Origin of the sequence: Enterococcus cecorum, assembly GCF_052119425.1 — a bacterium.
Taxonomy (GTDB): domain Bacteria; phylum Bacillota; class Bacilli; order Lactobacillales; family Enterococcaceae; genus Enterococcus_E; species Enterococcus_E cecorum_C.
This window is the reverse complement of record NZ_JBQKFH010000003.1, coordinates 1-92,927: the sequence shown is the minus strand read 5'-3', so window position 1 is coordinate 92,927 and position 92,927 is coordinate 1. Positions and strand designations below refer to the sequence as shown.

General features: G+C 36.8%; 86 protein-coding genes, 1 pseudogene, 1 riboswitch and 1 other annotated feature. Of the genes and pseudogenes, 29 read left to right on the top strand and 58 right to left on the bottom strand.

Translation table 11 applies throughout. The annotated features are described in order from the left end of the window. Nucleotides 1-856 (top strand): ISL3 family transposase (locus ACTQZM_RS01390; protein WP_441652659.1); only part of this gene is annotated, 856 nt, incomplete at its 5' end. Between the two features lie 462 nt (nt 857-1,318). On the opposite strand, the gene ACTQZM_RS01385 is transcribed toward ACTQZM_RS01390, so the two are convergent. Beyond that, complete coding sequence (locus tag ACTQZM_RS01385) at nt 1,319-2,407, bottom strand: 3D domain-containing protein (RefSeq protein WP_441652658.1); 1,089 nt, start codon at nt 2,405-2,407, stop codon at nt 1,319-1,321. A 360-nt stretch (nt 2,408-2,767) separates the two neighbouring features. On the opposite strand from ACTQZM_RS01385, the gene ACTQZM_RS01380 reads away from it, so the two are divergent. From ACTQZM_RS01380 to ACTQZM_RS01365, 4 genes are all read left to right on the top strand, one after another. Continuing rightward, the gene (locus ACTQZM_RS01380; RefSeq protein ID WP_441652657.1) at nt 2,768-4,483 is read left to right on the top strand and encodes an ABC transporter ATP-binding protein; all 1,716 of its coding nucleotides are present in this window, start codon (nt 2,768-2,770) and stop codon (nt 4,481-4,483) included. After that, nucleotides 4,480-6,237 carry an ABC transporter ATP-binding protein gene (locus tag ACTQZM_RS01375; RefSeq protein ID WP_441652656.1) on the top strand — a complete coding sequence of 586 codons (1,758 nt, stop codon included), beginning with the start codon at nt 4,480-4,482 and terminating at the stop codon, nt 6,235-6,237. The genes ACTQZM_RS01380 and ACTQZM_RS01375 overlap by 4 nt, the downstream gene beginning before the upstream one ends. A 144-nt stretch (nt 6,238-6,381) precedes the next feature. Continuing rightward, nucleotides 6,382-6,708, top strand: a complete 327-nt coding sequence (locus ACTQZM_RS01370; RefSeq protein WP_441652655.1) for a hypothetical protein — start codon at nt 6,382-6,384, stop codon at nt 6,706-6,708. Beyond that, complete coding sequence (locus tag ACTQZM_RS01365; protein WP_016251523.1) at nt 6,701-6,952, top strand: hypothetical protein; 252 nt, start codon at nt 6,701-6,703, stop codon at nt 6,950-6,952. The genes ACTQZM_RS01370 and ACTQZM_RS01365 overlap by 8 nt, the downstream gene beginning before the upstream one ends. Before the next feature lie 42 nt (nt 6,953-6,994). Here the strand turns inward: ACTQZM_RS01365 and ACTQZM_RS01360 are convergent, their stop codons facing one another. The 5 genes from ACTQZM_RS01360 to ACTQZM_RS01340 all read right to left on the bottom strand — a co-directional run bounded on the left by ACTQZM_RS01360 (nt 6,995) and on the right by ACTQZM_RS01340 (nt 11,229). Beyond that, a complete protein-coding gene (locus ACTQZM_RS01360) occupies nt 6,995-7,519 on the bottom strand; it encodes a folate family ECF transporter S component (RefSeq protein ID WP_243198049.1) in 525 nt (174 codons plus the stop codon). Nucleotides 7,520-7,552: 33 nt separating this feature from the next. Then, nucleotides 7,553-7,649, bottom strand: a riboswitch (THF riboswitch). 260 nt (nt 7,650-7,909) lie between these two features. Next, entirely contained in the window at nt 7,910-8,485 is a 576-nt protein-coding gene (locus ACTQZM_RS01355) for a hypothetical protein (protein WP_248624432.1), read from the bottom strand. Nucleotides 8,486-9,013: 528 nt separating this feature from the next. After that, complete coding sequence (gene rsmA, locus ACTQZM_RS01350) at nt 9,014-9,892, bottom strand: 16S rRNA (adenine(1518)-N(6)/adenine(1519)-N(6))-dimethyltransferase RsmA (RefSeq protein WP_441652654.1); 879 nt, start codon at nt 9,890-9,892, stop codon at nt 9,014-9,016. Then, nucleotides 9,882-10,454 (bottom strand): ribonuclease M5, encoded by a 573-nt coding sequence (gene rnmV, locus ACTQZM_RS01345; RefSeq protein WP_441652653.1) that lies wholly within the window; start codon nt 10,452-10,454, stop codon nt 9,882-9,884. Before rnmV ends, rsmA begins: the two co-directional genes overlap by 11 nt. Further along, entirely contained in the window at nt 10,447-11,229 is a 783-nt protein-coding gene (locus ACTQZM_RS01340; RefSeq protein WP_441652652.1) for a TatD family hydrolase, read from the bottom strand. The genes rnmV and ACTQZM_RS01340 overlap by 8 nt, the downstream gene beginning before the upstream one ends. Nucleotides 11,230-11,379: 150 nt before the next feature. Between ACTQZM_RS01340 and ACTQZM_RS01335 the strand changes: the two genes are divergently transcribed. After that, on the top strand, nt 11,380-12,276 hold the full coding sequence (locus ACTQZM_RS01335) for a metallophosphoesterase (protein WP_349277887.1): 897 nt from the start codon (nt 11,380-11,382) through the stop codon (nt 12,274-12,276). Between the two features lie 18 nt (nt 12,277-12,294). Here ACTQZM_RS01335 and metF read toward each other — a convergent pair whose 3' ends face one another. Both metF and metE read right to left on the bottom strand, forming a co-directional pair. Further along, nucleotides 12,295-13,155, bottom strand: a complete 861-nt coding sequence (metF, locus tag ACTQZM_RS01330) for a methylenetetrahydrofolate reductase [NAD(P)H] (protein WP_441652651.1) — start codon at nt 13,153-13,155, stop codon at nt 12,295-12,297. Continuing rightward, nucleotides 13,130-15,403, bottom strand: coding sequence for a 5-methyltetrahydropteroyltriglutamate--homocysteine S-methyltransferase (gene metE / locus ACTQZM_RS01325; protein WP_441652650.1), 2,274 nt, complete (start codon nt 15,401-15,403; stop codon nt 13,130-13,132). Before metE ends, metF begins: the two co-directional genes overlap by 26 nt. Before the next feature lie 458 nt (nt 15,404-15,861). On the opposite strand from metE, the gene ACTQZM_RS01320 reads away from it, so the two are divergent. Together ACTQZM_RS01320 and ACTQZM_RS01315 are read left to right on the top strand one after the other, a co-directional pair. Further along, nucleotides 15,862-16,452: an NUDIX hydrolase gene (locus ACTQZM_RS01320; RefSeq protein WP_441652649.1), complete on the top strand. Its 591-nt coding sequence runs from the start codon at nt 15,862-15,864 to the stop codon at nt 16,450-16,452. Then, nucleotides 16,434-17,363, top strand: a complete 930-nt coding sequence (locus ACTQZM_RS01315; protein ID WP_114975639.1) for a LysR family transcriptional regulator — start codon at nt 16,434-16,436, stop codon at nt 17,361-17,363. The genes ACTQZM_RS01320 and ACTQZM_RS01315 overlap by 19 nt, the downstream gene beginning before the upstream one ends. A 366-nt stretch (nt 17,364-17,729) precedes the next feature. Here ACTQZM_RS01315 and ACTQZM_RS01310 read toward each other — a convergent pair whose 3' ends face one another. After that, entirely contained in the window at nt 17,730-18,758 is a 1,029-nt protein-coding gene (locus tag ACTQZM_RS01310; RefSeq protein WP_441652648.1) for a 3-deoxy-7-phosphoheptulonate synthase, read from the bottom strand. A gap of 202 nt (nt 18,759-18,960) precedes the next feature. Here ACTQZM_RS01310 and ACTQZM_RS01305 point away from each other — a divergent pair, with 202 nt between their 5' ends. Continuing rightward, entirely contained in the window at nt 18,961-19,953 is a 993-nt protein-coding gene (locus tag ACTQZM_RS01305) for an alpha/beta fold hydrolase (RefSeq protein WP_441652647.1), read from the top strand. 52 nt (nt 19,954-20,005) lie between these two features. Here the strand turns inward: ACTQZM_RS01305 and ACTQZM_RS01300 are convergent, their stop codons facing one another. The 4 genes from ACTQZM_RS01300 to ACTQZM_RS01285 all read right to left on the bottom strand — a co-directional run bounded on the left by ACTQZM_RS01300 (nt 20,006) and on the right by ACTQZM_RS01285 (nt 24,413). After that, nucleotides 20,006-21,127: a 5-methyltetrahydropteroyltriglutamate--homocysteine S-methyltransferase gene (locus tag ACTQZM_RS01300; RefSeq protein WP_441652646.1), complete on the bottom strand. Its 1,122-nt coding sequence runs from the start codon at nt 21,125-21,127 to the stop codon at nt 20,006-20,008. 69 nt (nt 21,128-21,196) lie between these two features. Next, nucleotides 21,197-22,051 carry an alpha/beta hydrolase gene (locus ACTQZM_RS01295; RefSeq protein ID WP_441652645.1) on the bottom strand — a complete coding sequence of 285 codons (855 nt, stop codon included), beginning with the start codon at nt 22,049-22,051 and terminating at the stop codon, nt 21,197-21,199. Nucleotides 22,052-22,173: 122 nt separating this feature from the next. Continuing rightward, nucleotides 22,174-22,842 carry an ABC transporter ATP-binding protein gene (locus tag ACTQZM_RS01290; protein WP_047334148.1) on the bottom strand — a complete coding sequence of 223 codons (669 nt, stop codon included), beginning with the start codon at nt 22,840-22,842 and terminating at the stop codon, nt 22,174-22,176. A gap of 14 nt (nt 22,843-22,856) precedes the next feature. Beyond that, nucleotides 22,857-24,413, bottom strand: a complete 1,557-nt coding sequence (locus ACTQZM_RS01285; RefSeq protein WP_441652644.1) for an ABC transporter permease — start codon at nt 24,411-24,413, stop codon at nt 22,857-22,859. Nucleotides 24,414-24,542: 129 nt separating this feature from the next. On the opposite strand from ACTQZM_RS01285, the gene ACTQZM_RS01280 reads away from it, so the two are divergent. The 4 genes from ACTQZM_RS01280 (at nt 24,543) to budA (ending at nt 29,614) form a co-directional block, all read left to right on the top strand. Further along, the gene (locus ACTQZM_RS01280) at nt 24,543-25,223 is read left to right on the top strand and encodes a response regulator transcription factor (protein ID WP_441652643.1); all 681 of its coding nucleotides are present in this window, start codon (nt 24,543-24,545) and stop codon (nt 25,221-25,223) included. Between the two features lie 4 nt (nt 25,224-25,227). Continuing rightward, nucleotides 25,228-26,547, top strand: coding sequence for a sensor histidine kinase (locus tag ACTQZM_RS01275; RefSeq protein WP_441652642.1), 1,320 nt, complete (start codon nt 25,228-25,230; stop codon nt 26,545-26,547). A 663-nt stretch (nt 26,548-27,210) separates the two neighbouring features. Continuing rightward, entirely contained in the window at nt 27,211-28,899 is a 1,689-nt protein-coding gene (alsS, locus tag ACTQZM_RS01270; protein ID WP_016251504.1) for an acetolactate synthase AlsS, read from the top strand. Nucleotides 28,900-28,912: 13 nt separating this feature from the next. Further along, a complete protein-coding gene (gene budA, locus ACTQZM_RS01265; protein ID WP_047338856.1) occupies nt 28,913-29,614 on the top strand; it encodes an acetolactate decarboxylase in 702 nt (233 codons plus the stop codon). 56 nt (nt 29,615-29,670) lie between these two features. On the opposite strand, the gene ACTQZM_RS01260 is transcribed toward budA, so the two are convergent. Beyond that, the gene (locus tag ACTQZM_RS01260; RefSeq protein ID WP_441652641.1) at nt 29,671-30,177 is read right to left on the bottom strand and encodes a hypothetical protein; all 507 of its coding nucleotides are present in this window, start codon (nt 30,175-30,177) and stop codon (nt 29,671-29,673) included. A gap of 181 nt (nt 30,178-30,358) precedes the next feature. Between ACTQZM_RS01260 and deoC the strand changes: the two genes are divergently transcribed. From deoC to yaaA, 3 genes are all read left to right on the top strand, one after another. After that, nucleotides 30,359-31,036: a 2-deoxyribose-5-phosphate aldolase gene (gene deoC / locus ACTQZM_RS01255; RefSeq protein WP_441652640.1), complete on the top strand. Its 678-nt coding sequence runs from the start codon at nt 30,359-30,361 to the stop codon at nt 31,034-31,036. A 78-nt stretch (nt 31,037-31,114) separates the two neighbouring features. Further along, the gene (locus ACTQZM_RS01250; RefSeq protein ID WP_441652639.1) at nt 31,115-32,167 is read left to right on the top strand and encodes an alpha/beta fold hydrolase; all 1,053 of its coding nucleotides are present in this window, start codon (nt 31,115-31,117) and stop codon (nt 32,165-32,167) included. Then, entirely contained in the window at nt 32,164-32,892 is a 729-nt protein-coding gene (gene yaaA, locus ACTQZM_RS01245; protein WP_441652638.1) for a YaaA family protein, read from the top strand. The genes ACTQZM_RS01250 and yaaA overlap by 4 nt, the downstream gene beginning before the upstream one ends. Before the next feature lie 287 nt (nt 32,893-33,179). On the opposite strand, the gene ACTQZM_RS01240 is transcribed toward yaaA, so the two are convergent. From ACTQZM_RS01240 to pplA, 17 genes are all read right to left on the bottom strand, one after another. Continuing rightward, complete coding sequence (locus ACTQZM_RS01240; RefSeq protein WP_441652637.1) at nt 33,180-36,215, bottom strand: YhgE/Pip family protein; 3,036 nt, start codon at nt 36,213-36,215, stop codon at nt 33,180-33,182. A gap of 327 nt (nt 36,216-36,542) precedes the next feature. Next, nucleotides 36,543-37,532, bottom strand: coding sequence for an aldose epimerase family protein (locus tag ACTQZM_RS01235; RefSeq protein WP_248624453.1), 990 nt, complete (start codon nt 37,530-37,532; stop codon nt 36,543-36,545). A 173-nt stretch (nt 37,533-37,705) separates the two neighbouring features. Beyond that, nucleotides 37,706-38,899 (bottom strand): acetate kinase, encoded by a 1,194-nt coding sequence (locus tag ACTQZM_RS01230; protein ID WP_047334162.1) that lies wholly within the window; start codon nt 38,897-38,899, stop codon nt 37,706-37,708. Nucleotides 38,900-38,929: 30 nt separating this feature from the next. Next, nucleotides 38,930-39,940 carry a class I SAM-dependent methyltransferase gene (locus tag ACTQZM_RS01225; protein WP_441652636.1) on the bottom strand — a complete coding sequence of 337 codons (1,011 nt, stop codon included), beginning with the start codon at nt 39,938-39,940 and terminating at the stop codon, nt 38,930-38,932. 221 nt (nt 39,941-40,161) lie between these two features. Next, entirely contained in the window at nt 40,162-40,482 is a 321-nt protein-coding gene (locus tag ACTQZM_RS01220; protein WP_111736132.1) for a hypothetical protein, read from the bottom strand. Nucleotides 40,483-40,519: 37 nt separating this feature from the next. Continuing rightward, complete coding sequence (locus tag ACTQZM_RS01215; protein WP_441652635.1) at nt 40,520-40,963, bottom strand: ComGF family competence protein; 444 nt, start codon at nt 40,961-40,963, stop codon at nt 40,520-40,522. Continuing rightward, nucleotides 40,956-41,222 (bottom strand): hypothetical protein, encoded by a 267-nt coding sequence (locus tag ACTQZM_RS01210; RefSeq protein WP_047334164.1) that lies wholly within the window; start codon nt 41,220-41,222, stop codon nt 40,956-40,958. The genes ACTQZM_RS01215 and ACTQZM_RS01210 overlap by 8 nt, the downstream gene beginning before the upstream one ends. Next, nucleotides 41,197-41,592, bottom strand: coding sequence for a hypothetical protein (locus ACTQZM_RS01205; protein WP_235426094.1), 396 nt, complete (start codon nt 41,590-41,592; stop codon nt 41,197-41,199). Before ACTQZM_RS01205 ends, ACTQZM_RS01210 begins: the two co-directional genes overlap by 26 nt. A 37-nt stretch (nt 41,593-41,629) precedes the next feature. Continuing rightward, nucleotides 41,630-41,932, bottom strand: a complete 303-nt coding sequence (comGC, locus tag ACTQZM_RS01200; protein ID WP_441652634.1) for a competence type IV pilus major pilin ComGC — start codon at nt 41,930-41,932, stop codon at nt 41,630-41,632. 14 nt (nt 41,933-41,946) lie between these two features. Then, nucleotides 41,947-42,957 carry a competence type IV pilus assembly protein ComGB gene (gene comGB / locus ACTQZM_RS01195; RefSeq protein ID WP_087403061.1) on the bottom strand — a complete coding sequence of 337 codons (1,011 nt, stop codon included), beginning with the start codon at nt 42,955-42,957 and terminating at the stop codon, nt 41,947-41,949. Beyond that, on the bottom strand, nt 42,938-43,867 hold the full coding sequence (comGA, locus tag ACTQZM_RS01190) for a competence type IV pilus ATPase ComGA (protein WP_114975655.1): 930 nt from the start codon (nt 43,865-43,867) through the stop codon (nt 42,938-42,940). Before comGA ends, comGB begins: the two co-directional genes overlap by 20 nt. A gap of 153 nt (nt 43,868-44,020) precedes the next feature. After that, complete coding sequence (locus ACTQZM_RS01185) at nt 44,021-45,292, bottom strand: O-acetylhomoserine aminocarboxypropyltransferase/cysteine synthase family protein (RefSeq protein ID WP_243198077.1); 1,272 nt, start codon at nt 45,290-45,292, stop codon at nt 44,021-44,023. Nucleotides 45,293-45,388: 96 nt separating this feature from the next. Next, the gene (locus ACTQZM_RS01180; protein ID WP_016251488.1) at nt 45,389-46,102 is read right to left on the bottom strand and encodes a gamma-glutamyl-gamma-aminobutyrate hydrolase family protein; all 714 of its coding nucleotides are present in this window, start codon (nt 46,100-46,102) and stop codon (nt 45,389-45,391) included. A 68-nt stretch (nt 46,103-46,170) separates the two neighbouring features. Next, nucleotides 46,171-47,685 carry a metal ABC transporter solute-binding protein, Zn/Mn family gene (locus ACTQZM_RS01175; RefSeq protein WP_441652633.1) on the bottom strand — a complete coding sequence of 505 codons (1,515 nt, stop codon included), beginning with the start codon at nt 47,683-47,685 and terminating at the stop codon, nt 46,171-46,173. 155 nt (nt 47,686-47,840) lie between these two features. Continuing rightward, the gene (gene menA / locus ACTQZM_RS01170) at nt 47,841-48,785 is read right to left on the bottom strand and encodes a 1,4-dihydroxy-2-naphthoate polyprenyltransferase (RefSeq protein WP_441652632.1); all 945 of its coding nucleotides are present in this window, start codon (nt 48,783-48,785) and stop codon (nt 47,841-47,843) included. 18 nt (nt 48,786-48,803) lie between these two features. After that, the gene (locus tag ACTQZM_RS01165; protein WP_370684658.1) at nt 48,804-49,835 is read right to left on the bottom strand and encodes an FAD:protein FMN transferase; all 1,032 of its coding nucleotides are present in this window, start codon (nt 49,833-49,835) and stop codon (nt 48,804-48,806) included. Nucleotides 49,836-50,054: 219 nt separating this feature from the next. Beyond that, nucleotides 50,055-50,987: an FMN-binding protein gene (gene pplA, locus ACTQZM_RS01160; protein ID WP_441652631.1), complete on the bottom strand. Its 933-nt coding sequence runs from the start codon at nt 50,985-50,987 to the stop codon at nt 50,055-50,057. Between the two features lie 269 nt (nt 50,988-51,256). On the opposite strand from pplA, the gene ACTQZM_RS01155 reads away from it, so the two are divergent. From ACTQZM_RS01155 to ACTQZM_RS01140, 4 genes are all read left to right on the top strand, one after another. Continuing rightward, a complete protein-coding gene (locus ACTQZM_RS01155) occupies nt 51,257-53,203 on the top strand; it encodes an NAD(P)/FAD-dependent oxidoreductase (protein WP_248624468.1) in 1,947 nt (648 codons plus the stop codon). A gap of 120 nt (nt 53,204-53,323) precedes the next feature. Then, nucleotides 53,324-53,743 carry a NusG domain II-containing protein gene (locus ACTQZM_RS01150; RefSeq protein ID WP_113785136.1) on the top strand — a complete coding sequence of 140 codons (420 nt, stop codon included), beginning with the start codon at nt 53,324-53,326 and terminating at the stop codon, nt 53,741-53,743. Between the two features lie 12 nt (nt 53,744-53,755). Further along, nucleotides 53,756-54,337, top strand: coding sequence for a Gx transporter family protein (locus tag ACTQZM_RS01145; RefSeq protein ID WP_441652630.1), 582 nt, complete (start codon nt 53,756-53,758; stop codon nt 54,335-54,337). Further along, complete coding sequence (locus tag ACTQZM_RS01140; protein ID WP_441652629.1) at nt 54,338-55,324, top strand: polyprenyl synthetase family protein; 987 nt, start codon at nt 54,338-54,340, stop codon at nt 55,322-55,324. It begins immediately after the preceding gene. Between the two features lie 354 nt (nt 55,325-55,678). Here ACTQZM_RS01140 and ACTQZM_RS01135 read toward each other — a convergent pair whose 3' ends face one another. The 5 genes from ACTQZM_RS01135 to rlmH all read right to left on the bottom strand — a co-directional run bounded on the left by ACTQZM_RS01135 (nt 55,679) and on the right by rlmH (nt 60,069). After that, nucleotides 55,679-56,428, bottom strand: coding sequence for an NADPH-dependent oxidoreductase (locus ACTQZM_RS01135; RefSeq protein ID WP_441652628.1), 750 nt, complete (start codon nt 56,426-56,428; stop codon nt 55,679-55,681). A 2-nt stretch (nt 56,429-56,430) separates the two neighbouring features. After that, the gene (locus tag ACTQZM_RS01130; RefSeq protein ID WP_441652627.1) at nt 56,431-57,531 is read right to left on the bottom strand and encodes an aminotransferase class I/II-fold pyridoxal phosphate-dependent enzyme; all 1,101 of its coding nucleotides are present in this window, start codon (nt 57,529-57,531) and stop codon (nt 56,431-56,433) included. A 26-nt stretch (nt 57,532-57,557) separates the two neighbouring features. Further along, nucleotides 57,558-58,736, bottom strand: a complete 1,179-nt coding sequence (locus tag ACTQZM_RS01125) for a MalY/PatB family protein (protein WP_441652626.1) — start codon at nt 58,734-58,736, stop codon at nt 57,558-57,560. A gap of 147 nt (nt 58,737-58,883) precedes the next feature. After that, entirely contained in the window at nt 58,884-59,582 is a 699-nt protein-coding gene (locus ACTQZM_RS01120) for a hydrolase (protein ID WP_047338837.1), read from the bottom strand. 7 nt (nt 59,583-59,589) lie between these two features. Beyond that, nucleotides 59,590-60,069, bottom strand: a complete 480-nt coding sequence (rlmH, locus tag ACTQZM_RS01115; protein ID WP_016251475.1) for a 23S rRNA (pseudouridine(1915)-N(3))-methyltransferase RlmH — start codon at nt 60,067-60,069, stop codon at nt 59,590-59,592. A gap of 457 nt (nt 60,070-60,526) precedes the next feature. On the opposite strand from rlmH, the gene ACTQZM_RS01110 reads away from it, so the two are divergent. After that, nucleotides 60,527-61,774: a S1C family serine protease gene (locus ACTQZM_RS01110; protein ID WP_441652625.1), complete on the top strand. Its 1,248-nt coding sequence runs from the start codon at nt 60,527-60,529 to the stop codon at nt 61,772-61,774. A gap of 510 nt (nt 61,775-62,284) precedes the next feature. Here ACTQZM_RS01110 and ACTQZM_RS01105 read toward each other — a convergent pair. Continuing rightward, on the bottom strand, nt 62,285-62,941 hold the full coding sequence (locus tag ACTQZM_RS01105) for a Crp/Fnr family transcriptional regulator (RefSeq protein WP_047242864.1): 657 nt from the start codon (nt 62,939-62,941) through the stop codon (nt 62,285-62,287). Nucleotides 62,942-63,309: 368 nt separating this feature from the next. Here ACTQZM_RS01105 and ACTQZM_RS01100 point away from each other — a divergent pair, with 368 nt between their 5' ends. Beyond that, nucleotides 63,310-64,539, top strand: a complete 1,230-nt coding sequence (locus ACTQZM_RS01100) for an MFS transporter (RefSeq protein WP_047242911.1) — start codon at nt 63,310-63,312, stop codon at nt 64,537-64,539. 2 nt (nt 64,540-64,541) lie between these two features. Further along, nucleotides 64,542-64,712, top strand: coding sequence for a hypothetical protein (locus ACTQZM_RS01095; RefSeq protein WP_016251470.1), 171 nt, complete (start codon nt 64,542-64,544; stop codon nt 64,710-64,712). A gap of 194 nt (nt 64,713-64,906) precedes the next feature. Here the strand turns inward: ACTQZM_RS01095 and ytpR are convergent, their stop codons facing one another. The 5 genes from ytpR to pepA form a co-directional block, all read right to left on the bottom strand. Further along, nucleotides 64,907-65,518, bottom strand: a complete 612-nt coding sequence (gene ytpR, locus ACTQZM_RS01090; RefSeq protein WP_441652624.1) for a YtpR family tRNA-binding protein — start codon at nt 65,516-65,518, stop codon at nt 64,907-64,909. Between the two features lie 78 nt (nt 65,519-65,596). Continuing rightward, nucleotides 65,597-66,202, bottom strand: coding sequence for a CadD family cadmium resistance transporter (locus ACTQZM_RS01085; protein WP_441652660.1), 606 nt, complete (start codon nt 66,200-66,202; stop codon nt 65,597-65,599). A gap of 41 nt (nt 66,203-66,243) precedes the next feature. Continuing rightward, the gene (locus ACTQZM_RS01080) at nt 66,244-66,687 is read right to left on the bottom strand and encodes a universal stress protein (protein WP_441652623.1); all 444 of its coding nucleotides are present in this window, start codon (nt 66,685-66,687) and stop codon (nt 66,244-66,246) included. Between the two features lie 22 nt (nt 66,688-66,709). Then, a complete protein-coding gene (locus tag ACTQZM_RS01075) occupies nt 66,710-67,021 on the bottom strand; it encodes a thioredoxin family protein (protein WP_016251466.1) in 312 nt (103 codons plus the stop codon). 13 nt (nt 67,022-67,034) lie between these two features. Beyond that, a complete protein-coding gene (pepA, locus tag ACTQZM_RS01070; RefSeq protein WP_441652622.1) occupies nt 67,035-68,111 on the bottom strand; it encodes a glutamyl aminopeptidase in 1,077 nt (358 codons plus the stop codon). 173 nt (nt 68,112-68,284) lie between these two features. Between pepA and ACTQZM_RS01065 the strand changes: the two genes are divergently transcribed. Then, entirely contained in the window at nt 68,285-68,611 is a 327-nt protein-coding gene (locus tag ACTQZM_RS01065) for a hypothetical protein (RefSeq protein WP_376716569.1), read from the top strand. 49 nt (nt 68,612-68,660) lie between these two features. Here ACTQZM_RS01065 and ACTQZM_RS01060 read toward each other — a convergent pair whose 3' ends face one another. From ACTQZM_RS01060 to pepV, 10 genes are all read right to left on the bottom strand, one after another. Beyond that, on the bottom strand, nt 68,661-69,701 hold the full coding sequence (locus ACTQZM_RS01060; RefSeq protein WP_441652621.1) for an SIS domain-containing protein: 1,041 nt from the start codon (nt 69,699-69,701) through the stop codon (nt 68,661-68,663). Between the two features lie 2 nt (nt 69,702-69,703). Continuing rightward, nucleotides 69,704-70,354, bottom strand: a complete 651-nt coding sequence (locus tag ACTQZM_RS01055; RefSeq protein WP_441652620.1) for an HAD family hydrolase — start codon at nt 70,352-70,354, stop codon at nt 69,704-69,706. Nucleotides 70,355-70,428: 74 nt separating this feature from the next. Beyond that, complete coding sequence (locus tag ACTQZM_RS01050; protein ID WP_441652619.1) at nt 70,429-71,412, bottom strand: sugar isomerase; 984 nt, start codon at nt 71,410-71,412, stop codon at nt 70,429-70,431. A gap of 11 nt (nt 71,413-71,423) precedes the next feature. Then, the gene (locus ACTQZM_RS01045; RefSeq protein ID WP_441652618.1) at nt 71,424-72,398 is read right to left on the bottom strand and encodes an SIS domain-containing protein; all 975 of its coding nucleotides are present in this window, start codon (nt 72,396-72,398) and stop codon (nt 71,424-71,426) included. Between the two features lie 38 nt (nt 72,399-72,436). Then, a complete protein-coding gene (locus ACTQZM_RS01040; protein WP_441652617.1) occupies nt 72,437-73,276 on the bottom strand; it encodes a PTS system mannose/fructose/sorbose family transporter subunit IID in 840 nt (279 codons plus the stop codon). A gap of 18 nt (nt 73,277-73,294) precedes the next feature. Further along, nucleotides 73,295-74,089, bottom strand: coding sequence for a PTS mannose/fructose/sorbose/N-acetylgalactosamine transporter subunit IIC (locus tag ACTQZM_RS01035; RefSeq protein ID WP_441652616.1), 795 nt, complete (start codon nt 74,087-74,089; stop codon nt 73,295-73,297). A gap of 18 nt (nt 74,090-74,107) precedes the next feature. Continuing rightward, nucleotides 74,108-74,578, bottom strand: coding sequence for a PTS sugar transporter subunit IIB (locus tag ACTQZM_RS01030; RefSeq protein WP_441652615.1), 471 nt, complete (start codon nt 74,576-74,578; stop codon nt 74,108-74,110). Continuing rightward, nucleotides 74,575-74,991: a PTS sugar transporter subunit IIA gene (locus ACTQZM_RS01025; protein ID WP_441652614.1), complete on the bottom strand. Its 417-nt coding sequence runs from the start codon at nt 74,989-74,991 to the stop codon at nt 74,575-74,577. Before ACTQZM_RS01025 ends, ACTQZM_RS01030 begins: the two co-directional genes overlap by 4 nt. Before the next feature lie 102 nt (nt 74,992-75,093). Further along, nucleotides 75,094-77,835 carry a sigma 54-interacting transcriptional regulator gene (locus tag ACTQZM_RS01020; protein ID WP_441652613.1) on the bottom strand — a complete coding sequence of 914 codons (2,742 nt, stop codon included), beginning with the start codon at nt 77,833-77,835 and terminating at the stop codon, nt 75,094-75,096. A gap of 182 nt (nt 77,836-78,017) precedes the next feature. Further along, nucleotides 78,018-79,430 carry a dipeptidase PepV gene (gene pepV / locus ACTQZM_RS01015; RefSeq protein WP_441652612.1) on the bottom strand — a complete coding sequence of 471 codons (1,413 nt, stop codon included), beginning with the start codon at nt 79,428-79,430 and terminating at the stop codon, nt 78,018-78,020. Between the two features lie 160 nt (nt 79,431-79,590). On the opposite strand from pepV, the gene ACTQZM_RS01010 reads away from it, so the two are divergent. Both ACTQZM_RS01010 and hxlB read left to right on the top strand, forming a co-directional pair. Then, the gene (locus ACTQZM_RS01010; RefSeq protein ID WP_441652611.1) at nt 79,591-80,430 is read left to right on the top strand and encodes an NAD(P)H-hydrate dehydratase; all 840 of its coding nucleotides are present in this window, start codon (nt 79,591-79,593) and stop codon (nt 80,428-80,430) included. Nucleotides 80,431-80,440: 10 nt separating this feature from the next. Then, a pseudogene (gene hxlB, locus ACTQZM_RS01005) lies at nt 80,441-80,976 on the top strand (6-phospho-3-hexuloisomerase). A 43-nt stretch (nt 80,977-81,019) separates the two neighbouring features. Here hxlB and ACTQZM_RS01000 read toward each other — a convergent pair. The 6 genes from ACTQZM_RS01000 to ACTQZM_RS00975 form a co-directional block, all read right to left on the bottom strand. Beyond that, entirely contained in the window at nt 81,020-82,852 is a 1,833-nt protein-coding gene (locus ACTQZM_RS01000) for an acyltransferase family protein (protein ID WP_441652610.1), read from the bottom strand. A 403-nt stretch (nt 82,853-83,255) separates the two neighbouring features. Further along, entirely contained in the window at nt 83,256-84,134 is an 879-nt protein-coding gene (locus ACTQZM_RS00995; RefSeq protein ID WP_441652609.1) for a YitT family protein, read from the bottom strand. Nucleotides 84,135-84,262: 128 nt separating this feature from the next. Beyond that, complete coding sequence (gene aspS, locus ACTQZM_RS00990) at nt 84,263-86,035, bottom strand: aspartate--tRNA ligase (protein ID WP_047242920.1); 1,773 nt, start codon at nt 86,033-86,035, stop codon at nt 84,263-84,265. A 6-nt stretch (nt 86,036-86,041) separates the two neighbouring features. Further along, a complete protein-coding gene (hisS, locus tag ACTQZM_RS00985; protein WP_113785152.1) occupies nt 86,042-87,340 on the bottom strand; it encodes a histidine--tRNA ligase in 1,299 nt (432 codons plus the stop codon). 55 nt (nt 87,341-87,395) lie between these two features. Beyond that, nucleotides 87,396-87,607 (bottom strand) — a binding site (T-box leader). Nucleotides 87,608-87,703: 96 nt separating this feature from the next. Next, a complete protein-coding gene (locus tag ACTQZM_RS00980; RefSeq protein ID WP_441652608.1) occupies nt 87,704-88,885 on the bottom strand; it encodes an MDR family MFS transporter in 1,182 nt (393 codons plus the stop codon). Nucleotides 88,886-88,929: 44 nt separating this feature from the next. Continuing rightward, the gene (locus ACTQZM_RS00975) at nt 88,930-89,532 is read right to left on the bottom strand and encodes a VanZ family protein (RefSeq protein ID WP_441652607.1); all 603 of its coding nucleotides are present in this window, start codon (nt 89,530-89,532) and stop codon (nt 88,930-88,932) included. Nucleotides 89,533-89,862: 330 nt separating this feature from the next. On the opposite strand from ACTQZM_RS00975, the gene ACTQZM_RS00970 reads away from it, so the two are divergent. Genes ACTQZM_RS00970 through ACTQZM_RS00960 form a run of 3 tightly spaced genes read left to right on the top strand, consistent with a single transcriptional unit; the run spans nt 89,863 to nt 92,813 of the window. Further along, the gene (locus tag ACTQZM_RS00970) at nt 89,863-90,615 is read left to right on the top strand and encodes a (Fe-S)-binding protein (RefSeq protein WP_087403246.1); all 753 of its coding nucleotides are present in this window, start codon (nt 89,863-89,865) and stop codon (nt 90,613-90,615) included. A gap of 20 nt (nt 90,616-90,635) precedes the next feature. After that, nucleotides 90,636-92,102, top strand: coding sequence for a LutB/LldF family L-lactate oxidation iron-sulfur protein (locus ACTQZM_RS00965; RefSeq protein ID WP_243199653.1), 1,467 nt, complete (start codon nt 90,636-90,638; stop codon nt 92,100-92,102). Next, nucleotides 92,103-92,813 carry a LutC/YkgG family protein gene (locus tag ACTQZM_RS00960; protein WP_441652606.1) on the top strand — a complete coding sequence of 237 codons (711 nt, stop codon included), beginning with the start codon at nt 92,103-92,105 and terminating at the stop codon, nt 92,811-92,813. The last annotated feature ends 114 nt before the right edge of the window (nt 92,814-92,927 follow it).

Below are 92,927 nucleotides of genomic sequence, written 5' to 3'. Positions count from 1 at the left end.
TCCTTATACCTACCAATTACCTGAATGCCTATTGGTTGATGAATTCAAAGGAACGAAAGATTGTCATACAAAATTATGCTTTATTTTTAGTGATGGAGAAACTGGGAAAATCATTGATATTCTAAATGATCGTAGGAATTTTGCGATTAAAGACTATTTTCTGCGCTTTAGCTTGGAAAATCGGTGTCGTGTGAAATATGTGGTAATGGATATGAATGCCTCTTATCCTTATGCTATCAAAGAAATATTTCCTAATGCAGAAATAATCATTGATCGTTTCCATATTATCCAGCAATTGACTCGTGCTTTGAATAATAAACGAATTCAAGTAATGAATGAACAAAAAAATAAGGAATCTCGACACTATACAAAATTAAAAAAATATTGGAAATTCGTTTTAACACACGAGGATAATCTGAATTACGAGAAACGTTCACAGTACCCATTATTCGACAAAAAATTCATCACTCAAACAGAAGTTGTAGATACCTTACTTTCATTTGACGAAGGATTCAAGCAATGTTACGAGATTTATCAAAGTCTGCTTGGACACTTTCATAAAAAGGAATACAACAAATTTTTTGATATACTCTATAACTTACCTCAAAACTTAGATAAAAAATTTAAAAAGTCAATTAAATACTTAACCAAACAAACTCGTAATGTAAAGAATGCTCTAAAACTACCTTATTCAAACGGAAAACTAGAAGGTAAAAACAATTTAATCAAAGTCTTTCAACGAGTTTCTTTTGGATTTAGAAACTTTGAAAATATGCGAAGAAGAATCTTTTTATACGAGGAAAATTGGCAAACGAAAAAACCTAAGAAACGAAAATGTAGAAGAAAAACTGCTTAAAACCTTCTCTCAATCGCACTCAAAGTGTAACAGATGGCTTTATCAGCTGTGCAAGGGCTACGCAAGTGGACAAGTCCACCCTTGCACAGCTCCAGCCACCTGTTCGTACATAAGCGTCGATTGAAAAAAGAAAAGAAAATAAAAAAAAGAGAGAAAGCATTCATAAAATAACTTTCTCTCCAATTGACTTAATTGCCAACAACACTACTTGACAAAGAGCCTTTATTATAGAGCCGAAAAAATTTTTAAGGAAATGGGACTTGTATTTCTTGCGCACAATTTTAGGAAATTAGTAACTAGAGTAAGGAAATATGAGGGAAAAACAATCATACAAAACCAAATATAGGGGGAAAATCCTCTATATTTCATCCAAAAAATCCAAAAATCGAAGGCATCTTTCACGGGTGCCTTCGATTTTTGGATTCAAAAGGGACTAATGGGTCAGCCCCTTTTTTGCTTGCATTAACTTAAGATACGGACTTGTACCATGCGACGTCCCCAAACTTTACATTGAGCAACTGTTGGAAAGTGCACATCGATAATATTTCCTTTAATAGCTCCACCTGTATCTAGCGCCAAAGCTACGCCATATCCCTGTACTTCTAACAAAGTTCCTAATGGAATCACACTTGGATCAACTGCAATGGCCATTGGGTTGGCACGTAAATCTGTTCCACTTGCGGTAAAGTAGCTGGCACCTGCTTCTGAATATGAGTAAGCGGTAGATTCCATCGTCAGCACGCGACCACCTGCGCTTCCTGAAGTAGCTGGTGTCGTTGTTGTTGGCTGACTTGGAGTAACAACTTGATTTTGACTTGAAGCGCTTGTTTGTGCTTGAGATTGTTGTGCTTGTTTAGCAGCTTCTTTGGCTTCGCGTTCTTGACGAGCTTTTTCAGCAGCAATGCGTTGGGTTTCAACTTCTTTATCGGCAGCAATCTTTGCTAAAGCATCTTTATTATCTACAAGTTGTTGACGTAAATGAGCCATCTTCGAATCTAATTGTTGCACTTGAACGTCTAATTCTGCTTTATCTGTTTGCAATTTATTTTGTGTTTGCGTTGCTTTATTATTTAAATCTTCTAATGTATCGACTGCTTGATTCAAACTAGTAAATTTTTCATTCTCAAAGTTTTGAATCAATGTCATCGCATAAATTCGTTGGATAAATTCACCGATATTTTTAGATGCAAATAATGCCTTTAAATCAATATCAGCCGCGTGATTCACTTGAATCGATTGCAAACGTTTAGCAACGACTTCTTTGCGTTTTGCGATGATTTCTTGCGTATCTGTGATATCTTTTTGCGTCTTTTCTAATAACTGTTGATTATCAGCAATTTGCTTTTTTAAATCTTCCACTTGTGCATATTTATCATTGACATCTGATAATGTATTTTGAATTTGTGTACTGATTTGTTCACTTCGCTGTTGTAACTGTGCTTCTTGCTGATTCAATTGGTCCATAGTATCTGCATAAATAGGAGCTTGCATTAAACTAAGACCTAAACAACCAATGACAATAGCCGATTGACGAATCCATTTCATTGACACACATTTCAACACCTTTCTTACATTTTGACCTTCTCATTATACAAAACCTAGTGGCAAATTGTGTTGCAATTATTTTACATTTTGTTACAACCACTAGATAAAAGTGGGGTTTTTACTCCTATTTTTTAAAAAAATTTAAAGAAAAGTGGGACGGAACCGATTTTCCACCAATCATTGATGTAATAATTTCGTAACAAAACTTTTAAAAAACTTTGATAAATCTTTCTAATGTTTTATCGCTTTTTTTGAAAGTTCCTGAAATTTTCATTAGTTTGGTTGTTTTCCTTTTATTTTACGTTAAAATATATGTAGTAAACAAAGTTATTTCATATTTATATATAGAAAAATTGGAGGAGTTCTATGTTTCGCTTATTTCGCTATGCAAGCAATTATAAAAAAGAAGTCATTTTAGGACCGATTTTTAAATTTTTAGAAGCAGTTTTTGAACTGTTACTTCCTTTATTTATGGCCAAACTAGTTGACCAAGGAATCAGTAAGCTAAATATTCCCATTATTTGGCAAACAACACTAGAAATGATTTTGATTTCGATCATTGGTTTTATCTTTGCCATCATTTGTCAATATTATGCATCGGTAGCTTCTCAAGGATTAGGTACTGAGCTGAGAAATGTCTTGATGAAAAAAATCAACACATTGAGCCATCAAGAGCTAAATCATTTTGGCACTGAAAGCTTGATTACCCGTTTAACCAATGATGTCACGCAAATTCAGTGGGCATTAGCTATGTTAATTCGCCTTGTTTCCAGAGCCCCCTTTCTAAGTATCGGTGCAGTGATTATGGCTTTTAGTATTGATATTCAAGCGGGATTCATCTTTTTAGCTGTTTTACCTATTTTATGTCTACTGTTATATTTTATTATGACCCGTTCTTTTCCAATGTATCAAAAAGTGCAGGAAAAATTGGATCAACTCAACCAATCTGTGTCCCAAAACTTAAGCGGAATTCGCGTCATTCGTGCCTTTGTCCGGACAAAAGATGAAGTCGCTCAATTTAATCAAGGTGTCGACGAATTGTCAGATGCTTACTTAAGTGTTACCCAACTCTCTGCTTTATTATCGCCGGCAACAACCTTGGTGATGAATTTGGGGATTGTTGGTATTTTTCTTATTGGTGGGCAAAAAGTCAATCTCGGACATCTACAGGCTGGGCAAGTACTTGCATTGGTCAATTATATGAATCAGATGCTACTAGCTTTAATCATTGTCGCTAATTTGGTCATTTTATATACCCGTGCGCATGCTTCTGCTAAACGTATTAATGATGTACTAGATGTGCCTAGCGTTCAAGAACAGATTACTGAGGAATTTCCGACACCTAATCAAGCACCCATTTTTGCTTTTCATGATGTTGATTTTCGCTATGGTCCTAAATTTGGTTTAGCCTTAAAACAGTTAAACTTTGCCATTCAAAAAGGGGAAACCATCGGAATTATCGGAGCTACCGGAAGTGGGAAAACGAGCTTGATTTCACTTTTACCACGCTTTTATGAAATTGCCGGTGGTGTGATTCAGTATTATGGTACAGATATCCAGGCAATCGACAAACATCAATTACGTGAACAAATCGCGCTTGTCCCACAAACAAGTGTCCTCTTCAACGGGACGATTCGTGAAAATTTACAATGGGGAAAAGTCGATGCGACCGATGATGAATGTTGGCAAGCTTTAGAAATCGCCCAAGCTAAAGAATTTGTTGAGACTTTACCTGAAGGATTAGACACGCCAATTTTTGAAGGTGGAAAGAACTTCTCCGGTGGGCAAAAGCAACGACTAACTATCGCCCGTGCCTTGATTAGTCAACGTCCGATTTTAATTTTAGATGATTCATTGAGTGCGCTTGATTATCAAACGGATTTGAACTTGCGACAAACCTTACAAAAATTGGATTGTACAACCCTCATTATTTCCCAAAGAATCCGCTCTATCCAAGGAGCTGATCAAATCTTAGTCTTAGATAATGGTACCTTGGTTGGTTGCGATACCCATGAGCAGTTGTTAGCTACTTGTCCGACTTATCAAGAAATTTATCAAGCACAACAGGAGGATGAAGCATGAGACAAAGAAAAATGAATGCCCAATCCATTCGCGCTTTTATGCCTTATTTACGTCGTTTTCGTCTACAAAATTGGACGGCTTTAGCTTTAGGCATTCTGAGTGGTATCGCTAGTGTGCTGCTTACCTATGCCATTGGTCAGATTATCGACTTGATGATTGGTCTGGGTAGAGTAGAATTTTCCCTAATCTATCGTGCCATTGGTTTCTTCTTATTATTGGTAGTCATCAATGTGCTCGGGCAATATTTTATTCAACGTATCGGTAATCGTGTGGCCTACTTAAGTGTCGCAAACCTACGTAAAGATACCTTCTTACATCTTAATTCATTACCAGTGAGTTATTATGACCGCACGCCTCACGGAAATATTATGAGTCGCTTTACTAATGATATGGATAATATTTCAGCTGCGATTCAAGCCATTTATACCCAAGTTTTCTCTGGTGGGACCATTGTAGTGATTTCACTTGGGATGATGTTTTACCTAAATGTATGGTTAACATTGGTCGTGTTAATTGCAACACCGATTATCGTGATGAGTAGTTGGGTGGTTGCCAAACTCTCACAAAAAAACTTTGTCGCTCAACAATCTATTCTAGGGGATATGTCGAGTTTTATTACCGAAATGGTGGGCAATCAAAAAATTGTCAAAGCTTTCCAACACGAAACGATAAATCAACAAAAATTTGAAGAAATGAATCAAATTCTTTATGTAAAAGGGAAAAACGCCCAATTCTCTTCTGCCATCGCCAATCCTCTTTCACGTTTTGTCGATCATTTAGCTTATGTAGCAGTCGGCTGTGTCGGTGGGTTATTAGCGATTAAACATCCTGATCTTGTCAGCATCGGAACGGTTTCAAGCTTTACGATTTATTCGAGTCAATTTTCAAAACCTTTTATTGAATTGACGGGACTCACTACCCAAATTCAAAGTGCACTGGCCGGGATGGAACGCACGATTGAGTTATTGGCTCAAAAACCATTGAAAGAAGAAGCCTCACTTCCCTTGCCGCCTATTCAAGGAAAAGTTGAATTCCAACATGTGGATTTTCATTATGTCCCTTCCCAACCTTTAATTGAGGATTTCAATTTTACTGCTCAACCTGGACAAACGATTGCCATTGTTGGTAAAACTGGGGCGGGTAAATCTACATTGGTGAATTTATTGATGCGCTTTTATGAAGTCAATAGTGGAAAAATCCTAATTGATGGTGTGAACATTGCAAAAGTCAAACGCGATGAGTTAAGAAAGAATTTTGGCATGGTGCTTCAAGACACGTGGATTTTCGATAGTACTTTACGTGAAAATCTCGTTTTTGGTCGTCCAGATGCTACGGATGAAGAAATCACTGATGCACTCAAAAAATCATTTATGTATGATTTTGTCATGCGATTACCTCAACAATTAGATACGCCTCTTGGGGAGAAAAATGTCAAAATTTCAGATGGTCAACGCCAATTGCTGACCATCGCGCGAACCATGATTTCAAACCCTCCGATGCTTATCTTAGACGAGGCCACTAGTTCTGTCGATGCTTTGACTGAAAGAAAGATACAAGATGCCTTTTTAGCAATGATGAAAGGAAAAACTAGCTTTGTTATCGCCCATCGACTCTCTACTATTCAATCTGCAGACCAAATTTTAGTGATGGATCATGGACAAATTGTCGAAATGGGCACACACCACCAATTATTGCAACAAAACGGCTACTACGCAAAACTCTATCACGCCCAATTTACACAAACACAAATTTAACCCACGCTTCCTTTGCCAGTGATTGCCTTTCATTGGCAGAGGAATTTTTTCTTTGATAAGCTATAGGTTTACAAATGATACGACATGTCAGTCAAAAAGTTCTATAATATATTTGCACCATAAATGGAAGGATGTGTCTTCATCATGCGACAAAACAATATAGTTCCTTTTAAGCAATCAGCGTTCATACCTACGCAAGAAATGGCAGATTTATTGCAAGTAGGTACCGAACTACTTTTATATCAAGCCATCCGTAATGAAACCTATCATTCTTTCTTATTTTTAGTAGATACCCTTCCTAAAGAGAAACAAAAAGAACTGCTTTCCTGCCGTCGCCAAGCTGTGACTTATTTAGCCCATCTATTTATCGAACATCTGCGCCAATCAAATTTATTAGAAAACTACTGGCAAGAGAACAAACATATTTTTTGCTCTTTAGGCGAACCAGATGGGAGCGATGATCATGGCTGAGATTATTCCTTTTCCCAATCATTCTGCAAATGCTAGTGTTACGGCTGAATTAATGAATGATATTTTGCATACGAGTTTAGAGCTAGAAATCTACCAATCCATGCGCACAGGGCATTTTGATCGCGTGATTGTTGACTTTTATTTACTCCCTCTTAGTGAACAGGAAGCCTTAAAAAAGCGCGATCCACAAACCGTTTGCTATTATGCCGAACAAATTGCCAAAAAAATGAACCTATACAAATAACCTAGCAAAAGATGGGATGAATCTCTTGCTAGCTTGCTTTTTTTATGATAATTTTCGTTTTAATTGTGCCATTGGTAAAGCTTTACCGACAATATACAAGGTAGCTACATGCAATGGAATTGTGATGGCTAATTTGATTAAACGTACAGACCAAATAGCCCAACTATTTAACGGAATATTATACATGATAGATAGCCACAGTGGCGTTAAAATTAATGTAAATAATACCGCATTAGTTAAAACACAAGCGATACAGCGTTTTAGCGTGACTTCTTTGTTATAGAAGTATAAGCCATAGACGACACCACCTAAAAACGCACTAAATGTAAAGCCGATAAAGAATGGACTTTTTGCTAGTAAGGTCATACCGATAACATCCGATAAAACACCGCCGATACCAGCCCACCAAGGACCTAAAAATAGCCCCATTAAAAATGTAGCGACAAACGCAAAAGAGAACTTGACCAATTGCGTTTCGATGGCAAATTGACGACTTAAGACAATTTGGATTGCCACTAATAGCGCTAATAAAGCCATCGATTGAACTGAAATTTTGTTGTTTTTCATGTGTGCATCTCCTTAATGAGTTGCTACAAAAATTGCAGCGAATGCGAGATTAGCACCGCGAATAAAATTCTTCGTCAATGAGGCAACATCCCATCCCCAAAGCACTTAACGCACTAACCCCTACTCTGTAATAAAGGTTGTAAGGCAGCTCGCTTAGACATGAAGAAATTCGTGTGTTTACCTACCACTGCAAAAATCGGATGAAAGGAGATTTTTGCAAGTGGGAGGGCGAATTTCACAATGTCTAGCTGCCGAACACCGTCAATAAGGTTGTGAAGCGACTTGATCAGACTTCTTCTTACAACCTTACGTTCATCATAACACACTTTCTGAAAATAATGCTAAAATTTCATTTGTTTCTTTAAAAAATGGCAAAATATTCGCCCTTGATTAGTGAATATTCGATTTTTTCGTTGCTAAAGTGAAAACAGGAATTTGCGCTTGTTTTTGAATAGCTTTGGCAACGATATAGGCAATATTGAAATCAATCATGCTATGGATTAAGCCACCTAGACCAATCATACCGAATAAGAAAATAAAATAATTGCGATCAAATGTCGTATTTGCAAGATTACCAAAATAAGCAAAAGCAAATACAACAACAACCTCAAAACTAGCATGGATAACAGCTAAAATAAAATTAAATCCTTGTAATTTCCATGGTTTTTGGACTATTTGGGGATTTTTTTGTAAGTAAATAGCACCAATTGTTACAAATATTATATGTGAAAGTGCACGTAAGCCGATAATTGGTGGTAAGGTTAAAAAGAATCCTAAAGCAGTACCCAAAGTGACGCAAATAGCCATTAAAGGTGAGAAAAACATAGCAATCATTGCTGGTACGTGACTTCCTAACGTATAAGAGGCAGGTCCGATGACAATCTTCGGCATGACCATTGGGATAAGAATCCCTAAAGCAATGAGCAAAGCAGCAACTGTTAAATTTTTGATTGATTGAATCTTCATTTTTAAACTCCTTTTTTCACAATCAGTATTAGTTTATCAATTTAGTTTATTTATGTCATGACATAAACAAGTTGCTATAAATATAATCTAATTAACATATAATGTCAAGACAATAATAAGGGGTAAAAAAAAAGGCACCTATCCTTAGTGCCAAAAATTCATGGAGGTAATGAAAAACGAACATCTATAGAGTCATTGGGGAATGGGAAGGGGCTCGAAAAACATTCGTTAATCACCGTTTATTTTTATCAAAAAAATCCTCCACACTTATAGGTTATCTACAGGTACATTATACTATATTTTTATTTTTTAACCAACAATTTTATTTAAAAAAACTGAAGTAATGGTAAATCATACAAATTTATCATTTCATTTAATTACACAAAAGTTATAAAAAAACATTCTTTTTTTCCTTTAAATTATATCTAAAAATAATTTTGCTTCAGTAGGATAGCGAATTTTATTCATAGAAAAAACACTTTTTAGTCAAGTAAAATATGATTCGACTACCAAAAAGTGTTTCATTAACTATTTTAAATTTTTCATCGCATTACTTAAATCGGCAAATTCTTGTAAGGTCAGAGTCTCTCCTCTACGTTTAGGATCGATATTCGCTTGGTCCAAGGCTTGTGTTAACCAATTTTTTGTTGCTTCATCTTTGCCATATGAGTGTAAAAGATTGTTCCACAGTGTTTTGCGGCGAAGTTGAAAGGCAGCTTTCGTTAATCTAAAGAAGGCTTTTTCGTCTATCACTTCTACAGCGGGTTGACTGCGCCGAGTTAATTTCAAAATGGCAGAATCAACATTTGGCTGTGGGACAAACACGGTTTTTGGAACGATGAAAGCAAGTTGAGCTTGCATGTAATATTGGACGGCAATGCTTAACGAACCATAAGCTTTACTTCCTGGTTGTGCACTTATACGATCAGCTACTTCTTTTTGCATCATCACAACCATTTCATCAACTTTTAATGCCGATTCTAGAAAATGCATCATAATCGGTGTGGTGATGTAGTAAGGCAGATTAGCAACTACTTTAATTGGTAAATTTTCGGTAAAGACTTCTTGCGTCACTTGCACCAAATCGGCCTTTAAAACATCTTGATGAACCACTTGCACATTCTCATATTCAGCTAAAGTATCTGCCAAAACGGGAATTAAACGATCATCAATTTCAAAGGCTAAAACTTGATGCGCATTTTGGGCAAGATGCTCTGTTAAGGCACCGATACCCGGACCTACCTCGATAACATTTACTTTGTCATCAATTTGGGCAGTCTGGACGATTTTACGCAAGATATTCGGTTCGGTTAAAAAATTTTGACCTAAACTTTTCTTAAATGTAAATCCATGACGTTCTAAGATTTCGCGTGTATGACTGGGATTGGCAATTTCTCTATTTTTCACACTCTTCCTCGACTTTCTTTATCGTTTCTCTTAAAGTTTGTTCATCTATCGCAAACATAGCTAAGCGTTTGGCTAGCTGCTTACCATTTGTATATCCGATACTTAAGCGTTCACCAATTTGTTGCCGTAAAAACTTGGCGCGCTTTCCACCTAACAAGCCTAACTCGAGTAATGTTTCTTTCGTAATGTAAGTTTGCACACTACTTTGAGGGGTCATGACCTGTTGAAGCGCGGCTAATAGACTCGCTTTATCCGCGTGTTCTACTCCTAGACTTTCATGAGCATGACGACTTTTTCCTTGAGCTTTGGTAATAAAGGCATGTTTACACTCTGGCACAGCTTGCATGATTTTCTTTCTAATTTGTTCCCCTGAAAAATCAGGATCAGTTAGGACAATCACCCCACGTAATGCTTGGGCTTTTTTGATTTGCTCAAGTATCTTTTCATCAATAGCTGAGCCAATGGTTTCAATGGTATCGACTTCAAAAAATTCACGCAGTCTTCTCGTATCATCCTTACCTTCTACTACAACAACTTCTTGAATCTTGATTTTATCAGTCATTCACTTCACCTAAGTTAAATAAGCGATAAGCATTTTGACGACTCGCTTTAGCAATCTGTTCGGCTGGTAATTCTTTTAATTCCGCGATTTTTTCTACTACATAACGGGTATAGCCAGGCTCATTGCGTTTGCCGCGATAAGGTACCGGTGCAAGATAAGGGGCATCCGTTTCCACTAAAAAGCGGTCTAATGGCACAATTTTGGCTGCAGCTTGAACATCGGTAGCTTTTTTAAAGGTCACAACACCACTAAAGGATAATTCCATGCCCAAATCTAAGAACTTTTCGGCCCAATATTCGTCACCGCTAAAGCTATGCATAATCCCGCCCACTTGATGAATCTTTTCATCTTTTAAAATGCGATAGGTATCTTCCAACGCTTCTCTCGTATGGACGCTAATTGGCAGATGATGTTCTCTAGCTATTGCAATTTGACGGCGAAATACTTTTTCTTGGACCTCTTTAGGATCTTCCATCCAATAATAATCGAGACCAATCTCTCCTAAGGCAACAACTTTATCACGGGTTAATAATGCTTGTAAGTTTTCTTCAATCGCTGGCGTATAACTGCCTGCTTCAGTTGGATGCCAACCGATAATACTATAAATTTCAGGATAGGTTTGGCTTAATTCTAAAGACTTATCAATCGTAGGCGTATCAAACCCTACTACAGCCATCTCACTTATTCCTAACTCATGGGCACGCGTAATTGTTTCTGGAATATCGTCTTTAAACTGTTCCGCATTAAGATGGGTATGCGTATCAAATATCTTCATTCAAACTGTTCCTTTCATTGATTTTCAACGGCTTCATTATAGCACATCTTTGAATTGAACAAAACTCTGACAAATTTTTTACATAGTCAATTGCTTTTTTATGCTATTTCTACTATTCTATTAGGTAGATACTTTTTTGAAGGGGTGAAAATGATGTACTTGTTCATTGCAATAATCTGTCTAATATTAGCAATCTATATTTATGTCATTTTTATCTTACCTTATATGATTCGCGAAAAACATTATTTCATCCATAAAAATTCCAGTGAAATTATCGATATTTCGCGAGCTTATGATTTATATGAATTAAAAAGCATTGTCACGATTGCTCATTTTAGTGATACACATTTTTCACGATTTTTTAGTCCGAAGAAAATCAATCGACTCATCCGTTCAACGCAGCGTAATCGTCCGGAAATTATTGTATTTACTGGAGATTTGATTGAAAATTATGGCAAATGGTCCCCAAAAATGAGTCCTAAATTGATTCGCAAAATGAAACGCTTCACAGCACCTATGGGAAAAATAGCGATTTTAGGTAATCATGACTATCTCAATAATGGGCAATACTTTGTCAAAAATGCCTTAGAAGAATCAGGCTTTACAGTATTGAAGAATGAAGAAATTTTTGGTTCCATGGAGAATTTTTCGATTACAGTTACGGGTATTGATGATCCTTTGAAAGGTAAGCCAAAATACCATTACGAAAAAACTTATTCTCGTTGGCATCTATTACTCTTACATGAGCCTGATATGATTCAACATGTCCCGGATATTCGCAATTATGACTTGATTTTAGCTGGGCATGCCCATGAGCCTCGCAAATATTTCCGTCGCTTTAAAAAGAAGATTAAAGGGGCTGAATATTTTACACACGGACTCTATGCTGTTACGGAAAAAACGATTCTCTCTATTTGTAACCGAGCAAGACGTTCTTATTTATCGAGTCGTTTTCGTTTAGTTCCTGAAATCATTTACTATCACCTAGCTAAAGATGATGTCAATTTATTAACAGATACGAGCAAAAAATCCTCCACAAACGAATAATCGCTTGGGAGGATTTTTTTAGCTTGCATGAGATAAATTTTGAAAGATTGCCGTCGTCGCTTGATAAATATAGCGCGCAGTCTCTGCTTGATTCATTGTATATAGGTGAATTCCCTCAGCATCTTGTGTCACTAAATCGACAATTTGATCCAATGCATAGGCGAGTCCGGCTTCTTTAAGAGATTCTGGTTGATATTCGTATTTTTCAAGAATCGCCATGAATTTGCGTGGGACTTTGGTTTGACATGTCTGAATCAAGCGTATTGCCTGTTTACGATTAATAATCGGCATAATTCCGGCTAATATTGGTACATTAATGCCAGATAACGCACAGGATTCTTGAAAACGATAAAAGGTATCATTATCAAAAAATAACTGCGTAATTAACTGCTGGCACCCACTTTCGACTTTTCTTTTTAAATTCAAAATATCTTCCACGCGATTTTTGGAATCAGGATGCATTTCTGGATAGCAAGCACCACTAATTTTAAAACTACTATCTTTACCTTTAATATAGTCAATCAGCTCACTGGCATAATGAAAGTTATTCGGTTGGACTATATTTTCAATGTAATCCCCACGCAAGGCTAAGATTTGTGAGATGTCGCGTTGGTGTAAAGCCTTTAAAATATAATCGACTTCTTTAGCAGTTAAATAAAGAGCTGGTAAGTGAGCGATTGCTGGAATTTTTAATTGATTTTGGACATAATCTGCCACATTTAAGGTGGTATCAATAAAATTTGCTTGTTGATTACTACAAGTCACGCTAATAAAATCCGGAGAAAGACCTTTTAATTGACTTAACGTTTGAATCAAGCGCTCCTCACCTACCATTGAATTTGGTGGGAAGATTTCAAAGGATAGACTTGGTTTGCCCATACGACTCACTTCCTCTACAGTTTTTGGCTGCTTGGACTAAATGTACCAAACTTGCCTTAGTTTCTTTTTCACCCCTTGTTTTCAGTCCGCAATCTGGATTGATCCACACTTTTTCAATTGGAACTTTTGCTAATATTTGCTTAATCGTCTGCTCAATTTCTTCAACAGATGGAATTCTTGGGGAGTGAATATCATAGACACCTGGACCGACTTGGGTTTTAAAGTGCTGTGCTTGTAACTCATCTAAAATCGTTAAGTTCGAACGGGAAGCTTCAAAACTAATTACATCCGCATCCATCTGCTCAATAGCCGGAATAATATCTGTAAATTCGCTATAACACATATGCGTATGAATTTGGGTGGTTGGCTTGACCTTACTATGCACCAAACGAAAAGCTGGAATCGCCCAATCTAAATATTGCGTATACCAATCACTTTGACGTAGCGGTAATTTTTCACGTAAAGCCGCTTCATCAATCTGAATTATTTCAATACCATTTGCCTCTAAATCTAATACTTCTTCTTGAATGGCTAGCGCTAATTGCAAGGTTGATTCTTTCAAGCTGATATCTTCTCGTGGGAATGACCAATTTAAAATAGTTACTGGACCGGTTAGCATCCCTTTGACATATTTAGTGGTTTGTTCTTGAGCAAATTTAGACCAATAGACAGTAATTGGTTTTGATCTAGAAACATCTCCCCAAATAATTGGCGGCTTCACTCCTCTCGTGCCATAAGACTGCACCCACCCATTTGTCGAAAAGAGATAGCCATTAAGGTTTTGACCAAAGTATTCCACCATGTCATTACGCTCAAATTCCCCATGCACCAGGATGTCTAAGCCGATTTCTTCTTGCCATTTTAACCATTCCTTAGTACGTGTGGCTAAATAATCACGATATTGCTCTTTAGAAATCTCGTTACGTTTATATTTGGCACGGGTTTGCTTCACTTCTTTAGTTTGCGGAAAAGAGCCAATGGTAGTCGTCGGTAATAATGGCAATTGGAATTTTGCTTTTTGGATTTGTTCACGCACTTCAAAAGTATCTGGACGCGTAAAGTCAGCTTCGGTCAATTGGGCTAATTTTTGATGCACCTTTTCATCTCGCACCACTCGTTCATTCGTGAATAATGCTTGGTTTGCTGCTAAGGCTTGCGGATTTTCTCCTTTTACTAACTGTGCTAAATCAGTTAATTCTGCTAATTTTTCCAAAGCAAAGGCAAAATGCGCTTTGATATTTTCCGCAAAAGTTTCATTTTTTACGCTATATGGCACATGCAATAAAGAACAACTCGTATTTAAAACGATATTTTGGGCAGGGATTTGTTTAATAATGTCCAATGTTTTTTGATAATCATTGCGCCAAATATTTTTACCATTCACAACTCCAGCAAAAAGTGTCTTATCTGCGGGGAATCCTTGTTGTACTAAAGATAAATTTTGGCGTCCTTCTACAAAATCCAAGCCTATACCATCAATATCTAAGGCGATTAATTCTTGATATACATCTCGCACATCGCCAAAATAGGTTTGGACAAGGATTTTAAGGGCTTTATTTTCAGTCAGACGTTGATAAATTTGGCAGAATAATTGTTTTTCTTCTGTATTTAAATCTTTTACCAAAGAAGGTTCATCTAATTGAATCCAATCTGCACCTAACGCTTCTAGGTTATGTAAAATATCTTGATAGCCAGCCACCAAGTCAGCGACAAAATCATTTGCACAAGTATTATCTGCATACTCGGCTAATTGTAATAACGTAAACGGACCGATTAAGACGGGGCGTGTGTGGATGCCTAATTCACGAGCTTCTTGATATTCATCAAAAATTTTAGTGCCTGTCACTTTAATTTGGGTATTTTTTTCAAACTTTGGCACTAAATAATGGTAATTGGTATTAAACCATTTTTTCATTGGTCGTGCTTTGACATCCCCTTTTGTCCCTTGATAGCCCCTAGCAAGAGCAAAATATTTTTCTAACGGTGTTAAATCCAAATTCGCTACCTCTGTAGGAATGATATTTAGTAAAAAGGCGCTATCTAATGTTTGATCATATAACGAAAAATCATTACTTGGAATAGCCTCAATCTGCGCTTCTTGTAAAATACGCCAATGCTTTTTACGCAATTCTTCTGCAAAAGATAAAAGTTGCGATTCTGTGATTTCATTCCTAAAGTATTTCTCTGTTTGAAATTTTAATTCTCTATTTTCTCCAATCCTTGGAAAACCAACAATCGTTGTACTCATAACCAACACTCCTCATTTATTTCTTGTAGGCAATCATAACACACACTTGATATATTGGATAACTTTTATAAATTATTATCATTTATAGCTACAAACTATATCACGCAACTATGCTATACTAGAAATAACGAATAACCAAGAAACAAAAGTAGGCTTTGCACCAAAACGCGCGAATCAAAAAAAGCAGAAAAGCACCTTAGAAATCCCGGACTCAAAAAATTAAAAATAACTCATGACATTATTTTATGATTTGCTTTTTTAATTCATAATTTACAGAAGCAACTTAGTGTCATTTTACAAAACATTTATATATCAGTATTTTCAATCAAAAAGGACTGCTTCTATCCGGATATGTAATAATTAAAATTATCAGAAATAATATTTAATAAAATAAAACTTTTTAGTTGAATTTTTAGCAAAGATTGGTAAAATAAAGACATTGTAAAGGAAGTAGGATTATGAAAGATATTTATCAATTTGTTCAAAATTATATTCCCTATAACGAGCAAGAAGAAAAAGATAAAGATTTGATTTTACAGCAGCTATCCGCAGACAATATTTTGACAAGAAAAAATCTTGTGGCGCATTTAACGGTATCTGCTTGGATTGTTAGCCCTGATTTTAAGCAGGTATTAATGGCCTATCATCGTATCTATCAATCTTTTGCTTGGTTGGGCGGACATCTCGATGGCAACGCAGATATTGTGGCTGTCATCAAAAAGGAAATCCAAGAAGATAGTGGCTTAAGTGAATTTCAGCTAATAGAAGATCAACTATTTTCGCTGGAAGTCCTAACCGTAGATGGTCATATCAAAAATGGAGAATATGTTTCTAGTCATCTACATTTAAACCTGACCTTTCTTTGTATCGCGAATCCTGATTTGCCGATTCACATTCGTCCAAGTGAAAATAGTCAAATCACTTGGCTTGAGGTAGACAAGATTGCCCAATCAGTTAGCGAAGTTTGGTTTATGAAACATATTTACCAAAAATTAATCGATAAAGTAAAATTACTAGAAGGTGAATCGTCATGCGTATCCAACAACTAGCTTATTTGGATAAAATCGTGGAAACTGGCTCAATAAACGAAGCCGCTAAACAACTCTATTTAACACAACCCAGTCTATCAAATGCCATTAAAGAATTAGAAGAAGAAGTCGGGATTCAATTATTAATCCGAAGTAAACTTGGGGTAACTTTAACTGAAGATGGTCGTGAATTTATGATTTATGCCCGCCAAATTTTAGACCAAGTCCAGCTTTTAGAAACACGTTACCACAAAAACACGAGCCGTAAACAAACTTTTTCTGTTTCCGCACAGCATTATGCATTTGTGGTCCATGCATTTGTTGAATTGTTAAAATCAGTGGATAGCAAAGAATATCAATTTACCTTACGTGAAACAGAAACGCAAAATATTTTGGATGATTTAGCGAAATTCAAAAGCGAGCTAGGCATTTTATATTTAAATGATTTTAACCGCAAAGTCTTGCTTAAATTATTTAAGGAAAATGATTTGATTTTTACCCCATTGTTTGTCGCAACGCCACATGTTTTTGTGAGTCGCTATAATCCATTGGCTGAAAAGAAAATCATTACTTTAGAAGATTTAGAAGATTATCCATATTTGTCATATGAACAAGGGGAAAATAATTCCTTTTATTTTGCTGAAGAAATATTAAGTACGACTTCGCACCATAAGAGTATTAAAGTGAGTGACCGGGCAACGATTTTTAACTTAATGGTTGGTTTAAATGGCTACACGATTAGTTCGGGAATTATCAGTAGTGAGCTGAATGATGATAAAATTATTGCGATTCCGCTCGATGTGGATGACTCCATGACTTTAGGTTATCTACGTCATCGCCAAGTACAATTATCGCGTACAGCCAATCATTACCTAGAGTTATTAAAACAACATATTCGTGATTACGGTTTTGAGATTATTGACGAAAAATAATCTGCCAGCTGCTTATAGCTGATCAAGTCGATTTACAACCTTTTATTTGACGGCGTTCGAAGGGTAGCTCCATCGCATCTAAGCCGGCCTGACTAGGTAAATCTTTAAATATAGTGGATTTCCCTGTCATTCCGGACAAACTTAGCTGCTTGTAGCTGACCAAGTCGATTTACAACCTTTTATTAGACGGTGTTCAGCTGCTAGACATTGTGAAATTCGCCCTATCGCTTGAGAAAATCTCCTTTCATCCGATTTTCTCAGCGGTAGGTAAACACACGAATTTCTTCATGTCTGAGCGAGCAGCTTCACAACCTTTTAAAAAACACCTACAGTCCTTGAAAATCTCGACTGTAGGTGTTTTTTAGTTTAAATATTTTCGTAAATGTATTGAATCAATTCTTCGGTCTTATCCCAACCTAAACATGGGTCGGTAATTGATTTACCATAAGTGCCTTCAGAAATATCCTGACGACCATCTTCTAGGTAACTTTCAATCATAAAGCCTCGAACCATTTGCTTGATATCCTCATTCCAAGCGCGATTGATTAACACTTCTTTGACAATGCGAATTTGTTCTAAATATTGTTTACCAGAATTATCATGGTTAGTATCCACAATAATAAATGGATTTTGGTAATCATCCGCTTTGTAGGCTTTTACAGCTTTTAATAAGTCTTCGTAATGATAGTTTGGAACGACTTGACCTTGTTCACTTAAAGCTCCACGTAAAATCACGTGTGCTAGTTCATTACCAGATGTTTTCACTTCACTACCGCTAAAGATAAATTCTTGACTTCTTTGAGCCGCATGCAAGGAGTTAAATAAAACTTTCATATTCCCACTGGTTGGATTTTTAAGTCCAGTAGGCGCATCAATTCCGCTTGCGACAAAACGGTGTTGTTGATCTTCTACACTGCGCGCGCCAACCGCATGATAGCTGACTAAATCATCGACAAAGACTAAGTTTTCTGGATAAAGCATCTCATCGGCAGTCGTTAACCCAGCTTCCGCAATGACACGCTTATGCAATTTACGCACAGCGACCATCCCACGAATCAAGTTGGTTTCGCCATTTGGATCTTGTTGGTGTAACATCCCTTTATAACCATCGCCATTGGTACGTGGTTTACCAGTATACACACGTTGGACGATGAAAATTTTATCTTTGACTTCTTCTTGGATGGCTGCTAATTTTTTGGCATATTCTAATACCGCCTCTTCATTATCAGCTGAACACGGACCAATCACTAATAGAAAACGTTGATCTTTACCTGTAATCACATCTCTTAATTCTTGGTCTCGTTTGTCTTTAAATGCTTGCTCTTCTTCAGATAAACAAGCAATGGATTTAATCAGTTCAAGATTCACTTGCTTGCTGACCGCTTCAAAACTCATTTTATCGCTCCCTTTTATTCTTTGAACTTTGCCTTCTTATTGTACTAAATTAACAAAATTTCACAAAGTAATATGCTTTTATAATTGCATTTATTCTAACAAATATGCTCAATCTGTTCAACCAAAATAATGAGAAAGTTTTAATGCTTTTTCCTTTTGTCGTGATATAATCGAGATGAACAAGAGAAAAGGTGGCACTACAATGATTTGGGAGCGTTTTAAAAACATTCAACAAAATGAAATTTCTGAATTAATGACGATGCGATTGGATGGTTTCAAGCAAAAAATCTTAATCGAAGGACGTTTTCGCAATAATCCTATCCTCATCTTTTTACATGGTGGTCCGGGTAGTCCAGCACCATTTTCGGCAGGTTGTCGTGGGATGTTTCCTGAATTGACCGAAAAATTTTTGATGGTGTATTGGGATCAGTTAGGCTGTGGCGTGAATGATCGACAAATTTCAGAAGACTTTACCATTAATCACTTCGTTAAGATGACGGAAGATTTAATCAAACAATTAAAGCAAATGTTTCCTAAAAATGACTTATATCTTTTTGGTTATTCTTGGGGGACGATTTTATCTACTTTAGTGACCAAACGTGTGCCACATCTAATCAATGGGGTGATGGCTTTAGGACAAATTGTGCGCGATTTAGGCTTTAATGAATTCGTCTATTATGCTTTAGAACATGCCAAAATGCCTAAGTTTCGTCAAAAAATATTAGCCAACATCAAGCGAAAAAAGAAACATTCCGTATACGACTTACGCAGAATTGAATATTGGATTAAAAAATATACCAATGGCTACCAACCAAAAAGAGCTGAAAAATATCCACTCTTTTCGATTATTGCGATTATGCTCTCAAGCCCTGATTATCGTTTGAAAGATTTAATTGCGGTTTTATTAAATGGTACCCGTAAGAATCAGTCATTGGATAAAGAAATGATGCAAGTCGATTTAACTAGTGACCTCCAAAATATCGAGGTCCCTTATATTATGATTCAGGGGCAAGATGACTTATTAACACCCACACAAATGACCAGAGAAACCTATGAGCAAACTTATAATCCTAATTTGCAATTTGCCCTCGTACCTAATTGTGGCCATCTACCCGGTAAAACCGCACTAAAAGAAACCATTATGATTGGCTATCAGTATTTTATGTATATTGCTAAAAAGAAACAAAGACACTAAAAAGACGAATAGGCTTGCAAACGCGCGGTCCTATTCGTCTTTCATTTTTTAATTACCAAACTTCTTTTGCAATCTCTTGTAATAGACGCATTTTCGCCCATTGTTGCTCAGGTGTTAATTTATTGCCTTCTTCTGTAGAGGCAAAACCACATTGCGGAGAGATAGCTAGATTTTCAAGCGGCACATATTCTGTCGCTTCTTTAATTCTTTCTTTGATTAATTCTTTATCTTCTAACTCTGGGAATTTAGAGGTGACTAATCCTAAAACAACTTTACTCTTTGGACTATGCCAATATCGTAACGGTTTGAAATCTCCAGCTCGGTCACTATCATACTCTAAGAAGAAGCCATCATAGTTCGTCGCAAATAATTCTTTGGCAATCACTTCATAGCCACCTGAAAAAATCCAAGAAGACGCATGATTCCCACGACAAATATGTGTAGTCACCACCATATCAGCTGGCTTATTGGCTAATGCTTGATTGATAATATTTGTACAAATTTGGGCGACTTTTTCAGGGTCAATGCCTTTTTCTACTAAAGATTCACGTTTACTAGCATCGGCTAAAAAGGCCCAGTTCGTATCATCAAATTGCAAATAGCGGCAACCTAAATCATAAAAAGCTTGAATCGCATCCGCATAAGTCTTAGCTAAATCTGCATAAAAGTCTTCAATATTCGGATAAATCTCAGCTAATTTCGAACTACCATCATTTGCTAGCACTTCTTGACGTAACACCATTGTTGGACTTGGAATCGTCGCTTTAGCTTGGTGCACACCATCATTACCGACCGCTTCTTTCAAAAAAGTAAAATCAGCTAAAAATGGATGATTTGGATTAAAGGCAATCTTATCAACCACACGGACATTATAAGATGGTACTGCAGCGCCTTTAAAATTCTGATTATAACCAGCTTCAGGGACATAACCTTCAATCCCTAATAAGTTTTCTAAAAAGTCGATATGCCACCAACCACGACGAAATTCACCATCTGTAATACCTAAAATGCCGACTTGTTTTTGTTCTTCAACCAACTTCAAGATTTCTTCGTCTTCTATTTGACGTAATTCATCTTTGGTAATCAGACCTTGTTGTAAATCGTGACGTGCTTGTTTAATACGTGCAGGACGTAAAAAACTACCCACGTGATCAACCGTATATGGTACTTGCATAAAAAATTCCTCCTTTTATTGTTTTTATTGTACCGATTAATCCTAGGTGTGTAAACAGTCCGCCTAATTTTAAACTGATAGATTTTGGCTATTAGAGCTTATTACTTTTGACAATAATGTAAGTACTTCTTCATTTTCAGTCAGATTGCTATGCGAGGCAGACACTATCTTTTCTTGGTATTCGGTCTTATTTTGGAAGATTTGTGCACCCATTTGGACACTCGCTAAAGGGACTGTGCCATCCGTTGCTTGATTATTTAAACTGCCAGCAATATTGATCATTTCAAAATTAGTCTGGCGAATACTGGATACCAAATAATGACTTAACCACTCTGTCACATTGGCATTTTGATAGTTTTGATTTTCCTCTTCTACTACATCATTATAAGGTGTTCCCAAAGTAATCATACTAGCAACTTGGGGTTCGTCAGTCGTTTGCAAATTTTCTAGATATTCAGTAAAAACCAAACCACCATTCGAATGACCGACAAAGTTATAGGTCTCAAAGTCATAAAAATCAAGAATACTATGTAAGGCTTGTTGGAACCACTTCGCTTGTTGGCTAATTGCTTCAATGCCATCTTTCGCTTCTTCAAAGGCAATCACAAAAACCGGATGCTGACTGCTCTTTTTGATTTTACCTGTCACTTTCAAGGTGCCATCTGTATGTACGGTAATTTTTTCGACACTTAAATCCGGCATCGTCGTCTTCAAGGTTACCAACATTTCATCAAAGCGATTTTGCGTGCCATATGTACCTGGGACTAAAATCAAAGGGGTGGCGATTTGACGATTGACTTGCGCTGCCAATACATGATAGGTGGTGGAATCAGGATTGACTTCTACCGTTTTGGTTCCACCAATCAGTCCAACCAATAAAACCAACATTGGATATAACCATAAATATTTTTTATAATTTGTCATGCTACCTACCTTCTATTTTTTCTAGCTCGATTATAACGCAACTTTCTTTAAAAATTCTTAAACTTTGCTCAAAAATTGAATTACAGTTAGATGTCAAAATGTCACCTAACTGTAATCTTTAACTATAGGGAATCTGCTTGCTTTGTTAACTGCTGATTTTTCAACACATAGACTTCATCACTTGCATTCGCCACTTCTTTTTCGTGCGTGACAAGGATAATGCATTTTTCCTGTTCATGGGCAAGCTGCTGAAAAAGGGCGATGATTTCTTGAGAGGTTTGTTCATCTAAATTTCCTGTTGGTTCATCGGCCACAATCAAATCATGCCCGCAACAAACTGCTCGAACAATGGCGACTCTTTGTTGTTGACCCCCAGATAGATGACTCACTCGTTTATCGGCCAACTCACGAGTAAGGCCTACTTTTTCTAGCTGTTGATAAGCATATTCTTTAGGATTGTCTTTTTTGGTCTGACTGATTGCCATCGCTGTTAATACATTTTCCACCGCACTCAGATAAGGTAACAGATTATAGGCTTGAAAGACGATAGAAACACGATTTTTCCGATAGTTTTGAAGACCAATTTGTTTTAACGACTCCCCTTGATAAGTGATTTGCCCTTCTTTGGGTTGGTCTAAACCAGCCAAAAGGGATAAAAAGGTGGTTTTGCCGCTACCACTTGTTCCTAAAATGGCATACATCTTGCGTGGCTCAAAGGTCAAATTGACTTGTTGAAACAATGGACGTTCATTTGTATACCAGTAACCTAAATTTTCAACTTGTAAAACCATATTTTCACCTCATTTTACGATATTAGAATTGATTTGGGATTTAGTCTAAAAATACCAATGGATGCAAAACAAATTGCGATTAAAACAATCCCTATTGCTATAGCCGTTAAAAGCATGAATTGTTTTGGTTGCACGTTAATTTTCAGATTTTTCACTTCTTGTGATGCAGCAAATGGATTTTGACGATTGCCTCCTGGTCGACTAGGCGGTGTTTGGCCGTTTTGCACTTTACCTGGTGCCCCACCTGGTTGATTATTGGTCTGTTGGTTTTGGGTGCTTGTGGTTTGTTGGCTAATCAGTTGGTTGCCTAGTGCATTTCCTACAAGATTGCCTGTTACACCTGCAATGCCTAAAGCAAATACTAAACAAATGATGATTTCGATGAAGAATTGGCCGATTAACTTGATGCGTGATTCACCCAATGATAGCAATACGCCCATCTCATAGCGACGATCTTTCAAACTTAACATCACAATCAAAGTTAGTATCACTACACCTGCAACACCGACAAGGATAATAATATTTTTGGCAAATCCTTTGACATTATTCAGTGGTTGAAGCATTTGTTGATACATTTGATCATTGCTTTGAAGGCTAAAAGTATCGGTATCAATTAATTTTTCGGCTTGTTTAATGAAACTATCCATTTTAGCAGGATCTTCTAAGGTAAATGTCGCCTCATCAATCGTTTCACTATCTTCGCCTTTTAAGGTTGCTACCATCGTATAAGAAGTAATCAAGGTATTCGCCGGATTTAAAAAGTTAAACTGCATCCCTAACTCATCTCCGGCATCAGTGGTTTCATAAATACCTTTCACCTTTAATTCAACTTCCTTGTCATCACTGGTTGTCACTTTGAAGGTATCCCCGACAGATAAATCATTTTCCTCAGCCAAAGTTTTTTCAATTAATACAGCGTTACTTCCTTCATCGGCACTAGTAATCGCACTCCCTTTGATTATTTTGGCTTCTCCTTGGGTAAAAGTCGTTAATAAGCTGCTATCTGAGACACCTTGGACGCGAAAATCTCCTTGCGACATGGCTTCTCCTGGCGGCATTTGGCCATTTCCTTGTTTACTTTGACTTGCACCAGAAGTTACCTCGTTGTCTTTGCTTTCACTCGTAGCCTCGTTAGAACCACTTGTTGTTTCACTGGTACTGCTTGTTTCAGCACTACTTTCAATTGCTTCAATACCGCTTGCTGCATCTACTGAAGTACTCGCTGTGTATAGATAAGATTTCACCCCTGATAAGGCCGCAATTTTTTTCGCATCACTTAAATTGATTGGCGTCCGGCTAAAAGTTTTTCGCTGACTTTGCTCAGAAATACTCGAGGTTTGGTCGTTATCTGTTTTATTTTCCTTTGCTTGAAACATCGCCTCACGATTTTGAGTTAGTGTCACAGTGGCTCCGGTACTTTTTTGGGCATTAGTGATTGCTTGATTCGCTGCTTGATAGATACTCAAACCTGCTAAAACAAAAATCATTATGACGGATAGAATCGCAATCATTAAAACACTTTTGCCTTTTTTTGCCCAGAGATATTGATAGGCTCGTTTGATAAAGTTCATCTTGCTTCATTCCTTTCGTTTTTTTCAAGATAACGTCAATAACTTAAAGCTAGCTTAAAAATTTTAAGGTTCGATTATGGAAAGTCTGATATTCTTTCGTTACAATAATGAGGAGAGTAGGTGGATGCGATGATTAAATTATTAGTCATAGAAGATGAAAAAGTTTTAGCTGAAAATATTAAAGAAATTATTGCTGATTTAGGGGAAGTGACGCTGTGTTTTGATGGTGAAGAAGGCTTGTATGAAGCGCAAAGTAAGATATATGATTTGATTTTGCTTGATTTGATGCTACCGAAGATGAGTGGTTATCAAGTGCTCGCTCAATTACGCCAAGAAAATATTCAAACACCTGTCTTAATCTTAACTGCCAAAGATAGCCTAGAAGATAAAATTACTGGTTTTCAAAAAGGGGCTGATGATTATTTAACCAAACCCTTTTATCGTGAAGAACTGTTACTAAGAGTCAAAGCCCTATTAAGACGATCTTTAGGCTTACACGAAGAAAATACCCTACAATACGGAAATGTCATTTGTGATTTAAGCAAAAAAGAAGTTCGTGCACACGAGATTGTCCTACCTATTCAAGGCAAGGAATTTGAGTTACTCGTCTATTTGATTCAAAACCAAGGAATGATTTTAACCAAAGAGCAAATTTTTGACCGCATTTGGGGCTTTGATTCAGAAACGACAATTACCGTAGTCGAAGTGTATATGAGTCATTTGCGCAAACATCTAAAACAGACTGATATGGCAGAAAATATCCAGACCTTGCGCAATGTTGGGTATTTACTAGCCCAAAGAAAGGATTGAGCGAATGAAAGAAGAGATGACTAGCAAGCAACAACGGCGACTTTTCTTCTTTAATATTCTTGCTTTTGGAGGCATTTTCTTACTCTTAGGCTTGATTATTTTACAATTAATGCATAGTCTTGCTTATCAACAAACCGACAAAATGCTTAGACAAGTCATGAATCAACCAACTTTGGTACAGCTTGAAATTGCCCGTTTTGAACAAGAGGATTTATTCAATAGTCAGGGAGAAAGTCTAGAAAAACAACCACCTGATAAAGATTTCAAAGGCTTCAACCGTTTTAATACCCAGATGATTCTATGGTCGAAATCAGGCGAAATCTTGAATAAATCTTTACTCGGTGGTCGTTTGAATGAATTAAATGAACTGACACTCGACAAAAAAAAGCTCGGTAAAGTGAAAGAACTCAGTCTGAATAATGGTCAACTATCCTTTCACTCCATTACCTATAAGTATGAAAGCAAAAACTCTGCAGTGGCTTATGTACAAATTTTAGCCAATACCAACCAAGTCAGCGATTCCATGGGGACTTTTCAGATGATTTTAGTCATTTGTATGCTTGTTTTTTGGTTGCTATCGATTATCGTCAGTTTTTATCTCGCCAAAGCCAATATGCAACCTATTTTGAAGTCTTGGCATAAGCAACAAGAATTTGTCGAAAATGCCTCTCATGAATTGCGCACTCCACTGACAATTATTCAAAATAGTTTACAAAAACTCTTTACACAACCAAACCATACCATTATGGAAGAATCAGAGACCATCGCTCAAGCATTAAACGAAACCAGAAGACTAAATGGTTTAACTGCTGACTTATTGACCATTGCAAGAAGTGACTCTAATCAACTAATATTGGAAAAATCTACTTTTCATATTGATACTTTTCTTGCCCCAATTGTCGAACCTTTTATCGAAATGGCAGAAATTGAAGAGAAAACTTTTACCTTTGAGAATCTCACTTCTGATACAATTCATGCAGATCACAAGCGACTGCACCAATTAGTTGTCATCTTGTTAGATAATGCTCTGAAATATACGGATACTAAAGATTCAATCACAGTGCTCTCAAAAAGCAATGGGCAATTTTGGCAATTAGAAGTAAAAAATACAGGACCTTCAATTAATGAGGAACATAAAGCGCATCTTTTTGAACGTTTCTACCGCGAAGATGCTTCACGTAATCAAGCAACTGGCGGCTATGGTTTGGGGCTAACCATCGCTTGGCAAATCATTCATGAGCATCAGGGAAAAATTGAAGTGTTGGATGTTCTCCCACGGGGCGTGAATTTCCGTGTTACTTTGCCGTTGAAGCCAAAATCATGAGGTAAACACACGAATTTCTTCAAGGCTTTCCAAGCTGCTTCACATCCTTTATACAAAAACGAGGCTGTTTTTGGCAGCCTCGCTTTTGTGTTATGGGAAAGGATAGTATATATAAAAATTGAAACAGCGGATTTAAGTATCGAGTTTTTCCACCCAATACAAGTACATTTTACACCTATCAACCAAAAAATGCTACTGATTTAAATGGATGAATAAAAATATTACTTTTCTTTTAATAAAGCGTAGAATTGAAAAAAAGATTTATTGTTTTTCCTAAAATAATTAAGAAAAACAGAAATCCTTATACGCCTCCTCACACATTAAAGATAACATTATCAAAACCGCTTGTCAAGTTGTAAAAAAACAATCTCTTCTCATAGTAACCCATATCATTCTCAACTATATATCATAATATTATTTATTTTAGCTATATTTAAGGAATTAAAACAGTTTACTAATTATAACTAATCTAATTTTTATAAAAATAATATTTTTTCACACATTATCAAGACATAAATATTATAACTTTATATTTTCTGCAAATTTTCAAGCATATCTATTTACAACAGGTAATTACTAGTGTTATAATGCAAAACGATAATAAAACAGATATACAATCTGTTACATCATATAAAATGTTGATTTATTGAGTTTTTAAAGAAAATGATACAGAAAGAAGTGTTACAGTTGAGCAAAAAAGAAAAACACGGTGCCGATATTATCGTGGATAGCTTGATTAATCATGAAGTGGATTATGTTTTTGGGATTCCTGGAGCAAAAATTGACCGCGTGTTTGATACTTTAGAAGATAAAGGACCAGAATTAATCGTTACACGTCACGAACAAAATGCTGCTTTTATGGCACAAGCAATCGGACGTTTAACTGGTAAACCTGGTGTCGTTATTGCAACCAGTGGTCCAGGTGCAAGTAACTTAGCCACTGGTTTAGTTACCGCCACTGCAGAAGGTGATCCAGTCCTTGCCATCGCTGGACAAGTAAAACGTAGCGATTTATTAAAATTAACGCACCAAAGTATGGACAACGCTGCTTTATTCAAACCAATTACCAAATATAGCGCTGAAATTCAAGATCCTGAAACCATTTCAGAAATCATTGCCAATGCTTATCGTATGGCTCGCTCAGGACAAAAAGGAGCAAGTTTCATCAGTATTCCTCAAGACGTTGTCGATAGTAAAGTTTCTGGAGATAGCATCCGTCCATTAAGTAAGCCACGTCTAGGTTCTGCCTCTAAAGAAGATATTGCTTACCTAGTGAAACGCATTAAAGAAGCGAAATTACCAGTACTTTTAGTCGGGATGCGTGGTTCAAGTGAAGCTGAAACGATGGCAATTCGTAAATTAGTTGCCCATGCGAAATTACCAGTTGTCGAAACTTTCCAAGCTGCTGGTGTGATTTCTCGTAAATTAGAAGATTCATTCTTCGGTCGTGTGGGGCTATTCCGTAACCAACCTGGTGACATGCTTCTAAAACGCAGTGACTTAGTAATTGCGGTAGGTTATGATCCAATCGAATATGAAGCACGTAACTGGAACGCTGAAAAAGATGCGAAAATTATCGTTATTGATAAAATTCCTGCTGAAATCGATCCATATATGCAACCTGAACGCGAATTAATTGGTAGCATTGCGGACACTTTATACTTATTAAGTGAAGCAATTGCCGATTATGAATTACCAGCTGACTCACTAGAATATCTAGATGGTTTACAACAAAAATTAAAAGAACGTGATATGGTCCCTTCTGAAACACATCCAGAATTACTACATCCACTTGAAGTAATCGATACTTTACAAGATTTTGTCGATGATTCAATGACTGTAACGGTTGATGTAGGTAGTCACTATATTTGGATGGCTCGTCACTTCAGAAGTTATGAACCACGTAAATTATTATTCAGTAACGGGATGCAAACTTTAGGGGTCGCTCTTCCTTGGGCAATCTCAGCAGCATTAGTTCGTCCTAACACACAAATCGTCTCTGTATCAGGTGATGGTGGTTTCCTATTCTCTGCACAAGACTTAGAAACTGCTGTCCGCAAAAACTTAAATATTATTCATATTATTTGGAATGATGGCCGCTATAACATGGTTGAATTCCAAGAAGAAATGAAATACAATCGTTCTTCAGGTGTTGACTTTGGCCCAGTTGATTTCGTGAAATACGCTGAAGCATTCGGTGCTAAAGGTATTCGCGTACACGATGCTCAAAGTTTTGCACAAGCTTTACAAGAAGGCTTAAAAACAGATGGCCCAGTCATTATCGATGTTCCTGTAGACTACTCTGACAACAAGATGTTAGGTGAAAAGATGTTACCTGACCAATTCTATTAAGAAGGTGAAAATTATGTCAGAAAACACATTATATCAATTTGGTACTTTAAGTTCTTTACTTGCCGGTGCGATGGATGGCGGCAAAACAATCAACGACTTATTAAAACATGGTGATTTCGGTATCGGAACTTTAGATGGTTCTGATGGTGAATTAATGGTGATTAATGGTCAAGCTTTTCATGCCCGTCAAACTGGTGATGTCGTGAAATTATCAGGTAATGAGACAGTCCCTTATGCAGCAGTGGCTTATTTTGAACCTGAATATGAATTCCCATTGATTCAAAATGAAAATAGCGAAACAATCGGTAAATTAATTTACGATCATCTAAAAAGCGTGAATTTATTCCATGCCATCCAAATTAAAGGAACCTTCAAACACATGCATGTCCGTGTCGTTCCTAAACAACAAAAACCTTATCGCCCATTCTCTGCCGTGGTACAGCCTGAATTCGAAGCGGATAATATTAGCGGAACAATTGTTGGATTCTATACACCAGAATTATTCCACGGTGTTTCCGTAAGTGGCTATCACCTACACTTCTTATCAGATGATGGTCAATTTGGCGGTCATATCATGGACTATGAACTAGCAGAAGGGATTATCACCATGCAAGCTTTAACAGAGTTTACGCAAGGCTTTCCCTCTACTCAAAACTTTCTAGAAACAGAATTTGATGTTCATGAGTTAATCAAAGAAATCGAAGTATCTGAATAATAAACAAACAACAAGGCCCTTACTGATAACAATTTTTTCAGTAAGAGCCTTGTTTATTAATCATTAATGCGGATAAGTAAGCCAAATCGCATGGAAGGATTGACTAAATAGTAGCGTTTAACATCGTGATGCTCAAATTTATAGCAAGTGGTTTGCTTATCTGCTTTTAACTGGTTGTAAAGGAAATGAAATACCTTTTCATCAAAATTCGTATTCTCTTCCAATTGTTGATTCTCTACTTTTTCAAAAATACTAAGCGCTTCTATTCCAGACAATTCTTCACTAGCAATTTGATGTTTAGAATCTTGAATGCTGAAATTACCTTTTCCCTTTGTCGATAATTGCCAAATCTGAATATTCTCTCCATGTGGCATGCCTCTTTCACGGAACATACGCGCGGTCAGCAAATCTTTTTGCTCCATATCATTTACTATTTCTTGGCGTACTGACTCTTGCTCTTTCATATCGACATAATCTCTACCAAATTGAAAGAGTAAAATAGCAAATTCGAAAATCGCTATGCCGGCTAAGACTATTATGACTAAGTGTAAGTGCTTTTTCATCCTCATTCTCACTTTCTAAATTGCTATCACTTCATGAAAACGATAACACAGCATTTTCCTTTCAACAATATTTTGCAGAGCCTAGCCAATTATCTTAACATTTTCTTATCAAACTTCAAACGAATAACGATCCTATTGACAGCGCTTTTATATGGTGTATCATTTACTTGAGGTGATTGCTATGGAACAAACACTTTTACAACATTATGCGCAAATGATTGATCACACCAATCTTCATGCAGATGCCACTAGTGCTGATATGCAAAAACTTTGCCAAGAAGCGTGTGAGTATCATTTTAAGATGGTAGCGATTAACCAAGTCCAAAGTGCAACTTGTGCTAAATTTTTAAAAGATAGCGATGTGCATGTCGGTGCGGCGATTGCTTTTCCACTCGGTCAAACCAGTATTGCCAGTAAAGTTTTTGAAACGAAGGATGCAATAAAAAACGGGGCGGATGAAATCGATTATGTCATTAATCTCACCAAAGCCAAGGAACACGACTATGCTTATCTTAAAGATGAAATGCAACAAATCGTCACGTGTTGTAAAGAGGCTGGGGTTATCAGTAAGGTTATTTTTGAAAATTGCTACCTCACCGATGAAGAAAAAATCGCGCTATGTCAGATTGCTAAAGAAGTACAGCCTGATTTCATTAAGACTTCCACCGGCTTTGGAACTGGCGGTGCAACAGTAGAAGATGTTGCATTAATGGTGGCACACGTTGGCGATAAAGTCCAAGTCAAAGCAGCTGGTGGTATTCGAGATGCTGAAAGTTTCTTAGCTATGATTCAAGCAGGAGCTCAGCGAATCGGGACTAGTTCAGGCATTGCGATTATGGACGAACTGAAAATAAAATAAAAAGAAAAGCTAGTCAATCTCGGCTAGCTTTTCTTTTTGTGTTACAATGAAGTTAACAAATTATTCGAGGTGAGTGTTATGTATTGGATCATTGGTTTAATCGTATTTCTACTTCTTTTACCGCAAATTGTGGCAACCTATCAAGAACAAATCTTTTATCGACTCAATCAAGAACGTTTAGCCAAAACAAAATCAGTCAATGTGCGTCAAGAAATCGAAAATGAAGATGGCTCTATAGATGTGCAACTTTTGGCTTTAGATGGGCTATTATTGCACGCAAAAGTCTATCCACGCGAAAATCCTAAAGGTATCGTTCAGCTTATCCACGGTGTATTAGAGCACAAAGGCCGCTATGATGATTTTTGTCGCTATTTAAATGCCCAAGGTTATATCGTTGTGATTAGTGATACACGTGGTCATGGCCATTCTACCAATCAAAAATATCCACACGTCATGATGCAAACCGTTGATGAACTGATTTTTGACCAAGTGTTGGTTACCCGTTTTATTAAAGAACGCTATCCTAACCTCCCATTAAGTTTATTTGGTCATTCGTTAGGCTCCATGATTGCGAGAATCTATCTGCAAAATTATGATGACGAAATCGAGCACTTAATTTTAACAGGTACGGTCACGCCTTATCCACTTGCTCCTGTGGGGGTCTTTTTAGCTCGTATTGTGGTCTTCTATTTTGGAAAATCAGGTCATAGCGCACTTTTAAACGCCTTAAACCCTGGAAAAAACGATACGCTGGATTGGATTAGCTATAATTTGGATAATCTCGACCGCATCGCCAAAGACCCGCTCTGCCAAGTGCGCTTGACCAACAGTGGCATGCTGACCATGTTTACGATTAATGCACGACTCAAAGAAATCGCCAAATTCCAATGTAAAAATCCTGATTTGAAGATTTTGAGTGCGACTGGTGTGGATGATACCTTGATTACCGGTGGCGAAAAAGGACTTGCTGAAAGCTTAGATACCTTGAAAAAAATCGGCTATCACAATATCACCAATCTCGTCTATCCAGAAATGAAGCATGAAGTTATCCAAGAAAAAAATCGCCTACAAGTCTATCAAGACATCGTAGCCTTTATCGAAAATAACTTAAAAACTGAGGTGAAATCGTGAAAATCCTAATTCCATCTGCAAAAGAATTGAATCTAGCCATTAAAGACCAATCCTTTCAAGTGCTTAGTCCAAAAACGAAGGAGATTGTCGTTGCTTTTTCTGAACTATCATTAGCGGAAATACAAAAAGCTTACAAAATTAAAGAAGACATGGCTGCCAAAGTCCAAGCGCAATGGCAAGCACTCCAAAAGCAAAACGCGCAAACTTATCCAGCTTACTTATTACTAGATGGCTTGATGTACCGCCAGTTTAATAAAGAAAGTTATACTCAAGAAGAAAGTCAGTATATCCATGATTTTCTGGCTATCACCTCTGCTTTATATGGGGTCATTCCGGCTGATACCCCGATTGCTCCTTATCGCCTAGACTTTCAAACCAAAGGCAAAATTCAAGGACAATCCCTGCGAAAATTTTGGCAGTCTTCTTTTGATCAAGCTGTTAAAAATGAGGAAATCATTCTTTCGCTGCTCTCTAGTGAATTTGAAGAAGTATTTAGCAAAGACTTGCAGCAAAACTTCTATCAATGTGTCTTTATGGAGGAAAAAGAAGGCCAACGCAAAATCCACTCTACCATTTCTAAAAAAGCCCGTGGGAAAATGGTCAAAGAACTCATCTCTCATCAAATTCAAAGCATTGATGAGGTTCGCAAATTAACTTTTGACGGTTTCAGCTTACAAAAAGATGAATCCACTGACAAACGCTTGGTCTTTGTAAAAAAAGTGTAGGAGCTGACCGACCCATCTCATATCCTTTATCTACGGCGTTCAGCAGCTAGACATTGTGAAATTCATGTCTGAGCGAGCTGCTTTGCGACCTATTTGTAATCTGTGTTCGGCGGGTAGCTACTTCGGCGTATAAGCCAGCCCGTCTGGGAAAGTCTTTACTTCTCGGACTTTCCCGACGTTCTGGACAAACTTATCCGCTCGTAGCTAATCGACCCGCCTCACATCCTTGAAACAAAAAAACGTTGGTGTTTAAGTTTTTGTTCTTAAACACCAACGTTTTTACTATTTTACCATAATGTGTATGGATCTTCTTCTTTTGCAAATTTGCCTGTGTAATCATCATCTAAAAGTTTTTGGTTTTCATGTAATTGTGAATAACCAGCTAAACCTTTACGATATAGGATTTGCATAGCGACACCTAATAAGATGATAAAGACAATAGCTAAAATGACTAAAATCAACATTGAGTTACGGTATAATTCATCACCAAGACCTGTTGAAATTGCTTGACGTAAGCTGTAAATTGAGTAAGTCATTGGCATGAATGGATTTAATACATTATAGAATTTGCTAATCAATGGCATTGGGAATACCCCACCTGATGAACCTAATTGCATAACTAGGAGCAACACGGCAATGAAACGTCCAGGATTATCAAAGCTCATCGCTAAGAACATAATCATAAACATGAATAACCAAGCAGTTACTAGAAGTGTCATGTAGAAGTTCATTGGTTGCGCAACTTCTAAACCAATCATTCTCATCACTGTACCAATGATTAAAGCCATCATTGAAGAAGTGATAAATCCGACAGTTAGTTTGCTCATAAACCATTGAGTGGCATTGCTATTTTTGCGGTCGGCAATTTTACGGATTGGATAAACAAAGTTAAATACTAGACAGCCGACAAATAATGATACGCTCATGAAGTATGGCGCTAATGCATGTCCATAGTTTGGCACATCACTGTATTTTTCTTGTTCCGTCTTAGTAGGAGCAGCAATCATTTTCGCAGTATTGTTTGTTAATTTCACATCTGTTAATTTATCAGAAGCTTCACCTAATTTATCTGCTAATTCTTTGTTGCCATCTTTAACTTGTGTAGAACCATCAGCAAGTTTATTCACACCATCTGCTAATGCTGGGATTTGGCCATTTAAGGTATTTAATCCATCACTTAATTGGCTTGCCCCACTATTTAATTTTGCAGAGTTAGCTGTTAATTTCTTCATGCCAGCGTTTAATTGCTTGCTACCATCAGCTAATTGATTGGCACCACTAGCTAAAGCAGGTAGTTGACCTTGCATTAAACCTAAACCAGCAGCAAGTTGACCAGAACCAGAACCTAATTCAGCAGATTTGGCATTCAACAGATTTAGACCGCCATTTAATTGACTACCACCAGCAACTAATCGTTTCACACCATCTGTTAAAGTTGGTAATTGGTTTTGCATTTCTTTCATGCCACCAACGATTTGATTGGCACCGCCAGTTAATTCACTAGATTTATCATTCAATGTAGCAAGACCTGAATCTAGAGCTTTACTACCATCAACTAATTGACTAACCCCACCATTTAATGTAGGCAATTGAGATTGAACTTGTGCTAAACCACCAGCAATTTTTGCTGCTCCAGGAACAGCTTCTTTTTTCACTGTTAAAGTGCCGTTAATTAATTCATTCAATCCTGCAGTTGCTTGATCTGTATTTGCAGCTAATTGAGAAGTTGCTGTACTTAATTCGCCAATTTTTGATGTATCAACACTTGGTAAATTATTCATTAACTGACCAACTTGTGTTAATGTTGCACCAACATTTTGTAAACTATTACCAGCTGCCGTAACTTGTGCACCAATTTGTTGATTATTGGCACCGACTTGTTGTCCGATAAGTTGTGCTAATTGTTGAGCAGGAACAGTCACATTGCCATTTGCATCTGTTGGTAATTGACTGACAACATTAGAAGCAACTTGCGCTGGACTCGTTTGTAAGGTTTGACCAGCCGTTGCAAGACTTGCTCCAGCACTTTGTAAGTCAGCTTGAACGGTTGCAAATTGTCCTTTTAGTTGACCTAATTGATCTAAAGGTAAATTATTTAAAGTTGGTAATACAGCATTAATGGTATTGATGTATTGTTGAACACCGTTTACATAGCTTCTTAATTGTGTTGCTTGTTCTTCACCAAATTGGCTTGTACCAGCTTGTAATTGATCAGCTAATTGCTTAGAACCTTCTGCTAATTGATTAATGCCATTAGCTAAAGCAGGTAATTGACCTTGCATCGTTTGTAATCCAGCTGCTAATTGACTACTTCCATCACCAGCTTGAGCAACGCCTGCTGTATAAGCATTTAAGCCATCGACAAATTGATTACCGCCACCAACTAACTTGTTGACGCCATCGACTAAACCTGGAACTTTGTAGCTTAATACTTTCAAACCATCGACTAATTGGTTGCTACCAAGATAAGCTTGTTTAACACCAGCTGTATATTGGTTTACGCCAGTATTTAATGCTTTACCACCATCAGCTAATTGGTTCACGCCACCCACTAAAGTAGGCACTTTACCATTTAACTGTTGTAAGCCCGCTGCTAGTTGGTCGCTTCCTTTGGCGGCTTGACCAGCACCGTCTGTGTATTGTTTTACACCGTCTGCTAATTGTTTGCCACCATCATCTAATTGTTTCACACCGCTAGATAATTCAGGGACTTTACCTTGAACCGTTGCGATACCATCAGCGACTTGTTTTGAACCATCTGCTAATTTCGTTGCACCATCCGCAGCTTGATCCATGCCATCGCCAACTGTTTTCACCATTTTGATAATCACATCAGCATATGATTTGGTGACTGACTCGCTGACTTGCGCTTTTAATTGCGTCATAGCATTTTCACTGATAACTTCCCCTAAAAAGTTCAACCCACCATTTGTTTCGTAGGTTAAATCCATTTTTTCAGGATCGGTATCTAATACAGAAGCCGCATTTTCAGAGAAGTTTTTCGGAATTTTAACGATCATATAATATTTACGATCTTTAAGTCCATCTTGCGCCTTTTTAGCTGAAACAAAATGCCAATCTAAATCGTCATTTGATTTCAACTCTTTTACCAATCTGTCACCAACATCGACTTTATTACCTTCTAATGTAGTTGGTTGGTCTAAATTCACCACCGCAACTGGTAAATGATTAATTCTGCCGTATGGATCCCAAATTGATTTTAGGAAAATACTTGCATAAAGAATAGGTAAACACATCGCTACGATAACAGTAACGAATAGTAATTTGTTTGCCCAGATTTTCTGGAATTCTTTTTTAATCACTGTTTTCCACCACTTTCATATTTAATTGTCAAAGAATCAAAAAATTGAGAATTACTTCAATCATCGAGAAACTTCACCCTTTAGAAATCTTTTTCCGAAAGTTTTCATAAAATTGGGTAAAAGAATCCCACGAAAGCTATTTTACTCATCTTTGAACCCTTTGCAAGCGGCTTTACGACAAAACCAAAAAAGTGTATGGATTGCACATAAATATCAAACAAAATACTTTACAAAATGGTTTTCAGATAAACTTTAAAATAACTAAAGTACTGTTTTTTAGCACAAAAAAGTACAGACTGCTTAAGGCTTGTCTGTACTTTCATTGTTTTAATAGGCAATGTGATAAGTGGTTTCAGAATGGAAAGTCTCTTCTGGGCGTAATAGAATCGAACCATATTGGCTGAACTTTTCTGCACCCGGGATTCCTTGAGGTTCAATTGCAATCGAACCGCGTGCAACCATCGTACCATTCTTCATTGGTGTCCCTTCTTCATGGGTACCTGTGATATAAAGAATAATCGCATCGGAATCAGTTTTGATTTGCATACTTACTGCTTGATCAGGACTGGTAATTGTCAAGTCATAGTCGTTTTCATGATGAAGGACAAATGGATCATCAAGCGTGGTTTCGCCGATTTCTTTTAAAGTTCTAAAATCAAATTTTGTCCCTGCCACTTGGGTAAATTCGCCTGTTGTTGTGACATCTGGATTGGTCGTTGCTTTCTTCTCAGCGCCAACTTGTAATAAATGACTGTTGACGGGATTTCCTTCACTACCAGTTAAATTATAATAGCCATGGCAAGTTGGATTATATAAAGTGGCTTTATCGGTTTTCGCTTCATAAGTCATCTTTAAATTGTCCTCTTCATCTAAAGTATAAATCACTTTAGCTTGGACTTCTCCAGGAAAGCCATCTGCGCCATCAGGATGCGTAAAGCTATAAATAACCCCTACTTTACCTTCTTGCTCAAAGGTTTCAGCAAACCAATCTTTGGTATCAAAACCATTGGAACCTGAGTGTAAAGTATGCGCATTATTATTCGTTTCAGTGGTATAAGTTTGACCATCAATGGTGAACTGACTATCGGTAATTCGTCCAGCGACAGGTCCAATCGTTGCCCCAAAGTAGCGCAATTCTTTTTGTAAAGCCAAATCTTTAGGAGCGGCCACAATATCACGTAGCTCTTCTTTTAATGGCACTTGAATAGCTAAAAGGCGTGCACCAAATGGACTAGTTAAGACTCTTAATCCTTTAGAATTTGTTAGTTCATAGACTGTTTCATAATTTTTATCATGGATTTGTTTCACTGTTAACATGATTTCACCTACTCTAATTATTAGATACATTCTTTATTTTAAACCAATTCATGTAAGCGTCAACAAGATTTACGAATTTTTGGTTATATTGTTCAAAATCTTGAGACGTATTTGTATTAAATGACAAAACGCCTAACTCACAACTCATCGTAAGCTAGGCGTTTATTCTCTCATTATTTTGTTTCAGCTTTTAAGCGTTCAACGTCACGAGCAATCATTAATTCTTCATCTGTTGGAATCACTAATACTTTCACTTTAGAATCAGGTGTTGAAATGACTAGTTCTTCGCCACGTTTTTTGTTTTGTTCTGGGTCGATTTCGCAACCAAACCAGCTCATACCTTTCATAATTTCGCTACGAACATGAGCATCATTTTCCCCAATACCAGCAGTGAAGATAATGGCATCTACGCCGTTCATTACTGCAACGTATGAAGCAATATATTTACGGACACGATCCACAAACACTTGGTAAGTTAAGTCGATTTGAGGTTTGCCTAGATTTGCTTCGATATCACGCATATCACTAGAAATACCGCTCAAACCAAGTAAACCAGATTTTTTATTTAAGATCGTCAACATTTCGTCAATGTCGATGTCTAATTTTTTCATCAAATAAGGTAATACAGCAGGGTCAATATCACCAGAACGTGTACCCATTGTTACCCCAGCTAATGGTGTGAATCCCATAGAAGTATCCACTGAACGGCCACCATCAACCGCTGTAATTGAAGCACCATTTCCTAAATGACAAGTGATTAGTTTTAATTCTTCAATTGGTTTGCCTAGTACTTCAGCCGCACGGTGCGCAACATAGCGATGACTTGTACCATGTGCACCATATTTACGGACTTTATATTTATCATAGTATTCCATTGGTAAGCTGTATAGATAAGCAAATTCAGGCATATTGGCATGGAAAGCAGTGTCAAATACCGCTACATTAATCACGCCTGGTAACAATTTACGGAAGGCACGAATCCCCATGACGTGAGCTGGATTATGTAATGGCGCGAAGGCAGCACATTCTTCAATTTTTTCCACAACTTCATCATCAATGACTACTGATTCACTGTAGTATTCACCACCATGCACGATACGGTGACCAACTCCTGTGATTTCGTCATAGCTTGCTAAAATGCCTAGTTCAATTAATTGATCCATTAACATTTGGACAGCAATTTCATGATTTTCAATGTCTTGCACTAATTCAAATTTTTCATCTTCACCATATTTAATAGTAAAGATTGAATTAGGTAAACCAATACGTTCCACCAAACCTTTTGCAACAACTTTTTCTTCCGGCATTAAATATAGTTGCCATTTTAAACTTGAACTTCCCGCGTTAATTGAAATAGTTTTTGACATAATATCGACCTCTAATCTTTTGTAAATTACCTAATTTAAATAAGTTTCTTTCCATTGTGCGAACTCTTTGAAGAATTCAGCAATTTTTTCCGGTTGTTTTAAGGTTTGTAAGCGAGCTAATAAGACTTCACTTACTTGCTTTGCTCCTTGTCCACGGTTTTGCAGCAAGATGATGCTCTTTTTCGAATGTTCGTTACGGAATAAATCATCCGGTAATTGAATGATTCCTTGTAAATAAACTTTTTCTTGAAGCAACTTTTTGAATTCGTCGCTTTGTGGACTTTCTAAAAATTGACTTGGCATTAGGAAAATACCAAAGCCAGCTTCTTTGACATACTTCATCGCTTGTTCAATGAGCAAGTGGTGGGCATAGGTATGTTCATTTTCCGCGTGAACGATAAAATCTTTGGCCTTTTCATCAATTGGGTAATAGCCGACTGGTAAATCACCAACGGCCACATCCACTGGTTCAATTAGTAAGTCCTGTAAGCCATCTTGATGGAATAAAGTAACCTCACTTTCGAACCATTGACTATTGGCGGCTGCTACTGCTAAAAGTGTCTCATCATTATCCACACCAATCGCGGTTGTATGATATTTGGCTAAGGCTAGATTATTGACAATGGTGAACAAAAGATTGCCCATCCCTGTCGTTAAATCCAACATGCGTAAATTTGCTTTTTGATCCATATAGAGTTGCTCAATCAAATAAACAAATAAAAAGCCAATGCCATCGGGGGTCAATTGATGATTTGCTTGTAGTTTTTCCGTCTGTGCCCCTTTTAACAGCAACAATTGACTGATTTTACGTTTTTCTTCGGCGGTAAATTCATCCGCTTTTAATTGTTCGTATAAAGGAGTGAGTTGATCAATGCTTTCTTGATTAGGGACTCCTTCAATAACACGAATGGTATATTGATCATTGATATTTTCAACATGCTCAATATAAGCATCTAAAAATGAACATTCTAACGCTTGCTGCAAGATTTGAATAGCTTGCAAATGCGTGTAAAAACGTTCTTCAATTTTTTCTGGAAACATTTTTTCAACTCCATTATATAATTTATAACAACTTTACCGTCTGTTTAATTTTATCTCAATTTGTGATATTTTTCAATCGCTTTCTTTGATATCATTTGTTGAAATAATTTCTGAAAACGTTGAAAAATCAACAAAAATGCTTGGAAACATTCTTTTCATTTCCAAGCATCTTTGTTTTGTCATCTGTATTAATTTGTAAATTATATAACTAAGCTACTCTATCAAGGATTTGTTTTGTCACTGGTTATCGTCGTTGTTTCATCTGAAGAAGATACCGAAACATTCAGTGAATCTCTTATTTTCATAGAATCGGACTTTAAATAAATCCAAAGTATCATTTCATCAGTTGTTTTTTGATAGTGAATTTGTCCAATATTGTAGTTCACCACGCCTTCTTTGTCATATTTTGTTGGATTTTTTTGATAATCAGCTAACAATAATTGTTTCATCATTTGGCGTTGGAAATAGTGTTTGACCTCGCGATTGGCCAACTGCTGATGATGAAAGCTACTTGTCAGCATCATTAAAATCACACTCAACATAAAAATGAAACTCAGGACAATCATCAAGATGCCGGCCCTAGGTGGTTTTAGGCGGTAGTAAAAGTGTCGCATGCTTCTCGTTCCCTTCTTGAAAGTAAACATCGATTTGAATAAACTGATTGTTTTCTTGAAAATGGATTGATTTTACTTGTTTTAAGATGGGCTGATTGCCACTATTAATCGAAAGCATAAAGTTATTGGTCGCACTTAGCTTTAAGATTGCCTTAGGATAATAGCCATTTTCCGCTACTTTACTTTCAAGGACGACTTTTTCCGGATCGATTTTGATCCATTGAAAATCTTTTAGTTGATGTTCTAGTTGAATCATGGAAAGTTGAAAGTCTTGGGTTTGCTGAAAGTGTAAGTAGTTATCAATTTTTCGCATCCCAAAAAGTAACTGATTCATCCCTAAAAGCGTCAGGCCAATCAAAAATAGCGCCCACAAACATTCAAAAAGGGTAAAGGCTCGTTGTTTATTCAATAGTTATCACCTGAGTTTTCCCTTGATCCTCATACTGAAAATCCGCTTTTTGATATTGCTGATGATAGACTTGCACATACAACTGCTCATAAGCTGCGCGCATATTTTCTAGATATTGTTCTTCTCTTTTTAATTCTTGAATATAAGAGACCGCACTGCTCCAAAGCAATAAAGCACAACTCGCAAATAAAAAGAGACTAAATAAACTTTCCATAAAGATATAAGCTGGCTGATTAAAGCGGGATAATTTTCTTTTCATAGCGACCACTTCCAAAATAAAATGAATAAATCACCTTGCACCGCGCATGCTCATCGGCAAATACGACTTTGCTAGCTGGGGCATAATTACCGGTCTTACTACTAAAACGTAGATAGCGAGCAGAGGAAATACAGTGAATGCCCTCTGGATAGTGAAACACAATAGCGGAAAACTTTGGATGCTCCATGCGAATCCCACTCGCATTGATAATCATTTCTGAAGGCGCATCGGTGGTAATGGCCCGGGCAATGGTTAGGTAAAAGCTAGATTCAAATTGACGAAAAAAACGCGCGCGCTCAAGTTGTTGTTGCATCTTTTGGTAACCATGCACACTTAAACTTGCTAATGAAGTCAAAAGCCACAATACCAATAGACACTCTATCAAAGTAAAAGACATTATTTTGCGCTTAGTTTGCTGGGGTTGGCGTATATTCATCTTTCACTTCATCTTTATGCTTTTGATAGATTTTTGCACGATCTTCACCGACTAATTCGACAATTTTAGCGTCATTTGGTTCTTCGCCCTTTTCTGCCTTATATAATTCAATTTCCTGTTTAACAACCTTAGCAATAGCAATATCTGATTTTTTCTGCGCATCATTGCCTTTTTTAGTTAAATTCGGCACAAAAATCATCATTAACATGCCAATAATAAAAAGGACAATAATCATCTCAATTAAAGTAAAAGCTTTGAATTTTTTTCTTTTCATTCTCTTTTCCTCCATTAACTAAATTGGCCGATTTGACTGTAAACCGGCATTAAAATTGATAAATACATTCCTAGCACTAAAACCGCAACAAAAAAGAAGACAACGGGTTGAATCCACTGCATCCCTTGCTGTAATTTTTGTTGGAAGGTTTCTAAACTCAAGCGACTATAAATCGTTAATTCTTTGCCTAAATCACCGGTCATCTCCCCTTGAAACAAAATTTGGGTAAACTCTGGTGTAAAAAACACTTCATCGGCTAAGGCTTGTTGTAAAGTGAGTCCAACTGAAAGCTTCTTAGCGACATCGCGTGATAATTCATGCATAAAGGAGTGCTGTTCCAACTGTTGCATACATAAGATGATTTGCCTAAGTTCTAAGCCTTGTTGCAATAATAGTCCCCACTCAGAAGCAAAAAAACTCGTATAATATAGCTGAATCAACGCCTTGATACCCGGAATCCGGCAATAATATTGGACTTTTTGTAATACAGGCAAGCGACGCCATAAACTTTTTTGCAAGATATAACCCAAAACACTTATCCCACACACACCTACTAAAATATTCGGTGCATACCATAACAGGAAAATCATCCCCTGTTTTTTGCTGACCATGCCCGTCTCAATAAACTGAGGTAATAAGATAAAGCGCATCAGCAATAACATTCCTAACAAAAATACCAATAATAATACAGGATAAAATAAGATTTGCTGCATTTTTTGAAGACGTTCTTGGCGTAGTTTTAATTGCTGATAAATACTAGCTAAAGTGAGTGGTAAATTACCATGAATTTGCGCCAATTGAATCTGGGCGATAATCTGTGGACTGAAGTGAAGCGTGCGAAAAATTTCTTCTAATTCAGTGCCTGTACAAAGCATTTTTTCGATTTGGGCTAAATACTGCGGCGATAATTGTTTTCCTCGTTGAATTAATTGAAAACTACTTTGCATCGAAAATCCGCTATTTAAATAAATGGAAAGCAAGTAAACGAGTTGCTTTTGGGCTTTTTTATCTTTTTTGACCTTCATCATAATACCTCTGATACTGCTTAAGACTGTCACTAAAAGGTAAATAAATAGCTGGTTCACTGTAAAATTCATAACCAAAAACCACTTCTGCTTGGCCATTAGGATCATTTAACATCCGCTGATAAATAACCCCCATCAAACAATTATCTAACTCACTTGTTTCACCAATTAAATCAATGAGCCGACTTTTCGTTTCACGGACGCCTTTAGCATGAACAGTCGCAAATACTTTGTGTCCAGTTAAGGCGGCTCGAATCGCTGCTTTGGCGGTACGTTCATCACGAATCTCGCCAATGATTAAAATATCCGGACGATGACGCAAAGATAATTTAATTAATTGATCATAGGTTTGATTAATTTTATCGTTGGTCTGTAACTGCAAAAAGCTCGGTTCCTCAATTTCTACCGGGTCTTCAATCGTAATCACTTGCCCTTTGATTTGTTTGGCAAGCTGATACATTAAAGTCGTTTTACCTGAACCCGTTGGACCACTAAAGAGATATAACCCTGCTGCTTTGGTTCGTTTGACAATCGTTTCAAACTGTTCATAGCTAAAATAATGCAGATGATCGACGGATAAATTGTACAAAAAGCGAATGACCATACTTTCATTGCCACGATAATCCCCCACGGTGGAAAGTCGTAATCTTTGCACCTCATCATGTAATGGATAACTGATAGCTCCTAGTTGGGCGCGGCGATGTTCTCCTACATCCATTTCCCCTAAGTATTTAAAACGCGTAATTAATTGTTGGGCGATTTGAGGACTGACTTCTTTAAATGAAGCAATTTCTTGATTTTTTCTGAATTGAATCACTCCTTTATCCTCGCGTAAGTACAAATACATATCTTGCATCTGCTCTTTAACCCCAAATTCGATCATCTCATCAGAAAAATCTTCAATTAGCATGATTCTCACTTCCTTTCCCTTAACTTGAAAGAATGAATAGAGGCCTCTACTTATTAAATTCGCAAAAAAGTTCAAAATGCGTTTTACAAATAAAAAAAATCCTTAAACATTCGACCAATTTCGGCCAAATGCTTAAGGATAATAATCATTTGCTTAAATTTGTTCTAAGGCTTGCGTTAAATCTTCAATTAAGTCTTCTACATTTTCGATACCCACAGAGATACGAATGGTTTCTGGTTGGATACCTGCTGCTTTCAAGTCTTCTTCATTTAATTGGGAGTGGGTGGTAGAAGCTGGATGGATAATTAATGATTTTGCATCGCCCACATTTGCTAATAATGAGAAGATTTTCGTTGAACCACATAGTTTTTGACTGGCTTCTTTCCCGGCTTTTAGTCCAAATGAAAAGACTGAGCTCGTACCTTTAGGGAAATATTTTTGTGCCAAATCATAATATGGGCTACTCTTTAAGGTTGGATAATGAACCCAAGCAACTTTTGGATGATTTTCTAAAAACTCAGCAATTCGTTGTGCATTTTCGACATGACGTTCCATTCTTAGTGATAACGTTTCGATACCTAGTAGTAAAGTCCAAGCATTAAATGGTGAAATCGCTGCGCCAAAGTCACGTAATAAAATCGTTCTAGCACGGGTGATATAAGCGGCATTTCCGGCTGCTTGCGTCCAAGAAACACCATGGTAACTAGGATCTGGATCGACTAATTTCGCAAATTTGCCATTCGTCCAGTCAAAGTTTCCAGAATCAACGATCGCCCCACCTAAGGAAACGCCATGACCACCAATATATTTAGTAGTGGAGTAAACGGTAATATCTGCGCCATGTTCAAATGGTCTAAATAGATAAGGTGTTGCAAAAGTATTATCCACAATTAATGGAATCCCTGCTTCATGCGCAATTTGACTTAACGCTTCCACATCTAACACATTGATATCTGGATTACCAAGTGATTCGATAAATAAAGCTTTGGTATTTTCTTGAATGGCAGCTTTCACTTCATCAAGATTTTCAGCATTGACAAAAGTAGTAGTAATGCCAAATTCAGGTAAGGTATTGGCAAATAAGTTATAGGTCCCGCCATAAAGGGTACTCGCTGATACGACATGATCGCCACTGCTAGCAATATTTTGAATCGCATAGCTAATCGCACTTGAACCTGATGCTGTGGCTAAAGCGCCCACACCACCTTCTAATAAAGCAAGTCGTTCTTCTAAAATACTAGTCGTTGGGTTGGTAATTCGCGTATAAATATTTCCGCCTTCTTCTAAAGCAAAGCGGGCCGCGGCTTGTTCAGCATTTTCAAATACATAAGAAGTTGTTTGATAAATCGGTACGGCCCGACTTCCTGTTTCTTTATCGACGGTATGTCCTCCGTGTAATTGAATGGTTTCGAAGCGTTGTGTCATGAAAATCCCTCCAAAAAATGTAAATTTACTAAAAATTATTAGAATTTGATTAAATCATAGCACAACGATTCAAAATGTCAACGCAATATCTAGTATCTATAGTTTTTTTCTATCACGACAGGCTTGGATAAATTTCTGTGCCAATTGTTTACTTACGGTTGATTGATACATATGCTCCGGATGCCACTGAACAGCCCAAACGAAAAGATAATCCGGATGATAAACGGCTTCTATTAGGCCATCTGTTGCCTGAGCCATCGCGACTAAATCAGGTGCTAAGTCTTTTATCGCTTGATGATGGCGGCTATTGACACTTAATTCTCCTGTTTGCAATAACTCATATAAAGGCGTATCGGCATAAAGGGTCACTTGATGGATGCCTTGATCATATGGTTTTGGCATACTATGCACCAAATCAGTTGCAAATTGCGTTGGAATATCTTGATACAATGAGCCGCCAAAATACACATTTAAAATTTGTAAGCCGCGGCAAATCCCGAAAATAGGTTTGTCTGTTTTTAAAAATAACTTTATTAGCGAAATCTCCATCTTGTCGCGTATTTCACATAACACTTGGCATTCGGGACGTTTTTCTTCCCCATAAAGTGTGGGATTGACATCATGGCCACCGGTTAAAAGTAAACCATCTAGCTGCTCATATAATTGATTGAGGGTTGCTTCATCCGCAGTCAAAGGTAAAACGACTGGAATCCCGCCTGCTTGCTCAATTAATTTTTGATACTCGGGTAACATCCAAATACTTTCTAACTTTTCATCATATAAAGGAATTAGTCCAATGAAAGGGCGCATTACAATCACATCCTGTAAAATTTTGCCTTCATTCTACTCTATTCTCTTTGCTTTGTCTACGGCTATGGTTAATGAGCAACCATCTCTTGGGCAATTTCATGCGCTGACAGTTGGCTTGGGTAATAAGTCGGCCAGTTTTCTAATTCATTTAGTAAGGCTTCTTGAGACTCGTTACCAAAATATAAGTGGAAATGGCCAGCTTTTTGTGGTGAAATAGCATGATCACTAAATTGTAAATATTTAAAGGCTTTGGTTTGTAAATCTTTAGCCTCAAAAAGATATCTGACGCCCCGATTGCCTGCCTCGTAGTTTAAGACTTTATACCCCACATAGCGATAGTCACTGCTTTGTTTGGTTCCATCATCAAACGTAAAGGTGAAAGTATCTCCTTGAATCTCTATTTGTTTGACATTCGTACGATAACCTTTTTCGTAATAGCTACGATAAGCTTCCTCAGATTTTCCAGGATTTAATTTGGCTTTGTAATGAAACACTTGATCTAATTCACCTTTAGCGACTAATGGATAGACAGACTGCCAGGTACCTTGCCAGTCTTTTAAAGTACGATTTTTGATTTGGTCATCTTCAAAGTAACCATTATAGACTGTTTTTGGTTTAGCCTGTGTATTTTCTTGTTTCATGGATGGTTGCTTACTACCAGCTTTCACCAAAGCTTGCAAGTTTTGGCGCATCACGGTTAGATAGTTTTCGCCTTTTTTAATTTGTGAATTAGTCAGTCCTTCTAATGGATTTAAGACCGCTAACTTCACATTAGCTTCTTTGGCTAAGGTACGAGCAATTTTATCCTGGGCATTTTCTTCAAAAAAGATCGTTTGGACTTCATATTGTTTTACCAGTTTTTTCAGTTCAGCTAATTTGCTTGCACTAGGCTCTTCTTCTGGGTTGATGCCTGCAATGGGAATTTGTTTTAATCCATATTCAACAGCTAAATATTGAAAAGCACTATGCTGGGTCACAAAATGTTTTTGCGGTAATTGACCCAGTTGTTTTTGATATTCTTGATCTAATTGCGTTAATTTAGCTAAATATTTTTGACTATTGGTTGCAAACTTTTTCTGCAGTTTTGGATATTGTTTGCTTAATTCTTTGGTAATGGTTTGTACTTGCTTTTTGGCTAGGCTAGGAGCTAACCAAACATGCGGGTCAAATTCATGATGGTGTCCGTCTGCACCATGATCATGATCATGCTCTTCTTCCTCACCACCAGGTAATAAAACCATATCCTTAGTAGACTGGATAAAATTCACTTTATCATCCGTTAAACTAGACTTTACTTTTCCCACCCAAGTTTCCATATTTGGATCATCATAGACCATTGTTTGGCTTTGTTGTATTTTGGCAATATCTTTGGCAGATGGTTCAAAATCATGTGGTTCCGTTCCTGCTGGAATCAGTAATTCTACATTTGCTTTATCGCCTACAATTTCCTTGGTAAACTCATACACAGGATAAATAGTTGTCATAATGGTTGGTTTTTTACTATTTGATTCAGGTTGTTTTTGACAAGCTGTTAATAAGATGCTCGCACAAGCAACACATAATAATAAAACTTTCTTTTTCATCATATTCCTCATTTCTTTTTATAAATCGTAACTGTTACGTTTTATAAATTAACAAAAATTTTTGGGCCTGTCAATAGCCTGTTTGAAATATTTTTCCTCTTCATTTTATTGGATAAAAAAAGAAGCCTCTTTTTGTAGAGACTTCATCATAGTTATTAAAAGAATAGGCCTAGCAATAAACAAAGCGCATATGCACCATTAAAGACGATTAAATTTTTAATAGAAATACTGAAGGTTTCGCGTTTGATTTGTTTTTTTGAAAAAATTCGTAAGTTATTACGGATTATTGGAAATATCGCCCAAATAAAAAGAATCGTCCAATGATATAGCCCCAAAAATAAACCAATCGTCAACGTAATAAAACATAAATACATTAAAATATTAAATAGGAAAACCCCATTTTGACGACCAATATAATAAGGCAAAGTATAGCGATGATTTTCAATATCTTGGTCTAAATCACATAAATTATTGGCTAACATAATATTAGCAATCGTACAAATCATCGGAATGGACGCCCAAATTACCGCCAATACTGTCCATAGATTACCAGTTAAGGCAAACTGTCCTGTTTTCAAACTTAAATTGAGCCAGAGAACTTTGCTTTGATAAATATTGATGTATATAACCATCGCAAAAATTCCTAAACCCATGGTTACCCCACTAAACAACTCACCTAAAGGCATACGAGAAAGTGGCACTGGGCCGAATGTATAAAAGACACCGATAAAGCAGCACAAACAGCCCATCACTAAAAGCAACCAACCCGTTTTAAACGATAAATACATACCAACTAAAAAAGCAACAAAAATTAATCCAAATATGATTTGTTGCACTAATTTTTCTGGAATATGTTCACGACCAACAACATTTTCCGTATATTTATACTCCTCAGATTTTGCTTTTCTGAAATCCATATAATTATTAATCGCTGTGGTCGCCATATCAAAACATAGCATACCAATAAAAAAGATAATGGTGTTGCCTACATGAAATTCATTAAAGTAACTTAACGTAAATAGTACACCGATAACAAAAGGCGTTAAACTAGCCAATTTCGTTTTAATTTCGACCAAATCCAAAAAAGTTTTTACAGACATTTTTTTCCTCGATTCTATTTATTTAGCCATTGTATAGCCGGATTCCTTATTTAATTCAAAGGATGGCACACCTTTACTTAAATAGATTTTATCATCTTTAGTGACGAAAATCGCTTCGACTCCTTTTTGCTTATTCACAAATTTCAAGCCTTTTTGAACACCCATTGAAAAGACTGCTGTAGATAAGCCATCGCCATCAATCGAATATTTCGTAATAATCGTTACACCCGCAATATCATTATCAAACGGATAGCCAGTTTTAGGGTTGAATAAATGATGATACTTCACCCCATCAACTTCAAGATAGCGTTCATAAATACCTGATGTAACCAAAGTCTGATTACTTGCTAAGACTGATCCAACTGTCACATTACGGGCTTGGTTAGGATCTTGAATACCCACCGTCCAAGGAGTATCCTTGCCACGCGGGCTCTTCCCTAAGACGTAGACATTTCCCCCTAAGTCAACAATCGCTGTAGTCACCCCATGTTTTTTCAATAATTTCACGACTTCATCAGCAATGAAACCTTTAGCAATTGCACCTAAATCAAGTGCCATGCCTTTTTCTTCCAAGTAGATTGTTTGTTTTTGGTCATTTAACTTGACTTTTTTGTAGTCTACTAATTTGAGTGCTGCATCAATTTCTGCCTGACTTGGTTTTCTAGCATCAGGAAAGCCGATATGCCATAACTGCGTAATCGGCCCAATCGCCATATCAAAACCACCATGAGATTCTTCACTGATTTGATACGCTTTTTTGGCCAAACGATAGACATCACTCGTGACTTTCACTGGTTTAATGCCTGCTTGAGCGTTGACTTCATCAATTTCTGAGCCTTTTTGATTAACAGTCACTTTATCTCCCAAGCTCTTTACTTTTTTAAAGGCCAGGGGTAAGACATCTTCTTTACCATCATCATAAATTCGGATATTGACATATGTACCGATTAAAAATTGATTATCCGAATAAGGTGTCTCATTAATTTTAGGTGCAGCTGCTTGTTTTTGACAGCCCGCAAGCAAGATAGTCCCTAAGACCATCACTAGCATTATGATTCTATTTTTCATAAAATCCTCCTTACTCATTTTCTATGCCTTTTTATCATAGCGCAGAAAGTTTGTTTAGCCAATAAATTTTTTCCTTAGAGTCATATTATTTAACGCCATTGAAGACAAAAGTTATATATTTCTAGCTAGTTATATTAAATAAAAAAAAGATGGAGCGATGATTAAACACCGTTCCATCTCGTGTGATTTTATGAAACAAAATTATTCAGTGACGATGTTGTCCACTTCAATTTTAGCAGTATCGCCTTTTTGAGCAGCGTTGATTAATTGAGCTGCATAAATCTTGAAGCTGTCAGAACTGTGAGTAGCACCAGTAACTACTTCTACGTTATTTACTGAAGGTTCTTCTCCACTCATAGCTTTCACTAATTCTTCATTCAATTGAGGAATGTAAGTCTTAGGAGCTGTACCTGATTTTTCTTGCATTGATTTATTGTATTCTTCATCATCTTGTTTAGATTTACCATCTTTATCAACGTAATCATATTTAGATTCAGTTAATTTACCATCTTTAACAGTGATTGAGAATACAACACGGTAGTTATGAGAGTAGTTCTTTTCTTCTAAAGTGTAAGTACCATCTTTCAAAGCGGCACCATTGTCGATTTCGATTGTATCAGTTTTACCAGCTTGAGCAGCTTGGATTAATTGTTGTGCATAGTTCTTGAAGCTTTCTGATGAATGAGTGGCTCCAGTTACAACAGCTACATTAGCATTTTGTCCTTCAACTAATTCTTTGTTTAATTGAGGAGTATAAGTTTCTGGATCAGTACCAGATTTAGCTTTCATATTTTTATTGTAGTCAGCGTCTTTTGTTTTAGATTCGCCTTTTTCATTTACATTGTCATAGTTAGATTCAGTGATTTTGCCATCTTTAACTGTGATAGAAAATACTGTACGGTAACCATGTTCATAGTTCTTTTCTTCAAGTTTGTATGTACCGTCTTGTAAATCTGCACCAGCGACTTTCTTAACTTCTTTAGCTTCTTCTTTTGAGCTGGATGATTTTGCCACACTTGAAGAAGACGCAGTTGATGATGCTGTGTCTTTCTTGTCGTTTCCTCCACAAGCTGCTAACAATAAGGTAGATAAAGCTAGCGTTGTGAAACCTGTTAAAATTTTCTTCATTTTCATTGCAAAGTTCCCCTTTACTACTTTTTTCACAAACGAAATTGTGAAATCGTTTGTTTACACTCTTATTCTATAACATTAATCGAATTTGTCAACCGCTATCATTGGTATTTTTCCAAATTCTTTTACTTTTCACAGAATTCTAATCGTCTTATTCAAAATCTGTGAAAAAACAGTTCAGAAGTTAGACAAATTTTATAAATTCTTATATAATATAGTAGATTATGCAATGATCAATTTATACTATTATTATTCAAGGAGCGAATTTACTTATGGCAAAAGAAAAAGTAATTGTTATAGGTGCCGGTTATTCTGGTGTAGCTGCTACAAAACTTTTATCTAAAAAGCTAAAAGGTACAGACACACAAATCACTTTAATCGATCGTCATTCTTACCATACAATGATGACTGAATTGCATGAAGTGGCTGGTGGTCGTGTAGAACCTACAGCTATCCAATACGACCTACAACGTTTATTCTGCCACAACAAAAATGTTGAAATTGTGACAGACACTGTTACTGGTATCGACAAAGAAAACAAAGTTGTTCAAACAAAAATGGGAGAATATCCATTTGACCACTTAATCATCGGTATGGGTGGCGAACCAAACGACTTTGGTACACCTGGTGTTAAAGAAAACGGTTTTACACTTTGGTCATTTGAAGATGCTTTGAAGATCAGAAAACACATTGAAGACATTGTTGAAAAAGCAGCAATCGAACCAGATGCTGAAAAACGTAAAGCAATGTTAACTTTCGTGGTCTGTGGTTCTGGATTTACCGGTATTGAAATGGTCGGTGAATTAATGGACTGGCGTGATCGCTTAGCTAAAGACTTCAAGCTAAGTAAAGATGATTTCACACTTAAAGTTGTTGAAGCAATGCCAACTATCTTAAACATGTTAGACCGTGGTGGTGCGGCTAAGGCTGAACGCTACATGAAAAAACATGGTGTTGAAATTTTAACAGAATCACCAATCGTTGAAGTAGCTAAAGATCATATCGTCTTAAAAGATGGTAGCACTATCCCAACACATACTTTAATCTGGACTGCTGGAGTTAAAGCGACTTCTGATGCAGCTGACTTCGGTATTGAAAAAGCACGTGCCAACCGTTTAGTAGCAAACCAATACATGCAAGCAAAAGGCTACGAAGATAAAAACATCTATATTATCGGGGACTTAGTTTACTATGAAGAAACTCCTGGTAAACCAACACCTCAAATCGTACAAGCAGCTGAACAAACTGCGCACTGTGCGGCAGAAAATGTTATCGCATCTATTAAAGGTGGCGAAAAACACCCATTCAAGAGTAACTACCAAGGCTTCATGGTTTCAATTGGTTCTCGTTACGGGGTAGCTAACCTATTTGGTAAGATTAAATTATCTGGCTTCTTCGCGATGTTTATGAAACACGTGGTAAACTTGAAATACTTCTTTGACATTCGTTCTGGATATTATATGTTCCAATACATCATGCATGAATTCTTCCATATTAAAGATGAAAGAAATATTATGCGTGGTCACTCATCTCGTTACGGTAATGTTTTATGGAGCGTGCCATTACGTATCTTCTACGGATTCATGTGGTTAATCGAATCTATGAAGAAAGTTTTAGGTGATAATGGTCATCTATTCCAACCAAGTACTTGGTTTGGTGAAGGTTCATGGTTTACTGATCACATCGTCTTCCCATTCCCTTGGTTGCAAGAACAAGCTGCAACAACTGGTGCCTCAGCTGCTGCAGGAGGATCTGGTGCTGCTGAAGCGACAAGTGCTGCTAGTGGCGCTGCTGCAAGTGGTGGTGGTGAAGCTGCGACTCAAGCTGCTCACTTTGGATTTAGTTATGCTTACGGCGAACAACCAATGCAAGTGTTAGATCACATGCCAAAATGGTTCGAAAGTATCATGAAATTTATGATGCCTAATAAAGAAGTTGCTTTATTCTTCCAAAAATTCATGACTATCGTAGAAATTGGTATTGCTCTAGCCTTAATCGTCGGTCTATTCACTTGGTTAGCGAGTGCGACAACCGTAGCCTTAGTCGTGGCCTTCTGTCTATCAGGTATGTTCTTCTGGGTAAATATTTGGTTTATTCCAGTTGCTATTGCCTTGATGAACGGTTCTGGTCGTGCCTTTGGTCTTGATCACTGGGTAGTTCCTTGGTTACAACGTAAACTAGGGCACTGGTGGTATGGCGATGTCAAATCGAGATACTAAGCACTAAAAGATAAATCTTTTTAGGAAAACTGAGACAAGCTGTTTCAGTTTTCCTTCTGTTTAATAGACGAATTAAACTTTTAGTTCGCCTATTAAACAGATGATTAAAGGAGATATTTTGTGGATTTCAAAACATTTTTTAAAAAGAGCCGCATGAAGCGTTGGGATTTTATTATTCTCATAAGTTTGGTGATTCTCTCTTTTATTCCAATTCTCATTTTTAGTATCTATCAATCTAAAATCAATGAAGTCACTTATCAAGCCATTGTTAAAGTAGATGGGAAACAAGTCAAAACTTTTGATTTAAGTGAAAATGGACAACACTACACCTATCGTTATGAAGATAAAGATGGGGATTATAATATTATTGAAGTGAATCGTAATCAAATACGGATGAAAGAAGCCAATTGCGGCGATCAAATCTGTGTGAAGCGTGGCTGGATTAAAAAACCGGGGGAAACCATCGTCTGTTTACCTCATAAATTAGTTATCGAAATCCAGTCCTCAGATGGGAGTGAATCTGGTAGCGTCATTTACTAGCTGCCTTTACTTATGGTACAATCAAAACTAAAAACGATGGTCTATATCTCTTTACTTGTGGCTCAAGCTTTAGTGATTGGACTCATTGAAAATATGATTCCCTATCCTTTTGGTTTTGCACCAGGAGCGAAAATGGGACTGGCCAATCTCATTACGATTATCGCTATTTTTACCTTATCCAAACGCGAAACGATCACATTGATTGGCTTAAGACTTTGCTTATCAACCTTACTTGGTGGTACAGTTTCGACTTTTCTATATAGTTTTTCTGGAGCGGTACTCAGCTATATCGGCATGATGCTTGTCAAATCTCTTGGGCCAAAGAGAGTCAGCATCATTGGCATTAGCGCCACAGGAGGTTTTATGCATAATGTGGGCCAACTTGTAACAGCCTCCCTTATTGCACAATCCTGGACCGTCATGCTCTATCTACCAGTGCTTTCCTTTTTAGGGATTCTTTCAGGGATTGCCATTGGTGTCTGTGCGAATTATTTATTTATGCACGTGCGAACCTTGCAAAGATTTCAAATGGAGCGTGATCGACAAACACAACAAAATTGGTCAAATCAATTAATTGGAAAGGATTTGATTTAGATGAAATTACATCCCATGTGGCAAAATTATCCACAATTAGTTCCTGAATTAAATCAGACCATTGAACTGATGGAACAATCCGTGAAATTAAAAAATAAAGCTGTCGAAAAAGCAGTATTAGATATGATTCATTCTGGCGGTAAACTATTAAGACCGGCTTATCAACTACTTTTCTCACAATTTGGCACAGAACAAGATCGTAAAAAAGCCATTTGTCTAGCCGCAGCCATCGAAATGCTACATACTGCGACTCTCATCCATGACGATATTATTGATGAAGCTGATATCCGTCGCAAACTGCCAACTATTCGCAAACAATTTGATAATTCGACTGCTGTTTATGCTGGTGATTATCTTCTTATCAGTTGTTTTAAATTATTAGCTGACTATACCCAATCCATGCGCAGTTTACAGTTAAATTCACGCAGTATGGAAAAAATTCTTGATGGTGAATTAGGTCAAATGAATGATCGCTATCAAATTGATGTCACGATTGATGATTATTTAGAAAATATTTCTGGAAAAACGGCTGAACTTTTTGCCCTAAGCTGTGGCATTGGTGCTTTAGAAAGTGGTTGTAGTGAAGCTTTCAGTAAAAAATGTAGCGAAATTGGGCTAAATATTGGCTTAGCTTTCCAAATTATTGATGATATTTTAGACTATACGAAAACGCCTGAAGGAATTGGTAAACCTGTTTTAGAAGATGTACGTCAAGGTGTTTATTCCTTGCCTTTAATCTATGCGCTAAAGGAAAATAAACAAGCATTATTGCCTTATTTAAGTAAAAAAGGAGCTATGTCGCATGAAGATGCCCAAGCGGTTTTTGATATTGTGCACCAAACAAATGCGATTCAAAAAGCTCAAGATTTAGCTGCTAAATATACGGATAAAGCACTAAAAGGCATTGCAAAGCTACCTGATAATCAAGTACAAACCAAAGAAAATTTAGCGCATCTAACTAAGGCTATTTTAACGCGCGAAAATTAAGTAAAAAAGCCAGGCCTCTCATCATTCAGAGAGGCCTGGCTTTTTTGTGCTCGTGGCTGATCGAGTCGATTTACAACCTTTTATTAATCTGTGTTCGGCAGCTAGACATTGTGAAATTCGCCCTCCCGCTTGAGAAAATCTCCTTTCATCCGATTTTCTCAGCGGTAGGTAAGCACTGCAATTTCTTCTAGGCTTTCCAAGCTGCCTCACATCCTTTTTTGACGGTGTAAATCGACTAGCTACTTCGGCGTATAAGCCACCTCGTCTGGGAAAGTCTTTACTTTTCGGACTTTCCCGACGTGGTGGACAGAACTTATCCGCTCGTAGCTGACCAAGTCGATTTACAACCTTTTATTATCTCCAACATAGTCCTTGGCTGTGTAAGACTTCCATGATGTCATCGCGGCCGATAATGCTTTCTTGCAATTTGCTACCGGCGATTTGATTGGTAAAGGAATCAATTCTTTGGTTCGCATTACGTAAATCATAGTAAGTTTGCACGACCTCATCATATTCTTTTAAGTCACTTAATTGAAAGTCTTTAGGATATTCATTTTCAAAAACGATTTTATCTAATGGTAATCTTGGTTTTAATTGTGGTTCTTGATCAGGAATCCCCACTTGAATCCCTAGAACTGGATAAGTCATTTTAGGTAAATCCAACACTTTAATTAGCTCTTTAGGTTGATTATTGATACTACCTAAAAGTACTGCACCAAGCCCCATACTTTCGACTGCGTTCATCATATTTTGAATGGCTAAAGTCGCATCTTGCATCGCTTGGAAAAAGACATCAGTGGAATGCAAGCGCCCATCATCTTCCCCTTTTTGCAAACGAATTTGTTGATTACGATATAAATCTGCAATAAAGATAAATAATTCGCCATTTAAGCCGACATACGGTTGCTTACTAATATGACGAATTTGTTCACGCTTGGTCTCATCCGTGATATGCAGCACACTAAATTGTTGGAAGAAATTACTTGTCGATGTTTGGCGCGCAACTTCCAATAAAGTCTTGATTTGTTCATCTGAGAGATTTTCTGATTTAAATTTACGGATACTTCGATGATTCAATTGATGTTCAATGGTTTGATTCACCATAATCACTTCCTCGTCACTATACTTAAACCTTGTGTTAAATCAGCTGCTAAATCATGGGCGTCTTCAATACCAATTGATAAACGCAATAAGTCTGGCGTTAAACCATAAGCAAGACGTTCTGCTTCAGGAATGTCGGCATGGGTTTGCGTCGTTGGATAAGTGATCAGACTCTCTACCCCACCTAAACTTTCCGCATAGGTAAATAATTTTAGCTGCTCTAAAAACGGACCGACTTTGCTTTCATCAGCGATTTTAAAACTCACCATTGCACCCACACCTGGATAGAAGACTTCTTTGACTGCAGGATGATTTTGCAAAGCTTCAACAACTATTTTAGCATTCTTTTCTTGCTGATTAAAGCGTAAAGGTAAGGTTTTCAAACTACGGATAAATAACCAACAATCAAAGGCAGCTAAAGTCGGACCGGTTGTATTCACCAAATATAATAAACGTTCGCCGAGTTCTTGCGTTTTGGCAACTACCACACCCGCTAAGATATCATTATGCCCAGCTAAGAATTTAGTCGCTGAATGTACGACTAAATCTGCTCCTTGGGTTAATGGCTTTTGACGTAATGGCGTTAAAAAAGTATTATCGACAATGGTTAAGGCTCCTTTTGACTTAGCAATCTCTGCTACACGCTTGATACTTACTTCACGCATTAACGGATTGGTTGGTGTTTCGATAAAGACGGCGCTAATATTCTCGGTGATTTGCGCTGCTAATTCTTCCTCTGTATCAAAATAAAGAAACTTTGCAATGCCTTGACGTTCGATTTCTTTAAAATAGCGATACGAACCGCCATAAAGATCACGCGAAACTAAAAATGCGCTGCCTGCTGGAAAAAGTTGGAAAACCAATTGAATGGCACTCATACCGGATGAAGTGACAATCGCTTGGGCCCCTTCTTCTAACTTGGCTAATCCTTCTTCTAAAATAGCACGAGTAGGATTTTTCGTTCTGGTATAATCAAAACCCGTACTATGCCCGAATTTTGGATGAGAATAAGTCGTTGATAAATGAATTGGTGCACTGACAGCTCCAGTTTGCTCGTCTATACGATTACCTAATTGTGCTAAAAATGTTTCAATATTTTCTCCCATAGTTGTGATTACCCCTGTCCTTTTTATTATTTCAATGCTGCGATTAATTGATCTACCGCTTGTTTGATATTTGCGGGTGTGGTTGCTAAATTAAAGCGAATAAAGTCTTTGGTATCGTGGGCAAACCAATCCCCAAAATCAACAGCTAACTTCGCTTGATCTTGAACCACTTCTTTAGTAGTACGACCATTTAATGCTTGTGATAAATCAATCCACAATAGATAAGTCCCTTGTAACTCACCTACTTTTACACTTGGCACTGCTGCTTCAAGATTTGTTTTGATATATTGATAATTATGATAAATGACATCAATCAGTGCTGCTAACCATTCATCCCCATTTGCATATGCTGCTTGGGCTGCCACTTGACCAATTAAGCTAGATTCTGTTTGGCGATTTACTTTGGCATAAGCACGATATTGTTTACGTAATGCTTCATTTGGAATCCAGATATGTGAATTTAATAGGCTCGCTAAGTTAAAGGTCTTAGAAGGCGCATTTAGTACAATGAGATGATCTAAAAAGGCCCCTTCATTCACAGAAATAGCTGAAGTAAAGGTTTGTCCAGGCATCATAAAATCACTATGAATTTCATCGGCAATCACTAAGACCCCATATTTTTGACAAATGGTTAATACAGCCGCTAATTCTTCTTCACGCCATACACGACCTACAGGATTATGTGGCGAACATAGAATAAATAATTTCACTTTTTCCGCAACTACTTTGGCCTCAAAATCAGCTAAATCCATTTCATAATGGCCGTCTACATTTTTCAGTGGACTATTGATTAATTTACGTTGTTTGTCTTTGATGGCATTACTAAAAGGATAGTATACTGGACGTTGAATCATCACAGCTTCTCCTTTTTCGGTAAAACAATCGACTAAATCATAAATGGCTTGTACGACTCCTGTTGAAAATTGTAGCCATTCTTCTTTAAAAGGGGTATTTTCATGGCGTGCTTGCCAACCTAAATAAGTATTAAAGTACTCCTTATCTACCCCGGAATAACCAAAAATACCATGGGCAATTCGTTTTGTTAAAGCATCTGTTACTGCTTTAGGTGTCGCAAATTCCATATCCGCTACCCATAAAGGCAATAAATCCGCATCCCCAAAGCGTTCTTCAAGGGCATCCCATTTTAAGGAATTGGTGTTTTTTCTTTCTCTGGCATATTCATGAATAAATGTTTGTTGGTCCATCTTTTCACTCCGTTCTATTGATTTATCGATTAATACTAGTATACTCAAGCTTTTCATGGCTTTCAATGATATGGCTTGATAGAAAATATTTATCGCGAAAAAACCATTCTTCAAGCTACAGTTAAGCTCAAAGAATGGTTTTCAACATTAGTCTTCCGTTTTTTGGCGATATTCTTCCATTTTGCTTTGGAAGTATTTTTCCGTTTGACCGTAAGCAGTAACGGTAATCGCATTGGCCCCTGCATTAATGGTTTCCATAATTTGCTCGTCAGTCTTACCACCAGATGCCATAATCGGAAAAGTAGGGTAGCTTTCACGAATCCAACGAACCAGTTTTGCAGTATCTTTACCACCAGCCACATTAAAGATATCCACACCCGCTTCAATTAACTTTCCTAAATCTCTTTTATCATTAACCACAGTATAAATAATTGGGATATCCACTGTATCATTAACGGCTTCAATGGTTTCAACTGAGGTCGGCCCATTTAGCACCACACCATAAGCGCCATGTTCTTCCGCAAAAGTTCCTAATCTAGCTGAGCGTTTACCCGAAGTTAGGCCTCCACCAATTCCTGCGAAAATAGGTACCTGCGCAACTTGGGAGATGGCGGATAATATTCTAGTATTGGGCGTCCATGGATAGACAGCCAAAATCGCATCCGCATCATTATTGGCAATCAAAGCAACGTCCATCGTGTAAATAATACTCTTGATTCTTTTGCCGTAAATACTAATTCCTGATGCGTTGCGAATGACTTTAGGTAAATGCACCACACTTTGACGCAATTCAGAAAATAATTCAGGCATTTGTTTGGCTTGTTTGTCTTCTCTATTTGTCAACATTTTCACCTCATTTATGATAGGGTTGGTTATGAATAATACGAAAGGCGCGATAGATTTGTTCTGTCAGCATGACCCGCATTAATTGATGAGGAAAAGTCATCTTACCAAAAGAAATCTGTGCATTGCTTCGTTGCATCACGGCTGGCGACAATCCAAGTGAACCTCCTATGACAAAGACAAGTTGACTTTTCCCTTGAATACCTAGATTTTCGATTTTTTGGGCAAAAGCTTCACTACTTGGATTTTTTCCTTCTATCGCTAAGGCAATCACATATTCTTGATCTTTAATTTTAGCTAAGATTCGTTCGCCTTCTTTATCTTTAATTTGCATCATTTGCGTTTCGCTTAAATTTTCCGGCGCTTTTTCATCCGCTAGCTCAATGACTTCCACTTTTGCATAGGCTTGTAGACGTTTGAGATATTCTTGCATCGCCTGCACTAAATACTTCTCCTTTAATTTACCGACACCAATAATTTTGATATTCATTACATAATCCTTTCATTTAATCTATTCAAAACTATTATAACTATTTTTATTCTTTTTGACTAATCAGAAAAGCAAAAAAAGTTATCCACTATTTTTCCACAGCTTTATCCACATTATGCACAGAATTATCCACACCATTGTGGTAATAAATACTTAAATCAACCATTTTTTAGCACGAACATCTGTTTTATCTATTTTTTGCACATTTCCCACAGAATTGTGGATAACTTCAAAATTTTTATCCTCAAACCTTGTCCACAAATTGTGAATCCAGTAAAATGAATATTAAGAAAATTCTTCAAAAATTTACAAACTTTTTACCCTATCCTCTTCATATTTTTTTCATAACTTCGCGCTAAGATAGGATTGTAAATAAGGAATACATAAAAACGTAAATAAATGAAACATACTTAACGTTGGGAGATAGAACAACTTAAGTCAGAGGAGGAAAAAATTTATGAGTAGTAGAAAAAATTCAAATACAATTATGAAAAGATTTGGTATCGGCATTTGTAGCGGTGTGATTGGTGGTGCCCTTGCTTTTGGCGGCTTGTATGCTGTCACTGGCATGAACAATTCGACTAGCTCAACAGGCATTCAAAGTGCACAAACAGCAACTAAAGTCCAAAATGTGAAATATAATGTCGAAAGTGATGTCACGAAAGCTGTCTCTAAAGTACAAGGCGCGGTCGTTTCCATCATTAATTTACAAAATCAAAACACACAAGGCATGGGCAGCTTAGAAGATTTCTTTGGTGCCCAACAAGGAAATAGCAGCAGTCAAAATAGCGGCACTTTGGAAACAGCCAGTGAAGGTAGTGGTGTCATTTATAAAAAAGAAGGTAAATATGCTTATATTGTGACAAATAATCACGTGGTTGAAGGTCAAAATGCGTTACAAGTCTTACTAGCAGACGGTACCAAAGTCGATGCTGAATTAGTTGGTACGGACAGCTATACTGACTTAGCGGTAATCAAGATTGCTAGCGATAAAGTTTCAACGGTTGCTACTTTTGGCGATTCAGATAGTATAAAAGTTGGTGAACCTGCCATCGCCATCGGATCACCATTAGGAACTGATTATGCCAACTCAGTGACTGAAGGAATTGTTTCTTCTTTAAATCGTCAGGTCGTGAGTGAAAATGATTCCGGCCAAGAAGTCAATATCAATGCCATCCAAACTGATGCAGCCATTAACCCTGGTAACTCTGGTGGTCCATTAATTAATATCGCCGGTCAAGTTATCGGAATTAACTCAAGTAAAATTGCTACCACTTCAACCTCAAGCTCTGGTGTAAGTGTTGAAGGTATGGGCTTTGCAATTCCAAGTAATGATGTCGTCAATATTATTAACCAGCTAGAACAAAGTGGGAAAGTGACTCGTCCTGCTTTAGGGGTTAGAACGGTTGATTTGAATGCTTTATCTGATCAACAAAAAACGAACATCTTAAAAGTACCTACCTCATTAAATGAAGGGGTCGTGCTTGCTCAAGTCAATAGTGCAACGCCTGCAGAAAAAGCTGGCTTGAAACAATATGATGTCATTACTGAAATTGATGGTGAAAAGGTCAATGATGGCACTGCATTACGAGCCGCTCTTTATAAAAAACAAGTCGGTGACAGCATTAAAGTGACTTACTATCGTGGCAATGACAAAAAGACAACCACCGTACACCTTACCGTCGACCAATCAATTAATGAATAAGGTTGTAAATCGACTTGGTCAGCTACGAGCGGATAAGATTGTCCAACACATCGGGAAAGTCCTAAAAGTAAAGACTTTCCCAGATGGGGTGGCTTATACGCCGAAGTAGCTAGTCGATTTACACCGTCTAATAAGGTTGTGAGAAGGGTCGATCAGCTACAAGCAAAAGGTTATCAATCAACTTGGTCAAATACGAGAAAATTCATGTGTTACCTACTGCTAAGAAAATCGGATGAAAGGAGATTTTCTTAAGCAGGAGGGTGAATTTTCCGAGTATTTAGTTGATTGATACCGAGAAAGCTAAGTTTGTCCGGAATGGCAGGAAAATCCATCAAGTTTAAAGATTTTCCTAGACAGGCCGGCTTAGATGCGATGTAGCTACCCTTCGAACACCGTCAAATAAAGGTTGTGAGAAGGGTCGATCAGCTACAAGCAGCTAGAGTTGAAAGGGAATCTTAAACAAAATACAAAATCGGAAATGGCCCAATCAAGTGGCTATTTCCGATTTTTTTAGAAAATAATATTCTCTTTTATTGCTTCAAGGTCTTTTATCAATATTTTTCGTTTGCGCATCTCAATAGCACCCGAATCTTTCAACTGCTGCATCATACGGTTGACACTGCTAGCTGAAGCAATGCCACAAAAATGCGCGATTTCTTCATTGGTGACCACAAAATCAATTAAAATCCCTTCAGAAGTTTCCACACCAAAGCTTTCATATAAATCATATAATTGCGTGCAAACTGCGCCAAATTTACCATTCATCAGCATTTGTTGCAATTTTTTCATCGCATAAAGCAGACGTACTCGGTAATAATCCTTCACATAAAGCTGTAATTCTTCACTCTCATTAACATCTTTCCAAAACTGCACCCGGTCGATTTGATATAATTCTGCCTTTTCCGATTCAATCCGAATATTAAACGGTGAATCAATAAACTGTGAATACTCATCTTTCAACAGTGATACGATTTCTAGCCCTGTAATGTAGCGTAAATTAAACTCGCGACCATCTCTAGAAATGACGGAGGTTTTAATGATTCCATCTTTTAAAATATAAACATAGCGATCCTGAATGCCTTCATACATTAAATACTTTTTCTTTTCCTTTACTACAACAGGAAAATTTCCCTTGTTTAAATACTTTTGCAATATTTGGTCATCCATCAAAAACTCCCCCACTCAATTCGCTTTTTCATTTACTTTCAGAAAAACTTTCATTCTTTATTAAACTGATTATACCGCAAAACTCAACAACATTTGTATATATTCTTTGTGAAATTTAAATGTTTTTTACAATTTTTTATAGCAAAGTCGCATTTTTTGTTTATCAAATGCGTGTATAGTAGGCTCACAAGTGATTGATAATCCCACTGAGGTGCGTTTTTCCCTTGATTTTTATGACCTTCTATCAATTTCTTTTTACATGAAACATCCAATATTCAAACGCATCTCGGGGCTTATTCACTTTTAAAAAATGAAAATAGAATGATTATTTATTCACAATCTATTTTCAAAAAAATGAAAAAAGGAGAATGAGAAATCTCGTGGAAAATTCAGTAGACAAACTATTTAACAAAGGGTTTATCAGTATTACCCTAATTAACTTCGTCGTGTATCTGGTGTATTACCTATTAATGGTGATTATCGCCGTAATTGCCCAAGATCAATTACAAGCAACTCTAGGTCAAGCCGGACTTGCTTCTGGTATTTACATCATCGGTACTTTATTAGCACGACTATTTATGGGTAAAAAACTAGAACTAATTGGTCGTAAAGCTGTCTTACGTTATGGTGCACTGTTTTATTTATTAACGACGATTGCTTATCTTTATATTCCAAGCATTCAAATTTTATACCTAGTACGTTTATTAAATGGTTTTGGTTATGGCACCGTTTCAACAGCTACGAATGCGATTGTTACAGCTTATATCCCAGAATCAAAACATGGTGAAGGGATTAACTACTATGGTTTAAGTACGAGTTTAGCCGCTGCCATTGGTCCATTTATCGGAATGATTTTACTTAACAATACAAGCTTTTATTTTATTATTATTTTCTCAATTGTACTTATTTTACTTACTTCAATTGCTTGTTTTGTCTTTCCTGTTAAAAACATCCAAATCACCAAAGAACATCGCGAAATGTTGGAATCTTGGAAACTAAATACCTTCCTTGAAAAGAAAGTTGGCTTTATTTCAGGAATCGCCTTTATTATGGGTGTTGCTTATTCTTGTGTCTTATCTTTCCTTTCTTCTTATGCAAAGGAAATCCATTTAGTTGCCGCAAGTTCATTTTTCTTTGTTGTCTATGCTTTAGTGATTACTGCTACTCGTCCAATGACCGGTCGTATTTTTGATGCCAAAGGTGAAAATTATGTCATGTATCCTAGCTACTTATTCTTAACACTTGGCTTATTTTCACTAAGTATTACAAATTCTAGCTGGTTATTATTATTCTCTGGTGCATTAGTTGGGTTAGGCTATGGTACATTCATGTCAAATGGCCAAGCTGTATGTCTTAAAACTTGTGATGGCCATCATATTGGAATTGCTTTATCAACTTACTTTATCGGCTTAGATTTAGGACTTGGCGTAGGACCTTATATTTTAGGTGAACTTCATCAATTCTTGAATTTCCCACAACTATACTTTGTTTCAGGTCTTTTACCAATTGTTTGTGCCGTCCTTTATAAATTATTCTACAGACCAAAATATGCTGACAATAAAATCATCGAAATCTCAACAGAAAGTAAAGGTGCTTAATTATGAATAACAATGATTTACAAACATTAATCGTCCAATTACTTAGAAAACTAGATGAAACCAACGAACGCTTAGAAAACCTAGCTGACCGTGAAGAACAACGCCAATCCGAAGAAGAAAACTACCTAAGCGCCATTAGAAGAGCCATCCAAAACGACAATATAATAGGATAAGGATAAGGTTGTGGGGCAGCTCGGAAAGCCTCGAAGAAATTCGTGTGCTTACCTCCCACTGCGAAAATCGGATGAAAGGAGATTTTCGCAAGTGGGAGGGCGAATTTCACAATGTCTAGCTGCCGAACACCGTCAATAAGGTTCGCTCAGAAAAAAGAAGTGGTCCAAAGTATCGGGCCACTTCTTTTTTGTGATTATGCTAATACAAATTCTGAACCAACAACTGCATCTGGTCCTAATTCTAAAATCCCACGTTTCATTGGGGCATTTGGTAATTGAAGTTCGCGGGCTGAACAAATCATACCAAAGCTCTTTTCACCACGTAATTCACCCGGCCAAATCATCATTCCATCTGGCATCATCGCACCTGGTAGAGCTACCACGACTTTTAAGTTTTTGCGAATATTAGGTGCACCACAAACAATTTGTAGGCTTTCGTGTTTGCCGTCAAAATCAATTTGTGTAATAGATAAATGATCACTATCAGGATGTGGCACGCATTCTTTCACAAATCCAACCATAAATTTTGGACTAGCATCATAAGTTAAACGTTCCGCAAAGCCAGATTTTTGTAATTCTTCATTTAATACGTCCACTTGCTCTTGTGTTAATTTCACTTGACCTTGAGCCGTTAAAGATAAATAAGTAGAAACTTCAAAGAAATTATAACCCACAATGGTGCCATCCACTGTTTTAATTTGGGCGACATTGCCTTTTCTTTCTACCGTTTGTTCCATATTTTTATCATTTGCGCAGATAACCATCAAACAGTCACCGACATGCGCTTTATTATAAGCAAAAATCATTCTCTTTTCTCCTTTACTTTTCATACACATAGGCTATCTTATCAAAGAAAAAGCTAGGCGTAAAGACGCAACTTCCACCTAGCCAAAAAAATGTGCCCACGTACCTGATTCAATGATAATCATGATACCAAGGCCAATATAAACTGCCGCCATGACCCAGCGACCAAAATGTTCTAAAAATTCACTCACAAAAGATAATTGGGCGAATGCTTTTCCTAAAATAATCAAAAGGATAATATTTAATTCAAAAATGACTAAAGTTCCGATGACTTTGGCTGATGATAAAGTTAAAAAATAAGGCGTAAATAAACCAATATTATCCGCCCCACAAGAAGCAAAGGCAATCAAAGCGACCGTCCATAATAAATTTTTATCTTTACGCGTCGACAAGGTTGCTTCAACTTTTTCTTCATCATCATCGCCCAAAAATAAATATTTCAACCCAAAACCCAGTGGAATCAAGCCTAAAAAGCCTAAGATCCAATGTTGGGGTACAAAATGCAGCACAAAAGCTAAAAATAAACTGACAGCAATTAGACCATTTGAACCAATAAATTGACCCGCAGCAATTTTTTGGGCCTGCCTTTTACTTGAATAGCGATTATTAATCAGCATCAAGATGACTAACAAATCTAAGGCAGTCGACCAATACAAGACACTAGAGGTAAGTATAAAAGACAAAATTTTCACCTACATTTCATTAAGTAATGACATGTCCCGTTATTTTACTCAAATGGGACAACTAAACAGTCACAACTCGCCTCACGCACAAGATAGCTAGCGACACTTCCTAACATTAATTTTTCAAGAGCGTGCAATCCTGATTGGCCAACAACAATTAAATCTACCTGATAAGTTTCAACTAGTTGATGGGCCAATGTCAAGCGTGGCGAGCCGCGATAAACAAGGGATTTGACAGGTGCAAAGTGCTGAAATTGCGCATAATCTTCACACTCACGCAATAAATTTACCGCTTTAGCTTCTTCTTTAGCCAAAATATCTTCATTTAATGGCGCAAATTCCAGCATTTTAGGTAGTTGTTGATCAATCACATGCACAGCTAATAACAAAGCTTCATTGCGTTTGGCTATGGATACTGCTTTTTCAAAGGCCCGAAATGCTTGCGGCGATCCATCAATCCCAACTAAGATACAGCGATATTCTTGCACCTGCCATCCCTACTTTCAATCCTTATAGATTAGCTAAAAAATCCTCAATTTCTGCTTTGGTTTTGCGATTTTTATTAACCAGACGACCTAATTCTTTGCCATCTTCAATCACGACAAAACTAGGAATGCCAAAAATATTCCATTTACTTGCCACATCAATAAATTCATCGCGATCAACTTGAATAAATTGATAGGCAGGAAAATCCGCTTCAATTTCAGGCATGGCGGGTTTGATAAAGCGACAATCTCCGCACCAATCTGCTGTAAAGAAAAAGACGTTTTTGCCCTTTTCCACATAAGTTGCTAATTCTTCTAAACTTTTTGGAATAATCATCTATTTTCCCACCTTATTTATCAAATAAAATTGTATCGACTGTTGAACGATCTAAGCCTCGTAAAACTTGGATTAAGAATTCACGAGCCGCTTCAAAGTCTTTAATGCTAAACATGGTTTGATGCGTATGGATATAACGTGCAACGACCCCAATTGTAGTTGATGGAATACCTTCATTGGCTTTATGCGCAGCTCCTGCATCGGTACCACCACCTGAGACAAAGTATTGATAAGGAATATGGTGCGTACTTGCTGTGTCTAATAAATATTCTCTAAATCTAGGCAATAAAATATGACCTGGATCTAAAATACGTAAAAGGGTGCCTTCTCCTAAATGACCAAAAGTACCGTTTTTAGTGACTAAATCATCTGCTGCTGAACAATCCAAAGCAAAGAATAAATCTGGTTTGAATTTTGTCACAGATGCACTAGCCCCACGCAAGCCCACTTCTTCTTGGACATTCGCACCGGCAATCAATGTATGACCAAGTGTTTCATTTTGTAAAGCTTCTAAGGCTTCTAAAACTAAAGTACAGCCAAAACGATTATCCCAAGCTTTTGAAATAATATTTTTTTGATTGGCCGTCATAATCGTTTGTACATCAGGCACAATCGTATCACCTGGTAATACACCAAAACTCAAGGCTTCTTCTTTAGATTCAAAACCGGCATCAAATAAGATATCCGTCACTTGTACATTTGCTTGAGCGCCCTTGCCACGTAATAAATGTGGTGGAATAGAGGAAGAAATACATGGATAGTTGCCTTTTGATGTTTTTAAGACAAAACGTTGTGCAGAAACGACATAAGGATTCCAACCTCCTAGTGGGGAAACCTTAAATAAGCCACGGTCCGTAATTTGTGTTACCATAAAGCCAACTTCATCCATATGTGCCGCAATCATAATTCTTGGGGCCTCTTCACTTTGCGCATGACGAATCCCAAAAATACCACCTAGACGATCTTGGGCAATCTCATCTACTAAAGGGGTCATTTTTTCACGCATATAAGCACGAATATCCCCTTCAAAACCACTTGTACCGGTTAATTCTGTTAATTCTTTGATTCGTTGAAATGTTTTTTCATTCACTACAACTCTCACCCTTCTAAAGTAATATCACATTCATTATACCTTTTTCATTTCCATTCGCCAAATACTTATGATGCTAGTTTCTTAAACATTTTAGGCTTCCTTTCTTAACTAGGAATTTTCATGAAATTTTGCTATAATATAGAAAAAATTAGAAAAACAGGTGAATGCTATTGAGTATCCAATCACAATTTAGAAATGGTTTAGCTATTGGTATTGGCGTTGGTTTATTAAGCGGTTTTGTTTCTGCTAGTTTCACGAAAAAAGATAAACTGCTTCAAGCTGACCATATCTTACAAAAAATCAAAGATGCTTTTTTACTGGAAGGGCCAATTGAAGGTAGTTGGATTGAACATACCATGCAGCCTTATCAAAAATTTGCAGTAAAAACCCAAGGCTATCCTGGGGGAATTACTCGTTATGAAGATGACCAACTCGTGACCTATGAGTTTCTTGCGGATGCCAAAACAGGAGCTATCTTGGAATTAAACCGTATTTAAAAATAGCCAATCTAAGTCTGAATCACTTGGATTGGCTATCTTTAGTAGATTATGAATGAAATTTTTTACTTCCTACGCGACGATGGAAATTCGGATCTTTAGGTAAATCCGGGTTAATCCCTTTAGTCTGAGCAATCATACTAGCCAACACTTGAAAGACAATAGAGATAACAAACGTTTGACAGAATCCATATTTTTCTATTGGAAGATTAAGCGTATTATCAGCAAGTTGGGCATTATTCGAAATAACATAAATGTGCGAATTCCATTCAGATAAGACCGCTAATAAAGTAGCCAAATTCTTTTCTGAGCCATCATCAACAAAAATCAAAAAAGTGTCTGCATCCACAGCGTTGTAGATTCCATGAATAAATTCATCATATTCATAAGCAACAACTGGTATTCGCAGTGTTTCTAGCATCTTTAAAGCACCCTCTAAACCATCCCCATAATAGTTAGCAGGTACTACTACTTTTATTTCCTTAGCTTGAGCAAATGATTGCTTCTGTGCCTCCACCCATTCATAAATTTTTGATATATCACTAGGTAACTGCACTAAGAGTTTCAATAAATTTTGCTTAATTTCTTCAGTAACACCAGCTTTCCCACTGAGAGAACTAGCAATAATTAAAAGTTGTAATTTAGTGGCCGAATACCCCATTGTCTTAGGTCCGGCTTTTTCGGCTTCAATCGGTAATGTGAAAGAAAAATCAGCTATTTCATCTAACAAAATTCCCTCATAAGCGGAAAGTGAACCCAAAATACAATGATTTTGCTTAGCTACTTGCATGGCATGATAGGTGGAATAACTGCCCCCATCTTGGGAAATGCCTATAAATAATACTTTTTCTGATGTTAAAAAAAGATCATCACATACTTGAAACGGATAGTAACTCTCAACAGGAATCCCCGTTATTTGACTCATCCAATGTTTCATTTGCACACCAGAATGATAACTCGTTCCCGAACCAGTCAACATAATTTTGTCCACTGTTACATCAGCTAATAATTGTTCTATTCGCTTCTTGCTATTTAAAACTTCTCCTAAAGCCTCTGGCGTCTTATCAATATATTTATCCATTAATGCCATTACTAATCACTCACTTTCTGCCAATCAATCAAATGTGCCTTCATTTCAAAAAAATCTTGAAAAATGCAATTTGCACTCTTTTGATCAATCGTATAATTTTTGGGTTTTAATGCCCAGACATCCATTTTCGCCCTTTTAGCAGCCAAAATGCCATTAAAGCTATCTTCAATCACTAGACATTCCGCAGGTAAAACCGCTAATTGCTCACTCGCTTTTAAATAGATATCAGGAAATGGTTTATTTCGTTTCACATTTTCACCACTAATCACTACATCAAAGTACTTACTTAATTGACATTGACTTAACATCAAAGTAATATGTTCTGGATTTGATGCTGATGCGAGTGCCACTTTCTTCTTTTGCGCATGAATCTCTTCTAAAAAATCAATCACATGAGGCATCAAATATTTTTGGTATTGAATGGGATTTTCATTTTGATATTGATCATATTTTCTTTTTAAGCGCTCACGTTTTTTGGCATCGCTGACTAATTGTTGCCAAACTGCTTCGTTACTTAGGCCGACAAAGTCTTGTAACTGATCATGTTCTGGAGTCTCTTTCAATTTGTAAAAAAAATCCAAGCGCCTTTTTAGATATGCAGCTTCACTATCAACTAGCACACCGTCCATATCAAAAATTACTGCTTGATACATCTTATCCCTCCTAAAAAATCCTAGTTTAGATCAAATATAGGTAGCCCTTATAATCTAAACTAGGATTTCAAAATTTAATATGGAACTTGCCACATGTATTTACGTGTCATATAGTCTTTACCAATACAATAAGATAATTCTCTCATATATACATTATTCAAAATAGGGGAGAATAGTATATGATTGAAATATTCTCGAATTGGTTCAGCTATTTTGTCTAAGCCAAGTTGTTTGCCATCTAAAAGATACACTCTATTGCCACCGTATTTTTTTAAGAATTTTACTGCTCGTAAGTCAGCTTCTCGCGTGCGTCCCACAGAGATTAACTGAAATACTGATGTCTGTGGTGTCAATATTTCAAATGGCCCATGGAAAAATTCACAACTATTAATGGTTGGTGAGTCTATTTGTAGCATTTCTTCTAAATTACAAATAGAAAAGATATAGGCTGATCCAAACGCTGGGCCACTCCCCATAACATAGATTGGTTTTTTATCCATATTTTGTAAGGCCCATTCTTTGGCAAGTGGCGTCGTAGCTTCAACTGCTTGACGATATAATACATCTACTTGATTGAAAGCTTCCATCGCATCATCAAAATATTCAAAGCCTTCCTGCGCGTTTAATAATGCCATACATAACATCAAACCTACGCTAGAATTCACTCTTTCCATTCGGCTCTCATCAATAGCAATAGATTCATATTGAATACAGATATCACATATTTGAGTTAGTTCAGATTCATCTACGTATAAATCAATGGTACTAGCTCCTAAATCTTTAGCCACCTGAGCTGCTTTACATGTTTCAGGAGTTCCTCGCATTGAACAGACAATTGCCAAAGTATGTTCATCAACATATTTAGGTGGTGCATAATAAAATTCATTACTCGTAAAACATTCTGAACTAATTTGTGTGGCCTCCCGACTCAAGAAATATTGAGCCGGATAAAAACCACCATTCGAACCACCAGCAGCAACAAAAACAACTTTATTAATCTGCTTTTTCTGATTCAATATTTTTTGAATAGCTTGTTTAACTTCTTCTTGGATTTTCATAAAATCATCTCTTAATATTCTAATTTCCACATATAACGACGTTTAGTTAATGGATGTTTTCTAGCATCTGCTAATTTTTCAGCATAAACACGCATTACACCAGTAATTAGCATAGGATTGAAGTAGTCAATAACGTTTGAACCAGCAATAGAAGCCAAGCCATAATCTTTGGCATCGATGACTGTTACTTTAGCATCAAAACGTTGCATAAATGTCAACGCACGTGCATCCATCGCTCTTGTTTTACCATCACTCATGAATAACAAATAAGGTGCATCTTTTTCTGTCAATTCAAATGGACCATGGAAATATTCACCTGAGTTCATATTTGGAGCTGAAATCCATTGCATTTCCATAAATAAGAAAGCTGCTGTTGAATATGCGACATTAGCTGTTGCCCCACTACCGACTACATAAATAGTTTGATCATCTTTATAGCTTTCTGCAAATTTTTCAGCAGCTGGGCCTACTGATAATACAGATTTTTCGATTAAAACACCAATACCTGCTAAAGCTTTTTGTGCTTCTTCATAATGAGCATATCCTTCAAATTGAGCAACAATTTCAATCGCTAAAGCTAAGGCATAAGTCATTTTTTCGGTCTTAGCTGCATAATTGGTACCAAAATCATGAATAATTTCATATTCAGCTTCTTTTAGAATAGGAGAGCCAGCAGAATATGATAATGAAACAACATGTGCACCTAATTGACGAGCTTTTTTGGTTGCAGCAACTGTTTCTGGTGTTGTTCCACCTAATGAAGCAGTTACAACAATTGTATCCTCAAAATTTACTTTTGGTGTATCGTAGTTAAATTCATTAGCTGTAGTAATGGTTGTTAAGAAACGATTACTTTCGTGTGTGATAAAGTAATATGCTGGATATAAATCAGCCATTGAAGCACCGCAACCAACAAATAATACGCGATTAATATTTGCGTTTTTTCCTTTAATTTCCTTTACAATTTCGACTACCTTATTTGACATTCTAAATTCCTCCTAAAAAATATTTGTTTAAAAAATTCCTAATTTAGAATTCCTAATACACTTAATAAAATTCCTCCGAATACACAGATGCTTAAAATCAATCCATTACTTACTTTTTTCTTTAATAACCAATACATAAAGAACGTTGCACCTAATGAAAGCATTTGTGGGAAGATTGAATCCAAAGTATCTTGTAATACGAAGGTTTTACCTACATGAAATGGTGTAGTGATTCCAATCATACTTGCCACCATTGATCCAATAACCATCAAACCAACAATATTGACATAATACATAAGCTTATCGATTACTCCACTACCAATCAATTGTTGTAAGTATTTATTTCCCATGGTGTAGCCTAATTTACCACCCCAATAAGTAACAATAAATGATGGAATAAATGAAATAATCATCGCTAGGATTGGTCCTAAAATACTACCTTTTTGAGCTAAATTAATTCCTAGTCCAAAAGCTAAAATACGAACAGTTCCTTGAAAAAATGAATCACCAATCCCAGATAAAGGTCCCATTAATGATGTCTTTACACCATTAATTGAGTCTGGATCAAATGAATCAGGATGTTGAGCATATTCTTCTTCCATCGCTGCTGTTAACCCTAAAACAAAGGCACTTGTTTGTGGTGTGCAGTTATAGAACGCTAAGTGACGACTATAAGCTTCTTTTTTCTTTGCTAACATTTCAGGTGATGAAGGATTTTTTCCGTAAATTTTATCAATAATTGGCGCAATACCATATAAAAATCCCATGTTCATTTGACGCTCATAATTCCAAGATGCTTGGATAAACCAAGAGCGCCAGAAAAATGACCATGTTTTTTGTTTTAATTCTTTATCATTCATTGCTTTTACTTCAGCCATGTTACATTACTCCTCTCTTTATAATTCCTCTAAATCATCTAAGTCATCCATTGGTGCTTGATTAGCTGTCGATGGCGTATTAGAATTTCCTTTATCCAATCCATATAAAATGACAGCTAAAATTACAGCAAAGATTGCCACACCAGTCACTGATAATTTAGCATAAGCAGTAACAAAGAAACCTAACATTAAAAATACTGTTGTTTTCTTACTTAACATTGTAGACATCAACAAGGCAAACCCATAAGCAGGTAAAATCTTACTTGCAAGTGATAAACCATTTGTTAACCACTCAGGAATCATCTTAACAAAGGAATTAACGACACCCGTTCCAAAATAAATAGCTAAAAATACAGGAACAAAGTAAAGTAAGGAATAAATGATTGGTCCCCAAACAATGTGATAGTTTTGAGCTTTCACAAATTTTCCTTCTTCCACCGCTTTATCAGCAGAGTGAGTTAAAGTTGCCAAAAACATTCGAGAAACAATACCTAATAATTGACCTAAAATACCAATTGGAATAGCAATAGTTAAAGCTGTCTGAGCATTTGTGTTTGAAAGAATCGCAAAAGCTGCAGCAATAATTGAGCCTAACGTCATATCAGCTGGTACCGCAGCACCAATACTAACAATTCCTAAAGACATTAATTCTAAAGTTGCACCAACCATTAAACCTTTTTGTAAATCACCTAACACAATCCCTACTAAACAACTGACGATTAATGGTCGTTCAAAATTTAAGCGCCCTAATAATCGTGAATCTAGCATTGCAAAAACACCAATAATCCCAACTAATAATGCTTTTATTAACATAGGGAAATCCTCCTTAAACTAAATTTTTTCATTGAGTAATTCTTTTCGTGATGTTGGTACTTGTTGCATAACCAACTGAATTCCTTTTTCTGCTAATTCTTTACTTAATGCCACTTCTTCATCAGTTAAAAAGATAGCATTAGTATAGCGTTTGGCACCAGGTCGATCTGGAATACCACCGTAATTGACTTCCTTGATATTGCCATACGCAGTCACAAATTCATACATTTCTGTCACATTTCCAAAAATAACCATGATATTATCTGGTAAAGCCTTAATTTGTTCTAGTTTTTCTAATGCTTTGGCTACACTAAAAACATTAAGTTTGACATCAGCAGGCTTAGATAATTTCAATGACATTTTCTTAAAATCATCGGTAGAAGTTTTATTGTCAATCACAATAATACGTTCAATATTTTGAGATTTTGTCCAAGCAAAAACCACTTGCCCGTGCAATAGTCGATGATCAATTCTAACCACTTTAATCATAGTAAATCCTCCTCTTCATTATTTTCTTTCATTAATTGGTTGACATAAACTACTCCTTCTTTACCCATTGATATAGCCTCTTCTATCATCGCTGGAGTCAATGGCAAGACAGCTGTAGCAAGCGTAATAATTACTGGTAAATTCATTCCGCTAATTAAATAAACTTGAGGATACTGCTTTAATAATTGAATCATTTCATTATTGACAGAACCACCTAAAAGATCGGTTGCAATAACAATTTGCTCTTCTTGATTTTCATTAATAAGTGCTCGGATATCTTCCAAAAATTTTGTTTCGCTACCATCTGAATAAGCTGCAAAAGCATATATATTTTCATTTTTACCAACAATCATTTCTATAGTATCTTTCATGCCTGTTGCAAGCTTTCCATGACTGGCTAATATCATCTTCATTTTTCATTCCTCCTTCCTCACACCTTAATATAAGCAAAAAGCGTGCCAAAAATTAGCACGCTTGATGTTTTATTTCATTTTTTCAATAAAAAGCCTTGTAAATCAATAATCACTGGCAATAATATCATAAATATATCCCACCTCAGAATCCGGTATTTTGACACTATAGCTCTCTTCCATGACACTAAGCGTATTTTTCAGCCAAATATATCTCTTAGTGTGACGAACATCTTCAACCTGTCCAGCAAAGTCATAAGAATCAATAGGCTCACGACGAATTAACCGCTCTATTAAGCAACTAACATGAATATATAAAGCCATTTTATGTTGATTCGTTAATTTCGTATGACTTAATTCTTCAAATTTGCGCATCATCATATCTATATGATTCATTACTGTATGCGCATCTAATATTGTTAAAGAATTTAGCACCCGTTCAATAGAAAAGTTATGAAGTAAAGACTCATTTAATTCATCCATATACATGCCTTTTTCAATAGTCGCAAGTATTTGTTCTAATACCTGAATTTTACGTCCAGAAATTAAATCCTCTAAAGCAATATAGGTAACCCCTGAAATATGTGGATCTGAAGTCCCGATAATCGCCAAAATATTAAATGTTTTACGTAATACATCTACTTGTTCATGATTTAACAACTGACGGTAATCATAAGCTTTAACCAATACCTCAACTTCTGCAGGCATACTTTCTGTCAATAAAGTACGAATTTGATTAGCGGTTCCTATGCCAGTATGACAGCAAGTAATAATCAAATTCTTTTTAATTTCTTTTGGATAAATAATTTGTGATTGATAGTGGATTTCTTGTTTGACATTGGCCAGTATTTCATCAATGGATTTGTTCTGTTTAATTTCATTTGCCACATGTAAGGCCATTTGTGTCGAAACATGATTAATAATCCCAATTGGAAAATCAACATAACCTGAAATATACTTTGAAACCCCTTCTAAAGATCCCATATCCACCATCAATAGTAAACCGTCACTAATATAATATTGATTGATGTAATCAGTTAGCTCTTTACCAATATCATCAACTCCAATATCTAAAGGCATATCAAAAGCATCGACAATCTTTTCATTCATCATTTTATTCACTACATCTGCCATACTACTTGCAGTCGAATAGCCATGTGATAAAATAAGCGCACGAATCGGACGGACCCGATAATCATAACGAGTAATTTTTAGATAGATATGTAAAAACAGTTGATCCACTTCATCATTGACATAGTTCAAATTTCTAGCAATCGATCGTAAAAAAATACTAATAACCTCGGAAACATTTGGCTCATCAATATGAAACATATGAATCATGTTTTTGAAGATATTCCTTTGATAAGTAGAAAAATCACTGGTTTCAAATTGTTTATAGTAGAAATAGTAACTTAAGACATTCACCATATTGCCATCAAATTTCACACCGTAATTCGCTTCTAAGCTCGTCACTTCCGAATGAATCATATTTTTCAAAAAACTTAAAGGAATTCCTCCACGTTTAATTCTTTTACGATAGATCAGTGCATCACATAATAATTCAAGCTCTGTCATACAAGCTCGTTTAAATTTCTCCTCGCTATCCATTTTCTCAGACAACTCAATAAATTTTTGAAACATAGAATAAATAGGAGAGTTTAACAGGTCGTTAGTATTTTCAAGAGTACTGATTGGTTTTTGCGGTGAAATCGCCACAAAATCACTGTTTATCTGACTAAAGGCTTTCACATCGATTAAATCATTCGTCTGTAAAATATGACTAGGTAAATCAGAAAGTCGAATATAAATTTTTTCATCCTTTATATGTCCAAGCGCATTAGCAACAGAAAGTGTGATTGCATTCTTTAATTGACCAACATTACTTGAATAATGGCGCATGGTTAAGAAATGAAGCACCTGCTGACTAACATAAAGCTCTTGTTCAATCTTAATAGATTCATCGCGATAAAATTTCATGATTAGACTTTCTCGCTCCAGAGCTGTTCGTTCATTTAAAGCCGGAATCTCAATTTGAACCGGAATTCTGCGCATAAATGTGGCCAAAAAATTACTCGTCAAATCTTCTGTTGTCGCACAAATAAATCTCACTTTTACCGGATGGGCCTCTTTTGTTTCTCCAAGGGGCATAATTAACTGGTTATCGAGAAAACTGAACAATTTTTCTTGTCCTTTGGCATTTAATCGGTGAATTTCATCAAGGAATAATACCCCACCATCTGCCTCATCAAACAATCCAGGTTTATCTGCATCAGCCCCTGTAAATGCACCTTTTTTATAACCAAATAAAATACTGGATAATAATTCTGGATTGTCCGCATATTCCGCACAGTTAAATTGAATAAAGCGCTTATCACAGGAAACATAACCCTTGGAAACACAATACTCATAATATTTTTGAGCTAAAAAACTTTTCCCTACCCCTGTGGGACCTGTCAAAAGTACTGGTAAGCCTAATCCCGGATAACGAGCGGCTGCCTTTAATTGCCGAATTTGACCATATAATGACTGCTTTGAACCAATAATTTCATCAAAAACATTTTTCTTTGAATGAAGCGCTGCCTGAAGTTCATCCAAAGAAGCATACTCTAACAATAATTCCGTATTTGCATAATTGCGTAATTTCGAGGCTTCAAAAAAGAGCACTGGTCTCGTATTGATTTTAATTACGAGATTTTCTTTAACCAATTGATTTAAATAGTGACTAATTGTATTTCTTTTAGCTGAAAATCTTTTTGCTAAATAATCTGCTGTAATAGAATTTTGATAGATATCCTCTACATTAGTCAACGTTTGAACTTCTTGATACAGCAATTCTTTGAGTTCCACAATAACGCCACCTTTGAATTTTTATATACAATTTCTATACTACATGAAATATTTCTCATCTGCAAATCACAAAAATATCATTTTTTCATAAAAATAGTGATAGCAAATAGGTTTTTAATTCCTATTTGCTATCACTAAATGTATTAATTTTATAATAATATTATGCTTATTATAGACAAACTTTATTTCGCCAAACGATAAATGGCATCAGCATAGATTGCTGTAGCATTGAATAAGTCATCTAAGTCCATAAATTCATTAGCTTGGTGCATGGTATCGATATAATCTGGGAACATCGCACCATAGGCAACACCGCGTTCTAATAGACGGCCGAATGTACCCCCACCAATGATTTGTTCTTCACCTTTTTGACCAGTATGTTCTTCATAAACAGCTAATAAAGTTGCTACCAATGGATCATCGGCTGGAACATAGTGTGGTTTCATGTGATGTGGGCGTTCTTCAATTTTTACTTTATTTGCGCCAATTTTTGCCATCATACCGGCTGTTAATAAAGTAGCAGAAGTGCCTTTAGGATAGCGGAAGTTCAAGTTCACATAAGCATCTTCGCCATCTGCTTCAAAGCTAAATAAACCAGCATTCATTGTTAATTTACCCATTTTTTCATCTTCGTGGGCAATATCAAATTTTTCACCATAAACATCTTCATGGATATATTGTTCGATAGTTGATAAGAAGTCTTTTGCACCGCCAGCAAATTCATAGCTACTTAAGAAGGCTGCTAAATAAGTACCAGCATTTACACCTAGATGTGGGCTAGCTCCATGTGCAGATTTACCAACTACTTCAAAAGTAACGACATTACCATCGACTTTTGCTTCACCAGAAACTGGACGGCTAGTTAAGTAATAATTAAAGCTATCTGAAATTGTTTTTGCTTGTAATTCATCGGTGAATGTCACTTTTGCACTTGCTTTTCCTGGCACCATATTTTCACGTAAACCAGCTTTAAAACTATCTAAACGAACAGCTCCTGTATTAGTTGAACTAAAGTGTAAACGTAAAGAAACATTTCCTTTTTCACCATTGATAATTGGGAATTCCGCATCAGGAGAGAAACCAAAATCAGGTTTTTCTTCATGTTGGAAGTAATAATCCATATCGCCCCAACCACTTTCTTCATCTGAACCCACAACAAAGCGGATTTTTTTAGAAATTGGTAAGTTTAAATCACGGATAATTTTTAAAGCATAGTAAGCAGCGATACTAGGTCCTTTATCATCTGAAGAACCACGAGCGTAAATGCGATTATCTTTAATGACGGGTACATATGGATCTGTATCCCAACCATCGCCAGCCGGTACCACGTCCATATGGCAGAAGATACCAAGTGTTTCGTCACCTTCACCGTATTCAATATGACCGGCATAATTATCTACATTTTTTACTGTAAAGCCATCGCGTTCACCATAGCCTAACATATGTAGTAAAGCAGCTTTAGGTCCTGGTCCAAAAGGTGCATCTTCACTTTTTTTGTCGTCTTCACGTTCACTTTTGACTTTTAATAACTCAACTAAGTCGTTTAATAAGTCATCTTTACGTGATTCGACTTCTTTTTTCCAATCGATAGTCATAGATTTACGACCTCCTAAAGTTTTATTCACCTTACCATGATAACACTATTAGAGAAAAGATACAAAAGTAAATTATTGAATCGCTGTATTATACATGTTGTTATTTATTATTTATGTTATAATTTACTCGTAATAACTAAATTTCATCGAGGTGACCTAGATGTTAACAGCGTTAGACGAAACGATTCTAAGTACAATTGCTCGCCGACCTTTAATCAGCCATAAGGGGAATTTTGGTCGAGTTTGTTGTATTGGAGGGAATCTAAGGTATGGTGGCGCGATTATTTTAGCTACCGAGGCTTGTGTATATTCAGGCACTGGGCTTACTACTACAATTTGTGATAAAGAAAACCGTCCTGCTATCCATGCACGTACACCAGAGGCGATGATTGTGGATTGGCAAAATTTAGTAGAAGTTGATCGGGTTTGTCAAACGGCTGATGTGATTGTTATTGGTCCTGGTCTTGGAGATGACCCACAATGTCGGACAATCTTGCAACAAGTCATTCAAAACCAAAAAGAAAATCAGTGGTTGGTAATTGATGGTTCGGCTCTTTCGATAATGGCGGAGTTTCCCATGGACTTTCAATATCCCAAAAAAGTAGTTTTAACGCCGCATCAAATGGAGTGGCAACGTGTTTCGCAAATCGCAATTAAAGATCAAACATTTGAAAAAAATTTAGCTGTCCAACAAAAATTACAAACAAATGTCGTCTTAAAGAGTCATCAAACCCAAATTTATTTGGCGAATCAAACCCAATTTATTAATCCATTGGGAAATCCTGGTATGGCTACAGGAGGAATGGGAGATTCTTTAGCTGGTATGATTGGTAGCTTTTTAGCCCAATTTACGGATAAAGAAAAAGCCATTTTAGCCGCGGTTTACCTACATAGTTTTATTGCCGATAAAATTGCGCAAGAAAGTTATGTGGTTTTGCCGAGTCAATTAATTCAAAAAATTCCATATTGGATGGATTATTTTGTCAAGGTTTATCACTGAGAGGTAAAAAATGATACAAGAAGTAATGATTGAAATTAGTCAAGCGATGGCTAAAGTCGATGAACAACAATTACAAAAGATCTTACCACTATTTACAAAGCAACGGCGGATTTTTGTCAGAGGCGCTGGACGAAGTGGCTTTCAGGCAAAAAGTTTTGCAATGCGATTGATGCACTTAGGTTATGAAGTCTATGTATTAGGCGAAACAATTATGCCCAGTGTGCAAGAAGGGGATTTATTTATTGCCATTTCTAGTTCAGGAACAACAAAAGGCGTGCTGATGGATGCAAAAGTGCGCAAGAAAAAGGCTTGACTTTGCTTGTATTTACGAGTGATAGTCAAGCAGCCCTCGCACAATTTGCTGATGAGATGGTTATTATTCCAGGTGCTACAAAAACAAGGTCAGGAATAGCTTCTATCCAATTGCTTTCTAGTCTATTTGATCAAACACTGCATATTACGCTAGATGTCTTGTGCTTAATGCTCTCTAGACAGCAGTCAGCCACCAATGATGAAATTTTACAAGCACATGTGAATATTGAGTAAAAAAACGAGTAGTTCCGCTGCAAAAGTGAACTACTCGTAATTTTTATTTCAATACATTCTGTGCAATAAAAGCGACATAGCCAACTTGACCATTATCTTTCAAATGCGTTTCATCTTCTTCAAACCAATCTTCATGCGCTTTAGCTTCATCATACCAATCGATTAGTGTGATATTTTTATACTTTTGCGCCATTGATTCTAGAAAACGATTCACATCTCCTTGCCAACGCTGAGTCGGAACATAGATATTAACCAGATAAACTTTACGCTTAGACCCAATCGCTTTCATCATATTTTGAAAATCTTCTTCCGTGTAAACGCCATTTGTGCCAAGACCGATTACAATCGTATCTGCCAATAATTTTTTCTTCTTCAACTCATTGATTGTTTTCTTTGCAGTGTATAGTTGACGACCGATATCCGCATCTAAAACCACATTTGGGAAGACCTCTTTCATCTCTTCCACAGTAGCTAACATGACTGAATCACCAATCATCGTGATGTTCATTTGCTGCGCTTTTAGCAGCTGCGTATCCGTTAAATGATACTTATCCGCAATCTCATTGGTCGCATGCATGACTTCTGTTGTGCCATCTGTATTTTTGGTCGCATCAGCAGCTTTTTTATTCTTAGCGATATTCGCCTCAAAAGCTTTTTGTGCGTCGTTTTTTTGATTAGCAGGAGCAGTAAAAATGCCAAATAATGCAACCGCAAAAACAATTGCAAGCGGCACACACACCATTTTTTTCCAAGCATAGGCCGGTAATTTCACCCATTGTTTGAAGCGAACTGGTAATTGTGAGTAGTCATAGCGACGACAAGGTACTTCAATTAAGCGATAGGATAATTCACTCATCACTAATATTAATCCTATTTCAATCAATGTATGTAACCATAAATGCTGATTAATATTTTTAACGGCACTTTCATAAAAAATCATAATTGGAAACTGATACAAATAAATCCCATAGCTTCGTTTGCCAATGTAATCAAATAGTGGATTAGAAAGGTAACGATTGAAGTCCGCACCTGGATGAGCCGTCACAGCTACAAGTATCGCTGCAAAAATACTAACTAAATACATACCACCATAATATAAAAAGTTAGACTGCGCACTCAAAGTGAAAAAGCTCAAAATAATTGCCAATAACGCAAGCCAACCAGCACGATTTAACATTTTTTCGGCCTTTTTAGAAATACTTGTGCGTAAATGATTACTTGGCCAAAAAATTGCTAAGCTAGCCCCCAACCACATGGAAAAGGAACGGGAAAAAGTACCATCATAGACCGCTGTTGGATCGACGCCAGGTTTAAATTGTATCGCCATCCAAATTGCCGAAGCTAACGATCCAAGTAAGAAAATGCCGGCTACTCGGTCTTTTTTCCTCCCAAGCTTATAAAAAAGAACAAGCAAAATTGGTAAGACCAGATAGTTTTGCGCTTCAACGGATAATGACCACAGATGGGTAAATGGATCTGGATTATGGAAGCGGTCGAAGTAAGACAATTTATTATCAATTTGCCAATAATTATTAAAATACAATAAACTACTGAAAACAACACCGCGTAAATTATTCAATAAATTCCGTTGAAAAAGTGTAATATAACTAGCACATAATACTAGAAGACCAATTAAAGCCGGATACAGTCGTTTAATTCTTCTAAAATAAAAGGCTTTTAAATGGATTTTTTGGTTACTTTCCCATTCTTGACGTAATAAATCAACAATTAAATAGCCAGAAATCACGAAGAAAACTGGCACGCCCAAATATCCCCCTTTAATTGTATTCGGAAATAAATGGTAAAATATAACTCCTAAAACGGCGATGGTGCGAATCCCATCAAAACCGGTAATATATCTATGTTTTGTATTCATGATTAACCTTCTTAAATAATATTTTCTTTCCCACCATACTATCATGCCATAAATGTCTGAAAAAAGCATGGAAAAATTCAATGAATATAGAAAAACTTAATTCCTACTGTCCCATTATAAAGGATAATACGCTATTTTTTTATCTTTTATTCAAAAAAATTTTTTCATTCAGAAAGTGTTGGACAGACCTTATCCGCTCGTAGCTGACCAAGTCGATTTACAACCTTATTGACGGTGTTCGGCAGCTAGACATTGTGAAATTCGCCCTACCACTTGCAAAAATCTCCTTTCATCCGATTTTTGTAGTGGTAGGTAAGCACAAAATTTCTTCGAGGCTTTCCGAGCTGCCTAACAACCTTATTAAAAAAAAACAGTACTTTTTATTAGCACTGTTTTTTCGTCTTTATAATTTTTCTTCATAAAATCGTCCAAGAATCTGAACGTTTTCCGCAATACTGACGAAGGCATGAGGATCTGATTCTTTCATCGCCAACCTTAACATTGGTAGTTCATAACGTGTCACAACCGTAATCAAGACGGTTTGTTTCTCATGACGATAAGCGCCCTCTGCTTCGTGGATAATTGTAATGCCACGGCGCATTTTTTCTTGAATATGCTCTATTACTTCATCTGGAAAACGAGTAACAATGGTGACTTGCATTTTCTTTTGCTTGGTAAATACTGCATCTGTTACCTTGCCACAAACAAAAATCGCTAAAGCTGAATACAATGCATAGGCCCAACCAAATAGAATACCTGCAATGAACATGATACATACGTTAAAGAAAATCGAAATAGATCCTACTGATTTACCGGTCTTTTTACGAATGGCAATACTAATAAAGTCCAAGCCGCCTGAAGACAAGCCATTTCTAAGCGCATAACCAATACCAGCTCCCATGACTGCACCACCAAAAATCGCACAAATAATTGGATCTTTAGACAAAACTTCCTCTGGTAGTAATTGTGTAAATAACGAGGTCAAAACAACGGTAATACCAGTAAAAATTGTGAATTTATGACCAATTTTAAACCAGCCCAACAAAAATAAAGGAACATTTAACAAAAGTAATCCAAGCGATACAGGAATGGTAAAAGGTAGATAATGACCCGATAAAGTCGTAATAATCTGTGCGACCCCGGTAATCCCACTAGAATAAATATGCCCCGGTTGATAAAAACAATTAATCGAAATCGCAGCTAAAAGTGCATAAACGATTGCGAATGAGAATTTCTGCGCATAATCTGCATGCGGAAATAAATTAAAAAATTTCTGTGCCATGATAACCTTCTCACTTTTTATTTATTCAAGCCCATTATACTCCTTGCCTAAGAAAAAAAGCCATTTATGAAAAATTTCTTACTTTTCATAGATGACTTTTAGGAATATTTAAATTTTATTAGGCAAGCCTAGTCTTCTTCCACACTGGTTACATCGATATTTAGCTCGAATAATTGTAATGGAGAAACTGTACTTGGCGCTTGAGACATAGGATCCACTGCACGACCATTTTTCGGAAAGGCGATAACTTCACGGATATTGTCTTCACCAGCTAATAGCATGACAAAGCGATCTAAGCCTAAAGCAATTCCGCCATGTGGAGGGAAACCATAGTCAAGCGCATCTAATAGGAAGCCAAATTGTTCTTGCATTTCACGACGAGAGAATCCTAATGCTTCAAACATTTGCTCTTGAACTTCTTTTTGATAGATACGTAGTGAACCGCCACCTAATTCATAACCATTTAAGACGATATCATAAGCTTGAGCATGCACTTTAGATGGATCTGTTGCTAATAATGGAATATCGCTTTCTCTTGGTAAAGTGAATGGATGATGCGCAGAAACATAGCGACCTTCTTCTTTATCGTATTCAAATTGTGGCCAGTCAACTACCCATAGGAAGTTAAATTTAGATTCATCAATTAAGCCTAATTCTTTACCTAATTTCAAACGAACAGCCCCTAATGAAGCACATACGACATCAAAGCTATCCGCACCAAACATCAATAAGTCACCAACTTCAGCATTGGTGGCAGCGACGATTTTTTCTGTTGCATCGCCTAAAAACTTCGCAATTGGCCCTTTCAAACCATCTGCTTCGACTTTCAACCATGCCAAACCTTTTGCACCATATTGACCGGCAAATTGACCTAAATTATCCATATCTTTGCGTGAATATTTATCGGCAGCTCCTTTGGCATTTAACGCTTTGACTACCCCACCATTTTGTAAAGCCATTTGGAATACTTTGAAATCAATATCTTTGACCACTTCAGAAATATCTACTAATTCCATGTCAAAACGTGTATCTGGCTTATCGCTACCATAACGATTCATTGCTTCATCATAAGTCATGCGTGGGAAAGGTAATGTCACTTCCATACCCTTCACGTCTTTCATCACTTTAGCAATCATGCCTTCTGTTAGTGTTTGGATTTCTTCTGCACTTAAGAAAGAAGTTTCCATATCCACTTGGGTAAATTCTGGTTGACGGTCTCCACGTAAGTCTTCATCACGGAAACAACGAACGATTTGGTAATAACGGTCAAAACCAGCATTCATCAATAATTGCTTAAAGATTTGTGGTGATTGTGGTAAAGCATAAAAATGACCTGGATGTACGCGAGATGGTACTAAATAGTCGCGAGCTCCTTCTGGCGTTGATTTACCAAGATAAGGTGTTTCAATATCAAGAAAATCATTGCTATCTAAATAAGTACGAATCGCACGGGTTACTTGATTACGTAAAATAATATTTTGTGTCATTTTTGGACGACGTAAATCTAAGTAGCGATAACGCATGCGCACTTCATCGCTGGTTTGTTGATCATCTTCAATTGGGAATGGTGGTGTTTTTGCTTTGTTTAAAATCGTAATGTCTGAAATCATCACTTCGACACCACCTGTGACGATTTTTGGATTCACTGCTTCTGGCGCACGTGCAATGACTTCACCAGTTACTTCAATCACATATTCACTACGACATTTATCCGCAATCGCCCATGCTTCTTTAGAGACTGCTGGATTAAATACGACTTGGACAAACCCTTCTCTATCACGTAAATCGATAAAGATAACGCCTCCTAAGTCACGACGTTTTTGAACCCAACCTTTTAATGTTACTGTTTGGCCAATTGTTTCATTTGAGACTTGACCACAATATAATGTTCTTGTTGCCATTATTGTTTACTCCTTTTCTGTCTGCATCATTTCTTGATAAACCGTTTCAAATTGTGTTTGAATTTGAGTCAGTGGATAAGCTTTTTCTACACGAGTGGCTAAGTTTTTCACGTTAACCACGCCGTTTGCTAATTCTGTTTCGCCAATGGTTAATACTAATTGTGCATTTAATTTATCAGCTGTCTTAAATTGGGCCTTCGCTTTACGATTCATCACATCACGTTCAGCACTAAAGCCGGCTTGACGAATACTTTGCACGATTTGTAAGGCTTCAATATTTGTTGCTTCACCTAAAGAAACCACATAGGCGTTTAATGGTTTTTGGGCAGCTAAAGTAATGCCTTGTGCTTCTAAAATCATTAATAAACGTTCAAAGCCCATCGCAAAGCCAAAACCAGCTGTTTCAGGACCACCTAATTCAGCGACCAATTGATTGTAACGGCCACCGGCACAAATAGTAGATTGGGCACCCATTTTTGGATCATCGCTCATAATTTCAAAAATCGTATGCGTGTAATAATCTAAACCACGAACCATATTGCTATCGATTTCATAAGCAATATTTAAAGCATCTAACATCTTTGTCACAGCTTCAAAGTGTTTTTGTGCTGTTTCAGATAAATAATCTAAAATAGATGGTGCCCCGGCAACCACCGCTTTATCTTTTTCATCCTTACTATCTAGCACACGTAATGGATTTTCTAATAAACGACGATTGGAATCAGCACTCAATTGTTCTTTAAATGGCGTTAGATAATCAATTAATGCTTGACGATAGGCCGTGCGTGTTTCTTGATCCCCTAATGAATTAATCACTAAGCGTAAATCTTTAATCCCTAATTCACGGAAAAATTGTAAAGCCATCGCCATCGTTTCAACATCTGTAGCTGGATTATCCGAACCAAAGACCTCTACTCCGATTTGATGGAATTGACGTAAACGACCTTTTTGGGGACGTTCATAACGAAACATTGGGCCCATATAATAAACTTTGTAAGGTTTTTGATGTTCTGGACCAAATAATTTATTTTCCACAAAAGAACGAACAATCGGTGCAGTGCCTTCTGGTCGTAAAGTAATATGACGATCTCCTTTATCATGGAAATCATACATTTCTTTTGTCACGATATCCGTTGTATCGCCTACGCTTCTTGAAATGACTTCGATATGTTCAAAAATTGGCGTGCGGATTTCATGAAATTGATATTGGTTAAATAATTTTCTAGCAGTTTGTTCAATTGTTTGCCATTTTTCTGATTCACCTGGCAAGATATCATTGGTACCTTTTGGACGTTGGTAAGCCATAATTTCCTCCTTAAAGTCTTTTTAACAAATAAAAAAGCCCTTGAAGCCATATTGCTACAAGGACGAATCATCGTGGTGCCACCTATTTTCAGTGTAAAATCAAAACTTTACACCCTTCAAACGATTAACGCTCGTACACGGAATAGCTTTTTACTACTCATCTCCAGACTGTTCTTCAATATCACTTGCTTAAGCTACTTTCAGCCTAGGGTAGCTCTCTCTTGAAAGTCGAACGTGATATTTACTCTTTTCTTTCGCTGACTTTTTCTATATCAGCTTTTACAATACGTGATATCTCTTAAAAAGTCAAGAACTTACACAGAAATTTTCAGATATTTTCTTGGATGACTTTCAACGCATCTTTTAATAATAATAAAGTCCCTCTTGCGTCTTTTGTCTAGCAAGCCAAACAACTAGTAAAATCGCTAAGTTGAAAAACACCGCTACAATAAATAAAGTTCGGTAGCTAAAAGTTTCAATCATTAAACCACCAAATAATGGCGAAATAGCCCGCCCCGCACTACCAAAAGAATTCACAAGGCCTAAATACTTTCCCTTTACTCCTTCTGGTGTGATGCGGTTGACAATCACTGGTACTTGTGGAAAGGCCAAGGCTTCTCCAATTGTTAGTAAAACCATCGCAGTCACGAATAAATAATATTGTTTCGCAACACTTAACACCACAAAAGAGAAAGCAAACATCAAAATGCCGATATAAATTGGCATAAAATGATTTTTAATATATTGCCCATAACGTACAATGAAAAATTGAATCAATAAAATTAACCCCGCATTGACCGTCCATAAAACACTATAGTACCGAAAAGGAATCCCTAGACTGGTCATATATACAGAAACATTACTTCCCCATTGTTGATACATCGTCCAAGTAATCAAAAGCATCGTTAATAAAGTAATCATCAAATATTGATTCATCTTTGGTAATTTTATCTTTGTCTTGTCCGTTTTACGCTCATTTGTCGCTCGTTTAAGATTACGCAATGGATGATAGCCAATCAAAACAACCGCTAAAAAGCCTAGACTAATCAATGTCGAAACGAAAAATGGTAACCGTAAATCCCAATCATATAAAAAACCAACAACAGATGAACCAATGACAATGCCAAAGTTTTGGACAAAATAAATCATATTAAAAACATAGCGACCATCAAAACGTTTCAAGGTTGCGCCTAATGCACTTACCAAAGTCCCATTCCAACCAGCTGCCAATCCTAAGAAAAATAAACAGATGGCAAAAGGAACAGCTTGATGAAACAAGGTTAATACAATTAGCGTGACTGTCATCACTACGCCACCAGCCAACATCAAATAATAAGGATTCCGGCGATCAAATCCAAGTCCACCAACGACATTTCCAATCACACTAGCTAGTGAATTGAAAAATAAGACTAATCCTACCAAAGTTAAGGAAATATGCAAATTATCATGCAAATAAACGCTGGTTAGAGGCCAAATAAAACTCATCCCAAAGCTTGTAAAAAAGGCTCCTAATAATACAGCAATAAAACTGACTTCTTTTTTCATTTCCGCTCACATTTTCTATATAAATTTTGCTTGAAATGGTGAAATTAGATTCGCTCTAATGTCTTCGCTGTATCGCGCCAGAACAATGGAAAGAATCTTTGTAACAAGCGCCCGATCAAGCAACCAATCAAGTTTAACATAATATCACTTACAGCAAAAGTCCCTACATAAAAAACATATTGAATGGTTTCGACCCCACAAATAAAAAGAACACTAATGACACAAAATTCCCAAAAGCGAGATTTGAAACTAAATAATATCCCAAGTGGAATAAAGTAAATCACATTTAATATTGCCTCTAGTAAAACACGTTTATTGCGCACCACAAAATCAAATAATTCAAAACTATAAGAATGATAATTGCGCGCTTTAGCAAACAAGACGATAAACAATAAAAATAAGTACACACTATAGAAGAGATACGTATAAATAACCGTAAATTTTTGGAAAATCAACTGTACAAAAAACAACCACATACTCAACGTCACAAAACCGATTAAAAATTCCTTTGTATACGCAAAACGTGCCATTGCTGAGGCTAAGTGTGGATAGCTACTTAAAACCGGATAAGCAATCCAGTTAATTAAAAGAAAACCAACAAAAAATGAAAATGCTCCCAAAAAGAACAGCGCGAATAGTTTTTTCATATATACCAATCCCTTGTTTTATTTTTCTCTTTATTATAACGATTTAGCAAGTTTTCTGCCAAATAAATCTACTTAATCTAAAAGAAACTTAAATTAATTTATAGAAAATTAATGAAAACAGCTTTCTCTTTCTTTTTGACGATATTTTCTATGCGTTTAAATGGTGAATATTAATTATATTTATCCTTAGAATTGTTATTGAACTTTTCATAGCATTTTTCTATGGTAAATTTTATGATTTGCTTTTGAATAATTCTAAAAACAGGCGTAAAATAGATATGTAATTATTGTTATTATTAGAATGATTCTATTTTGAAAAGAGTGTGAAATATGAAAGCAAGTTTATTTACTAGTTGTGTCGTGGACGCGCTATTTCCAAACGTCCCTATCGCAATGACGGAAGTTTTAGAACGTTTCGGAGTAGAAGTTTTACTCCCTGAAAGTCAAGTCTGCTGCGGACAACCAACCTTAAATAGTGGTTACCGCAAAGATTCTCGCAAGGTATTAATCAATCAGATTGAAGCCTTCAAAGATGCGGAATATATCGTGGGTGCAGCGGGTAGTTGTACAGCGACTTTTAAAGAATATGCAGAATTATTCAAAGATGACCCTCAATACCGCGCCTTAGCTGAAGATTTGAGCAAGCGTACCTTTGAATTCACCCAATTCTTACATTATGAATTAGGCCTAACCGATGTAGGTGCGACTTTAAATGCACGTGCAACTTACCATCGTTCTTGCCATATGTCACGCATTTTAAAAGAAAAACAAACCCCTTTTATCATGATGAAATATGTCAAAGGTTTAGAATATGTTGAATTACCACATATCGAAAACTGCTGTGGTTTCGGTGGTACTTTCTCTGTTAAAGAACCATTGATTTCAAACGCCATGGTGACTGAAAAGATGAATGATGTCATCTCAACTGGTGCAGAAGTCCTAATTAGTGCGGATATGGCTTGTTTGATGAATATCGGTGGTAAATTTAATCGTGAAGGTAAAAAAATTAAAATTATGCACATTGCTGAGGTCTTAAATCATGATGTCGATGAAAGTCGCGTTCCTCAATTAGCAAGAGTCTAAGCAAGTTTGGTGGTGAAAATATGGGATTAAAAACAAGTACGTTAACTTTTGAAGAACGTTGTGAAAAAAGTTTAAATGATACACAAATGCAAGCAGCACTAAAAAAAGCGCAAGATAGTCAATGGATTAAACGTGAAGCTTCTCGTGCAGATATGGGTGACTGGGAAGAATGGCGCAAATTAGGTCAAGAAATTCGTCAACATACCTTAAACCATTTACCAGATTACCTTGAAATGTTTGCTGAAAATGTCCAAAAACAAGGCGGACATGTGTTATTTGCACAAACCGAAGAAGAAGCAAGAGAATATGTGAAAGAAATTACCCTTGCTAAAAATGCTAAAAAAATCGTCAAATCTAAATCAATGGTCACTACTGAAGTCGGCCTAGATCCAATGTTTGTCGAAATGGGGCTAGAAGTCATCGAATCTGACTTAGCGGAATTTATTTTACAAATGGATAATTGGGACGAACCTTCACACATCGTCTTCCCTAACATCCACAAAGACCGCTATCAAATTCAAAAAATCTTTGAAAATCTAGGCTATGAAGGCAGCAGCGAGCCAGAAGAAATGGCCAAATTCGCGCGTAAAGTGTTACGTGAACACTTCTTATCCGCTGATATTGGCATTACTGGTTGTAACTTTGCCATTGCCAATAATGGAATGATTAACTTAGTAACCAATGAAGGAAATGCCGACTTAGTGATTGCAATTCCTAAAACCCAAATCGTATTGATGGGGATGGAAAGAATCGTGCCAAGTATGAAGGAAGCTGAAGTATTAGATAGCTTGCTTTGTCGAAGTGCCGTGGGTCAAAAATTAACGAGTTACGTCACTTTTGCTGGTAAAAAAGCCGATGAAGAATCAGATGGACCTGAAGATTTCTATGTAATTATAGTCGATGATAACCGCTCAAATGCCTTAGGTACACAATTCCAAGAGATGCTACAATGTATTCGTTGCGGAGCTTGTCTAAATGTATGTCCAGTTTATCGTCATATTGGCGGTCATGGCTATGGTTCAATTTATCCTGGTCCAATGGGTGCGGTCCTTTCACCAATTTTAGGTGGTTATGAAGAATTTGGTGATTTACCTTATGCTTCAAGTTTATGTGGTGCATGTACTGAAACTTGCCCAGTCAAAATTCCTTTACACAACTTACTCATTGCGCATCGTACCGTTATGGCTGATGAATTGAAACGCACAAGTAAGATGGAACAATTCGGCATGAAGATGGCAGCTACTGTTACTGGATCAGCTCCTGTGTTCAAATTTGTTGAAAAAGTCGATCATGCCGGCTCAGCGATGATGGCCACACAAAAAGAACCAGCTGTTGAAAATCTATATAATCACGGCGGCTACTTAACCAAAGCTCCTGCGATTGCTAAGAACTGGACTGATTATCGTGATTTACCTCGTCCACCAAAAGCAAAAGACGGCTTTAGAGAATGGTTCAAACGTCATAAAGCCGAAAAAGGAGGAAAATAAATGTTTTCAGATGCTGCACAAAAACAAGAAGCTTTCTTAAATAAACTAGCTGGCAAATTGAATTATCAACGTCATAGCCTAGACAAAGAACCTTTTCAACCTGAAAATAAAATCAATTTACAAAAGCTACAAGGGCTAAGTCAAGATGAATTACTTGAAGTAGCCAAAGAACAATCTGATGCTATCTACACAGATTTTAAAGTTATTTCTAAAGAGCATTTAGCTGCAACCATTCAAGATATCCTTGAAGAAAAAGGGCAAGGAAACTATATTATTCCTGATGATAGTCGCTTTGCTGAATATCAATTAACTGATTTAGCTAATCATCCAAATACTTACACTTGGAAAAAAGGCGCCGAATTTAGAGAAGAAAATCTAAATGCTGCCAATCAAGCCAATGTAGGGATTGCCTTTGCTGAATATCTTTTAGCCGAATCAGCAACCGTCGTATTTGAAACGAACGCTGGACATGGTCGTACTTTGCAATTTTTACCACAACATTTTATTGCGATTGTACCAAAGAGCCAAATCGTCCCACGTATTACACAAGCAACGGCTGATTACAATGAAAAAGTCCTACGCGGCGAAAAGATTGGTTCTAACTTAAGCTTTATCTCTGGTCCATCAAACTCTGGGGATATTGAAATGATTTTAGTCGTTGGGGTACACGGCCCACTATCAATGACTTATCTTGTTTTAGAAGATGCTTAATTGGTAAGCGTCCAATAACAAGGTGTATCGCATCTATCTAGTCCTCCAGTTATACTGTATTCAAACAGAAGATTGGAGGTTTTTTATGATGAAACAACCCATTGTCCCTCTAGC

Excerpts from the sequence above, each read along its gene's own strand:
- ACTQZM_RS01140 (WP_441652629.1), top strand. The coding sequence starts at position 54,338 with ATGAAATTACATCCCATGTGGCAAAATTATCCACAATTAGTTCCTGAA.
- ACTQZM_RS01310 (WP_441652648.1), bottom strand. The coding sequence starts at position 18,758 with ATGAGTTTTGAAGCGGTCAGCAAGCAAGTGAATCTTGAACTGATTAAA.
- ACTQZM_RS01110 (WP_441652625.1), top strand. The coding sequence starts at position 60,527 with ATGAGTAGTAGAAAAAATTCAAATACAATTATGAAAAGATTTGGTATC.
- ACTQZM_RS01055 (WP_441652620.1), bottom strand. The coding sequence starts at position 70,354 with ATGTATCAAGCAGTAATTTTTGATATGGACGGTGTGCTAGTTGATAGT.
- metF (WP_441652651.1), bottom strand. The coding sequence starts at position 13,155 with ATGGGCAAACCAAGTCTATCCTTTGAAATCTTCCCACCAAATTCAATG.
- ACTQZM_RS01340 (WP_441652652.1), bottom strand. The coding sequence starts at position 11,229 with ATGAAGATATTTGATACGCATACCCATCTTAATGCGGAACAGTTTAAA.
- ACTQZM_RS01175 (WP_441652633.1), bottom strand. The coding sequence starts at position 47,685 with ATGAAAAAGAAAGTTTTATTATTATGTGTTGCTTGTGCGAGCATCTTA.
- comGB (WP_087403061.1), bottom strand. The coding sequence starts at position 42,957 with ATGAAGGTCAAAAAAGATAAAAAAGCCCAAAAGCAACTCGTTTACTTG.
- ACTQZM_RS01305 (WP_441652647.1), top strand. The coding sequence starts at position 18,961 with ATGATTTGGGAGCGTTTTAAAAACATTCAACAAAATGAAATTTCTGAA.
- ACTQZM_RS01155 (WP_248624468.1), top strand. The coding sequence starts at position 51,257 with ATGGCAAAAGAAAAAGTAATTGTTATAGGTGCCGGTTATTCTGGTGTA.
- ytpR (WP_441652624.1), bottom strand. The coding sequence starts at position 65,518 with ATGATTTTTGCTTATAATAAAGCGCATGTCGGTGACTGTTTGATGGTT.
- ACTQZM_RS01275 (WP_441652642.1), top strand. The coding sequence starts at position 25,228 with ATGAAAGAAGAGATGACTAGCAAGCAACAACGGCGACTTTTCTTCTTT.
- ACTQZM_RS00995 (WP_441652609.1), bottom strand. The coding sequence starts at position 84,134 with ATGGCACAGAAATTTTTTAATTTATTTCCGCATGCAGATTATGCGCAG.
- ACTQZM_RS01370 (WP_441652655.1), top strand. The coding sequence starts at position 6,382 with ATGCGACAAAACAATATAGTTCCTTTTAAGCAATCAGCGTTCATACCT.
- hisS (WP_113785152.1), bottom strand. The coding sequence starts at position 87,340 with ATGGCTTACCAACGTCCAAAAGGTACCAATGATATCTTGCCAGGTGAA.
- ACTQZM_RS01315 (WP_114975639.1), top strand. The coding sequence starts at position 16,434 with ATGCGTATCCAACAACTAGCTTATTTGGATAAAATCGTGGAAACTGGC.
- ACTQZM_RS01095 (WP_016251470.1), top strand. The coding sequence starts at position 64,542 with ATGAATAACAATGATTTACAAACATTAATCGTCCAATTACTTAGAAAA.
- ACTQZM_RS01000 (WP_441652610.1), bottom strand. The coding sequence starts at position 82,852 with ATGAATACAAAACATAGATATATTACCGGTTTTGATGGGATTCGCACC.
- ACTQZM_RS01335 (WP_349277887.1), top strand. The coding sequence starts at position 11,380 with ATGATGTACTTGTTCATTGCAATAATCTGTCTAATATTAGCAATCTAT.
- ACTQZM_RS01320 (WP_441652649.1), top strand. The coding sequence starts at position 15,862 with ATGAAAGATATTTATCAATTTGTTCAAAATTATATTCCCTATAACGAG.
- ACTQZM_RS01225 (WP_441652636.1), bottom strand. The coding sequence starts at position 39,940 with ATGTTTCCAGAAAAAATTGAAGAACGTTTTTACACGCATTTGCAAGCT.
- ACTQZM_RS01360 (WP_243198049.1), bottom strand. The coding sequence starts at position 7,519 with ATGAAAAACAACAAAATTTCAGTTCAATCGATGGCTTTATTAGCGCTA.
- ACTQZM_RS01045 (WP_441652618.1), bottom strand. The coding sequence starts at position 72,398 with ATGTCAAATAAGGTAGTCGAAATTGTAAAGGAAATTAAAGGAAAAAAC.
- comGA (WP_114975655.1), bottom strand. The coding sequence starts at position 43,867 with ATGCTAATTGAAGATTTTTCTGATGAGATGATCGAATTTGGGGTTAAA.
- aspS (WP_047242920.1), bottom strand. The coding sequence starts at position 86,035 with ATGGCAACAAGAACATTATATTGTGGTCAAGTCTCAAATGAAACAATT.
- ACTQZM_RS01040 (WP_441652617.1), bottom strand. The coding sequence starts at position 73,276 with ATGGCTGAAGTAAAAGCAATGAATGATAAAGAATTAAAACAAAAAACA.
- ACTQZM_RS01290 (WP_047334148.1), bottom strand. The coding sequence starts at position 22,842 with ATGGTTTTACAAGTTGAAAATTTAGGTTACTGGTATACAAATGAACGT.
- ACTQZM_RS01075 (WP_016251466.1), bottom strand. The coding sequence starts at position 67,021 with ATGATTATTCCAAAAAGTTTAGAAGAATTAGCAACTTATGTGGAAAAG.
- ACTQZM_RS01120 (WP_047338837.1), bottom strand. The coding sequence starts at position 59,582 with ATGTTGACAAATAGAGAAGACAAACAAGCCAAACAAATGCCTGAATTA.
- ACTQZM_RS01035 (WP_441652616.1), bottom strand. The coding sequence starts at position 74,089 with ATGTTAATAAAAGCATTATTAGTTGGGATTATTGGTGTTTTTGCAATG.
- pepV (WP_441652612.1), bottom strand. The coding sequence starts at position 79,430 with ATGACTATCGATTGGAAAAAAGAAGTCGAATCACGTAAAGATGACTTA.
- ACTQZM_RS01165 (WP_370684658.1), bottom strand. The coding sequence starts at position 49,835 with ATGCTAGTGATGGTCTTAGGGACTATCTTGCTTGCGGGCTGTCAAAAA.
- comGC (WP_441652634.1), bottom strand. The coding sequence starts at position 41,932 with ATGAAAAGAAAAAAATTCAAAGCTTTTACTTTAATTGAGATGATTATT.
- ACTQZM_RS00960 (WP_441652606.1), top strand. The coding sequence starts at position 92,103 with ATGTTTTCAGATGCTGCACAAAAACAAGAAGCTTTCTTAAATAAACTA.
- ACTQZM_RS01365 (WP_016251523.1), top strand. The coding sequence starts at position 6,701 with ATGGCTGAGATTATTCCTTTTCCCAATCATTCTGCAAATGCTAGTGTT.
- ACTQZM_RS00975 (WP_441652607.1), bottom strand. The coding sequence starts at position 89,532 with ATGAAAAAACTATTCGCGCTGTTCTTTTTGGGAGCATTTTCATTTTTT.
- menA (WP_441652632.1), bottom strand. The coding sequence starts at position 48,785 with ATGTCTGTAAAAACTTTTTTGGATTTGGTCGAAATTAAAACGAAATTG.
- budA (WP_047338856.1), top strand. The coding sequence starts at position 28,913 with ATGTCAGAAAACACATTATATCAATTTGGTACTTTAAGTTCTTTACTT.
- ACTQZM_RS01125 (WP_441652626.1), bottom strand. The coding sequence starts at position 58,736 with ATGGACCAACAAACATTTATTCATGAATATGCCAGAGAAAGAAAAAAC.
- rlmH (WP_016251475.1), bottom strand. The coding sequence starts at position 60,069 with ATGAATATCAAAATTATTGGTGTCGGTAAATTAAAGGAGAAGTATTTA.
- ACTQZM_RS01130 (WP_441652627.1), bottom strand. The coding sequence starts at position 57,531 with ATGGGAGAAAATATTGAAACATTTTTAGCACAATTAGGTAATCGTATA.
- metE (WP_441652650.1), bottom strand. The coding sequence starts at position 15,403 with ATGAGTACAACGATTGTTGGTTTTCCAAGGATTGGAGAAAATAGAGAA.
- ACTQZM_RS01210 (WP_047334164.1), bottom strand. The coding sequence starts at position 41,222 with ATGAAAAGAAAATTATCCCGCTTTAATCAGCCAGCTTATATCTTTATG.
- ACTQZM_RS01260 (WP_441652641.1), bottom strand. The coding sequence starts at position 30,177 with ATGAAAAAGCACTTACACTTAGTCATAATAGTCTTAGCCGGCATAGCG.
- ACTQZM_RS01100 (WP_047242911.1), top strand. The coding sequence starts at position 63,310 with ATGAGAAATCTCGTGGAAAATTCAGTAGACAAACTATTTAACAAAGGG.
- ACTQZM_RS01375 (WP_441652656.1), top strand. The coding sequence starts at position 4,480 with ATGAGACAAAGAAAAATGAATGCCCAATCCATTCGCGCTTTTATGCCT.
- ACTQZM_RS01025 (WP_441652614.1), bottom strand. The coding sequence starts at position 74,991 with ATGAAGATGATATTAGCCAGTCATGGAAAGCTTGCAACAGGCATGAAA.
- ACTQZM_RS01300 (WP_441652646.1), bottom strand. The coding sequence starts at position 21,127 with ATGCAAGTACCATATACGGTTGATCACGTGGGTAGTTTTTTACGTCCT.
- rnmV (WP_441652653.1), bottom strand. The coding sequence starts at position 10,454 with ATGACTGATAAAATCAAGATTCAAGAAGTTGTTGTAGTAGAAGGTAAG.
- ACTQZM_RS01380 (WP_441652657.1), top strand. The coding sequence starts at position 2,768 with ATGTTTCGCTTATTTCGCTATGCAAGCAATTATAAAAAAGAAGTCATT.
- ACTQZM_RS00965 (WP_243199653.1), top strand. The coding sequence starts at position 90,636 with ATGGGATTAAAAACAAGTACGTTAACTTTTGAAGAACGTTGTGAAAAA.
- ACTQZM_RS01030 (WP_441652615.1), bottom strand. The coding sequence starts at position 74,578 with ATGATTAAAGTGGTTAGAATTGATCATCGACTATTGCACGGGCAAGTG.
- ACTQZM_RS01010 (WP_441652611.1), top strand. The coding sequence starts at position 79,591 with ATGTTAACAGCGTTAGACGAAACGATTCTAAGTACAATTGCTCGCCGA.
- ACTQZM_RS01180 (WP_016251488.1), bottom strand. The coding sequence starts at position 46,102 with ATGCGCCCTTTCATTGGACTAATTCCTTTATATGATGAAAAGTTAGAA.
- ACTQZM_RS01295 (WP_441652645.1), bottom strand. The coding sequence starts at position 22,051 with ATGACAAATTATAAAAAATATTTATGGTTATATCCAATGTTGGTTTTA.
- ACTQZM_RS01250 (WP_441652639.1), top strand. The coding sequence starts at position 31,115 with ATGTATTGGATCATTGGTTTAATCGTATTTCTACTTCTTTTACCGCAA.
- ACTQZM_RS01220 (WP_111736132.1), bottom strand. The coding sequence starts at position 40,482 with ATGTTGAGTGTGATTTTAATGATGCTGACAAGTAGCTTTCATCATCAG.
- ACTQZM_RS01135 (WP_441652628.1), bottom strand. The coding sequence starts at position 56,428 with ATGGTGAATCAAACCATTGAACATCAATTGAATCATCGAAGTATCCGT.
- pplA (WP_441652631.1), bottom strand. The coding sequence starts at position 50,987 with ATGAAAATGAAGAAAATTTTAACAGGTTTCACAACGCTAGCTTTATCT.
- ACTQZM_RS01230 (WP_047334162.1), bottom strand. The coding sequence starts at position 38,899 with ATGTCAAAAACTATTTCAATTAACGCGGGAAGTTCAAGTTTAAAATGG.
- ACTQZM_RS01235 (WP_248624453.1), bottom strand. The coding sequence starts at position 37,532 with ATGTTAACAGTGAAACAAATCCATGATAAAAATTATGAAACAGTCTAT.
- ACTQZM_RS01050 (WP_441652619.1), bottom strand. The coding sequence starts at position 71,412 with ATGAAAATCCAAGAAGAAGTTAAACAAGCTATTCAAAAAATATTGAAT.
- ACTQZM_RS01105 (WP_047242864.1), bottom strand. The coding sequence starts at position 62,941 with ATGGATGACCAAATATTGCAAAAGTATTTAAACAAGGGAAATTTTCCT.
- ACTQZM_RS01285 (WP_441652644.1), bottom strand. The coding sequence starts at position 24,413 with ATGAACTTTATCAAACGAGCCTATCAATATCTCTGGGCAAAAAAAGGC.
- ACTQZM_RS01060 (WP_441652621.1), bottom strand. The coding sequence starts at position 69,701 with ATGGCATTAATGGATAAATATATTGATAAGACGCCAGAGGCTTTAGGA.
- ACTQZM_RS00970 (WP_087403246.1), top strand. The coding sequence starts at position 89,863 with ATGAAAGCAAGTTTATTTACTAGTTGTGTCGTGGACGCGCTATTTCCA.
- ACTQZM_RS01280 (WP_441652643.1), top strand. The coding sequence starts at position 24,543 with ATGATTAAATTATTAGTCATAGAAGATGAAAAAGTTTTAGCTGAAAAT.
- ACTQZM_RS01145 (WP_441652630.1), top strand. The coding sequence starts at position 53,756 with ATGGTACAATCAAAACTAAAAACGATGGTCTATATCTCTTTACTTGTG.
- deoC (WP_441652640.1), top strand. The coding sequence starts at position 30,359 with ATGGAACAAACACTTTTACAACATTATGCGCAAATGATTGATCACACC.
- alsS (WP_016251504.1), top strand. The coding sequence starts at position 27,211 with ATGATACAGAAAGAAGTGTTACAGTTGAGCAAAAAAGAAAAACACGGT.
- ACTQZM_RS00980 (WP_441652608.1), bottom strand. The coding sequence starts at position 88,885 with ATGAAAAAAGAAGTCAGTTTTATTGCTGTATTATTAGGAGCCTTTTTT.
- ACTQZM_RS01185 (WP_243198077.1), bottom strand. The coding sequence starts at position 45,292 with ATGACACAACGCTTCGAAACCATTCAATTACACGGAGGACATACCGTC.
- ACTQZM_RS01355 (WP_248624432.1), bottom strand. The coding sequence starts at position 8,485 with ATGAAGATTCAATCAATCAAAAATTTAACAGTTGCTGCTTTGCTCATT.